Annotated in this window: 128 protein-coding genes and 1 tRNA gene (1 of these 129 only partly in view); 60 read left to right on the forward strand and 69 right to left on the reverse strand. The window is 30.7% G+C overall.

What is annotated here, in order from left to right:
* Positions 1-186 precede the first annotated feature (186 nt).
* The 12 genes from Q0958_RS13730 to Q0958_RS13785 all read left to right on the forward strand — a co-directional run bounded on the left by Q0958_RS13730 (position 187) and on the right by Q0958_RS13785 (position 4,991).
* The gene (locus tag Q0958_RS13730) at positions 187-375 is read left to right on the forward strand and encodes a hypothetical protein (protein WP_299124030.1); all 189 of its coding nucleotides are present in this window, start codon (positions 187-189) and stop codon (positions 373-375) included.
* Positions 376-495: 120 nt separating this feature from the next.
* On the forward strand, positions 496-705 hold the full coding sequence (locus tag Q0958_RS13735) for a hypothetical protein (protein ID WP_299124032.1): 210 nt from the start codon (positions 496-498) through the stop codon (positions 703-705).
* A gap of 87 nt (positions 706-792) precedes the next feature.
* Positions 793-999 carry a hypothetical protein gene (locus Q0958_RS13740; protein WP_299124034.1) on the forward strand — a complete coding sequence of 69 codons (207 nt, stop codon included), beginning with the start codon at positions 793-795 and terminating at the stop codon, positions 997-999.
* Between the two features lie 200 nt (positions 1,000-1,199).
* Complete coding sequence (locus tag Q0958_RS13745; protein WP_299124036.1) at positions 1,200-1,370, forward strand: hypothetical protein; 171 nt, start codon at positions 1,200-1,202, stop codon at positions 1,368-1,370.
* Between the two features lie 101 nt (positions 1,371-1,471).
* Entirely contained in the window at positions 1,472-1,708 is a 237-nt protein-coding gene (locus Q0958_RS13750; RefSeq protein ID WP_299124038.1) for a hypothetical protein, read from the forward strand.
* Positions 1,709-1,915: 207 nt separating this feature from the next.
* Positions 1,916-2,131, forward strand: a complete 216-nt coding sequence (locus Q0958_RS13755) for a hypothetical protein (protein ID WP_299124040.1) — start codon at positions 1,916-1,918, stop codon at positions 2,129-2,131.
* Between the two features lie 89 nt (positions 2,132-2,220).
* Complete coding sequence (locus Q0958_RS13760) at positions 2,221-3,510, forward strand: HlyD family efflux transporter periplasmic adaptor subunit (protein WP_299124043.1); 1,290 nt, start codon at positions 2,221-2,223, stop codon at positions 3,508-3,510.
* A gap of 81 nt (positions 3,511-3,591) precedes the next feature.
* Positions 3,592-3,792: a hypothetical protein gene (locus Q0958_RS13765; RefSeq protein ID WP_299124045.1), complete on the forward strand. Its 201-nt coding sequence runs from the start codon at positions 3,592-3,594 to the stop codon at positions 3,790-3,792.
* A gap of 23 nt (positions 3,793-3,815) precedes the next feature.
* Entirely contained in the window at positions 3,816-4,022 is a 207-nt protein-coding gene (locus Q0958_RS13770; protein WP_299124047.1) for a hypothetical protein, read from the forward strand.
* Positions 4,023-4,112: 90 nt separating this feature from the next.
* Positions 4,113-4,352 carry a hypothetical protein gene (locus tag Q0958_RS13775; protein WP_299124050.1) on the forward strand — a complete coding sequence of 80 codons (240 nt, stop codon included), beginning with the start codon at positions 4,113-4,115 and terminating at the stop codon, positions 4,350-4,352.
* Positions 4,353-4,367: 15 nt separating this feature from the next.
* A complete protein-coding gene (locus tag Q0958_RS13780) occupies positions 4,368-4,577 on the forward strand; it encodes a hypothetical protein (protein ID WP_299124053.1) in 210 nt (69 codons plus the stop codon).
* A gap of 213 nt (positions 4,578-4,790) precedes the next feature.
* Positions 4,791-4,991, forward strand: coding sequence for a hypothetical protein (locus Q0958_RS13785; protein ID WP_299124055.1), 201 nt, complete (start codon positions 4,791-4,793; stop codon positions 4,989-4,991).
* A gap of 102 nt (positions 4,992-5,093) precedes the next feature.
* On the opposite strand, the gene Q0958_RS13790 is transcribed toward Q0958_RS13785, so the two are convergent.
* The 7 genes from Q0958_RS13790 to Q0958_RS13820 all read right to left on the reverse strand — a co-directional run bounded on the left by Q0958_RS13790 (position 5,094) and on the right by Q0958_RS13820 (position 12,866).
* On the reverse strand, positions 5,094-7,058 hold the full coding sequence (locus tag Q0958_RS13790) for a cytochrome c biogenesis protein CcdA (protein ID WP_299124058.1): 1,965 nt from the start codon (positions 7,056-7,058) through the stop codon (positions 5,094-5,096).
* Between the two features lie 26 nt (positions 7,059-7,084).
* Entirely contained in the window at positions 7,085-8,395 is a 1,311-nt protein-coding gene (gene tilS, locus Q0958_RS13795; protein ID WP_366140157.1) for a tRNA lysidine(34) synthetase TilS, read from the reverse strand.
* Between the two features lie 58 nt (positions 8,396-8,453).
* Positions 8,454-9,812: a TlpA disulfide reductase family protein gene (locus Q0958_RS13800; RefSeq protein WP_299124060.1), complete on the reverse strand. Its 1,359-nt coding sequence runs from the start codon at positions 9,810-9,812 to the stop codon at positions 8,454-8,456.
* Positions 9,813-9,867: 55 nt separating this feature from the next.
* Positions 9,868-10,692: an alpha/beta hydrolase gene (locus Q0958_RS13805; RefSeq protein WP_299124062.1), complete on the reverse strand. Its 825-nt coding sequence runs from the start codon at positions 10,690-10,692 to the stop codon at positions 9,868-9,870.
* Between the two features lie 3 nt (positions 10,693-10,695).
* Positions 10,696-10,929, reverse strand: a complete 234-nt coding sequence (locus Q0958_RS13810) for a hypothetical protein (protein ID WP_272151319.1) — start codon at positions 10,927-10,929, stop codon at positions 10,696-10,698.
* 80 nt (positions 10,930-11,009) lie between these two features.
* Positions 11,010-11,522: a hypothetical protein gene (locus tag Q0958_RS13815; protein WP_299124067.1), complete on the reverse strand. Its 513-nt coding sequence runs from the start codon at positions 11,520-11,522 to the stop codon at positions 11,010-11,012.
* A gap of 24 nt (positions 11,523-11,546) precedes the next feature.
* Positions 11,547-12,866, reverse strand: a complete 1,320-nt coding sequence (locus Q0958_RS13820; RefSeq protein ID WP_299124070.1) for an anthranilate synthase component I family protein — start codon at positions 12,864-12,866, stop codon at positions 11,547-11,549.
* Positions 12,867-12,942: 76 nt separating this feature from the next.
* Here Q0958_RS13820 and Q0958_RS13825 point away from each other — a divergent pair, with 76 nt between their 5' ends.
* From Q0958_RS13825 to Q0958_RS13855, 7 genes are all read left to right on the forward strand, one after another.
* Positions 12,943-14,046 (forward strand): DUF2891 domain-containing protein, encoded by a 1,104-nt coding sequence (locus tag Q0958_RS13825; RefSeq protein ID WP_299124072.1) that lies wholly within the window; start codon positions 12,943-12,945, stop codon positions 14,044-14,046.
* A complete protein-coding gene (locus Q0958_RS13830) occupies positions 14,039-15,265 on the forward strand; it encodes an Nramp family divalent metal transporter (RefSeq protein ID WP_299124073.1) in 1,227 nt (408 codons plus the stop codon). Before Q0958_RS13825 ends, Q0958_RS13830 begins: the two co-directional genes overlap by 8 nt.
* On the forward strand, positions 15,255-15,995 hold the full coding sequence (pxpA, locus tag Q0958_RS13835) for a 5-oxoprolinase subunit PxpA (RefSeq protein ID WP_299124075.1): 741 nt from the start codon (positions 15,255-15,257) through the stop codon (positions 15,993-15,995). The genes Q0958_RS13830 and pxpA overlap by 11 nt, the downstream gene beginning before the upstream one ends.
* Positions 15,988-16,707, forward strand: a complete 720-nt coding sequence (pxpB, locus tag Q0958_RS13840) for a 5-oxoprolinase subunit PxpB (RefSeq protein WP_299124078.1) — start codon at positions 15,988-15,990, stop codon at positions 16,705-16,707. Before pxpA ends, pxpB begins: the two co-directional genes overlap by 8 nt.
* Positions 16,700-17,545 carry a biotin-dependent carboxyltransferase family protein gene (locus Q0958_RS13845; protein ID WP_299124080.1) on the forward strand — a complete coding sequence of 282 codons (846 nt, stop codon included), beginning with the start codon at positions 16,700-16,702 and terminating at the stop codon, positions 17,543-17,545. Before pxpB ends, Q0958_RS13845 begins: the two co-directional genes overlap by 8 nt.
* Positions 17,546-17,602: 57 nt before the next feature.
* On the forward strand, positions 17,603-18,571 hold the full coding sequence (locus Q0958_RS13850; RefSeq protein WP_299124082.1) for a hypothetical protein: 969 nt from the start codon (positions 17,603-17,605) through the stop codon (positions 18,569-18,571).
* A 112-nt stretch (positions 18,572-18,683) separates the two neighbouring features.
* The gene (locus tag Q0958_RS13855) at positions 18,684-19,388 is read left to right on the forward strand and encodes a hypothetical protein (protein WP_299124084.1); all 705 of its coding nucleotides are present in this window, start codon (positions 18,684-18,686) and stop codon (positions 19,386-19,388) included.
* 75 nt (positions 19,389-19,463) lie between these two features.
* On the opposite strand, the gene Q0958_RS13860 is transcribed toward Q0958_RS13855, so the two are convergent.
* The 4 genes from Q0958_RS13860 to Q0958_RS13875 all read right to left on the reverse strand — a co-directional run bounded on the left by Q0958_RS13860 (position 19,464) and on the right by Q0958_RS13875 (position 26,169).
* Positions 19,464-21,860, reverse strand: coding sequence for a sodium-translocating pyrophosphatase (locus tag Q0958_RS13860; RefSeq protein ID WP_299124086.1), 2,397 nt, complete (start codon positions 21,858-21,860; stop codon positions 19,464-19,466).
* Positions 21,861-21,974: 114 nt separating this feature from the next.
* Positions 21,975-22,502, reverse strand: a complete 528-nt coding sequence (locus Q0958_RS13865; protein ID WP_150901109.1) for an inorganic diphosphatase — start codon at positions 22,500-22,502, stop codon at positions 21,975-21,977.
* A gap of 101 nt (positions 22,503-22,603) precedes the next feature.
* Positions 22,604-25,108 (reverse strand): DUF5686 family protein, encoded by a 2,505-nt coding sequence (locus tag Q0958_RS13870; RefSeq protein ID WP_299124089.1) that lies wholly within the window; start codon positions 25,106-25,108, stop codon positions 22,604-22,606.
* A 77-nt stretch (positions 25,109-25,185) separates the two neighbouring features.
* Positions 25,186-26,169, reverse strand: a complete 984-nt coding sequence (locus Q0958_RS13875) for a pyruvate dehydrogenase complex E1 component subunit beta (protein WP_299124091.1) — start codon at positions 26,167-26,169, stop codon at positions 25,186-25,188.
* Positions 26,170-26,379: 210 nt separating this feature from the next.
* Here Q0958_RS13875 and Q0958_RS13880 point away from each other — a divergent pair, with 210 nt between their 5' ends.
* From Q0958_RS13880 to Q0958_RS13925, 10 genes are all read left to right on the forward strand, one after another.
* Positions 26,380-27,120 (forward strand): electron transfer flavoprotein subunit beta/FixA family protein, encoded by a 741-nt coding sequence (locus Q0958_RS13880; protein ID WP_299124093.1) that lies wholly within the window; start codon positions 26,380-26,382, stop codon positions 27,118-27,120.
* 91 nt (positions 27,121-27,211) lie between these two features.
* Positions 27,212-28,165, forward strand: a complete 954-nt coding sequence (locus tag Q0958_RS13885) for an electron transfer flavoprotein subunit alpha/FixB family protein (RefSeq protein ID WP_299124095.1) — start codon at positions 27,212-27,214, stop codon at positions 28,163-28,165.
* A 143-nt stretch (positions 28,166-28,308) separates the two neighbouring features.
* Positions 28,309-28,923, forward strand: a complete 615-nt coding sequence (locus tag Q0958_RS13890; protein WP_299124097.1) for a bifunctional nuclease family protein — start codon at positions 28,309-28,311, stop codon at positions 28,921-28,923.
* 14 nt (positions 28,924-28,937) lie between these two features.
* Positions 28,938-30,656 (forward strand): nucleoside transporter C-terminal domain-containing protein, encoded by a 1,719-nt coding sequence (locus Q0958_RS13895; RefSeq protein WP_299124099.1) that lies wholly within the window; start codon positions 28,938-28,940, stop codon positions 30,654-30,656.
* Between the two features lie 199 nt (positions 30,657-30,855).
* Positions 30,856-31,035, forward strand: coding sequence for a hypothetical protein (locus tag Q0958_RS13900; RefSeq protein ID WP_299124101.1), 180 nt, complete (start codon positions 30,856-30,858; stop codon positions 31,033-31,035).
* A gap of 100 nt (positions 31,036-31,135) precedes the next feature.
* Positions 31,136-31,960, forward strand: coding sequence for a thymidylate synthase (locus tag Q0958_RS13905; RefSeq protein WP_299124103.1), 825 nt, complete (start codon positions 31,136-31,138; stop codon positions 31,958-31,960).
* Between the two features lie 62 nt (positions 31,961-32,022).
* The gene (locus tag Q0958_RS13910; protein ID WP_175578758.1) at positions 32,023-32,199 is read left to right on the forward strand and encodes a hypothetical protein; all 177 of its coding nucleotides are present in this window, start codon (positions 32,023-32,025) and stop codon (positions 32,197-32,199) included.
* A 19-nt stretch (positions 32,200-32,218) separates the two neighbouring features.
* Positions 32,219-32,707 carry a dihydrofolate reductase gene (locus tag Q0958_RS13915; protein ID WP_299124105.1) on the forward strand — a complete coding sequence of 163 codons (489 nt, stop codon included), beginning with the start codon at positions 32,219-32,221 and terminating at the stop codon, positions 32,705-32,707.
* Between the two features lie 3 nt (positions 32,708-32,710).
* On the forward strand, positions 32,711-33,604 hold the full coding sequence (gene gldA / locus Q0958_RS13920; protein ID WP_150901099.1) for a gliding motility-associated ABC transporter ATP-binding subunit GldA: 894 nt from the start codon (positions 32,711-32,713) through the stop codon (positions 33,602-33,604).
* 14 nt (positions 33,605-33,618) lie between these two features.
* Positions 33,619-34,461, forward strand: a complete 843-nt coding sequence (locus tag Q0958_RS13925) for an alpha/beta hydrolase (RefSeq protein WP_299124107.1) — start codon at positions 33,619-33,621, stop codon at positions 34,459-34,461.
* A gap of 133 nt (positions 34,462-34,594) precedes the next feature.
* On the opposite strand, the gene Q0958_RS13930 is transcribed toward Q0958_RS13925, so the two are convergent.
* Positions 34,595-35,359: a DUF6261 family protein gene (locus tag Q0958_RS13930; RefSeq protein WP_150901097.1), complete on the reverse strand. Its 765-nt coding sequence runs from the start codon at positions 35,357-35,359 to the stop codon at positions 34,595-34,597.
* 470 nt (positions 35,360-35,829) lie between these two features.
* Between Q0958_RS13930 and Q0958_RS13935 the strand changes: the two genes are divergently transcribed.
* The 6 genes from Q0958_RS13935 to Q0958_RS13960 all read left to right on the forward strand — a co-directional run bounded on the left by Q0958_RS13935 (position 35,830) and on the right by Q0958_RS13960 (position 44,511).
* Positions 35,830-37,395, forward strand: coding sequence for a class I SAM-dependent DNA methyltransferase (locus Q0958_RS13935; RefSeq protein WP_299124109.1), 1,566 nt, complete (start codon positions 35,830-35,832; stop codon positions 37,393-37,395).
* A complete protein-coding gene (locus Q0958_RS13940) occupies positions 37,388-38,665 on the forward strand; it encodes a restriction endonuclease subunit S (protein WP_299124111.1) in 1,278 nt (425 codons plus the stop codon). The genes Q0958_RS13935 and Q0958_RS13940 overlap by 8 nt, the downstream gene beginning before the upstream one ends.
* 32 nt (positions 38,666-38,697) lie before the next feature.
* A complete protein-coding gene (locus Q0958_RS13945) occupies positions 38,698-39,777 on the forward strand; it encodes a hypothetical protein (RefSeq protein WP_299124112.1) in 1,080 nt (359 codons plus the stop codon).
* Positions 39,770-42,943, forward strand: a complete 3,174-nt coding sequence (locus Q0958_RS13950) for an HsdR family type I site-specific deoxyribonuclease (protein ID WP_299124114.1) — start codon at positions 39,770-39,772, stop codon at positions 42,941-42,943. The genes Q0958_RS13945 and Q0958_RS13950 overlap by 8 nt, the downstream gene beginning before the upstream one ends.
* A complete protein-coding gene (locus Q0958_RS13955; RefSeq protein WP_299124116.1) occupies positions 42,944-43,636 on the forward strand; it encodes a SprT family zinc-dependent metalloprotease in 693 nt (230 codons plus the stop codon).
* Between the two features lie 65 nt (positions 43,637-43,701).
* On the forward strand, positions 43,702-44,511 hold the full coding sequence (locus Q0958_RS13960) for a hypothetical protein (RefSeq protein WP_299124118.1): 810 nt from the start codon (positions 43,702-43,704) through the stop codon (positions 44,509-44,511).
* 49 nt (positions 44,512-44,560) lie between these two features.
* On the opposite strand, the gene Q0958_RS13965 is transcribed toward Q0958_RS13960, so the two are convergent.
* Together Q0958_RS13965 and dnaE are read right to left on the reverse strand one after the other, a co-directional pair.
* Entirely contained in the window at positions 44,561-44,917 is a 357-nt protein-coding gene (locus tag Q0958_RS13965; protein WP_299124120.1) for a hypothetical protein, read from the reverse strand.
* Entirely contained in the window at positions 44,918-49,291 is a 4,374-nt protein-coding gene (gene dnaE, locus Q0958_RS13970; protein ID WP_299124122.1) for a DNA polymerase III subunit alpha, read from the reverse strand.
* Positions 49,292-49,535: 244 nt separating this feature from the next.
* Between dnaE and Q0958_RS13975 the strand changes: the two genes are divergently transcribed.
* From Q0958_RS13975 to rimM, 3 genes are all read left to right on the forward strand, one after another.
* Positions 49,536-49,727: a cold-shock protein gene (locus tag Q0958_RS13975; protein WP_299124124.1), complete on the forward strand. Its 192-nt coding sequence runs from the start codon at positions 49,536-49,538 to the stop codon at positions 49,725-49,727.
* A gap of 174 nt (positions 49,728-49,901) precedes the next feature.
* Positions 49,902-50,402, forward strand: coding sequence for a 30S ribosomal protein S16 (locus tag Q0958_RS13980; protein ID WP_299124126.1), 501 nt, complete (start codon positions 49,902-49,904; stop codon positions 50,400-50,402).
* Between the two features lie 16 nt (positions 50,403-50,418).
* Positions 50,419-50,949 carry a ribosome maturation factor RimM gene (gene rimM, locus Q0958_RS13985; protein WP_299124371.1) on the forward strand — a complete coding sequence of 177 codons (531 nt, stop codon included), beginning with the start codon at positions 50,419-50,421 and terminating at the stop codon, positions 50,947-50,949.
* Between the two features lie 371 nt (positions 50,950-51,320).
* Here the strand turns inward: rimM and Q0958_RS13990 are convergent, their stop codons facing one another.
* Positions 51,321-51,824 (reverse strand): GNAT family N-acetyltransferase, encoded by a 504-nt coding sequence (locus tag Q0958_RS13990; RefSeq protein ID WP_299124128.1) that lies wholly within the window; start codon positions 51,822-51,824, stop codon positions 51,321-51,323.
* 54 nt (positions 51,825-51,878) lie between these two features.
* Between Q0958_RS13990 and Q0958_RS13995 the strand changes: the two genes are divergently transcribed.
* A complete protein-coding gene (locus Q0958_RS13995) occupies positions 51,879-52,469 on the forward strand; it encodes an alkylphosphonate utilization protein (RefSeq protein ID WP_299124130.1) in 591 nt (196 codons plus the stop codon).
* 116 nt (positions 52,470-52,585) lie between these two features.
* Complete coding sequence (locus Q0958_RS14000) at positions 52,586-53,587, forward strand: hypothetical protein (protein ID WP_299124132.1); 1,002 nt, start codon at positions 52,586-52,588, stop codon at positions 53,585-53,587.
* Positions 53,588-53,663: 76 nt separating this feature from the next.
* Here Q0958_RS14000 and Q0958_RS14005 read toward each other — a convergent pair whose 3' ends face one another.
* Entirely contained in the window at positions 53,664-54,719 is a 1,056-nt protein-coding gene (locus tag Q0958_RS14005) for a nucleoid-associated protein (protein ID WP_150901078.1), read from the reverse strand.
* A 33-nt stretch (positions 54,720-54,752) separates the two neighbouring features.
* On the reverse strand, positions 54,753-55,352 hold the full coding sequence (locus Q0958_RS14010) for a ribonuclease HII (RefSeq protein ID WP_299124135.1): 600 nt from the start codon (positions 55,350-55,352) through the stop codon (positions 54,753-54,755).
* A 70-nt stretch (positions 55,353-55,422) separates the two neighbouring features.
* Here Q0958_RS14010 and Q0958_RS14015 point away from each other — a divergent pair, with 70 nt between their 5' ends.
* Together Q0958_RS14015 and Q0958_RS14020 are read left to right on the forward strand one after the other, a co-directional pair.
* A complete protein-coding gene (locus tag Q0958_RS14015; protein WP_299124137.1) occupies positions 55,423-57,381 on the forward strand; it encodes a putative porin in 1,959 nt (652 codons plus the stop codon).
* A gap of 5 nt (positions 57,382-57,386) precedes the next feature.
* Entirely contained in the window at positions 57,387-57,635 is a 249-nt protein-coding gene (locus Q0958_RS14020) for a hypothetical protein (protein WP_299124138.1), read from the forward strand.
* Here the strand turns inward: Q0958_RS14020 and Q0958_RS14025 are convergent.
* A complete protein-coding gene (locus Q0958_RS14025) occupies positions 57,595-58,044 on the reverse strand; it encodes a GNAT family N-acetyltransferase (protein ID WP_299124140.1) in 450 nt (149 codons plus the stop codon). The genes Q0958_RS14020 and Q0958_RS14025 overlap by 41 nt on opposite strands.
* A 34-nt stretch (positions 58,045-58,078) precedes the next feature.
* Positions 58,079-59,614, reverse strand: a complete 1,536-nt coding sequence (nhaC, locus tag Q0958_RS14030) for a Na+/H+ antiporter NhaC (protein WP_299124142.1) — start codon at positions 59,612-59,614, stop codon at positions 58,079-58,081.
* Positions 59,615-59,695: 81 nt separating this feature from the next.
* Here nhaC and Q0958_RS14035 point away from each other — a divergent pair, with 81 nt between their 5' ends.
* On the forward strand, positions 59,696-60,718 hold the full coding sequence (locus Q0958_RS14035; protein ID WP_299124144.1) for a metal-dependent hydrolase: 1,023 nt from the start codon (positions 59,696-59,698) through the stop codon (positions 60,716-60,718).
* Between the two features lie 61 nt (positions 60,719-60,779).
* Here the strand turns inward: Q0958_RS14035 and Q0958_RS14040 are convergent, their stop codons facing one another.
* Positions 60,780-61,997 carry an aminotransferase class I/II-fold pyridoxal phosphate-dependent enzyme gene (locus Q0958_RS14040; protein WP_299124146.1) on the reverse strand — a complete coding sequence of 406 codons (1,218 nt, stop codon included), beginning with the start codon at positions 61,995-61,997 and terminating at the stop codon, positions 60,780-60,782.
* Positions 61,998-62,161: 164 nt separating this feature from the next.
* On the opposite strand from Q0958_RS14040, the gene Q0958_RS14045 reads away from it, so the two are divergent.
* Complete coding sequence (locus Q0958_RS14045; protein ID WP_150901070.1) at positions 62,162-62,623, forward strand: Lrp/AsnC family transcriptional regulator; 462 nt, start codon at positions 62,162-62,164, stop codon at positions 62,621-62,623.
* A gap of 41 nt (positions 62,624-62,664) precedes the next feature.
* Here the strand turns inward: Q0958_RS14045 and Q0958_RS14050 are convergent, their stop codons facing one another.
* The 5 genes from Q0958_RS14050 to Q0958_RS14070 form a co-directional block, all read right to left on the reverse strand.
* Entirely contained in the window at positions 62,665-64,638 is a 1,974-nt protein-coding gene (locus Q0958_RS14050; RefSeq protein WP_299124150.1) for a DUF3857 domain-containing protein, read from the reverse strand.
* A 7-nt stretch (positions 64,639-64,645) separates the two neighbouring features.
* Positions 64,646-66,556, reverse strand: coding sequence for a DUF3857 domain-containing protein (locus Q0958_RS14055; RefSeq protein ID WP_299124152.1), 1,911 nt, complete (start codon positions 66,554-66,556; stop codon positions 64,646-64,648).
* A gap of 68 nt (positions 66,557-66,624) precedes the next feature.
* The gene (locus Q0958_RS14060) at positions 66,625-67,725 is read right to left on the reverse strand and encodes a DUF4407 domain-containing protein (protein WP_299124154.1); all 1,101 of its coding nucleotides are present in this window, start codon (positions 67,723-67,725) and stop codon (positions 66,625-66,627) included.
* A gap of 92 nt (positions 67,726-67,817) precedes the next feature.
* Positions 67,818-69,842 (reverse strand): M56 family metallopeptidase, encoded by a 2,025-nt coding sequence (locus Q0958_RS14065; RefSeq protein WP_299124157.1) that lies wholly within the window; start codon positions 69,840-69,842, stop codon positions 67,818-67,820.
* Complete coding sequence (locus Q0958_RS14070) at positions 69,842-70,210, reverse strand: BlaI/MecI/CopY family transcriptional regulator (protein ID WP_299124159.1); 369 nt, start codon at positions 70,208-70,210, stop codon at positions 69,842-69,844. The genes Q0958_RS14065 and Q0958_RS14070 overlap by 1 nt, the downstream gene beginning before the upstream one ends.
* A gap of 167 nt (positions 70,211-70,377) precedes the next feature.
* Between Q0958_RS14070 and Q0958_RS14075 the strand changes: the two genes are divergently transcribed.
* From Q0958_RS14075 to Q0958_RS14085, 3 genes are all read left to right on the forward strand, one after another.
* Positions 70,378-71,733 carry a HAMP domain-containing sensor histidine kinase gene (locus Q0958_RS14075; RefSeq protein ID WP_299124161.1) on the forward strand — a complete coding sequence of 452 codons (1,356 nt, stop codon included), beginning with the start codon at positions 70,378-70,380 and terminating at the stop codon, positions 71,731-71,733.
* A gap of 1 nt (position 71,734) precedes the next feature.
* Entirely contained in the window at positions 71,735-72,433 is a 699-nt protein-coding gene (locus Q0958_RS14080; RefSeq protein ID WP_299124163.1) for a response regulator transcription factor, read from the forward strand.
* Positions 72,434-72,535: 102 nt separating this feature from the next.
* On the forward strand, positions 72,536-73,087 hold the full coding sequence (locus Q0958_RS14085) for a hypothetical protein (protein WP_299124164.1): 552 nt from the start codon (positions 72,536-72,538) through the stop codon (positions 73,085-73,087).
* Between the two features lie 44 nt (positions 73,088-73,131).
* Here Q0958_RS14085 and Q0958_RS14090 read toward each other — a convergent pair whose 3' ends face one another.
* Positions 73,132-74,520, reverse strand: coding sequence for a dipeptidase (locus Q0958_RS14090; protein ID WP_299124166.1), 1,389 nt, complete (start codon positions 74,518-74,520; stop codon positions 73,132-73,134).
* A 100-nt stretch (positions 74,521-74,620) separates the two neighbouring features.
* On the opposite strand from Q0958_RS14090, the gene Q0958_RS14095 reads away from it, so the two are divergent.
* From Q0958_RS14095 to Q0958_RS14115, 5 genes are all read left to right on the forward strand, one after another.
* A tRNA-Leu gene (locus Q0958_RS14095) sits at positions 74,621-74,702 on the forward strand.
* Positions 74,703-74,758: 56 nt separating this feature from the next.
* Complete coding sequence (locus tag Q0958_RS14100; RefSeq protein ID WP_299124168.1) at positions 74,759-76,048, forward strand: tyrosine-type recombinase/integrase; 1,290 nt, start codon at positions 74,759-74,761, stop codon at positions 76,046-76,048.
* A 349-nt stretch (positions 76,049-76,397) separates the two neighbouring features.
* Complete coding sequence (locus tag Q0958_RS14105; protein WP_299124170.1) at positions 76,398-77,045, forward strand: hypothetical protein; 648 nt, start codon at positions 76,398-76,400, stop codon at positions 77,043-77,045.
* A gap of 7 nt (positions 77,046-77,052) precedes the next feature.
* Positions 77,053-77,685 (forward strand): hypothetical protein, encoded by a 633-nt coding sequence (locus tag Q0958_RS14110; protein ID WP_299124172.1) that lies wholly within the window; start codon positions 77,053-77,055, stop codon positions 77,683-77,685.
* 45 nt (positions 77,686-77,730) lie between these two features.
* On the forward strand, positions 77,731-78,084 hold the full coding sequence (locus tag Q0958_RS14115) for a hypothetical protein (protein ID WP_299124174.1): 354 nt from the start codon (positions 77,731-77,733) through the stop codon (positions 78,082-78,084).
* A gap of 189 nt (positions 78,085-78,273) precedes the next feature.
* On the opposite strand, the gene Q0958_RS14120 is transcribed toward Q0958_RS14115, so the two are convergent.
* The gene (locus Q0958_RS14120; RefSeq protein ID WP_299124176.1) at positions 78,274-78,996 is read right to left on the reverse strand and encodes an SOS response-associated peptidase; all 723 of its coding nucleotides are present in this window, start codon (positions 78,994-78,996) and stop codon (positions 78,274-78,276) included.
* Positions 78,996-80,258, reverse strand: a complete 1,263-nt coding sequence (locus Q0958_RS14125; RefSeq protein WP_299124179.1) for a Y-family DNA polymerase — start codon at positions 80,256-80,258, stop codon at positions 78,996-78,998. Before Q0958_RS14125 ends, Q0958_RS14120 begins: the two co-directional genes overlap by 1 nt.
* 391 nt (positions 80,259-80,649) lie before the next feature.
* On the opposite strand from Q0958_RS14125, the gene Q0958_RS14130 reads away from it, so the two are divergent.
* The 3 genes from Q0958_RS14130 to Q0958_RS14140 all read left to right on the forward strand — a co-directional run bounded on the left by Q0958_RS14130 (position 80,650) and on the right by Q0958_RS14140 (position 81,908).
* On the forward strand, positions 80,650-80,955 hold the full coding sequence (locus tag Q0958_RS14130) for a hypothetical protein (RefSeq protein ID WP_299124181.1): 306 nt from the start codon (positions 80,650-80,652) through the stop codon (positions 80,953-80,955).
* Positions 80,939-81,631: a hypothetical protein gene (locus Q0958_RS14135; protein WP_299124182.1), complete on the forward strand. Its 693-nt coding sequence runs from the start codon at positions 80,939-80,941 to the stop codon at positions 81,629-81,631. The genes Q0958_RS14130 and Q0958_RS14135 overlap by 17 nt, the downstream gene beginning before the upstream one ends.
* A gap of 79 nt (positions 81,632-81,710) precedes the next feature.
* On the forward strand, positions 81,711-81,908 hold the full coding sequence (locus tag Q0958_RS14140) for a hypothetical protein (protein WP_299124184.1): 198 nt from the start codon (positions 81,711-81,713) through the stop codon (positions 81,906-81,908).
* 92 nt (positions 81,909-82,000) lie between these two features.
* On the opposite strand, the gene Q0958_RS14145 is transcribed toward Q0958_RS14140, so the two are convergent.
* The 32 genes from Q0958_RS14145 to Q0958_RS14300 all read right to left on the reverse strand — a co-directional run bounded on the left by Q0958_RS14145 (position 82,001) and on the right by Q0958_RS14300 (position 101,785).
* Positions 82,001-84,403 carry a zincin-like metallopeptidase domain-containing protein gene (locus tag Q0958_RS14145; RefSeq protein ID WP_299124186.1) on the reverse strand — a complete coding sequence of 801 codons (2,403 nt, stop codon included), beginning with the start codon at positions 84,401-84,403 and terminating at the stop codon, positions 82,001-82,003.
* 7 nt (positions 84,404-84,410) lie between these two features.
* On the reverse strand, positions 84,411-84,866 hold the full coding sequence (locus Q0958_RS14150) for a hypothetical protein (RefSeq protein ID WP_299124188.1): 456 nt from the start codon (positions 84,864-84,866) through the stop codon (positions 84,411-84,413).
* Positions 84,867-84,871: 5 nt separating this feature from the next.
* Positions 84,872-85,918, reverse strand: coding sequence for a hypothetical protein (locus tag Q0958_RS14155; protein WP_299124189.1), 1,047 nt, complete (start codon positions 85,916-85,918; stop codon positions 84,872-84,874).
* 18 nt (positions 85,919-85,936) lie between these two features.
* Positions 85,937-86,416 carry a hypothetical protein gene (locus Q0958_RS14160; RefSeq protein ID WP_299124190.1) on the reverse strand — a complete coding sequence of 160 codons (480 nt, stop codon included), beginning with the start codon at positions 86,414-86,416 and terminating at the stop codon, positions 85,937-85,939.
* Positions 86,416-86,949 carry a hypothetical protein gene (locus Q0958_RS14165; RefSeq protein WP_299124191.1) on the reverse strand — a complete coding sequence of 178 codons (534 nt, stop codon included), beginning with the start codon at positions 86,947-86,949 and terminating at the stop codon, positions 86,416-86,418. The genes Q0958_RS14160 and Q0958_RS14165 overlap by 1 nt, the downstream gene beginning before the upstream one ends.
* Before the next feature lie 4 nt (positions 86,950-86,953).
* On the reverse strand, positions 86,954-87,553 hold the full coding sequence (locus tag Q0958_RS14170; protein ID WP_299124192.1) for a hypothetical protein: 600 nt from the start codon (positions 87,551-87,553) through the stop codon (positions 86,954-86,956).
* Positions 87,550-87,864 carry a hypothetical protein gene (locus tag Q0958_RS14175; RefSeq protein ID WP_299124193.1) on the reverse strand — a complete coding sequence of 105 codons (315 nt, stop codon included), beginning with the start codon at positions 87,862-87,864 and terminating at the stop codon, positions 87,550-87,552. Before Q0958_RS14175 ends, Q0958_RS14170 begins: the two co-directional genes overlap by 4 nt.
* Before the next feature lie 63 nt (positions 87,865-87,927).
* Positions 87,928-88,494: a glycosyl hydrolase 108 family protein gene (locus Q0958_RS14180; protein WP_299124195.1), complete on the reverse strand. Its 567-nt coding sequence runs from the start codon at positions 88,492-88,494 to the stop codon at positions 87,928-87,930.
* Complete coding sequence (locus Q0958_RS14185) at positions 88,494-88,886, reverse strand: carboxypeptidase-like regulatory domain-containing protein (RefSeq protein WP_299124197.1); 393 nt, start codon at positions 88,884-88,886, stop codon at positions 88,494-88,496. The genes Q0958_RS14180 and Q0958_RS14185 overlap by 1 nt, the downstream gene beginning before the upstream one ends.
* A 1-nt stretch (position 88,887) precedes the next feature.
* Positions 88,888-89,664 (reverse strand): hypothetical protein, encoded by a 777-nt coding sequence (locus tag Q0958_RS14190; protein WP_299124199.1) that lies wholly within the window; start codon positions 89,662-89,664, stop codon positions 88,888-88,890.
* 13 nt (positions 89,665-89,677) lie between these two features.
* Positions 89,678-89,869 carry a hypothetical protein gene (locus tag Q0958_RS14195; RefSeq protein ID WP_299124202.1) on the reverse strand — a complete coding sequence of 64 codons (192 nt, stop codon included), beginning with the start codon at positions 89,867-89,869 and terminating at the stop codon, positions 89,678-89,680.
* Positions 89,870-89,871: 2 nt separating this feature from the next.
* Complete coding sequence (locus tag Q0958_RS14200) at positions 89,872-90,783, reverse strand: hypothetical protein (protein WP_299124205.1); 912 nt, start codon at positions 90,781-90,783, stop codon at positions 89,872-89,874.
* 21 nt (positions 90,784-90,804) lie between these two features.
* On the reverse strand, positions 90,805-91,074 hold the full coding sequence (locus Q0958_RS14205) for a hypothetical protein (protein WP_299124207.1): 270 nt from the start codon (positions 91,072-91,074) through the stop codon (positions 90,805-90,807).
* Positions 91,075-91,428, reverse strand: a complete 354-nt coding sequence (locus Q0958_RS14210; RefSeq protein WP_299124208.1) for a hypothetical protein — start codon at positions 91,426-91,428, stop codon at positions 91,075-91,077.
* 71 nt (positions 91,429-91,499) lie between these two features.
* Positions 91,500-92,090 (reverse strand): hypothetical protein, encoded by a 591-nt coding sequence (locus Q0958_RS14215; RefSeq protein WP_299124209.1) that lies wholly within the window; start codon positions 92,088-92,090, stop codon positions 91,500-91,502.
* Positions 92,091-92,092: 2 nt separating this feature from the next.
* A complete protein-coding gene (locus Q0958_RS14220) occupies positions 92,093-92,539 on the reverse strand; it encodes a hypothetical protein (RefSeq protein ID WP_299124211.1) in 447 nt (148 codons plus the stop codon).
* 8 nt (positions 92,540-92,547) lie between these two features.
* Positions 92,548-94,041 carry a hypothetical protein gene (locus Q0958_RS14225; protein WP_299124214.1) on the reverse strand — a complete coding sequence of 498 codons (1,494 nt, stop codon included), beginning with the start codon at positions 94,039-94,041 and terminating at the stop codon, positions 92,548-92,550.
* Between the two features lie 153 nt (positions 94,042-94,194).
* Positions 94,195-94,401, reverse strand: coding sequence for a hypothetical protein (locus tag Q0958_RS14230; protein ID WP_299124217.1), 207 nt, complete (start codon positions 94,399-94,401; stop codon positions 94,195-94,197).
* Positions 94,402-94,509: 108 nt separating this feature from the next.
* Positions 94,510-94,932, reverse strand: coding sequence for a hypothetical protein (locus Q0958_RS14235; RefSeq protein ID WP_299124219.1), 423 nt, complete (start codon positions 94,930-94,932; stop codon positions 94,510-94,512).
* Positions 94,932-95,189: a hypothetical protein gene (locus tag Q0958_RS14240; RefSeq protein ID WP_299124221.1), complete on the reverse strand. Its 258-nt coding sequence runs from the start codon at positions 95,187-95,189 to the stop codon at positions 94,932-94,934. Before Q0958_RS14240 ends, Q0958_RS14235 begins: the two co-directional genes overlap by 1 nt.
* Positions 95,190-95,210: 21 nt before the next feature.
* On the reverse strand, positions 95,211-95,486 hold the full coding sequence (locus Q0958_RS14245) for a hypothetical protein (RefSeq protein WP_299124223.1): 276 nt from the start codon (positions 95,484-95,486) through the stop codon (positions 95,211-95,213).
* Between the two features lie 8 nt (positions 95,487-95,494).
* Positions 95,495-95,788 carry a hypothetical protein gene (locus Q0958_RS14250; RefSeq protein WP_299124225.1) on the reverse strand — a complete coding sequence of 98 codons (294 nt, stop codon included), beginning with the start codon at positions 95,786-95,788 and terminating at the stop codon, positions 95,495-95,497.
* Positions 95,770-96,108 carry a hypothetical protein gene (locus Q0958_RS14255; protein ID WP_299124227.1) on the reverse strand — a complete coding sequence of 113 codons (339 nt, stop codon included), beginning with the start codon at positions 96,106-96,108 and terminating at the stop codon, positions 95,770-95,772. Before Q0958_RS14255 ends, Q0958_RS14250 begins: the two co-directional genes overlap by 19 nt.
* 24 nt (positions 96,109-96,132) lie before the next feature.
* Entirely contained in the window at positions 96,133-96,288 is a 156-nt protein-coding gene (locus Q0958_RS14260; protein WP_299124228.1) for a hypothetical protein, read from the reverse strand.
* A gap of 5 nt (positions 96,289-96,293) precedes the next feature.
* Positions 96,294-96,437 (reverse strand): hypothetical protein, encoded by a 144-nt coding sequence (locus Q0958_RS14265; RefSeq protein ID WP_299124230.1) that lies wholly within the window; start codon positions 96,435-96,437, stop codon positions 96,294-96,296.
* Positions 96,438-96,698: 261 nt separating this feature from the next.
* Positions 96,699-97,355 carry a recombinase family protein gene (locus Q0958_RS14270; RefSeq protein WP_272151423.1) on the reverse strand — a complete coding sequence of 219 codons (657 nt, stop codon included), beginning with the start codon at positions 97,353-97,355 and terminating at the stop codon, positions 96,699-96,701.
* Between the two features lie 44 nt (positions 97,356-97,399).
* Positions 97,400-98,113 carry a hypothetical protein gene (locus Q0958_RS14275; protein WP_299124233.1) on the reverse strand — a complete coding sequence of 238 codons (714 nt, stop codon included), beginning with the start codon at positions 98,111-98,113 and terminating at the stop codon, positions 97,400-97,402.
* Positions 98,110-98,454, reverse strand: coding sequence for a hypothetical protein (locus Q0958_RS14280; protein WP_299124235.1), 345 nt, complete (start codon positions 98,452-98,454; stop codon positions 98,110-98,112). The genes Q0958_RS14275 and Q0958_RS14280 overlap by 4 nt, the downstream gene beginning before the upstream one ends.
* Positions 98,455-98,456: 2 nt before the next feature.
* The gene (locus Q0958_RS14285) at positions 98,457-98,762 is read right to left on the reverse strand and encodes a hypothetical protein (RefSeq protein WP_299124236.1); all 306 of its coding nucleotides are present in this window, start codon (positions 98,760-98,762) and stop codon (positions 98,457-98,459) included.
* Between the two features lies 1 nt (position 98,763).
* A complete protein-coding gene (locus tag Q0958_RS14290) occupies positions 98,764-100,677 on the reverse strand; it encodes a hypothetical protein (protein ID WP_299124238.1) in 1,914 nt (637 codons plus the stop codon).
* An 81-nt stretch (positions 100,678-100,758) separates the two neighbouring features.
* Positions 100,759-101,073 (reverse strand): hypothetical protein, encoded by a 315-nt coding sequence (locus Q0958_RS14295; RefSeq protein WP_299124240.1) that lies wholly within the window; start codon positions 101,071-101,073, stop codon positions 100,759-100,761.
* 442 nt (positions 101,074-101,515) lie between these two features.
* On the reverse strand, positions 101,516-101,785 hold the full coding sequence (locus Q0958_RS14300) for a hypothetical protein (protein ID WP_299124242.1): 270 nt from the start codon (positions 101,783-101,785) through the stop codon (positions 101,516-101,518).
* Positions 101,786-101,915: 130 nt separating this feature from the next.
* Between Q0958_RS14300 and Q0958_RS14305 the strand changes: the two genes are divergently transcribed.
* Positions 101,916-102,323 carry a hypothetical protein gene (locus Q0958_RS14305; protein ID WP_272151102.1) on the forward strand — a complete coding sequence of 136 codons (408 nt, stop codon included), beginning with the start codon at positions 101,916-101,918 and terminating at the stop codon, positions 102,321-102,323.
* Here Q0958_RS14305 and Q0958_RS14310 read toward each other — a convergent pair.
* Genes Q0958_RS14310 through Q0958_RS14320 form a run of 3 tightly spaced genes read right to left on the reverse strand, consistent with a single transcriptional unit; the run spans position 102,320 to position 103,508 of the window.
* Positions 102,320-102,520, reverse strand: a complete 201-nt coding sequence (locus Q0958_RS14310) for a hypothetical protein (RefSeq protein WP_299124244.1) — start codon at positions 102,518-102,520, stop codon at positions 102,320-102,322. The two genes, Q0958_RS14305 and Q0958_RS14310, sit on opposite strands and share 4 nt — an antisense overlap.
* 3 nt (positions 102,521-102,523) lie before the next feature.
* Positions 102,524-103,354, reverse strand: coding sequence for a hypothetical protein (locus Q0958_RS14315; RefSeq protein WP_299124246.1), 831 nt, complete (start codon positions 103,352-103,354; stop codon positions 102,524-102,526).
* Entirely contained in the window at positions 103,320-103,508 is a 189-nt protein-coding gene (locus Q0958_RS14320; protein WP_299124248.1) for a hypothetical protein, read from the reverse strand. The genes Q0958_RS14315 and Q0958_RS14320 overlap by 35 nt, the downstream gene beginning before the upstream one ends.
* A 905-nt stretch (positions 103,509-104,413) precedes the next feature.
* Between Q0958_RS14320 and Q0958_RS14325 the strand changes: the two genes are divergently transcribed.
* Entirely contained in the window at positions 104,414-104,851 is a 438-nt protein-coding gene (locus Q0958_RS14325; protein ID WP_299124249.1) for a hypothetical protein, read from the forward strand.
* Between the two features lie 357 nt (positions 104,852-105,208).
* Here the strand turns inward: Q0958_RS14325 and Q0958_RS14330 are convergent, their stop codons facing one another.
* On the reverse strand, positions 105,209-106,378 hold the full coding sequence (locus Q0958_RS14330) for a hypothetical protein (protein ID WP_299124251.1): 1,170 nt from the start codon (positions 106,376-106,378) through the stop codon (positions 105,209-105,211).
* Between the two features lie 333 nt (positions 106,379-106,711).
* On the opposite strand from Q0958_RS14330, the gene Q0958_RS14335 reads away from it, so the two are divergent.
* Complete coding sequence (locus Q0958_RS14335) at positions 106,712-106,873, forward strand: hypothetical protein (RefSeq protein WP_299124253.1); 162 nt, start codon at positions 106,712-106,714, stop codon at positions 106,871-106,873.
* 148 nt (positions 106,874-107,021) lie between these two features.
* Here Q0958_RS14335 and Q0958_RS14340 read toward each other — a convergent pair whose 3' ends face one another.
* Positions 107,022-107,384 (reverse strand): helix-turn-helix domain-containing protein, encoded by a 363-nt coding sequence (locus Q0958_RS14340; protein WP_299124255.1) that lies wholly within the window; start codon positions 107,382-107,384, stop codon positions 107,022-107,024.
* 114 nt (positions 107,385-107,498) lie between these two features.
* On the opposite strand from Q0958_RS14340, the gene Q0958_RS14345 reads away from it, so the two are divergent.
* The gene (locus Q0958_RS14345) at positions 107,499-108,140 is read left to right on the forward strand and encodes an NAD(P)H-binding protein (RefSeq protein ID WP_299124257.1); all 642 of its coding nucleotides are present in this window, start codon (positions 107,499-107,501) and stop codon (positions 108,138-108,140) included.
* 114 nt (positions 108,141-108,254) lie between these two features.
* Entirely contained in the window at positions 108,255-109,043 is a 789-nt protein-coding gene (locus Q0958_RS14350) for a MipA/OmpV family protein (protein WP_299124259.1), read from the forward strand.
* Positions 109,044-109,222: 179 nt separating this feature from the next.
* Here Q0958_RS14350 and Q0958_RS14355 read toward each other — a convergent pair whose 3' ends face one another.
* From Q0958_RS14355 to Q0958_RS14370, 4 genes are all read right to left on the reverse strand, one after another.
* Entirely contained in the window at positions 109,223-110,899 is a 1,677-nt protein-coding gene (locus Q0958_RS14355) for a hypothetical protein (protein WP_299124261.1), read from the reverse strand.
* A gap of 234 nt (positions 110,900-111,133) precedes the next feature.
* Positions 111,134-112,324, reverse strand: a complete 1,191-nt coding sequence (locus Q0958_RS14360; RefSeq protein ID WP_299124262.1) for a PD-(D/E)XK nuclease family protein — start codon at positions 112,322-112,324, stop codon at positions 111,134-111,136.
* 211 nt (positions 112,325-112,535) lie between these two features.
* Positions 112,536-113,765: an alpha/beta hydrolase-fold protein gene (locus Q0958_RS14365; protein WP_299124264.1), complete on the reverse strand. Its 1,230-nt coding sequence runs from the start codon at positions 113,763-113,765 to the stop codon at positions 112,536-112,538.
* An 84-nt stretch (positions 113,766-113,849) separates the two neighbouring features.
* Positions 113,850-114,375 carry the end of a serine hydrolase domain-containing protein gene (locus Q0958_RS14370; protein WP_299124266.1) on the reverse strand. 818 nt of this gene lie beyond the right edge of the window, so only the last 526 of its 1,344 coding nucleotides appear in the window; its start codon lies off the right edge, out of view — the gene reads right to left on this strand; the stop codon is at positions 113,850-113,852.

The following is a 114,375-nucleotide window of genomic DNA, read 5'->3' on the forward strand; positions in this document are numbered from 1 at the left end:
ATTATAGAAAAAGGTTCACATGAAGAACTTATCAAACTAAAAGGAAGTTATTACCATCTAGTTAAAAATCAACTTGATTTAGGTAAATAAAGGCCTTATAAAGATATTCTCTCGCGAAGAATAGACACAATCCTTGAGTGTCTTTAAAAGATCAAGGATTTAATCAATTTTATAAATTATTTAAAAATGAAAAAGTCAATTTTAAACTTAGGAAAAGCTTTACACAAAGCTGATTTAAAAAAAATTAATGGAGGAGTTGGATTTGGAGAATTTGGATGTAATTCAGATTTAGATTGTGACTCAGCTAGACTTCGTTGTTGTTCTGGTATTTGTTTGAGTTTTGATTCTCGATATGATGAGATTTGCAGTTTATAAAAGTTACGTTTTATAAGCTATTTATTATCAAATGAGTTTGTACAATTCATTATAGTAACTATAATTATTCCTTGAGTGTCTTGAAAAGTTCAAGGATTTAATCAATTCATATTTTTTAAAATGAAAAAGAAACTTTTAAAAGTAGGAGCAATTCTAGAAAAAACTGAACAACAATTAATTAAAGGTGGTAGTAACAATTGCGATTATTATGCTAGGATAAACCTTTGTTTTGCTGATAACGATCCATATTGTAAGTCATGTAGTCAAATAGGTAATTATCCAGGAGCTGCATCTTGTGTTAATTTGGATAACGGTTGTTTTGAATTTTAGAATTAATATTCTTTCACAAAGAATAGACATAAGCCTTGAGTGTCTATAAATAGTCAAGGATTTAATCAATTTATAAACTATTTGAAAATGAAAAAATCAATTTTAAATATAGGTAAGGCTTTAGATAAAGTAGAGCAAAAGGAAATTAAAGGAGGTTTCATACCTACTCTATACCAATTCTGTTGTACTAGAACACAAGGTTTCTGGATTAGTCAATATCCTTTTATAGGAAATGATCCTTTTTATACTTGTACAGGAGATGTATGCTCTGGTGGTAATGAGCTTCCATGGTAAAATGAAAAACTCAATTTTAAAATTAGGTAAATCTTTAGCTAAAAAAGAGCTTAAAAGAATTAAAGGAAGTGAAGGTACACGATGTATTGAATGGTGCAGCGATGGTACGTGTAATTGCTGGTCTAATTTTGACTTCTGTACTTCTGATACCGATCCCTGTCCATTTTAAATAAAAAAAACAATTTTTAAAACATAAAATAATGAAAAATTCAATTTTAAATCTAGGAAAAATATTAAATAAAGACGAACAAAAAAAAGTAAACGGAGGAGTTAATTGTTTTGATTGTCAAAGTTACTGTATAGCAAATAGTGGAGGCGACCGAACGGTGTACGGTGTGTGTATAGGAGAATGTATTGCTCAATATTGTTAAATTAATTAATAAGATTTAAAAAAAATCTCTCGTGGATAATAGACACAACCCTTGAGTGTCTTTAAATGATCAAGGATTTAATCAATTTAATTTTTTTTAAAATGAAAAAATCAATTTTAAATGTTGGTAAGGCTTTAAATAAAGCTGAACAAAAGTCTATTAATGGAGGACAACAATTTTATGGGCCATGTTTTGAATGGTGTGCCGATCCTTATTTACAGCAAATTTTTTGGAAACCATTAAACTGTAACTGTAATACAGGTGGAAGTGGAGGAAACTCAGGTGGAGGAACCCCAGGTGGAGGAAATCCAGGTGGAGGCCCAGTTGATCCAGTATAAGAATCATTAATAAAAAATGAAAAACTGAATTTTAAACCTTGAAAAAGTTCTAAATATAAAAGAACAAAAAGAAGGTTGATTTTGGTTTTAGTACGTTGGAAGAAATTCTCACACTACCAACTGTTAGTATCCTTTATATTATTTTAAGGGAAACTATCTTTTATGAAAAATAACTAACACTCTTAGAAAGAGTATAAAAATTAAATTATGAAAAAATCAATTTTAAATTTAGGAAAAGCTTTAAATAAAGCAGAACAAAAAAAAGTAAACGGAGGGTCTCCTTGCGATTATTATATAAATCATGGATTATGTTTTGGTCCAGTTCCAGGATGTTTACCTTGTGGACAAATGAGCGCATATCCAGGAGCAAGTAGGTGTGTATTAGTACATGCTTCTTGTATGGAAGGAAATGAGTTGAATTAAAAAACTTAAATAATAAGGATGAATTGTTTTATCCTTATAAGGGAAGTAACTAATTACTTCCCTTATTTAATCAAACCTAATAATAAAATATGCCAAGAGAAATAGAAGATATAGAAATACGTAGTGAAGAAGTACAAGAAATACTAAGCCAAGTACCCAATTGGATGATTCGTTGGGGAAACACTTTGTTTTTAGTATTAATTCTTATGCTTTTATTTATCTCATGGTTTGTAAAATATCCTGATGTAATTACTTCAGAAGTAATGGTAACTACATCATTTCCTCCTGAAAAAATATATGCTAAATCAGCAGGTCAATTTGAAGTGTTTTTAGCTAGTGAAGAAAAAAATGTAACAAAAAATGAGATTCTAGCTGTCATAGAAAACAGCGCTTCTTACAAAGATGTTTTACTATTAAAAAGTATTGTAGATACTATAAACATAAATAAAAACGCTTTTTCTTTCCCTATAGAGAAATTACCTCCTTTACTATTAGGAGATATAACGGTTAGTTTTTCTCAATTCCAAAATGATTATACTGAATATCAGTTAAATGAAAAGTTAACACCTCTTAAATCTGAAAGTTTTGCCAATAGAATGTCGCTTATAGAAGCCAAAGGCAGATTAGAAATTTTAATTTCTCAAAAAGAAATTAATAAAAAAGAACTACAATTTAAAAAGAAAGACCTTGAACGAAGTGAAAACTTATTTTCTCAAGGAGTTATTTCAGCTAAAGAAAAAGAGCAAAAAGAAGTGGATTATTTACAATCTGAAAGAGCTTATAAAGGTTTAGAAAATTCAATATCACAAATTAGAGAGTTAATCAATAATTCTAATAGAAATATAGAAGGTACTTCTATAAAGAAAACACAAAATGATATTCGTTTTAAAAATAAAGCTATTCAATCATTCTTACACTTAAAAAAAGCAATAAGAGATTGGGAAAAGCAATATGCATTAACTTCTTCTATCAATGGTAAAGTATCTTTTTTGTCTTTTTGGAATAAAAATCAGACTGTAAAAACAGGAGAGTTAATTTTTATTGTAATTCCTACCGAAGGAAATTCGTTTATAGGAAAGATAAAAGCTCCTGCAGCAAATTCAGGAAAAATAAAGAAAGGTCAAAAAGTTCAAATCAAACTATTAAATTACCCATCGGATGAGTTTGGTGAGTTAAATGGAACTGTCAAATCAATATCTCCGATTCCTGATGAAGAAGGAAACTATTTAATAGATGTAAACTTGCCTCAAGACTTAAAAACAACTTATGACAAAAAAATAGCTTTCAAACAGGAAATGAAAGGAACTGCAAATATTGTAACTGAAGATTTACGTTTGATAGAGCGTTTTTTCTATCAACTTAGAAATATTGTCAAGTAAAAATATTCTTTCGCGAAGAATAGACATAACCCTTGAGTGTCTTTAAATGATCAAGGATTTAATCAATTTAAATTACTTAAAATGAAAAAATCAATTTTAAATTTAGGAAAAGCTTTAAATAAAGTAGAGCAAAAATCAATTAATGGAGGAGGTCCAAGTTGTCCAGGTCCTATTTGTTATGGGATAGCAGGATTTGGATGTGGTACTTGTGAAGATTACCATGCGTTACCATTTGAGTGTAAATCAAGAGTGTTAGTGCATGCTAATTGTTTTGGTAAATAATTAAAATCTTAAATTTATATAAAATGAAAAAATCAATTTTAGATTTAGGAAAAGCTCTAAAGAAAGCTGAGCAAAGAACAATTAACGGAGGTTTTGAAGGAGAGGAAGATAATGGTCCAAATGGGCAGGGATGTTATAAATATCGAACGACTGCTGTAAATTGTATAAGTCCATGGATTTATGCTCCAGGATGTGGATGGGTTTGTATGGTTGCACCGGAAGGACCATAAAATAATTTTATTAGTATTATAATGACAGTATTTATAAAACTGTTCTTATATCCTACAAATTTTATTAAATCTAAAAACATTAATGTAGAGATGAAAAAATCAATTTTAAATTTAGGACAAGCTTTAAATAAAGCAGAACAAAAATCAATTGCAGGAGGAGGAATTAACTTCATAGGAAGTAGTTGTTATACATCTATGAGTAGATGTAATAGTGCTATGGCTGCAGCTATATCTCATGGAGCAGATCCAGCTCAAACAAGATGTGAACCATGTATTTTACATTGGGGAGCTTCAGGATTTGAGGTAAGAATTTACGGTACATTATTTTAAAAATATAATTAAGTTATGAAGAAATCAATTTTAAATTTAGGAAAGACTTTGAATAAATCAGAGCAAAAAACTATTAAAGGAGGAGAAGCTCCTGGAGAAGGTAATAATGAAGGGCCAAATAGCAGAGGTTGTTATGAACAGCCTGTTGCAGATGTTGATTGTATAAGTCCTTGGGTGTACTTTCCAGGATGCGGTTTTCAATGTAAAATCCGTCCAACATTTTAACAATTAAAACGTTAAAAATGATAACCTCAATTGTAAATTTAGCAAAGATGTTAAAAAACATCTGAACAAATAGCTAATTATACCTGCGAAGCATAAATTTGTTAAACTCACTAGTATTCTAATACAAGATAATGATGTGTTACCCACAATTGGAACTATGTTTCAGAGATAGTTATTCGGGGTGTCATTCAATTGTTTTATAAATTTTATAATATGAAAAATCAGATTTTAAGTTTGGGTAAAATTCTAAAAAAGCCTGAACAAAAATTAGTGTTAGGAGGTGATAAAGAACAACTTCCAATATGCAAATGTAATGGTGTAGGACAAATAATAAATCAACCTTGTGAAGGTTATGGCCCAGGTTGTGGTGTTATTGATATTGATGTTTGTTCAGTATTTCCATCACTTTGCTAAAAGTTATGATTGACACCAATTAATATAATTATATATTATATAATTAAAAAAGCCTCTTAATTTTAATTAAGAGGCTTTTGTTTATTATTTAGTAACTTATAATTAGTTATTGTTAAAACGGTCTAAACCTGTTTTCAACCATTTATAATAAGTTGAGTGATCTGTATATTGTTGAGGAGAATTAAGTACCTCTAAACTTGGGCTCATTAACACATAGAAAGGTTGTGAAGCAGTTTTAAAGTTTGCTGCTTGTAAAGTAGCCCATTTGTCACCATAAGTTCTAATTCTTTTTACTTTACCATTTGGTTTAATAAAATCAAATTGTTGATCTTCTGGTAATTTTCTTTCATGATCATCTACGTATAATGAAATTAATACATAATCATCATTAATTAATGAATAGATATCTGGTTGACTCCAAATGTTTTCTTCCATCTTACGACAGTTAACACATGCCCAACCTGTAAAGTCTAATAAAACAGGCTTGTTTACAGACTTAGCATAAGCAATACCTTCTTCAAAATCTTTGAAACAATTTAAGTTAAGAGGACATTGATTGTCTGTTTTATATATACTATGGAACTTAGGTGGAGCAAATCCACTTAATAATTTTCCTTGATTCCATGCTGGTTTTTCCATAACACCTGGAGCTAAGTAAACAGCAGCTGCTAAAGCAGTTAAACCAAGTAAAACTCTAAAGAAAGAAATTTTACCATACTTTTTTCCGATGATACCAAATAAATAAAGAGCCATTAAGAAAGCAATTAAAGCCCATATACCAATGAAAACTTCTCTTTTTAATACTCCCCAGTGACCAACTAAATCTGCATTAGATAAGAATTTAAAAGCAAATGCTAATTCTAAGAAACCTAAAACAACTTTTACAGTATTTAACCATCCTCCAGATTTTGGTAAAGAATTTAACCATCCTGGGAACATTGCAAATAAAGCGAAAGGTAAAGCTAATGCAGTACCAAAACCAATCATACCAGCAGATAATTGCATTGCACCTCCATTAGTACCTAAAGATCCTGCTAATAAAGATCCTAAGATAGGTCCTGTACAAGAGAATGATACGATAGCTAAAGTTAATGCCATGAAGAAAGTACCAATAATACCTCCAATGTTTGACGCACTATCCGCCTTGTTACTCCAAGAGCTTGGTAATGTTAATTCGTAGAAACCAAAGAAAGATCCTGCGAAGAATATAAGTACCACAAAGAAAAACACATTTAACCAAATATTAGTTGAAATAGTATTTAAAATTTCTGGGTCTAAAGTATCTAAATAGTGGAATGGTAAACTTAAAAGTCCATAAATTAAAACAATAAAGAAACCATATAATAAAGCGCTACCTATTCCTTTTCCTTTTTTCTCAGAACGCTTTGTGAAAAACGATACAGTTAAAGGTACCATTGGGAAAACACAAGGAGTTAAAAAGGCTAATAAACCACCTACAAATCCTAATAAGAAAATGTTAAATAAAGTATCACCTTCTTCATCATTAGTTTTCTCAGTAGAACTCTTTAATAAAACTGTGTTTTTTAAGTTTAAGTTCAATGTTTGAGATAAAGATTGACTTTTATCATCAACTTCAGCAACAGTTTGAACAACTTCTTCACCAGTTAATGAGAAAGTAAAATCTTCATCGAAAGGTAAACAATATTCCTTACATATTTGAGCGTCTAAGTTAAGTGTAATTTGAGTTAAACTTGGATCAGAAACAGTAATTCGTTGAATTAATTTAGCTTCATCAACAAAAAAGATTTCATCTTTTCCCCAAATTTCACTGAATTCAGTTTCAGTTTCACTTTCCTTAGCTTTACCATTAAGAGTATAACCAGTTTGTCCTTCAGCAGGAGCAATAGTCATTGGTAAAGAAGCATCTTCTGGATTGTATTGCGAGTATAAGTGCCAATCTTCAGCAATTTCTACTTCGAAAATTAAGTCGTATTCGGTGTCCGAAATTTTTTCAACGGTAGGAGTTACAACAATAGGATTGTCATCTGATTGAGAGTAAACCGTAAAACCTATGAACAATAAAAATAGAGTAAAGAATTTTTTCATTCGAGTTAGTTTATAAGGGGTTGTTTTTATATAGTTATTCTTAATAATTGTGTTGTGCTGTTAGAAGATAAAAAACGCCTGTCTTGTCGTTTTCCGATAATCCAAATAATTTCATTATCACCTGAACAAAGCAACCAAATGTTTTTTTTGTCAAAAACAGATATCTTTTCGTCTTTAAAATATTTACTTAATTTTTTTTTACCCATCATTCCTGTAGGATAAAAATAATCACCCTTTTCCCATTTTCTTAGGATGAGGGGGTAATTTAATAAATTTTTATCGACATAAATAGTATTTATATCTGTTCTTGTCTTTTTTTGAACGTTTTTAAATAATAAGTTAATGGGACTTACTATTTGGGTGTTTTCTTTATAAATGATAACTCGTTCATTTTCAGACGAGCTGTTTTTATTAGTGCGTAAAAGTAATAAAAAATCTCTGTCTTTCAATAAAGTATAGAAATTTGTTGATACTTTCTTACCCGATTGGGCATAAATTAAATTGTAAACATCATCCCATTCAGTAAATTTATACTCCTTTAAAATTTGATATAAATAAGCTTTTGGATTAGAAAAAGATAAAATTTTCTTAATGTCTATTTTTATAATATCCCCTTTATTAATAAGGATTTCAGGAGATATTTCTTTTATTTTATCGTTTACAATTTGTTGAGATTGCTTTAAAAATTCATTCGTTTTAATAAATGAATTTAATAGGCTAGGATTAACCTCTTTTAAAGTAGGAATAATTTGATGTCTTATTTTATTTCTAAGGTATTTTATTTCGGAATTACTAGCATCTTCTCGCCACTGAATTGCATTTGTTATGGCAAAATTCTTAATTTCTTCTCTAGAAAAAATCAATAAAGGACGTACTATATTACCGTTTATAGTAGGAATTCCTGTTAAGCCTTCTAAACCAGTGCCTCTTGTTAAATTGATTAAAAATGTTTCTAAATTATCATCAGCATGATGAGCTGTTAAAATGTAGTCGAAATCATGTTCTTTAGCTAATTGATTAAACCAATCATAACGGAGTTTTCTAGCAGCTAGCTGAGTTGATAGTTTATGTTTTTTAGCATACTCATCTGTTTTAAATTGAATTGTATGAGTACTTAATGAAAGTTCTTTTCCTAAATCGTTAATAAAAATTTCATCTAAATCACTCTCTTTACCTCGTAATTGAAAGTTACAATGAGCTAATGAAATATTAAACTTTAACTGATGTAATAAGTGGGTTAAAACAACACTGTCTATTCCTCCTGAAATAGCAATTAAAAGCTTTTTTTTTCTTAAAAAAGGGAGGTTGTTATTAATATGTTCAGCTAGTCTAAGCAATATGAATAGATAATTAAAAGCCTTTTTAGTTAACTAAAAAGGCTTTGTGTTTTTTACTTTAAATTTTTAATTCATCAAATAAATCAATTAAAGCTTTATTTGATGGTCTAGGAGCACTTGCACTAACAATTTTTCCCTCAGGGTTAATTAAGATAAAACGAGGAATACCGTTAATACCGTAATCTTTTATAAACTTAGAGTTCCAATCGTTATCAGCAAATAATTGAACCCCCCCAAGTTCTTTATCTTTAATCATTTGTTCCCAAAGACCATGGTCTTTTTTAGGGTCAATTGAAATACTTACAAACTCAATGTTTTTATCGTGGTATTGTTTTTCAACTTTTTTTAATGATGGTATTTCTGCTTTACATGGTCCACACCAAGTAGCCCAAACATCAATATATACATATTTACCTCTAAAGTCTTTTAATGAAGATGTACCACCAGCATAGTTTTCAAAGTTCTCAAAAGCTGGAGAATCTGAACCACGACCAAGTTTTTTGATTAATTCATATTTTTGAGTTAATCCTTTTTTGAAATCTTCATCAGTAGAAAGTTCTATAATAGCATTGTAAATTCCTTCTGGATTTGGGTTTTCAAAAGAAACTTCATATGCTACACTTTTTAATAATCCGTTTTTAATAACTTTACTTTTTACATTTTTAATAAAGTCAACTGCAGCCTTGTCAAAAGCAACACTATCTTTTTTTACAACTTCATCAACTTTAGCATAAAAATTTCTTCCTACTAAATTTTTGTAAGCAGAGAATGTTTTATAATGCTCTTCATTATCATAATTTAAATCCTTTGCTAAGTCAGGAAAATCTTTAGATGCTTTAAAATCGTTATTCTTGGTGAAATAAGCATGTGCACGCTCATATTGTTTTGCAGTCATAATATGATCATAATTAATGCTTGTTTTTTCCAAATCAATAAAGTCTTTGTCTAAGTTATCAGTAAAAGAATTTAGTAATTCAGTTTTTTGATTGTCTAATTTCTTTAAAAAGTCTGCTTCTTCTGAAGAAAATAAATCTTTAGTGTCTTGCTTTTCTTTGATTAAGTATTTTTGAGCTAAGAAGTTATTTTCATTACTACCTTCACCTTTATAAGTAATGGTTTCATCAAATTCTTTAGCGTTCATATTTAAGGTAATGTTATACCCATCTTGTAAATAAATAGTAGAACTTTCTTTTCCGTCAGAAAATCTAAAATATCCATTAGCATCAAAAATAGTATCAGAAAAAGTTCCGGTTTCAGAAACATCTATATCTTTTACTTTTTTGTTTTCGCTATTTATAATAGCTAATAAACCACTGTTTGGATTTTCAATTTTACCAGAAAACAAAACGTAGTTCTTTTTTTCTTGTTTACATGAAATAATAGTTAGAACTATTACTAGTAATAGTAGTCTTCTCATAGTTACTGTTTGTATTAAAGTTTACGCAATATAATATTTTCAATGACAAGTTGGTTTACTTCGTTTTTGAATTTAACCAATCAACAATATCATTAAGCATTTCTTCAGCACATAAATCATTATGTAATTCGTGATAACCTCCTTGATAAAGTTTTAAAGTTGCGTTGTCAGTATTATTAGCAAATGCTTCGGTTCCTTTATAATCAATAATTTTATCGTCTGTTCCATGTAATAAAAACATAGGAGTTTTTAAAGAGGCGGCATTTTCTATAGCCCAATCTGCTGAATCGAAGAAGGATAATGAAAAGTTAGGACTTATTTTATCGTGTACTAAAGAATCATTTACATATTTATCTACTTCTTCTTGGATACGTGAAATATGAGAAGTTTCTAATTCACTAGGTAAAGTAATAGAAGGAGCAATTTTCTGCATTAATTTTCCAATAGATAATTTCCAAGCTGGTGGTTGAAAAGCTAACTTTAGCATTGGACTGGTTGCTATGGTTCCTACTAAATTATGTTCGTTACGAAGTGTATAATTAATTACGGTATTCCCTCCCATAGAATGTCCATATAAAAACATTGGTTTGTTTCCAAAAACGTTTTTTGCTTGTTCTATTAATTTAGAAACACTTTCTAAAACAGCATCAAAACTAGGGTTGTGTCCACGTTTGCCAGTAGTTTTACCATGTCCAAAATGATCAAAAGCAATAACTCCAAAATTATTATCCGTAAGTTTTTTAGCCACATGTTGATAACGACCAGAGTGTTCTCCCATTCCATGAACAAGAATTACCACAGCTTTTACAGTTTCAGGCTGCCAGTATTGGCCAAAAAAAGTTGTTTTATGATAATTAAAATTGAATTCTTGATGTGTCATAATCTATTGTTTTTTTAACCAAACTCTGATTTCTTTTTTTAAAGAAACTTCAGGCTTAGGCAAAGGGATAGTTTTACCAAATTGTTTACTTCTTTTAAATTTAGAGAAAGCAATTTTATGTTGCTTCCATGCTTCTGGATATAACTCTAAAAACTTATTAAAAAAGCTTTGCTCATTTACTATTCCTTCTATGTTTGAAAGTACTTGGGTGAATTTTTCTTCTTGATCTATAATCATTATTCAGTATATATAAATAAACTACCTCTTAATTTAGTAGAGGTTTTTAATTTTGCTTCTGAAGCTTCCGTAGAGGTTATTTATTCTCTAGTGATATCTCCTTCGTCTGAAATTTTAAAATAAAGAGTAGAAGGGTTTTCAGAAACATATTCTGTTAACACAATTCTGTTTTTATCAATTTTTGAAGTTGTTTTTAAGATACCATCTGTAATTTCATCATAAGCCAAAACTTGACTATTAATTATAGTAAAGTCTTTATCGTAGTTTACTAACATTGAAATAACTTCATTGTTGTTTGGGTAGAAATAGAAAACAACTGATTGAAAATTATCTGATATTTTAGGTAAATATGAAATTCCAATTTTAGCTTTTTCATCATTTAATTGATCTTCAAAAATTGAAGGCAATTTCAATAGTTTCTGCTCTTCTTTATTTAAAAGTTTCCCTTCTACATGATTGTTAAAATTTGTACTGTCAATCAGAGGAAGTTGTTTTACAGGGTAATTATTTACAAAAGAATATTTATTGGATTTACAAGCAATTCCACCAATTAATAAGGTGGCAAGAATTAAGGTTTTAAAAATGTTTTTCATAGGGATAAATATAATTAAGTTTAATTAGTTGTTTAATAGAACATATTTCATGGCTTTAGCTTTTAAAAGACATTCTTCATATTCTTTTTCTGGAGTAGACTTGGCAGTAATGGCACCACCTACTGAATAAGAAACGTATTTTTCGTCACTATTGTATAAAATACTTCTGATTACTACATTAAAATCAAAATTTCCATCAGGAGTAAAGTAACCTACTGTACCAGAATATAATCCACGTTTAGTTTCCTCTAATTCTTCAATAATTTTCATTGCTGAAATTTTAGGAGCTCCAGTCATACTTCCCATAGGAAATGTATCTTTTATTACATCTACAGGATGTGTAGTAATTGCTACTTCTGAAGTTACAGTAGAAATCATTTGATGTACTTGCTTAAAAGAATATACTTTGCATAATTCTTCTACCTGAACACTTCCTTTTATAGCAGTTCTAGATAGGTCGTTTCTAACTAAGTCAACAATCATAATATTTTCCGAACGCTCTTTTTCATCACGAGCTAAGTCGAAAGCAATTTTTTCATCTTCTATTTGACTAATTAAACGCTTTGCAGTTCCTTTTATAGGTTGAGAAATAATTTTAGTTCCTTCTTTTTTAATATATCTTTCAGGAGTAGCAGATAAAAGGTGTAAATTCTCATGCTTGAAAAAAGTAGCAAAAGGAGGTTCGGAAATCTCATTTAAATGTGTGTAAACTTCGTAAGGGTTTATGATTGTATTTTCAGCATAAAATTCTTGACAAAAGTTAGCCTCATAAATGTCACCTCTGTGAATGTGTTCTAAAACTTTAGTAACTTTTTCGTGGTATTCGTCCTTATGAATTCGAAGTTTAATTTTAATATCACTTTCTTCAGGTGAATTATTTTCTTGGATTCTATTATAAATAGGAATAGCCTCGATAATTTCTTCAAAATCTTCTTCTAGTTCATCATCAATCATTTGTAAATAATGAAATTCAACGGTGTTTCCTTTGATGAAAATTAGTTTTTGAGGCTGAAAGAAATACAAATCAGGAAAATGAAGTCCATCAAAATTATTAGAACTCAGTTTTTCTGTATCGTTTTTAACATCGTAACTGATATACCCGAAAATATAATCTTTGGTATAAGATTGGTATTCTTTTAATTTATCAAAGGCATTATGGTAATCTGTTTTAATAGAAGTAAATTCATCAACAGCAATCGCACAATCAAAAGAAGAATATTTTTGTTCGTAATTATTTGAATCTAGCCAAATAGCAGTTTCAAATTGTTGCATCCATGAAAATACTTTTTGCTTAAATATTTTAGGATCTTCTATTTTAAAATTACGTTGAGTTCTTTTAGACATCGTACAAAAATAAGAATACGAAAATACTTTTGTTTTCTTTTTCCTACTTTTATAAAAATCTAATTAATTAAACAGAATGAAAAAAACAGTATTCTTTTTTTTACTTGTTTCTATAATAGCATGTAATACGCCAGAAAAGAAAAAGAAAGTAGCGGAAATAAAAAAAGAACCAGTACCAACTTTAAATTTAGAGCAAGCTAAACGGTTAGTTTCATTACCAATAAATTGTATTGAAGTAGAGTATCCTAATAAATTGAATCAGGTAATAGGTGATTCGTTAGATTTACAATCACCAAAAGAATTACATCCTGCATTTTATGGTTGTTTCGATTGGCACTCGTCTGTACATGGGCATTGGAGTTTAGTTTCTTTATTAAAACAATTTCCAAACCTTAATAATTCAGTAGAAATAGAGCAAAAACTACTGAATAACATTTCAAAAGAAAACATAGAGAAAGAAGTAGCTTATTTTCATGGAAAGCATAATAAAAGTTATGAACGAACTTATGGGTGGGCTTGGTTATTAAAGTTAGCAGAAGAACTACATACATGGGATAGTCCAACTGCTAGACAACTAGAAAAAAACTTACAACCATTAACAGACTTAATTGTAGAGAAATATTTTGACTTTTTACCAAAATTAAAATATCCAATTAGAGTAGGAGAACATACTAACACAGCTTTTGGATTAACCTTTGCGTGGGATTATGCAAAAACAGTAGGAAATTCTAAGTTACAAGATTTAATTAAAAAACGAGCAAGAGACTTTTATTTAAAAGATGCACATTGTCCGTTATCATGGGAGCCTAGTGGTTACGATTTCTTGTCGCCTTGTTTACAAGAAGCAGCAATTATGAAACGTATTATGTCACCAGCCGAATTTAGATTATGGTTTGCCGATTTTCTTCCACAATTAAAAGATAAGAATTTTACATTTCCAGTAGGAGAAGTGTCGGATAGAAAAGATGGGAAGCTAGTTCACTTAGATGGAGTAAACTTTTCAAGAGCTTGGGCATTGAATAGAATTATTAAAGGAATGCCAAATTATAAGCACTTAAAAAATATAGCTAATCAGCATATAAACTATTCGTTGCCAAATATTGTAGGCGATAGTTATGAAGGAGGTCATTGGTTAGGAAGTTTTGCTATTTATGCATTAAACTCTATTGATAATGATTAAAAAACTATTTCAAAATATAGGTCCTGGAACTTTAGTAGCAGCAGCTTTTATTGGTCCAGGAACTGTAACATTGTGTACACTCGCAGGAGTTAATTTTGGAATGAATTTATTATGGGCAATGCTATTGTCCATTATTGCTACTATTGTATTACAAGAAATGGCGGCAAGGTTGGGGATAATTTCTCAAAAAGGATTATCGGAAGTAATTAGAGAAGAAATAAAATCGCCTTTTTTTAAACAGTTTATTACGGTTTTAATACTGTCAGCTATTGTTGTTGGGAATGCATCTTACGAAGCTGGAAATATAAGTGGTGGAATTTTAGGTTTAGAAACCGTATTTGGTAGTTGGTTATTTTCTTTTGGTGGTTTTACGGTAAATGTAATGAGTTTAATCATTGGAATCATTGCTTTTATTCTTTTATACATAGGGAATTATAAGTTTTTAGAAAGAGCTTTGGTTACTTTGGTTATTTTAATGAGTGTTTCTTTTTTAATAACAGCAATTGTAACAAAGCCAAACTTTTTGGAGATTATAAAAGGAATGTTGATTCCTAAATTCCCAGAGAAAAGTTTGTTAACGATAATAGGGCTAATAGGAACTACAGTAGTGCCATATAACTTATTTTTACATGCTTCTTTAGTAAAGGAAAAATGGAAAACTTCGGAAGATTTATCATTTGCAAAAAAAGATACAATAATTTCTATTGTGCTGGGAGGATTGGTTTCTATGGCAATTATAATTTCAGCAGCAGCTATCAATTCATCAGAAATAAATAATGCAGCCGATTTAGCTAAAGGATTAGAACCATTATACGGAAGTTTTTCTAAATACTTCTTAGCATTAGGATTGTTTGCAGCTGGAATTACATCGGCAATAACAGCACCTTTGGCGGCGGCCTATGTAGCAAAAGGATGTTTAGGATGGAAAGAAGGATTAAAGTCTAAAAAGTTTAGAGCAGTTTGGATGTTTATTTTATTGATAGGAGTAGTGTTTTCTTCTATAGGAATAAAACCAATTGAAATTATCAAGTTTGCACAAATAGCCAATGGAATGTTGTTGCCAATTATAGCAGGAATTCTATTGTGGATTATGAATAAAAAATCATTACTAGGAAAGTATAGTAATACAAAAACTCAAAATATTATTGGGTTTTTAATTTTAGGAATTAGTATATTCTTAGGACTAAAAAGTGTTTTAAAGGTATTTGATGTATTCTAAATTATCTATAGATATTAATTGTGATGTAGGCGAAGGCATTGGAAACGAAGCAACTTTGATGCCTTATATATCTTCCTGCAATATTGCATGCGGAGCACATGCTGGTAGTGTAAAAATTATTGATTATGTAATAAGTCTAGCTAAAAAGCACAAAGTGAAAATTGGAGCACATCCTTCATTTCCAGATAGAGAAAACTTTGGAAGAGTGGTATTAGATATTTCAGAAAAAGAACTTCAGTACAGTATAGAAAATCAAATTAATTTACTGAAAGAAAGGGCTGCGTTACAAGGAGAAAAACTACATCATATAAAACCACATGGCGCTTTGTATAATATAATAGCAAAGAGTAGAAGTGTAGCACAATTGGTAATAAAAGCAATTCAAAATACTTGTCCAGAACTATTTTTATATGTTCCCTATAATTCGGTGATTGCAGAAGAAGCTTTAAAAAATAATTTGCAAATACAGTATGAAGCTTTTGCAGATAGGAATTATAATGAGGATTTGACCTTGGTGCCGAGAAGTCAAGAAAATGCCATGATTACCGATAAAAAAGTAGTGTTTTTGCATATACAAAGGATGATTGTAGACAAAAAAGTAGCTACAATTAAAGGAGTCAAGAAAATACTAGCCGATACTATTTGTGTGCATGGAGATACAGAGAGTGCGGAAGAATTAGTGAAGTATATTCATACAAAGCTTACAGAAAATAATATCAACGTTGTTTAAAAAGCCAACATATACATTTTTTGGAGAACGAACCATTTTAATAGAATGGACTGCAGTAATATCAGAAGAGATTATTCGAGATATTACAAGGTTTGAGCAGCTTGTAAGTTCGAAGAAATCAGAACTTATAGAAGATAGCATTATAGGCTATCATTCGTTAATGCTTGTTTATAAGGAAGAGCCTAAAAAACAAGAAATAACATCACTACAAGAATTATATGAAGACAGTAGTGCAATTGCAGAAGAGTCAAACTATTTATGGGAAATACCAGTATGTTATGAGCCACAGTTTGGAATAGATTTACAAGAACTAGCGAGAAACTTACAGTTAACACCAGAAGAGCTTGTACAAAAGCATAGTGCTACTCAGTATAACGTGTATTTTATAGGTTTCTTACCAGGCTTTTTATATTTAGGAGGTTTAGAAAAATGTTTGCATTTTCCTAGAAAAGCCACACCAAGATTAAAAGTAGCCAAAGGGTCGGTGGCAATAGGAGGAAGTCAAACAGGGATTTATCCGCAGGAGAGTGCAGGAGGATGGAACATTATAGGGCAAACTCCAATATCATTGTTTGATATTACAAAAGAAACACCATGTTTTGCAAAGTCAGGAGATAAAATTCAGTTTGTGCCAATAACACTCTCAGAATACGAAAAGATAGTAGGGCAGAAGGAAAAATATCAATTAACAAAAACGTTGTTAGATGATTAAAGTATTAGCTTCTGGAATTTATAGTTCTATACAAGATACTGGTAGAAAAGGATATCGGAAAATTGGAGTGCCAGTTTCTGGAGTAATGGATGTTTATTCGGCACAATTAAGTAATAACTTATTACATAATAACGAAGATGCAGCGCTTATAGAAGTTACTTTCGGAGGTTGTAAACTAGAATTTTTAGCAGATACTTTTATTTGTATTACTGGAGCTGATTTTTCTCCTAAGTTAAATGATGCATCTATTAAACTAAACTCAGTACAAAGAGTTACAAAAGGAACAATATTATCTTTTGGAAAAAGAAACTATGGGGTGCGAACGTATATAGGAGTCTTGGGAGGGTTAAAAACAGCACAGTTTCTTAATAGCCGAAGCTTTTACAAAGGAATCACGCCAGATTTTATGTTGAAAAAAGGAGCAGTTCTACAAATAGAAACTGTAAAAAATCAATTGGAAAGAAGTTTTGCTACGGTTAAAGTACAATTAAAACATTTTACTTCTGAAAAGATTTCGTGTTTTAAAGGTCCAGAATTTAATATGCTCTCTTCTGAACAAATAAAATTACTTCAAGAAACTCTATTTACCATTTCGTCAGATAATAGTCGTATGGGGTATCGACTTAATGAGATTGTTCCCAATAATTTTGATTCCATGTTAACTTCAGGAGTGTTACCAGGTACAGTACAATTAACGCCTTCTGGAAAATTGATTGTACTAATGCGAGACTGTCAGGTTACAGGAGGCTATCCTCGTGTATTACAACTTTCAGAAAAAGGGATTAATATACTTGCTCAAAAAACTACGGGAGATGTGTTGAGGTTTGTTGTTGAGTAAACTTTATTGGGGTGATTTTAGTTTTTATATTTTTGATGTGCTATAAATAAAGTTGTAATGAAAAATAAATTATATTTTCTCATCATTGTTTTTCTGTTGTTAATTGGTTTAGTTTCGTGTAATCAAAGTAATGAATTGAAAGAAGTTCAAATACTTTTTAAGCCTTCATTTCTTTTTTCAACGAAGTTTACGGTTGATGTTAAAGAAGGTTTAATTAAACAATATACATATCAAGATAAATATAGTAATAGAGAATGGGTTGATTCAGTTTCTTATAAAGTAAATGTTAAGGATACTCTGATTATTCATTATAAAAGAAGCTTTCATGTTGATAGTATTGTTTTAAATAAGTTTTTAAATGAGTTAAAAGCAAGTCGGTTAGATTCAACAGCAAGACATAGAGCTTCTATTTTAGATGGTATACACTATAAGTTTAGTAAAGTTTATGCATCAAAAGATACTATTTCGTTGACAAGTAATCTTATTCGTAGAAATGAAAAATCACAATTAGAGTATAAATTATTAGATGCTTTTTTTGAATTAGCCTATAAATCAATAAATGATTATGAAGGGATTTCAGGTTTAGAAAATATTCAAGATTATTTTTATTACGGTTTACCAATAAGAAAGGTAGGAGATAATCCTTTTGAATATAGGGTTTGGGGAACAATTTCTGGATGTAGAGAAGATAATGAAGATTTTATTAAATTTTTAAACAGTTTGCCACTTGACAAACCAGTAATTTTTGATTTAAGAAATGGAAGTATTGCTTACTGTTTAAGTGAAGTATTAGAGGAGTTTAGCAAAAAAAGATTGTTGTTTTTTTATGGGGATAAAGATGCAATTAAATCGAAGAGAATTATAGAAGAGATAGAGATAGCAGAAAAAAATGGAGAAGTACTATCTGAACTAAGAAAGCAAGCTTATGAAACCCATAAAGAGATTTATGAATATTGGAAGAAAAACAAAAAGATAAACTCTTATTTAACTAAAAAAGAATTGTTACGCTTTATTATTGACAAATAGTTTAAGATATAAATATGTTATGAAAAAAATAAAAACAATAGTAGTACTGATTCTTATATTAACTTTTAATTACTCCTTTTCTCAAAAGACTAAAATTATTAAAGAGTGGGTAATGAAAGATACATTATTTATTTCTCAAGTAACTAACGCTTATAACACTTCAACCAAAAATTTGTTTGAAATATTGGAAGTAGATGATGATGAATTAGAAAAATTAGGATATGATTATTACTTAAGAACTGGAAGCAATGGAAAAGGATATATATCTTTTGAATATAAGATTCTTTACTTTAAAAATGAGATTATAGCTTATGAATTATTAGTAAATATTCCTAGTGAGTCACGAAAAACAAAGAATTTATACAAAGAAAAATTATCAAAGCTATTTGATATTAATGATAATTTTAAAGTTAAGCCAATAAAGCTAGGGATTGAAAAAGCGTTTAAATCACTAAAATCTAAAATGGATATACCTATAGAGATTGAAAAAATAATGAGTCCTTTTATAGGAATAACTTATGGAGGTTATTGTGGTTTTGCCGGTAGGTTGCTGCCAAATAGAGAGGTCTTTAATAAGGTGGTAAATGCTTCTAATTGTCAATTTTTATTGTACAGCATTAATCCTGCTTCAAGGATAATGGCTATAGAGTATTTTTATTGTAATCGTTCAAGTTTTAACTCAGCTCAAATTATAGAGATTGAGAAAAGAATAATTGAAATAGAAAAACAAGTGCCATTAACTAGAACTTGTTCTGGGTGTATGTATGGTAAGGATTTGACTAAAGAAATTGTGAAAAAGCTGAAGAAATGTGAGTAAAATAATAAGTTATTGTAAATAAAAAACCTCACAGTTATTTACTGTGAGGTTTTATTATTTTTTTAGTATAAAAAACTATTCTTTCTTTTCGGTTTTTTCTTCTACTTCTTTGATAACTTTTACAGAAGCATTTTTATCAGTAGTTTCTTCTACTTTTTGTTTTACTTCTTTTACGGTTCCTTCAATGGTTTCTGTTTCGGAAATTGTTTCACCATTTTCAGTTTTTGATGTGGTAACCACAGCTACGGCAGTTTCACCATCAGTAGATTTCATTTCTACTTTGATTTCTTTTTTAACTTCGTTAGTAGCATGAGAATCTGAAGTATGTCCACCTAAAATAGGTGCAATTACCAATCCAACTAAACAAGTAAGCTTAATTAAAATATTCATAGAAGGTCCAGAAGTATCTTTAAAAGGATCACCTACCGTATCTCCAGTAACAGCAGCTTTGTGTGCATCAGAACCTTTATATGTCATTTCTCCGTTAATTTCAACACCAGCTTCGAACGATTTTTTAGCATTGTCCCAAGCACCTCCGGCATTGTTTTGGAAGATTGCCCACATTACACCAGATACACAAACTCCAGCCATATAACCACCTAATGGTTCAGCGCCAAAAACAACTCCAATAATAATTGGTGTAATAATGGTAATTAATCCTGGTAAAATCATTTCTTTTAAGGCTGCTTTTGTAGAAATATCTACACATTTAGCATATTCAGGAGTTCCAGTTCCTTCCATGATACCTGGGATTTCTCTAAACTGACGGCGTACCTCATGTACCATTTCCATAGCAGCTTTTCCCACTGATTGCATTGCTAATGCAGAGAATATTACAGGAATCATTCCTCCAACAAATAGCATAGCTAATACATCGGCTTTAAAAATGTTAATACCATCAATACCAGTAAAAGTTACATAAGCAGCAAATAAAGCTAAGGCAGTTAATGCAGCAGAAGCAATTGCAAAACCTTTTCCAACAGCTGCTGTGGTATTTCCAACAGAATCTAATATATCAGTGCGCTCACGTACGTGATCTTCTAATTCGCTCATTTCAGCAACCCCACCAGCATTATCGGCAATAGGTCCAAATGCATCAATTGCTAATTGCATTGCAGTAGTTGCCATCATTGCAGAAGCAGCTAAAGCCACACCATAAAATCCAGCAAAGAAATAAGAACCATAAATAGCAGCTGCAAATAAAACAACCGATAAGAAAGTAGATTTCATTCCTACAGCTAAACCAGCAATAATATTTGTTCCAGCACCCGTAGCACTATTTTGTACAATATCTAACACCGGTTTTTTACCTAAACTTGTGTAATAAGCAGTAACCATAGAAATTAATGCTCCTACAGCCAATCCTATACAAGCAGCCCAGAATACATTCATTGACGAAACGTCTCTTAAACCTTCTCCAAAGAAGTTCATTTGCATTGTTTCAGGTAACATCCATTTAATTAAAAAGAAACTCGCAGCTAAGGTGATTAAAATTGAAGCCCAGTTTCCTGTGTCTAGTGCTTTCTGTACTTCTGCTTCTTTTGCAGTGTTATCTTTAATTCCAACTAAGAAAGTTCCAATGATAGATGCTACAACACCAACACCTGCTATTACCAATGGTAATAATATAGGTCCCATATTGTTAAATTCATCAGTAAAAGGAGTTGAGGTAGACATGTCTCTAATAACATAATTACCTAATACCATTGCTGCTAAAACGGTAGCAACATACGAACCAAATAAGTCGGCACCCATTCCGGCAACATCACCTACATTATCACCTACATTATCTGCAATAGTTGCAGGGTTACGTGGATCATCTTCAGGAATACCTGCTTCTACTTTCCCTACTAAATCAGCACCAACATCGGCAGCTTTGGTATAAATACCTCCACCAACACGGGCAAATAGTGCAATAGATTCAGCTCCAAGAGAAAAACCAGCTAAGGCTTCCAAAACAATGGTCATTTCATTGTAAAAGTTTCCTTCTGTAGTTAAGAATTGTCCAATAAATATTAAAAAGAATAAACTTAATCCTAAAACGGCTAATCCAGCTACACCAAGTCCCATTACAGTTCCACCTCCAAAAGATACTTTTAAGGCTTGTGGTAAACTGGTTTTGGCAGCTTCAGCAGTTCTAGCATTGGCATCGGTTGCAATACGCATTCCAATGTTTCCTGCTAAGGCAGAAAATATAGCTCCTATAATAAAAGCGGGAACAATCATGATACTTGTGGTATCGACTAATTGAGAAATTCCGAACAGTGCCGCGGAGGCAATAATTACAAAAATAAGTAATAGTCGATATTCTGCGGCTAAAAAAGCAAGAGCTCCTTCTTTAATACTTTTGGAAATGGATTTCATCTTGTCATTTCCTGCATCTTGTTTTTTTACCCAGACCATTTTTATGTACATAAAAATAAGCCCTAAAATTGCCAAGGCTATTGGCAAATAGATCATGTTTTGTTTCATGTTTAGTAATTTGATTAGTTATAAGTGTTGTAAATATAACAAAATCAGCGACTAAACAAAAAACCTCTCAGATGCTTCTGAGAGGTTTTTTATAAATTTTATTGAAAACTTTTATTAAATAGTGAAGTTTCCGTTAGCTTTATGCTCGCTGTTTTCGTAGCGCTCAAGACATTTGTCTAAGATTTCATAAGCCTCATCAGCATTACCCCAATCACCAATATCAACTTTCTTTTTTTCTAAGTCTTTATAAACTTGGAAGAAGTGAGTGATTTCTTTTTGACGGTGTGGATTTAAGTCTGAAATATCATTATAGTTATTCCAAATTGGATCAGAAACAGGTACACAAACTATCTTCTCATCTGGACCTTTTTCATCAGCCATGTGAAAAACACCAATAGGTTTAACTTCCATTACACACATAGGAAAAGTTGGCTCAGCACCTAAAACTAATACGTCTAACGGATCTCCATCTAAAGCTAAAGTTTGTGGAATGAAACCATAATCTCCAGGGTACATCATTGATGAAAATAACATTCTATCAAAGCGGATTTTCCCTAAATCAAAATCATATTCGTATTTATTTCTACTTCCTTTTGGAATTTCAATTAAAACATCTACTGTCTTTCTTTCTTTTGCAGTCATATATCTTGCTTTTCTTCGTTTCTAAAATCGGACAGCAAAAGTACTAATTAATTACCATTTTTAAAGGGTAAGTTGCTGTTATTTTATGGTTAAAAGAATGATTATAAGCCAGGTCTAATTCCAATACGAATTGCAAACTTTGGAGTTGGTGCAATTGTAGAGCCTGCAGGTAAAGCATAATCAGACCTCCAAATAGCGTCAACTCTTAAGAAACGAAGGTTTCCATATCCAATATTTTCAATACCAAATCCATATTCATAATACAGTTTTTCTGGTGTATTATAACTGATATCTGATCGGTTTATAGCTCTGTTTGCATCAGATATGGTTCCGTAAGCAGCTCTAAAAGTAACTAAACTTCTTAGTTTTAATTTCTTGATTAAAGGAATTCTGTTTAAAATGAATCCGTTAAAGTGATGCTCTAAGTGCGTAGCTGTATAGGTGTCTGTTACAAAATCATAAAAGTTTAACAAACTGAATGTATTTCTAACCAATGAGAAAGATTGGTTGGCAGGAATTGGGTTTAATAAACTTAGTGGTACAGTTCCAAAAGTTTTACCAGCTTCAAATGTAGCGTCTAATACTCCAAATTTCCCAAGTAATAATGGTTGGTTATATTGAAACTGTAACTTATGATAGTTGTGAGTTCCATTTAAAATTCCGCTATGTCCTTTTTTATAGTTTAATATTAAGGTTGGGAAAATATTTCTTCCAAAACGTCTTTCTACACCATAACCATATACAAATCTTCCAGGGGTGAATGAAACATATATATCTGATGAAACATCTACAACTCTATCTCTAAGAGCTCCATTTTCATCTAAATAATTAATAGAAAATAAACTTGGTGCAGCTGAAACAATATTAGATCTTGTTAAATTGAAACCTACATGAAGGTTGGTTTTAATTTGGAAATCAACATTAGCGGCTACTTTTTTAACTTTTGAAAGAAAACGGTTGTTACCACGTGTAAATAATGCAGAGGTACCAAAGCTATTTCCTAAAAGTTGAGTTGTGTTAAAAAGTACACTTCCTAATTGCTCAATATCATCTTGGTAGGCTAAACCACCAGCAATTCTAGGTTTGTAAGATATAAGATAACGAGCCTCAGCACCATACTTAATTTTTTTGTCTTTGAAACCATAAGCAACATGACCATTTATTCTAAATCGATCATCTTTAGTTTTAAAAGTTCTAAAACCAATACGAGTTCTAAATCCTTCTATTTCGTTTTTAGCAAAAGCAGTCCAGAAAGGACCAAATTGGACACCGATTTTAGTGTTTATATATCCACTAGCTACAGTGTTAATAACACCCGTTAAGTTCTTAATTTGTTTTTTCTGTTTAACTTTTTCTATAAGTTGATATGTCGATTTAGTTTCTTGAGAATCGGTTGAAGCCCAATAAGTACTGTCTTTTTCGAACTGATCTGGTCTAATTTTTATAATTTCCTCTTTGTAAAAATTCTCAGCCAAAGGTTTATCTAATACATAATCTTTGAACGTAATAGTTTTTTTGATGGTTAAACCTTTATTGGTTTCACTTTTATCGATAAAAGTAAAATCGCCATCATATGCATTTTTAGTAGGAAGATAAATAGAATCGTTTTGAACTTCGAATTCTTTATCAAATGAAAGACCTCTAACAAAATTTAAGTTAATTTCTTTACGAACTTTCATTTTTATTCTTTTGATAGAGAAGTTTTTATCTGCTACCCAAAAGTTTCCTTCAAAAGCTAAGTCACCTTCTCTAATAGGGAAGAAGTAAATATTGTAAAGTTTTTTATCGTTTTTAGTAATACTATCATATAGTACATAGTCGTATGTAGCGAAACCATCTGTAGATAATGGGCTTACAAAAGATCGTTGTAGTAAGGTAATGTTGTTTTTAAATACATCAATATTCTGAAAAGTATTCGACATTCTATCAAAAACAAATCCTTGAGCACCTAATCCTTCAGATTTTTCTGCTTCAATATCATTTCTAACTTCTTTAGTAATATTATTACCATATACTTTAGAAACCTCCTCGTTTAAGAATATAGGAATGTAATAGTTTACACCATCATCATCATATTTTACTTCTTGAATAGCTTGTTTGTATTCTTTTTTAAATATTCTCTTCAAAAAAGCGGTATCTAAGTTGTTTATACCTATTTCAATAGCTTTATGCTTTTTAAATTGATAGTAGTCAACTAAATCTAAACCATTCTTTCTTTTTCGTTTCCAAATTTCTTGTAAAATTCGGTAAGCAGGGTTTTCTTTCTTTTTCAGCCTTTTCTTAGGTCTTGTAACTACAACAACTTCGTCTAATTGATTGCTCTCTTCTTTTAGTACAATATTTAAAAACCTCGTTTTTTCACTTACACTAAATGTTTGTGTCTGAAACCCAAGAAAAGAGACTTCTACAGTACCTCTATACTTTTTTGTTTTTAAAAAGAATCTACCATCGTCATCAGTGGTAGTTCCATAGATTGTATTTTTCATAACCACATTTACAAAAGGTAGCGGATTGTCAAATTCATCAACAATTTTACCTTTTAATGTAAGTTGAGAGTATAACACGCTGGTTATGAATACTAATAGTATTGTAAGTCTTAGTCTCATTTTTTTTATTACTATAAAATCCTTTTGACATGGGTCAAAAGGATTTTAATTTCTTTTCAATTTCTTTTTTTCTTTTCTTATTTGTTAAGGTACATAACGTCCTTAACAGCCTTTACAACATCCTTAGCATTAGGTAACCACTCCTCTAATAATACTGGAGAATATGGTGCTGGTGTATCAGCTGTTGTGATTCTTTTGATAGGAGCATCTAAGTAATCAAATGCCTCATCTTGTATTCTAAAAGTAATTTCTGAAGAAACACTTCCAAATGGCCAAGCTTCTTCTAAGATTACTAATCTATTTGTTTTCTTAACAGATTCTAAAATTGCGTTATGATCCATTGGACGAACTGTACGTAAGTCGATAATTTCAACAGAAATACCATCTTTCGCTAATTCTTCAGCAGCTTTGTAAGCTTCTTTAATAATTTTTCCAAAAGAAACTACAGTTACATCTGTTCCTTCTCTTTTAATGTCAGCAACACCAATTGGGATGATGTATTCTCCTTCTGGAATCTCCATCTTGTCACCATACATTTGCTCAGACTCCATAAAAATTACTGGATCGTCATCACGAATAGCTGCTTTTAATAATCCTTTAGCGTCATATGGGTTAGAAGGTACAATTACTTTTAATCCAGGACAGTTAGCATACCAGCTCTCAAAAGCTTGTGAGTGTGTAGCTGCTAATTGACCAGCAGAAGCAGTAGGACCTCTAAATACGATAGGACAATTAAATTGACCACCACTCATTTGACGAATCTTAGCTGCATTATTAATAATTTGATCGATACCAACTAAAGAGAAGTTAAAGGTCATGTACTCAACGATTGGACGATTTCCATTCATTGCTGAACCAACTGCAATACCACCGAAACCTAATTCAGCAATTGGAGTATCAATTACTCTCTTATCACCAAATTCATCTAACATTCCTTTAGAAGCCTTATAAGCTCCATTATATTCAGCTACTTCCTCACCCATTAAGTAAATGCTTTCATCTCTGCGCATTTCCTCACTCATAGCTTCGCAAATAGCTTCTCTAAATTGTACTGTTTTCATACGTTTTATAAGTAGTTGTTTATCAAGAGTGCAAAAATAGTAAAAATAGAACTAAAAAATAGTTTTTTAACTTAAACAAATCATTACCTACATTTGTAGTGATTTCTAGAGAATTAAATAGAAGTAAAAAATTTACTATGCGTGCATAATAAATTAAAAAAAAGACGTAACTTCGTCACTCAAAATTAAGTTTCTTAAAAACAGCAATATATGAAAATATTAGTTTGTATCAGTCACGTACCTGATACTACATCAAAAATTAACTTCACCGATAACGATACAAAGTTTGATACGAATGGAGTTCAGTTTGTAATTAATCCTTACGATGAGTTCAGTTTAACTCGTGCAATGTGGTTTAAGGAAAAACAGGGGGCAAGCGTAACTGTAGTTAATGTTGGAGGTGCTTCAACAGAGCCTACTTTACGTAAAGCATTAGCTATTGGAGCAGATAATGCAATTAGAGTAAATGCTGAGCCAACTGATGGTTTTATGGTAGCTAAAGAATTAGCTGAAGTTGTTAAAAACGGAGGATACGATTTAGTTTTAGCAGGAAAAGAATCTGCAGATTACAATGGTCAAATGGTACCAGGAATGTTAGCTGCTTTATTAGATTATAACTTTGTTAACGGATGTGTTGGTATTGAAGTAGATGGAACGAATGCTACTTTAGATAGAGAAATTGATGGTGGAGAAGAAAAAGTTTCTTCAACATTACCAATGATTGTTGCAGGACAAAAAGGAATTGTAGAGGAAAAAGATTTACGTATTCCTAACATGCGTGGAATTATGATGGCGCGTAAAAAGCCATTATCTGTAGTGGAACCAACGGGAGCAGCTGCTAGTTCAGCTACGAAAACGTTTGAGAGACCAGCAGAAAAAGGAGCAGTGAAGTTAGTAGATAATGTTGACGAATTAATCGACTTATTACACAACGAAGCAAAAGCAATTTAGTAGTAAAATTTAAAAACTCATTATTAATAAGAATAAGAAGCAACCATTAATTAGCCTTTCTTTCTTATTGGTAATATAAAAAATATAAAATATGTCTGTATTAGTTTTTGCCGATTCATCGGAAGGAAAATTTAAAAAAACTGCTTTTGAAGTAGTTTCATACGGAAAAAAAGTAGCGGAGCAGTTAGGGAGTAGCATGGTGGTAGTAACTATCAATGGAGGAGATGCTTCTGAATTATATGCATACGGTGCTGAAAAAGTAGTGGAAGTAAAAAACGACTTAGCTTCTTTTAATGCAAAAGCATATGCATCAATCATTAAACAAGTAGCGGAAGCTCAAGCAGCCAGTACTGTAATTATCGATTCTAGTGTTGATGGTTTAACACTTGCTCCATTAGTAGCAGTAGCTTTAGAGGCTGGATTAGCATCTAACGTAGTTGCTTTACCAAGCAGCACAAGTCCATTTGTTGTAAAAAGAAAAGCTTTTTCAAACAAAGGATTTAACAATACTGAGATTACTACAGAGAAAAGAGTAATTGGTGTAGCAAAAAATTCTTACGGAGCGCATGAAAATGCAGTAAGCGGTTCAGCAGAGTCATTTGATGCTTCATTGCCAGAATTAGGAGTAAAGTCTGAAAGCATTAACAAAGCATCAGGTACTGTTACAATTGCAGACGCAGATGTTGTTGTGTCTGGAGGTAGAGGATTAAAAGGACCAGAAAACTGGGGAATGGTTGAAGAATTAGCTGGAGTTTTAGGAGCTGCAACTGCATGTTCTAAGCCAGTTTCAGATTTAGGATGGCGTCCTCATAGCGAGCACGTTGGACAAACTGGTAAGCCAGTAGCTTCAAATTTATACATCGCTATCGGTATTTCTGGAGCAATTCAGCACTTAGCTGGAGTTAATGCATCTAAGGTAAAAGTAGTAATCAACACCGATCCTGAAGCACCTTTCTTTAAGGCTGCAGATTACGGTATTGTTGGTGATGCTTTTGAGGTTGTTCCACAATTAATTGAGAAATTAAAAGCTTTCAAACAAGCATAAAATAATTGGGTAAATTTTCTTTTTACTTAAATTTGAGGTGAACTCATTATTTTTAGTAAATTGTGCCCTCTTAAAAGGCTGTCTAAATTTTAAGCAAAGAGCCTAAAATTAGACAGCTTTTTTGTTATTACGATAATTGATAAATGAGTTTAATTAAGCTGACTATTAAAGGAATTTCGTACAGTCAAACCCAAAGTGGAGCTTATGCGTTAGTATTAAGTGAAATGGAAGGAACAAGAACGTTACCTATTATTATAGGAGCATTCGAAGCACAATCTATTGCGATAGCATTAGAAAAAGAAATTCGTCCCCCAAGGCCACTTACACACGATTTATTTAAAACATTTGCCGATAGGTTTACTATTGCGGTCAAACAGGTTATTATACATAAACTGGTTGATGGTGTGTTTTATTCTAGTTTAGTCTGTGAAAAAGATGGCGAAGAAGAAGTAATTGACACACGAACATCCGATGCGATAGCATTAGCCGTCCGTTTTAACGCACCAATTTACACTTACGAAAACATTTTAGATAAAGCAGGTATTTATCTAAAGTTGGATGAAGAACTAATTATTGAAGAAGACTTAGAGTCTGAAGAAATAGAGTTCTCATTAGAGGAAGAAGAAGCGGCTGCTGGTAAAGACAGGTACGCAAGTTTATCACTACAGGAACTACACGAGCAACTTAACGAAGCTGTAGCAAACGAAGATTATGAAATGGCCGCGAAAATTCGCGATGAAATCAGCAAACGTTCTTAAATTAAATATATAAAATGAAGAAATTATTTACTTTCATAATGCTTTGTGCATCAATAGTAACTTTTGGGCAAAGCATAGAGAAAAAGTGGAATTTTTCGTCTATAACTACTACCGATGGAAACTCGGTGGTTACAATAAATCCTTCTGATGTTTTACATTTAACAAAAGGAGATTTTAAGTACTCATTAGTAGCAAAAGATAGTTTACAAGCAGGAGGAAACTATATTCATCAAAATAACTTATTAATTTTTAACTACAAGCAACCTAACGATACGGTTCGTTACTATAACGTTGTAGAACTTACAGAGGATGCTTTAACATTGTCTGAAAAAAATGTGTTGTATAAGTTTACATCAACACCATCAACTGTAGCAGTTGTAGAAAAAGTAGTTGAAGAAAAAAAAGCAACAAGCGCTATTATTCCTAGTCAAGGATTTTCTATGAATAGTTTGTTTAGAGGAGCTATTGGAATGCTTGCTTTATTAGTAATTGCTTTTTTATTCAGTTCAAACAGAAAGAATATTGATTGGAAAACAGTTGGTTTAGGATTGGCTTTTCAATTAATAATTGCTATTGGGGTATTAAAAATACCATTTGTTCAAAAAGCATTTGAATGGGTAGGTAGTTTATTTGTAAGTGTATTAGATTTTACAAGAGCAGGTAGTGAATTCTTATTTAGCGGCTTAGTGTCGGATATGAGTTCTTTCGGATTCATTTTCGCATTCCAAGTATTACCAACAATCATTTTCTTTTCGGCATTAACTTCTTTATTATTCTACTTAGGGTTAATTCAAAAGGTAGTAAAAGGATTGGCTTGGTTACTTTCTAAAGTATTAAAAATATCGGGAGCAGAGAGTTTATCGGTAGCAGGAAATATTTTCTTAGGACAAACAGAAGCACCTTTATTAATTAAGGCATATTTAGAAAAAATGAATAAGTCAGAAATCTTATTAGTAATGATAGGAGGAATGGCAACGGTAGCAGGAGCGGTATTAGCTGCTTATATTGGTTTCTTAGGAGGTGATGATGAAGCTTTACGTTTATTATATGCAAAGCACTTATTAGCAGCTTCAGTAATGGCAGCACCAGGAGCTATTATTATTTCTAAAATCTTATATCCTCAAACTGAGGAAGTAAATACAGACGTACAGGTTTCTTCAGAAAAAATTGGTTCAAACATTTTAGATGCGATTGCCAATGGAACTACTGAAGGTTTAAACTTAGCCATGAACGTAGCAGCAATGTTATTAGTATTTATTGCATTTATAGCAATGATTAACGGAATCTTAGGATGGGTAGGAGACATTACCAATTTAAATACTTGGATGGCAGAAAACACATCATATCCTAAGTTTTCATTAGAAGCAATTCTTGGATATGTATTTGCACCATTAATGTGGTTAATAGGTGTAGCAAAAGAAGATATGGCTTTAATGGGGCAGTTATTAGGAATTAAGTTAGCAGCGAGTGAATTTGTTGGATACATTCAGTTAGCAGAACTTAAAAATGTAGCGAGTGCAACACATTTAACATACAATAAGTCAGTTATTATGGCAACGTATATGTTATGTGGATTTGCCAACTTTGCTTCGATTGGAATCCAAATTGGAGGAATTGGTTCGTTAGCACCAGGACAACGTAAAACCTTATCAGAATTTGGAATGAAAGCATTAATAGGAGGTACTATAGCTTCGTTAATGTCGGCAACTATTGCAGGTATGATTATCGGATAGAAAATAACGATATATAAAATATAAAAAAGCTTCAATAGTAATTATTGAAGCTTTTTTATTGGATGATTTTTGATACCCCTAGTGTTTTCAAGGTGTGCGAGTTAGGACTAAAAATAAATGACTTTAATTTATGTAATTCGCTCTTTTTTAACACTTTTTTTGATATATTTATATCACCCGAAATCTTAAATCATAAATTATGAAAAATTTAAAAAATCTAAACGGTTTTAAAGCATTGTCGAAAAAAGAACAAGTTCAAATCAACGGAGGTGGAAGAACCTATTGTAAAGGTAGCAACATGTGTTGTTCAAGATTACCTAACGGAGTTGAATTTTGCGACTATGGTTACTGTTTTGGAAACAGGTGTGTATGGGCTTAATAAAAGTTCATAGTTAATAACTTCCTGAAAACAATTTTTTAGGCATCGATATTTTTTATCGATGCTTTTTTATTTTTATACCCAAATTAAAGGGAGAATAATGCAACAATACTTAGATTTAGTAAAGCACGTTTTAGAAAACGGAAATGAGAAAGGCGATAGAACTGGAACAGGAACCAAAAGTGTGTTTGGATACCAAATGCGTTTTGATTTAAGTGAAGGCTTTCCGATGGTAACAACTAAGAAGTTACATTTAAAATCGATTATTTACGAACTTCTTTGGTTTATTAAAGGCGATACCAATGTTAAGTATTTGCAGGAGAATGGCGTACGTATTTGGAATGAATGGGCTGATGAAAATGGCGATTTAGGACCAGTTTACGGACACCAATGGCGTAATTGGAATAGTGATGAAATTGACCAGTTAAAAGAGGTAATAGAAACCTTAAAAAAGAATCCGAATAGTAGAAGAATGTTAGTTTCTGCATGGAATCCTTCGGTATTGCCAGATACATCTAAATCGTTTTCAGAAAATGTAGCCAACGGAAAGGCAGCATTACCACCATGTCATGCATTTTTTCAGTTTTATGTAGCGGACGGAAAGTTATCGTGTCAACTATATCAACGAAGTGCCGATATCTTTTTAGGAGTACCGTTTAACATAGCTTCGTATGCTTTGTTTACCATGATGATGGCGCAAGTATGCGGGTATGAAGCAGGGGAGTTTATTCACACCTTTGGCGATGCTCATATATATAACAATCATATGGAGCAATTGGAATTGCAATTATCGCGCGATCCAAGACCGTTGCCAACCATGAAAATAAATCCAGACATTAGCAATATTGAAGATTTTACCTTTGACGATTTTGAGCTAGTAGGATACGATCCACATCCTCATATTAAAGGAGTTGTAGCCGTGTAATTTAACTTTATTTTAAAAGGTTTCTTTAGTAAATTTGTAAGAGGAACCAAAAAAGTAATAAAATGACTACAAATATTGATGTTTTAAAGGACGATCTGTACGAAAAAATAGCAGAAATAAATGATGAGGAAATTTTAGTCGCAATAAAGACTTTAATAGATAATGTAAGAACGGACGAGGCTGTTACAACCAAGAGAGATTTAACCGGTTATATTAAGGAATGGGCTAAGAGCATGTAAGGCTCATTAAATTATATTTATGATTACAATTATTGCTGCAATAGCAAAAAACAATGCTTTAGGAAAAGATAATGACTTAATATGGCATCTTCCAGCAGACTTAAAGCGCTTTAAAAAAGTAACGTCGGGACACCATATTTTAATGGGACGTAATACTTTTGAAAGCATAGGGAAACCTTTGCCTAATAGAACTTCCGTTATCATTACCCGAAATAACGACTATTTTAAAGACGGTTGTCTTATAGCCAATTCAATAGAAGAAGCTTTAGACATGGCAAAAGAAGATTCTGATATCTTTATTATTGGAGGTGCACAAATTTACCAACAAGCCATAGAAAAAGGTTTGGTAGATAAACTAGATATTACCCTAGTACACCATGAGTTTGAAGCCGATGTTTTTTTTCCAACAATAGATACTACGATTTGGGAAGAGGTTTCGAGAGAAAATTTTAAAGCAGACGATAAAAATAAATACGATTATAGTTTCGTTTCTTACGTAAGAAAATAATTTATGTCAATACAACTTACATCTATAACTAAAACATACGGTACACAAAAAGCTGTTAACGGAATTAGCCTTGAAGCTAAAAAAGGAGATATTGTTGGTTTTTTAGGCCCTAACGGAGCAGGGAAATCAACTACCATGAAAATCTTAACAGGATTTATTCAGCCTACAGAAGGTACTGTAATGGTAAGCGATATTGATGTGATTCAAAACCCTATTGAAGCACAAAAGAAAATAGGGTACCTTCCAGAGCATAATCCCTTGTATTTAGACATGTATGTACGCGAGTATTTACAGTTTCAAGCATCTATACATCAAGTAGCCAAAACCAAAGTAGCGGAAGTAATAGAGCAAGTAGGTTTGGGAGTAGAAGCGCATAAAAAAATAGGACAATTATCTAAAGGATACCGTCAAAGAGTTGGATTGGCAGCAGCTATTTTACACAATCCAGAAGTGTTGATTTTAGATGAGCCAACTACAGGATTGGATCCGAATCAGTTGGTAGAAATTCGCGAATTAATCAAAGAATTAGGAAAAGACAAAACGGTTTTATTGTCTACACACATTATGCAGGAAGTAGAGGCAATGTGCGATCGTGTGGTGATTATAAACAAAGGTGAATTGGTAATTGATAAACCAATTTCTGAACTAAAAACTAGCAATGAACAAGTAATTAGAGTAACCTTTGATTATAAATTGGAAGAACAGTTTATAAAGCGATTACCGAATATTACTTCATTTAAAAATACGACAGAAAATAACTGGATTTTATCTTTTGAATCTACTGAAGATATGCGTCCAGTAATATTTGATTTTGCTCAAGAAAACGGATTAAAAATTCTAGGGTTGAATACCGAAAACAAAAATCTAGAAAGCTTATTTAGAGAGTTAACCGCTTAGTTTGTTGGGACTGTATGGAAATTGTAAAAAATATAGTTTTAGAAAGAACCGATAAGAAACCAATTTTGATGGATGCTTTTTTTTCAAAAGAAACGAAGCAGCAACCCGTAGTAGTTTTTTGCCATGGCTACAAAGGATTTAAAGATTGGGGAGCTTGGGATTTGATGGCAGAATCGATAGCAAAATCGGGATATTGTTTTGTCAAATTCAACTTTTCTCATAATGGAGGAACCGTTGAAAACCCTATTGATTTTCCTGATTTAGAAGCTTTCGGAAATAATAATTATACCAAGGAGTTGGATGACTTACACGATGTGTTAGATTGGGTTGAAGCTTATTTTTCAGGAAATACTCTTATCAATACGAACAATATTCATTTAATAGGTCATAGTAGAGGAGGAGGTATTTCCATTATAAAAGCTTCAGAAGATAATCGAATTCAAAAACTCATTACTTTAGCGAGTATTAGCGATTTTGGAAAACGTACTGCTACCATTGGTAATTTAAAGGAGTGGAAAGAAACAGGAGTAAAGTATGTTGTTAATGGAAGAACCAAACAGCAAATGCCGCATTACTATCAGTTTTATACAGACTTTAAAGAAAACGAGGCACGATTAAATATAAAAGCAGCTGAAGAAAAATTAGAAATTCCACATTTAATTATTCATGGAGATCATGATACTTCTATTTCAATAAACGAAGCCAAAGAGCTTAACGAGTGGAATTCAAAAAATGAACTAGCTGTTATAAAAGGAGCAGATCATGTGTTTAATGTAAGACATCCTTGGAATAGTACTGAGTTGTCTAAGGAATTAGAAGAAGTAGTAGCAGAGATTACTGCTTTTTTGAAACGTTAATAGTCTAGGTAAAATAGACAACGCCATTACGAAGCAATATTTTATAAAGAACCTTTTTAATGTGGAGCAGGTTACTCTACAAACATTCCAAACACAATGGCGTAACAATCATTGTTTAAGAAGGGCATTCTTCTTATAGGGGTTGATTGTTCTGAGAATTACTCTCACCGTCCGTCGCAGGCGTGGCACCGTTAGGGGAACTACTGCTCCTATTATCTAAAACCAAATTGTATTGTTTGGTTAAAACATCTATTTCTTCCAAAAGAGTTGCATAACTTGGATTGTTACCCAATACATCGTGTGCTTGAATATGGCTAATTAAAGTTCTGTATGCAGTACTTGTAGTGGCTCTTAGCTCGGTAATATTGGTAATGGGATTGGCGGCAGTTTCTCCTACACGTTCAATGTATTTAGAACCAAAGGCTTGGTTAGAGGTTTTTAACTCGTTTACCCAATCGGAAATGTTTATTGCGTTGATAGCGGCAATTAACTCGGGTTGGGTTTCTAAATCGTTGATTAAACTATTAATAATAGCGGTTTCTTCCTGATAGCTTTTTCGGGTAATGTCTTTACCGTAAATATCAATACTAAGTAGAATATTTTTAGCGTGGTCTTGTTGTGTGGTGTCATAATGATAGGTATAGCCACTAAGCAGGGTTTTAATCCCTATAAAGGCTTTGTCTCTACGTTCGTCGAGCAAAATAATTTCTTGGGTTAAAGCACTGCCTAAACTTTGTAGGAAAGCCTCATCTATTTGATTGGTTAAAGAGTTTAAGGTATCTCGTTGCTCGGTTAACTCTAAAAGAGCAACATCTTGAAGGTTTACTAATACGAGAACGTCTTTCATGTATTGCAGATATTCTCCATTTCGATAGCGCGTAAGATAAGCTGTCGTCATAATAACAAATTTTTAAATTCAATAAATAAGGAGTGGAGAGTGCTAGCAATAAATGTTGTCATAGCTAGGACAAAGAAAAGTTAAATATTTGATAAATAAAAGATTGATTTTCAATAAGATGAATAAAAATTGAATGATATTATCAGCGGACTTCGCTGATCAAATAAAAAGCTTGCGAAACCATCAGCGAGCTTCGCTGAGGCTTCCGAAACTCTGCAAAAGCTTCCCCGAGCTTCGCTGATGCTCCTGAAATTGTGCGAAACCATCAGCGAGCTTCGCTGATGGGTTTGAACTTATGTTTTAGTGTTTTTTAATTTTTTTTAGAGTTAGATATTTAAGATTTTTTAATAAAACTATATTTTCTAGTTTTTAATACTAAAACTTTATAGTATTTTTAAGCTCTTTTTTGAAAAAATTAAACACTAACTAGACTAGTAGTAATTACTAGAAATAAATTTACGATAACATACATGTCGCAAAACAAACTAAGTTTAGATACCTTAGAAAGTTGGTTATGGGATTCAGCCAATATTTTACGTGGAAGCATTGATTCTTCGGATTTCAAAAATTATATATTCGGACTCTTGTTTTTAAAGCGTGCCAATGATGTTTTTGAAGAAGAAGTGGAAACGATTATGCAAGAGGAGAAAATATCAAGAGAAGAAGCGCAAGAGGAAACCTATTTTAGTTTACCATCTGAAGCGCGTTGGGATTATTTAAAAACCAAAACAGAAAATATTGGTATTGATTTAGATAAGGCCTTTGCTGCGATTGAACGAGAAAACACAGAGTTGGAAGGAGTTGTGACGGCTACAAAGTTTGGTGATAAAGAGATGTTGTCAGATGATGTATTGCAACGTTTGTTACGTCATTTTAACCAATACTCCTTGCGTAATGCCGATTTAGAATCGAATGATTTATTAGGAGATGCGTATGAGTATTTGATAAAAAAGTTTGCGGATGATGCGGGTAAAAAGGGAGGAGAATTTTATACCCCTCGCGGGGTCGTACAATTGATTGTACAATTGATAAAACCACAACCAAAGCATACTATTTACGATCCTACTTGTGGTTCGGGAGGTATGTTAATAGAAGCTGCCCGTTATGTAGCAGCACAACCTAATGGAAAAGTAGGAAACAATATTAATGTTTCTTTATTTGGGCAAGAAAAAAACTTAAGTACTTGGGCAATTGGGAAGCTAAATATGATATTGCATAATTTTACCGATGCCGATATTCGCAAGGGAGATACCTTGGTAGCACCTAAACATTTTGACAGTAATAAAGAACTTTTAACCTACGATCGTGTAATTGCCAATCCTCCGTTTTCTATGGGGCAGTGGTGGACACCTCTTGAAACCAATGTAGAGGTAAAGATAGATAAGAATGGAAAAGAGAAAAAAATAACACCAAACTACAATAAAAAAGTAGTCGATCCGTATGGGCGTTTGCAATATGGTGTCCCGCCAAGAGGGTATGCCGATTTGGCTTTTTTACAGCACATGCTATCGGTATTAAAAGCCGATGGAAAAATGGGCGTAGTATTGCCACATGGTACGTTGTTTAGAGGGGCGGCTGAGGCTAAAATTAGAAAAGCTTTGTTAGAAGCCGACTTGGTAGAAGGTATTGTAGGTTTGCCTAGTGCCTTGTTTTATAATACAGGAATACCTGCCTCTATTTGGGTACTTAATAAAAAGAAGCCGAAAGCTTTGACTCAAAAAGTACTGATTATAGATGCTAGTAAAGAATATAAAGAAGGAAAAAATCAAAATACCATAGAATCATCTCATATAAAAAATATAGTAGAAAAGTATGATGCCGCTAAAGATGTAGACAAATACATGCGGGTTGTATCCTTAGCAGAAATAGCAGAAAACGATTATAACTTAAATATTTCTCGTTATATAGATACTAGTGAACCTGAACCTGAAATTGATTTAGCCGAAGTGCAACAACAATTAGCCAAACTAAAAGAGGAGGAAGCTAACATAGATGTTCAGTTGGATAATTTTTTAAAGGAATTGGGATATGAGTGATTGGAAAATGCTGAAGTTAAATGAAGTTTTTAAAATTGCTAGAGGAGGGTCTCCAAGACCAATCAAGGATTTTTTAACAGATTCTTTAGATGGAATAAACTGGATTAAAATAGGTGATACTAAAAACGTACAGAAATACATATATGAAACTAAAGAAAAAATTAAAAAAGAAGGGATAAAAAAATCTTTGATTGTAAAAGAAAATGATTTTATACTTTCAAATTCTATGAGCTTTGGAAGACCATATATTATGAAGACAAAAGGTTGTATTCATGATGGTTGGTTATTAATGAGAAGTAAAAAAGAAAATACTTCTATTGATTTTATGTATTATGTATTGAGTTCTGAAGAAGTAAAAAAACAATTTAGTAGTAGAGCCTCTGGTTCAACAGTTCAAAATTTAAATATAAAATTAGTCGAAACGGTTAATGTTCCTTTTCCTCCTTTTTTAGAACAACAAAAAATAGCCAACATATTAAGTACGGTAGATGCCAAACTAGAAAATATAGCACAACAAATACAAACAACCGAACAACTTAAAAAAGGACTCATGCAGCAGTTACTGTCGGGGAAATACAATGTGTTAGAAAACCGTCCGTATACAAATGAGGAGTTAAAAGATTCTCCGTTGGGGAGAGTTTCTAAGGAGTGGGAGGTTGTGAAGATTGAAACACTATTAAATGAAAACAGAATAATTAGTCATCTAGATGGTAATCATGGAGGGTTGTATCCAAAATCTCACGAGTTTTCAAATGAAGGAACACCTTATATTAGTGCTAATAGTTTTCTTAATAATAAAGTTAATTTTAATAAGTGTAAAAGGTTGCCGTTAAATAGAGCACTAAAATTCAAGAAAGGTATTGCAAAGAATGGAGACATATTGTTTGCTCATAATGCAACAGTTGGACCAGTTGCTTTTTTAAAAACCGAATTAGACTTTGTAATACTTAGTACAACAGCAACTTATTACAGGTTAGATAATAAAACTATATATAACAGATATTGGTTATATTTTTTAGATTCTTTTTATTTTAAACAGCAATATCAAAAAGTTATGGGACAATCTACAAGAAACCAAGTTCCCATAACTACGCAAAGAAAGTTCTATTCAATTTTACCTAATTTTAAAGAACAACAAAAAATAGCTACAATATTAAGTGCTGTAGATACAAAAATAGAACAATTACTAACTAAAAAAGATTACTATACCCAACTTAAAAAAGGTCTAATGCAACAATTGCTTACGGGTAAAATACGAGTTAAAGTGTAAATAAGGATTAGAATGAAAAAAGAAGAGAAATAATGATGATAAATGTAATAGAATATAATAGTTCTCTTTTGTCAAAAGGAGCTGGATTATCGAGTAATATAACACAAAATAGTACGTTAAGATTCAATATTTTTGAATTATCAGATGCAATGGCACGAACTATTTGTTCTAGGCATTTAAACAATTTTCAATATTGGATTGATTTTGTTACTAGATTATTAGAACTAAAATTATTAGTTTCACCAATATTACGCTCTTCTAATATAAAATTAATTGAAGAAAGAGTAAATTTCTTAAGAGATTTTTCAAGAACAACAAGAATAGGTGAGTTATCGCAAGCCATTGTACATATATATTTGAGAAAGAATTTATCTTATATAGCTATTACTGATTTTGAACTATTTTGTAGTTTGAATACTATTACGATTCCACCAAATAGTAGTACGCCTGATTTTGTAGCGCAAACTTCTAGTAATGTAACTTCAAAGAATATATGTATAGCAGAGTCGAAAGGCTCGTTAACGAGAAGTACTACAAGTGTAAAAAGTTTATTAGTTAAAGCAAAACAACAATGTAATCAAGGAGCAAATATTTTAAATGGAGTGTTTAATATTGTACAAGAATTAGCATTTTGCTCTAAATTATCTGTTGTAGGTGAGGCAAAAGATTCTGTACTTCATTATGTAGATCCAATAGCTCCATTGTCTGATGTTAAAGGAAATAATACTCCTTTTAATTTACACTATGCTACTTGGTTTTATATTATAGGAGATTTTACCAATGTTGAAAGATTATTAGGAAACGAGAAAATAGTTTTTTCTTATGAACTTTTTGAGAAAAGAAATATAAATGAAGAAGACTATTGGGTTTTAACAAAAATTCCAAAAACATTAAATACTATTTTTTGTGATAAATTTGATGTGTCTAAATTTTTAGATAGTTTACAACTATTTAAATTTTGGTCTGTTGGTATAGCTGATAAAGTTATAAAATTATTAGAAGAAAATAGATATGACTCTTTTAAAGAGTTTGAATTTATTAATGAATCAGAAAAATCGCATGAAGCTTTTTCTGATGGTACCATTATTATAAAAGAATTAGAAAATGAATAACGCCCCCGAATATAAATACAGTGAACTCCCAGCCATTATGCTTTTTCAAGAGTTAGGCTATACCTATTACAATGCCAGTACACAAACCGAACGTGAAAATACTAGCGAAGTAGTACTACAAGAACGTTTGTTACAAGCTATACAACGTATTAATCCGTGGTTAAACCAAGCCAATATAAATAAGGTGTACCAAAGTATTACTGCGGTAAGTGGAGCCTCTTTGTTAGAGATTAATCAACAGATATGGCAATTATTACAAAAAGGAATTACCATAAAACAAGTACTAAATGGCAAAGAAGCCTATAAAGTAGCCCATTTTATAGATTACGAAAATATAAGTAACAACGATTTTTTGGTGGTAAACCAAATGACGTTTAAAAATCGTGTGGGCAGAGATTCTAAGCCTGATTTGGTAGTGTTTATAAATGGTTTACCTATTGCAGTGATAGAGTGCAAATCGCCCAGTGCTAAAAATGCTTGGGATTCGGCGTATAGTGATTTACAAGAATACCAAGATTTAAATGAAAAACTATTTCACTACAATCAAATCTGTTGTGGTATTTGGGAAGTAGGTGGGCGTTATGGCGCTATTACTGCCCCCAAACAATTTTACTCGGTATTTAAACCGGCTAAAGAAGATACTGTAATTACGAACATTGCTAAAAGTAAACAAGACGAGTTACTCATAGCCTTATTTACCAAAGAACGTATTTTAGATATTATAAGAAACTTTGTATTGTATGAGATAGAAGAAGGCACTACAATAAAAAAGCTACCACGTTACCAACAATACAGAGCTACTAACAAAGCCATTGCTCGTTTACAAAAAGGAGAAGGTGGTGTGGTGTGGCACACCCAAGGATCAGGAAAGTCATTAACCATGGCATATGTAACACGTAAGTTACAAGCAACAGAAAACGGTTTTAACAATCCTACAGTACTTATTATGACCGATCGAAAAGATTTAGATCGTCAAATTACCAGTACCTTTATTAATGTAGGTTTTCCTAATGTACAACAAGCCAATTCTGTAGCCCATTTACATACCTTATTACGTAACGATTATGGTGGTATTATTACCACTACCATACAAAAGTTTCAAGAAGTAGATAAAGAAGCTACTGAGCAACTCGATGAAACAGAATTGGAAGAGCAAGGTAATATTAGAATAGAAAAAAGCATTAAAGGCAAGCTACTAACTAAGATTGTTAAAAAACAAGAAGAAGGCAAATGGGTAACGATAGAACGTATAGAAGTTCCTTTAGAAGAGCTATCTAAAAAAGAAAACCTATATGTATTGGTAGATGAAGCGCATAGAAGCCAGTATGGTTTTTTAGCATCGTTTATGCGTACGGTATTACCCAATGCAAAATTTGTAGCCTTTACAGGAACGCCTATATCTAAAGAAGACAAATCTACATTAGCAGAATTTTATGGAGGTGAGTATATAGATGTATATACCATTAAAGAAGCGGTAGAAGATGGTGCTACGGTAGAGCTATTATATGATGAAGGAATTGCTTTGTTAAGTGTTAAAAAAGAGGAGTTAGATAAAAAGTTTGAAGAAGAATTTGCAGGGGCTTCAGAAGAAAAGAAAGATGTATTAAAAAGAGAAGCCTTAAGAAAATATCAACTTTCTAGCGAGCGTATAGCAGAAATTAGCAAGCATATTTTAGCACATTATAAAAACAAAATTCATTTAGATGGGCATAAATCCATGTTAGTTTGTGCAGGAAGAGCAGCGGCTATAAAATATCAACAAGCGTTTACACAGTTAAAAGAAGAGGGGTTTCACAATTTCGAATCGAAAGTAGTGATGAGTATCGGCTCGCCTAAGTCCGATCGTATTGCCAAGGAATACTATGAAACTATTGAGTGGAATAAAAAGCATCCTAACAACCAAAAACCAGTTTGGATTGTGCCACCAGCAGATGTAAAAACAGTAACCGATAATTTTAAACTTCCGTTTGGCGATGTAAAGACTACAGAGAAATCAGGAAAATTAAAACACGATAATACAGCATTTATTATTGTATCAGACATGTTACTTACAGGATGGGATGCACCTATTGCTTCCTGTTTGTATTTAGATAAACCTTTAAAAGAACATAATTTATTACAGGCAATTGCTAGGGTAAATCGTTCTAGAAAAGGAAAAAGTAAAGGATATATTATAGATTATAATGGTATTACTGCTGAGTTGATTAAAGCTTTGGAAATATTTTCTGGAGATATTAGACCCGACGATATTTTAAAAAATATAAACGAAGAGCTACCACAATTAGCTATACATCATACCAAATTAGTAGACTTTTTTAAACCCTTACGAATAGATCGTAACTATGAAAGAGATGCGTATATAGATGCTGCAGTTCGTTATATAGAACCTGTAGACAAGCGTGATGCGTTTAAGTTACTTTTAAAGAAATTTAATAAATCGGTAAATATTGTATTGCCTAATACAGCAGCAATGAAATATTTTGATGATTTTAAGTTGTTTAACTTTATAAAAGCAAAGGCTAGTAATGCTTTTGAAGATGATAATGAATTAAAGATTACCAATGAAGAGAGTAAAATGCTACAAAAGCTAATTGATGAGCATTTAAAAGCAGAAGGTGTAACTAATTTATTAAAAGAGCCTGTTTCTATTATAGATAAAGAAAAATTTGAGGAAGAAATTAAAAATGCTACACCAGCTACTAAAGAGTTGGTAATGCGTAATAAATTAACGCATACCATTAAAGTTGGTTTGGGTAGGAATCCTGATTTTTATAAACCATTAGCACAACGTTTAGAAGAGTTATTAGCAGAGAAAAAAGCCAATAGAATTTTACAGTTAGAATTATTAGAGGCTTATACAGCTATGCAAAATAGTATTATTAGAGAAGAGCAAGAAAGTAAAGAAAAAGGATTTCATTCTGCGCAACAAACTGCTGTGTATACTACTATGAAAACCTTATTTAATGGAGAAGCAGCGAAAGTAACACGTACTTTGTTTACTACAATTGAAGAAGAATTGAATATTATAGGTTGGGAAACGAAAGGACGTGTATTAAATGACATAGAAAGAAAACTTACTTCTTTATTAAGGCCACCACTAGAGAGAGCTGAGGCTAAAATAAAGGCTAAAGAAATTATACATATTTTGAAAAATAATAAAGAATAAATGCCTAAAGTTGTTTATGGACATAGTACTATTGAATACTCTTTTTTAGAAAAGAATAATTTAAAATCGCATTATATTACAGTGCAAAGAGATACTGGTGTTATTTTAAAAGGGAAAGCGGTATCTGAACATGATGAGCAACAATTAATTCTTAAAAAAGCAAGTTGGATATTAGAGAAGCAAGCTTTAGTAGCTTCTGTAGAAGAGAATGTGATAGTAACAGGGGCTAGAATACCGTACTTAGGTAGAAAATATTATGTGCAAATTATTATAGATGAAAGCCAGACTAAAATTAAGGTTGATTTTACGGCTTCTAAATTTAAGATATACGTATCTACATCTCTAAACAAACAAGAGTTGATTAAGGAAGCTTTACAGCTATTTTATAAACAAAAAGCAGCAGAAAAAATAACGCCTAGACTAAAAAAATGGGCGGCAATTACAGGGTTGAATTACAATGTGGTAAAGTTTCGTTTCCTTGAAAAACGTTGGGGGAGTTGTACTCCATCTAACATTATTATTATGAATATTGAAGCTATTAAATTACCTTTTACTTTAATAGATTATTTAATTGTGCATGAGTTGGTACACACTAAAATAAAGAGTCATTCGAAAGAGTTTTGGGCAGAGTTATCAAAGCACATACCTAAATGGAAGGAACTCGATCACAAAATGTATGGAATGAAATTATAAAAAGTTAAGTGAGTTTTGTTAATCAAAGCTTTGAAGTAAATTGATATAAAAGAAAAGAAAGCATTATGAAGCCTATTAAATATCAACGTAAAATTATTGAAGTCGAAAAACGATTAGGTTTTATGTATATTCCAGCTAAAGCTCAGGAATTGATGCCTAATGAAAATACAAAGATTAATGTTCAGTTTGAAGGGAAGAAGACTTTTAAAAAATTAAGCTACAACGCAGAACATAATAGAATATTTGGTTTAACAAATTGGTATAAGAAACAAAAAGTTAAAGTTGGTGATGTGCTTACTATTGAAGCAACTATAAATAATATTATTATACACAGCATCTCAAATCAATCTGCACAAAATGAAATTGATGAAGCTGAAGATTTGATAGATCTATCAGGTTTAACAAGTATCGAGAAAGGAGATATTGTAGAAGATCGTATCAAGGAACTTTTGGTGTTGTACGGGCAAGGACTATTGAATGTTTATAAACCTGTAGTAGATAAAGAAGGCATTGATTTAATTGTTACTAAAAGCGGGACATTTAAAACAATTTTTATTCAGGTTAAATCAAGGTTCAATGCAGTAGAGAACAGTAAACTGATACTAACTATTAAAAAACAAACACCTCATTATAGTTATTATGTCCTTGGTGCTGCGTTTAACCCTGTCACGTTGGAATTAGAGGATAAAATATTATTGATTCCATCGCATGATTTAGAAGAAAAAGGAACACATTTATCTAATGGTAAGATTAGGGTTACTGCAAGTTTAAAAGAAAACTCAAAAGACTTATGGCAACCTTACTTTATTCTTAAAAAAGATTTGGTAAACCATCTAATAGAACGATTTGAGGAAGCATCAAAGTATTTACGATAGACAACTGATTTAAATAAATCTAAGCAAAAAGATATTTTTCTTTCAGTAGTTAGCCAGAAAACTTATTTTTATAATATACCTTTTGCCAAATCCTTTTTAAAATTAAAAAAGTAACAGCTTCTGAATAGTCTTCAATAGTTGAGGTATTGATGCTTTTTAAAGTAGTTTCCGAAATATCAATACGATAGAGTAGGTTGTAATATCCATCGGTATTATTCAAGAGTAAGTCTTTTACAGTTTCTTGAAGATCGTTTTTTAACTCAACAGGACTGTTTTGGGTGTTGAAAACAATATCTAAACTAACGAGTTCAAAATCTTTATTTAGTTGCTGTACCAATTGTATATATAAAGCCTTATCAACCACGTTGGTTAATAAGGCTATACTATTTTGATACTCTTGAAGCATTTAATTCAACTTGTAATTAATGTGCTGTTCGTCTAGTGTTTTGAGGAACTCACTAGAAATTTTAATCTTCGTGGTTCTACTAGGCAAATTCAGTTCAATTTTTTCTTCGGCATCCCAAATGGTAAAGTGCAAACTTTGCGAACCTCTGTTGATGGCGAATAGATGTTGTAAGTCTTTAATTTTCTCTTCTTTTACTTCGTGCAAAGGCATTTTAATAGTTACCTTTTTACACATTTTATCCATAATGTCGTGCAGTAATAAGAATTCATTAAAGCCAACTCTAGGGTCACCTTTTACACCTTCTTTGTTTACCCAACCAGGTTTAATGGTTGATTTTACGTATAAGAAAGAATTCGGAACTAAGAAGTGTTTGAATTTTAGATAATCTTCACCAAAAATTCTAAACTCGAAACTATCATTATAATCTTCCATAGTAAAAGCAGCCCATCCTTTACCAGCTTTAGAAACTCGATGCTGAACATCGGTTACAATTCCTGCAAAAGAGAGTCCCATACCTTCATATCTGGCAATGTCTTTAAAGTGTGAAAGTGATGCGTTACAAAACTTCATTTCGTTTTTAAAATCATCAAGCGGGTGAGCAGAAATATACATTCCTACTACTTCTTTTTCTCTAGCCAATAGCTCCATGGTTCCCCAAGTATCACATTCAGGGATAATAGGTTCAGGTAAATCTACATCAGATGCTTCCCCAAATAAAGACACTTGCGATGAATTTAAATTCTCTTGATATTTATTACCAAAACGCAAGGCTTTTTCTATAAACTTCTGGCTCTTTTCGTCTTCTACAAAATACTGTGCTCTATGGGTTTGAGTGAAAGAATCAAATCCACCTGCTAAAATTAAACCTTCAAAAGCTTTTTTGTTAGCTACACGTAAATCTACACGTTTCGCTACATCGAATACAGAAGTAAAGTTTCCGTTTTCTGTACGTTCATCAATAATAGCTTTTACGGCAGATGCTCCCACACCTTTAATCGCAGCCATTCCAAAACGAACAGCGCCTTCTTTGTTTACAGAGAATTTAGAAAAGGATTCATTTACGTCTGGCCCTAATACTTCAAGTCCCATACGTTTACATTCTTCCATAAAGAAGGATACGGTTTTAATATCGTTCATGTTATTCGATAATACCGCAGCCATATATTCGGCAGGATAATGTGCTTTTAAGTAGGCGGTTTGGTAAGCAATCCAAGCATAACAAGTAGAGTGCGACTTGTTGAAGGCATAGGATGCAAATGCTTCCCAGTCTTTCCAAATCTTTTCTAAGGCCTTTTCGTCATGTCCATTCGCCATTGCTTGTTCTACAAACTTAGGCTTCATTTTCGCTAGTACTGCAATTTGTTTTTTACCCATTGCCTTACGAAGTACATCGGCTTCACCTTTGGTAAAGTCTGCTAACTTCTGAGAAAGTAGCATTACTTGCTCCTGATATACAGTAATACCATAGGTTTCAGCTAAGTATTCTTCTAGTGCTGGTAAATCGTAAGTAATTTCTTCATCACCATGTTTTCTTCGAATAAACGAAGGAATATATTCTAACGGTCCTGGACGATACAGGGCGTTCATGGCAATTAAATCTGCAAAAACTGTTGGTTTTAGTTCTCGCATGTATTTTTGCATCCCAGGAGATTCGTATTGGAATATCCCTACCGTTTCTCCTCGTTGGAATAATGCATATGTCTCTTCGTCATCAATAGGGAAATTCTCTGGATCGAGTTCCACACCATGACGTGCTTTTACAATTTTTACAGTGTCTTTAATAAGGGTTAATGTTTTTAACCCCAAGAAATCCATTTTTAGTAGTCCCGCACTTTCCACAACCGAGTTGTCAAACTGCGTAACGTACATGTCGGAATCTTTAGCCAACGATACAGGTACGAACTTGGTAATATCATCTGGAGTAATAATTACCCCACAGGCATGAATTCCCGTATTACGAACAGAACCTTCTAGAATTCTTGCTTTATTAATGGTTTCAGCCTCTAATCCATTACCATTGGCAATAGATTTTAACTCGTTAACCATTTCAATTTCCTCAGAACGAAGTTTTTCTTTCAATCCTTTCTCGTCAAGAGAGAAGATTTTTTTAAGCTTCATTCCCGGGATTAACTTGGCAATTCTATCGGCTTCAAATAATGGTAAGTCTAGTACACGAGCAGTATCACGTATAGAAGACTTTGCAGCCATGGTACCGTACGTAATAATTTGTGCTACCTGATTGGCACCGTACTTATCAATTACATAATCCATTACACGGCTTCTTCCTTCATCATCAAAATCGATATCGATATCGGGCATGGATACACGCTCAGGATTTAAGAAACGCTCAAAAAGTAAGTCGTATTTAATAGGGTCAATATTGGTAATCCATAAACAGTAAGCTACCACCGATCCTGCTGCCGAACCACGACCAGGCCCTACGGAAACTCCTATGTTTCTAGCTTCTCTAATAAAATCCTCTACAATAAGGAAGTAACCAGGATATCCTGTTTTTTCAATTACTTCTAACTCAAAGTCTAAACGTTCTCGTATGAGTTCAGTAATTTCACCATAACGTTTTTTGGCTCCTTCGTAAGTTAGGTGACGTAAAAAGTTGTTCTCACCTCGTTTTCCTCCATCTTCATTGTCTTTAGCATCTGTAAATTCTTCAGGAATATCAAAGGCAGGTAATAATACGTCTCTGGCTAAGGTAAAAGGTTCTACTTTATCTACAATTTCTTGAATGTTGATAATAGCATCAGGAAGATCAGCAAACAAAGTTTTCATTTCTTCCGTAGACTTGAAGTAGTATTCATCGTTTGGTAATCCGTAACGATATCCTCTTCCTCTACCTTTTGGAGTTGCTTGTTTTTCACCGTCTTTTACACATAATAAAATATCGTGTGCATTGGCGTCTTCTCTACCTAAATAAAAGGTGTTGTTAGACGCAACTATTTTTACATCATGTTTTTTAGAAAACTCCAAAAGTGTTTTGTTAACTACTTTTTCATCTTCCTGTCCATGACGCATTAACTCTATATATAAATCATCTCCAAATTGTTCTTTCCACCAAAGTAAAGCTTCTTCAGCTTGTGTTTCTCCTACATTTAATATTTTACTAGGTACTTCACCATAAAGGTTACCTGTTAAAACAATAACATCTTCTTTGTATTGTTTGATAACTTCTTTGTCGATACGAGGTACATAGTAGAATCCATCAACAAAGGCGATAGAAGACATCTTTGCAATGTTGTGATATCCTTTTTTGTTTTTAGCTAATAAAACTACTTGGTATCCGTTGTCTTTTTGACTTTTGTTTGTATGGTCTGAACAGACAAAAAACTCACAACCTACAATAGGTTTTAATGGTTTTTGAGTAGGCTCTTCTCCTTTTTCAATAGCTTCTTGATTGGCTGCTTCTACCGCTTTGTTATGTCCAAAGACTGCTTGTACAAAATGGAAAGCTGCCATCATATTACCAGTATCGGTCATCGCTACGGCAGACATGTTATCTTCTCCAGCTGCTTTTACAATATTTCCAATCTGTATAGTTGATTGTAATACCGAATATTGAGTATGGTTGTGTAAGTGTGCAAACTGTACATCTTTAAGTGCTGCTAAACCTTCAGAAGTAGAAACAGTAGCTACTTCGCCACTTTCAGCTTCTTTACGTTTACGTATTTTTTCACTTTCCTTTTTAAGGTTTAAGTGTTTTAAACCAATAACCTGAATTGGCATTGGGTTAGCTTCTGAGTAACGTTGGAAATAATCAGCAGGAACATCTAATTGTTCTTCTGTATACTGACGTAAACGTATTAATTCTAAGAAACAACGCGTAGTTGCTTCCACATCGGCAGTTGCGTTGTGCGCTTCTCCAAATCCAGTTCCGAATAAATGATTGTGTAACTCGGTAAGTGTTGGTAATTTAAACTTACCACCACGTCCACCAGGAATTTGACAAAGTTGTGCTGTATGTTCGGTACAGGTATCTAAAACAGGAAGTTCTGTTAAGTTGTTTTCAACGCCTAAACGATGAAACTCACATCCCATAATGTTAACATCGAACCCAACATTTTGACCTACAACAAATTTTGTTTTACCTAGTGCTTCATTAAATAATCTTAAACCTTCATCTAAAGAAATTCCTTGCTCAAGAGCTAAATCGGTAGAAATACCGTGAATACGCTCTGCATCATAAGGAATGTTGAATCCTTCAGGTTGTATAAGGAAATCGTTATGCTCTATTACATTCCCTAATTCGTCATGTAATTGCCATGCGATTTGTATGGCTCTAGGCCAGTTATCGGTATCGGTTATTGGAGCATTCCAACTCTTAGGTAATCCAGTAGTTTCCGTATCGAAAATTAAATACATCTATCAGCTTAATTTAATGAAGTGTTCTTTATAAAAAAACAGTGTGTAAAAATACGAAGAATTTATGGTGTAGCCGGTAGAAGTTATTAACGATAGAATTTAATAATTGATAAAATGTTGAAATACTGTATGATGCTTATTTTTAATGTTATGTAGGTGTTAAGTTTTTAAAATAGACAGTAAAAAGTGTTTGATAATCAATTAATAAAGGTATCTTTATTATTTAATATAATATTTTTTTACAATGAAAGAAGGAACAGTAAAGTTCTTCAATGAATCTAAAGGTTTTGGATTTATTACAGAAACAGGATCAAACACAGAACATTTTGTACATGTATCAGGATTAATCGATGAGATTAGAGAAGGTGATACTGTAGAGTTTGAACTTAAAGAAGGAAGAAAAGGATTAAACGCAGTTAGCGTAAGAGTGCTATAAAAATGTCTCCGAAACTTATTTTTTCTTAAGAGCTTGTTTTTCAAGCTCTTTTTTGTTGTAATAATATTTGTTTTTTTCTTTTTAATGAAAAAAAAGTCATATTTTTGCGCCCACTTATCACGAGATGGTAAGATTTATTAATAATCAAGGTCGCGTACCTTAAAAATTAAAATTATGCCTGTAAAAATTAGATTACAAAGACACGGTAAAAAAGGAAAACCATTTTATTGGGTAGTAGCTGCTGATTCAAGAGCTAAAAGAGACGGACGTTTCTTAGAAAAAATCGGAACTTACAATCCAAACACTAACCCTGCAACTATTGATTTAGATGTTGATGGTGCTGTAAAGTGGTTACAAAATGGTGCTCAACCAACTGATACTGCTAGAGCAATTTTATCTTATAAAGGTGCTTTATTAAAGAATCACTTAGCTGGTGGAGTACGTAAAGGTGCTTTAACTGAAGAGCAAGCTGAAGCTAAATTCAACGCTTGGTTAGAGGAAAAAGCTGGAAAAGTAGCTGGAAAAACTGATGGTTTAGTAAAAGCTCAAGCTGATGCTAAGGCAAAAGCATTAGAAGCTGAAAAAGCTGTAAACGAAGCTCGTATTGCTGCTAAAGCTCCTGTTGTAGATAGTGAAGATGCTGCTACTGAAGGTGGTGCTGATAGCGAAGAATAAAACTGTATAGACGATGCTGCAAAAAAAGGATTGCTTTTATCTTGGCAAAATCGTTAAAAAACATAGTTTTAAGGGAGAAGTTGTAATCAAACTTGATACAGACGAACCCGATCTTTATAGAAATTTGGAATCAGTTTTTGTCGATTTAGGCAATAATCTGGTTCCTTTTTTTATTGAAAAATCTTCTTTAAGTAAGAGTACTATGTTTCGCGTCAAATTTGAAGACGTAGATTCTGAGCAAGATGCAGACGCTATTATGCGTTCTGATATATATTTACCATTAGATTTACTGCCTAAACTTTCTGGTAATAAATTTTATTATCACGAAGTAATTGGTTTTAAAGTAATAGATGTTTCTCATGGAGAGGTAGGGAGTATTGTTAGTATTAACGATTCTTCTGCTCAGCCTTTGTTTGAAATCGAAGGTGCTAATGGTGATGAAATTTTTATCCCTATGATTGATGAGTTTATCAAAAAGGTAGATAAAGAAAATAAAATTGTTGAAGTTGCTACCCCAGAAGGGTTAATTGATTTGTATTTAGAGTAAAATTTCTTGAATGTAGTTTTATAAAAAAAGGGGACTTTTTAATAAGACAAAAAAAGGGGAATTTTTGAATTTATAAGATTAAATGTTTTTTAATCTTTGTACATCGGTAATTTGATATGACATGCCGTTGAAGTTTTTCTTGATAATCACTCTTTCTAGCCAAAACATAGAACCACTATGGAATAAAGGTAGAACAAGAAATTTTTTTAACTTCTTTTTGCTAGATTTGATAGATTTTTTTCTTGATAAATTGATTTTCATTTAAGTAAGGTTTTAGAAAGGTTATCTTTTTATGGGGAAAAAATCTTTGGCAAAGATGAGTATTTTTTTAAAGAAATAAAAAAAACTAATAGTTAAAAAATAGTATATTTTTAAAAAACATATTCAAATACTTGGTCTTCACAATTATCGAATATTTGTTTTAATCCAACGTATTTAAAACCTAATCGTTTCAATAATTTTTGTGAAGCTTTATTATGAGGCATTGTAAAAGCGTATACTTTTTCTTGCTGAAATTTATTTTTAACATACTCCATAAATAGTTGAGTTGCTTCCGTAGCGTATCCTTTTCCTCTGGCTTTAGGTAAAAAGGCATAGCCAATATCAATAAATTCTAACTTTTCTCGCTGTAAAGCAGTAGAAGTACCAATGGGTTCGTTAGTACTTTTTGAAATTACGGTAAAGAAACCTAAACCATCTAGTTTTGAATTTTTAAAGAGAATGCCTTTTAAATAGACTTCAGTTTCCTCAACTGTTTTTAAGTTTTTATCGCTAATAAATTGAATCCAGTCAGGATCATTAAAAAGCTCAAAATAAAAAGGGGCATCGCTTACTTTAGCTTCGCGAATAATAAGTCTTTTACTTTCTAAATGCATCTGATAAAGATAAAATAAAAATGTACTTTTACACACCTTAATTTAGAGTATAAAATGAGTTTATTACAGGAGTTAGAAGAAAGAAGTGGAAAGCAATGCGAATTATGTGCTGCAAAAGATAATTTATCAATTTATGAAGTGCCTCCAGTATCTACCGGTGGTGTAGACGGAAGTTTATTAGCGTGTGCGACTTGTATTGAGCAAATAAATGATGTTGAAAAAACAGAAGCAAACCATTGGCGTTGTTTAAATGATTCTATGTGGAGTGAATTTAGAGCAGTAAAAATTGTTGCTTGGAGAATGCTTTCTAGACTTCGTAATGAAGGATGGCCACAGGATTTATTAGATATGTTGTATTTAGAGGATGATGATTTACGTTTTGCTAAAGAAAGTGGAGATCATTTAGATGAGAGTGAAAAGATAATTCATAGAGATGCTAATGGCGCTATTTTACAAGCAGGAGATTCTGTAGTGTTAATTAAAGATTTAAAAGTGAAAGGATCTAGCATGGTTGCTAAACAAGGAACGGCTGTACGTAGAATTTCTCTAGATCGCGAAAATGCTAAATATATTGAAGGTAAAGTAGGGGCTACCCAAATTGTAATTGTAACAGATTACGTGAAAAAAATGACTGAAAAAGAATAGGTTTAATTTTATTACACCTATTCTTTTTATCTTTGTATTACAATAAATTGAAAAAGCTGAGAAAATAAATTGCTATAATCTCACCAAAAACGTATTAAATAAATTTATAAATTATTATGAGAAAGACAATTTTTACAATTGCTATGCTTTGCATTGCAATTAATAGTACTGCTCAAACATCTGAAATTAAAGAGGAAAATGGGAATGTTGGAGTTGGTACTACGAATCCTAGTGAAAAATTTGAAGTATATAATTCAGTAACAAAACCAGGAATTATTTCACTAAGAAGCTCAAGAAATGATGCTCAAAATGTTGATGTAGGAAGAGTGGTAGCTAAGCAAGGTACCACTGAAGTTTCAAGGATAGGCATGCCAAGAGCTGGTGGAACCAATACAGGATATCTTACCTTTTGGACAAAAGAAACAAATACATCAGCCTTAAAGGAGAGTGTGAGAATTAATGAGAAAGGTAATGTTGGTATAGGAAAAACAACACCAACTGAAAAATTACATATAGAAGGAAACCTTTTAATAGATGCATTTGAAAAAGGAAATGAGTCTGGTATTTTCTTTAGAGAAGGTTTTAGTCAGTCAAATAAGTATAATTTGTCAATTTTAGCATATAACCATAATGGTTCTAGTGCTGATGGTTTAAGTATTAATGGTTTTGATGGAATTAGTTTTTCTACTGGTGCAGGTACACGAAATGAAAGAATGAGAATAAAACAAAATGGAAACGTAGGAATAGGAACAATAGAAACAGGAAAGCATAGGTTAGCTGTTGAAGGTTCTATAGGGGCAAGGGAAATTAAAGTAGAAGCTACTGGTTGGTCAGATTTTGTATTTGAAAACGAGTATGAATTACCTACATTAAAAGAAGTAGAAAAACATATTAAAGAAAAAGGACATTTAAAAGATATTCCGAGTGAAGCTGAAGTGCTAAAAAATGGATTCTATTTAGGGGAAATGGACTCTAAATTATTACAAAAAATTGAAGAGTTAACTTTATATACAATTCAGCAAGAGAAACAATTAAAAGAACAGGCTAAGAATATTAAGAGATTAGAAGCTTTAGTTGAAAAATTAATAGAAAACAAAAAGCAAAATACAGCTAAATAGAATTTTGTTAGTTGCAAAATATAAAAAGGTCAAAACTTAAATGTTTTGACCTTTTTGTTTTTGTTGAGAAAGATGTTTATTTCTCAGTATTGTAGTATACTTTATAAAATTTCATTTTTTTGTCTTCATCATATCCTTGTTCTAAATATTCTGAAGAAGCATCAGGAGCATCAACATCAATTTTAATTTGAATGTTAGTGTCTAGTTTTATTTCTGTTTTAAATTTACTTTTTTCCTTTTTTAATACTGCATCTGATACATCAAAATTATTACGTATTAATACATCATTTAGTTTTTCAAAATGTTTTTTGTAGTCTTCAAACATGTCTTTATGCTTGTCTTCTTCAAAAATTTCATCTTTAAAACCGTGGTAATCTACACTTTCGTGTTCTTTAAAATAATCAACAGTATTCGCTAAGAAATTACTTTGCTCTTGTTTTCCAAATTCTGGTTTTATAACCTCTTCAGAAAACTCTTTACACATCTCTAAATAGTTTTGAGTGTGTAAATTACGGTCATCAGCATATTTTACACTTAAGAAATTCTTAATCCAATATTGAGCATCGTAATTATTGTTGTCGACTGATAAAACAACGGTTCCTTCCGTATCAGAAGAGTTTAAAATTAAACAACCTTTATCAAGTTTTTTAGTAGAAATTCCTTTTTGAACTACAACATCAAAGCTTTCATCATCTAAATAAGTCTGGAAAAAATCTACTTTACTTTCAATTTTAAAAATACCAACAGCTTCTGTTAAAACATCTTTGTATTCAATACCTTCAAAATAGGCAACAATTACATCACCTGTTTTAATATTGGCAGAATTAGATTGTTCGTATAAGTGATTTACAATATTTTTAGAGTTTTCTATAAATACTTCATTACTATCGTCTTCAAAAATATCAGAAGAATATTTATTCAATTCGTTTAATCGAACATCAGCATGATGACTAAAACGATAACTTTGCGTAACATTTCCAAAGTTCTTTAATAAAAAAGGCATTAATAACTCATAACTTTCTTCATCAAATCGAACTAAACTTTCTGATAAAGCATTTTGTCCGCTATTGTACTTATTAGCAACTTTATGAATAATACATTTGTTAATTTCTGCACGTGTTCTTTTTATCATCTTCTAAAAAATTGGAAGACAAAAATAGAAAAACTAAAGTTTTAATTTAAGTTGTTCGGGTAACAATTTGAATGATTTACGATGATATGGGGTAGCTCCATGTTCTCTAATGGCATTTCTATGCTCTTTGGTTGGATATCCTTTGTTTTTTTTCCAATTGTATTGTGGGTATTCTTGATGAATTTTTTCCATGAATTCATCTCTATATGTTTTAGCTAAAACCGAAGCCGCTGCAATACTCATAAATTTAGCATCCCCTTTTACAATAGTTTGATGTGGTACTTCTTTGTAGGGTTTAAATTTATTTCCATCAACTATAATGAATTCAGGTTGAGTAGAAAGTTGCTCAAGCGATCTATGCATACCAGTAATAGAAGCTTGCAATACATTTAATTCATCTACTTCTTCATGATGAATAAAAGATACCGCATAAGCTAAGGCGTGTTCTTCTATATAAGGACGAAGTTCTTGTCGTTTCTTTTCTGAAAGTTGTTTGGAATCATTTAAGAGTTCATGTTGAAAATTTTCAGGTAAAATAACGGCTGCAGCTACAACAGGACCCGATAAACAACCTCTTCCTGCTTCGTCTGTTCCTGCTTCAAGACTAACTCCACTATAATTTAATTTCAACATGCTACAAATTAACAGTTTTCAAAGAAATTATTCACAATTTTTGTCGTTTAATTATTTTACTTTTGTAGTCATGAAGAAAAATTTTTTAGTATTTTTTTGTTTGATAAGTATTCAAACAGTTTTTTCTCAGGTTAGGCCCATAAATGATGGTTTTGGGGGAGGAATAGGTAGAGGTAGTCAAGAAGTAGATTCGTTATCAAATAATGAAATTAAAGTAAAACTTAGTGGAAAAACGAAGTATACAGATTATAAAATTATATCATCAAAAAATGATACTACGATTGTAGATACTACTTTAACAATAAAAAAATATTATAAGTTTAACTTTTTAAGGAAAGATAATTTTGAACTGCTAGAGTTTCACAATCAAGGGCAAACATTTAATAATTTAGCTTATGATTTTGATAATATTTCTAGGTTTCCTGATATAGGTTTTAGAGCGAAACAGTTTAATTATTTTAAGATAGAAGATGTAAACTATTATCATGTTCCAACGCCTACTACTGAAATCATGTACAGAACAGGTTTGGAACAAGGTCAGGTTTTAGATGCTTTATTTACAGCTAATTTGTCTAAACGATTTAATGTTGGAATTGCTTATAAAGGATTACGTTCGTTGGGGGCTTATAGAAGGTCGTTGGCAAGTTCAGGTAATTTTAGATTGAGTTTTAGGTATGAAAGTCCAAAGGATCAATACGCTATAAGAGGTCAAATAGTTAATCAAGATTTTTTTAATCAAGAAAGTGGAGGATTGACTGCTAGTTCTTTGGCTTCTTTTTTAAATGATGATCCAAACTTTAGCACGAATAGAGGGAGGTTGGATGTTAATTTGGATAATGCTGAAAATACTTTAGAAGGTAAACGATTATATTTTGAGCAAACTTACAAGCTGTTATCTTCCAAGGACAGTTTAAGCAAAAAAGATTTTTCAAACTTAAAAATAGGACATTCTTTTACAAGAGAATCAAAGTTTTATAGATTTACTCAAGCAGGAGTCACATCGTTTTTTGGTAATGCAGGAGTCACTGGGGCGGTTAATAATAAAACAAATTTTTTGCTTTATGATAACCAAGTGTTTTTAGATTTTAATTCTAAATATGTATTAGGTAGGTTTAGGGTTAAAACGAATTATACTACCTATAGTTATGGCTACGAGAATTTGCAGAATAATTTAGTAGGGATGACTAAAAATAGGCTAAAAGGTGATGCTGTTTCGTTTGGTGCAGATTGGAATGGAAAAATAAAAAACTTTTATATAAACGCTTCTGCGAACATAACACCTGGTAGTGGTAGATTGTCAGGGAATAATTTAAAAGCTGAAGCTTTGTATAAAAAGGACAGCTTATTTACTATAAAAGCTAAACTTGGAATTAGTAATAAGTTGCCTAATTTTAATTTTTTATTACATCAAAGTAATTATGATGCTTATAATTGGGAAAATAATTTTGCATCAATTGGAACACGAACATTGGGTGGAGTTATAGAGTCCAAATGGGGAAACGCTTCTGTAGATATTACTAATATTGATAATTATACATATTTTGATGAAAATAACTTGCCAAAACAATTTTCAGGAAGTGTAAATTATTTGAAAGCGAAAGCATCTAAAGAGTTTAAGTTTGGTAAGTTTGCCTTAGACAATACTGTTATGTACCAAAAGGTAGCAAGTGGAAGCGATGTTTTTAGAGTCCCTGAATTTGTAACAAGAAATACATTGTATTATTCAGATCACTGGTTTAAAGGAAATCCTTTATTAGTACAAATAGGAGCAACTTTTAACTATTTTTCAAAATATAAAGCAAACGCATATAATCCATTATTGGCCGAGTTTACTTTACAGAATACTACAGAGATTGGTTATCCAACGGTAGATTTATTTTTTAATGGAAGAGTGCGTAGAACTCGTATCTATTTTAAAGCAGATAACATAAGTTCTTTTTTCTTAAAGAAAGATTATTTATCAGCACCTAATTATCCGTATAGAGATTTTGTAATACGTTTTGGAGTTGTTTGGAACTGGTTTATATAAAAAGGATGAAGCAAAAGTTAAAGAATAATTGGAAACTATTTTTAATTGCTAGTTTAACTTTAGGTTTGGCGCCTTTTAAACCTCCGCATATTGTTGGTAAATTAAAATGGATTGCAGGCGGTAATGCGTTTTCCGGTGAGCATGCAATGCAATTTCAAGATTGGTTTGATGTTTTATTGCATGGAAGTCCTTGGGTTCTTTTATTAGTGTCAGTTATTTTAAATTTAACTTCATTATTGGTAAAAAACGATTAGGAATAGAACTTTCTTTTCTACCAGTTGAGATAAAACCTTGACTTTCATAAAAAGGCTGTGCGTTAGGATCGGCTAATAATGTCATTGTTTGAATATTTAAACTCTTAGCTTTCTCAATAGCATGAGTTAGTAATTGTTTGCCGATTTTTTGACCAATAACATCTGGGTGTATGAAAAGAAATTCCAATTCTATAGTATTGTTCTGAGGTTGATTTAAAATATAAAACCCAATAGTTTTTTGACTAGAGATAAATTTATAAACCATCATTTCCTTAATCATTTTTGAAGTAACGGTTAAATCGTCTTTCCAACTATTAATAAGTTCCTCATTATAGCCCCAGTATGCTTTTGAGGTTAGTGCGATGCTAGTTAATAATTGAGCATCTTTAATGTTTGCCTTTTGTATCATAAAAAAAGAAGCCCCACATTAGTGAGGCTTGGTATTATTTTTTGATTATTTCTCTAATCTTTATTCTAAACGCAGCAAATAATAATGTCATAAACGGACTTAACCAGTTAAACATGGCGTAAAAAGCGTAGTCTATAACAGGAACTCCCAATACTCCTGAATGATACGCTCCACACGTGTTCCATGGAATTAAAACGGAGGTTACTGTTCCAGAATCTTCAAGCGTTCTACTTAAGTTTTCTGGAGCTAGTCCTTTGTCTTGATAAGCTTTTGCATACATTTTACCTGGTACTACTAAAGCTAAGTATTGATCTGAAGCGGTAAAGTTTAAACCAATACAGGTTGCTACCGTACTAGCGAATAATCCGAAAACAGAATCAAATAAATTTAATAAGAAACTACTAATTTTAGCTAAGGCACCAATAGCATCCATAATACCACCAAAAATCATGGCACAAAGAATTAACCATATGGTTCCTAACATTTTTACCATACCTCCAGCAGTAAATAAATCAGCCAAAACAGCATTTTCAGTAGCTATTGAAGTTTTAACTGTTATTGCTTGTATTACACCTATATACATGGTTTTGAAATCGTATTTTAAGGATTTTAAAACCTCGCTTGTAGTTAATTTATCATCTAAACTTGCTAAATAGGTTGCAGCAACTTCTTTTACAACTTCTGGTTGAAAAATTAATGCAAAAATACCTCCTAATACCGTTCCAGCTAATAAAGCAATTAAAGGCGGTGTTTTTTTCATAATTAAAATAACAACTGCTATTGGTACTAAAAATAAAAATGGGTTAATATTAAAAGCCTTATTTATGTCATTTAACATTTGTTGAGTATCTGCAGTTCCTGTAGTATTTTGTGTAAACCCTAAAATGATAAAGAAGATTAATGTAACAATAATAGTTGGTACAGTAGTATAAGCCATGTACTTGATATGAGTAAATAAATCCGTACCAGCCATTGCAGGAGCTAAATTTGTGGTATCAGACATTGGAGACATCTTATCACCAAAATAAGCACCAGATAAAACAGCACCAGCAGTCATTCCTAATGAAATTCCTAAGGCCTCACCAATACCAATTAAGGCAATACCTACGGTTGCAGCAGTTGTCCAAGAACTACCTGTAGCTATTGAAATTACTGCACAAATAATTAAACAAGCGGCTAAGAATATTGTAGGATTTAAAATTTGTAATCCATAATAAATCATTGAAGGAATTATTCCACTAATAAGCCAAGTTCCTGCTAATGCTCCTACCATAAGTAGTATTAAAATAGCACCAGCTGTAGATTTAATGTTTTCTGCAACTTCATCAATCATAACTTTGTATGAAACTTTGTTTCTAAATCCAACAATAGCAGCTGTTGCACCTCCAAGTATTAAAATGAATTGATTACTTCCACTTAAAGCATTATCACCAAAAACAAAAACATTGTAAGCGAGCATTCCTATTAATGCTATTACAGGAATTAACGCTTCCCAAATACTCAGTTCTTTATTAGCTATAATTTTTTGACCTTCGATATCGATTTCGGATAAGTTTTTATCGTCTTGCATTGTGTGGTTTTTTTCGGTTTGTAATGTTACGATTTTGTAAAGAATTATACAAGTAGAATCAGTTTAGTACATTTGTTATCTATGGATTCATTAACTCAAATTGTTTTAGGTGCTGCTTGTGGAGAAATAGCACTAGGAAAAAAGATAGGGAATAAAGCATTGTTGTTCGGTGCAATAGGTGGTACAATACCAGATTTAGATGTGTTTATTGGTGGGTGGTTGTATGGAAATGAAATAGATGCAATGGCTTTTCATCGCGGATTTATGCATTCGATTTTATTTGCCATTTTTGGTTCTTTTCTATTTGGATGGATAACTTTTAAACTATATGATAAAGGAAAACGTGAAGGAACTACTACCTTAAAAAACTGGATTTGGTTATATTTTCTATCCATTTTTACGCATCCTTTATTAGATAGTTTTACACCTTACGGTACTCAGTTATTTTTACCTTTTTCCGATTATAGAGTTGCATTTAATAACATTTCTGTTGTAGACCCTTTGTATACGCTTCCTTTTTTATTGTGTTTAATTGTGGCTATGTTTTATAATAGAACACGAACAAGAAGAAGAGTTTGGGTTAAAGCTGGAATTTATATAAGTTCAGTCTATATGTTGTTTACTATTGGAAATAAGATTTATATGGATTCTGTATTTAAAAAATCGTTTGATAAAGCCGATATTTCTTATAGTAGATTTTCCACTCAGCCTACTATTATGAATAATGTTTTGTGGTATGGAATTGCTGAAACTGAAAACGATTATAAAGTTGGATTTTATTCTTTGTTTGATAAAAAATCGGAATTAGATACGATTTTGACAATTCCTAAAAATCGAGATTTATTAGATGTGAATCATAAAGATATTAAAGTCTTAACCTGGTTTAGTAATGGTTATTATAATTTAGTGCCTATGGATTCATCTAAAAATATTCAATATTTAGATTTAAGATATCCTTTGTTGAATCCCAATAATGCAGAAACATCTATGTTTAGATTTGAATTGATGAAAGAGAATAATAGATGGGATATGGTGCCGTTCTCTGGTAAACCACCGTCAAAAGATGATTTAAAAGAATTTACCAAGCGTTTTTATGGTAAATAAAAAATAGCAAACAGATTCTAAACCATTCTGTTTGCTATTTTTTTTAGAATTTAGTTAAGTCTTATGCTAAAGCTTCTTCTTTTAAAACACCTATTTCTAACATGCAGTCTTTCATCATTTCAAAAGTACGCTCAATATCATTATCTAATCCAATAGAAAAACGAATTAAGCCATCAGTTAGCCCCATTTCAACTTGTTCTTCTTCTGGGATTTCTGAAGAAGTTGACGTTCCTGGAGCTGAAAATAAAGTTTTATAAAACCCTAAACTTACTGCTAAATATCCTAAGTTTTTTTCTTGCATTAACTCCATTAAAGCATTGGCTTTGTCTAAAGAACCAGCATCAATAGTTAACATTCCTCCAAATCCATATTCATTATTCATCATTGATTTGTAAACTTCATGAGATGGGTGTGATTTTAAACCAGGATATACTGTTTTGATACCAAGAGCTTCGAATTTTTCAGCTAAAAAAGCTGCATTTTTACTATGCTGTTTCATTCGAATATGTAACGTTCTCATGTTCTTTAATATTGACGACGAACGCAAAGAATCCATAGAAGAGCCTAATAACATGCTTGCACCATCGATAACACTTTTTTGAGCGTTTATAAAATCAGCACTAGCGCAAACAACTCCTCCCATCGTATCAGATGAACCATTGATAAATTTAGTTAAACTATGAATAACAATATCCGCTCCAAGTTGCGCTGGTGAAATAGATAACGGAGAGAAAGTATTATCAACAACAAGTTTTAAATTGTATTTTTTAGCCAAGGCAACCAAAGCTTTAATATCTGCAACTTCCAATAAAGGATTACTTACTGATTCGCAATAAATCATTTTTGTATTGCTGTTAATAGCAGCTTCTATTACATCTAGTTTTGTAATATCAACAAAAGATGTTTCAATATTCATTCTAGGTGTAAAGTTCTTTAAAAAAGCATAAGTACCACCATATATAGTTCTACTAGAAACAATATGATCTCCAGCTCCACAAATTTGTAAAATAGTTGCTGTTATAGCTCCCATACCCGAACCAGCCACATTTGCAGTTTCTGTTCCTTCCATTGCTGCTAAAGCTTCACCTAAATATAAGTTAGAAGGAGAAGTATGGCGTGAATATAAGTAGCAACCATCAGTATTTCCTTCAAAAGTATCAAACATTGTTTTTGCCTTTATGAAAGTATAGGTTGAAGAATCAGAAATAGAAGGATTTACTCCTCCAAATTCTCCAAAATATTGTAAATCTTGAATATTGTTTGCTGGTTTAAAGTCCATTGTATAAATGTTTAGTTGTTTATAGGACTATAAAAGACTTGTTTTTTTGATTAATAATCAATTAAAATTGATGTTTGTAGTTTTTTATTCTTTATTTTGTTGAATAATTAGTTTTTATAATGGTTTTTTAAAATTGATAAGTTTAAAAAACGTAAATTTTTCAGATGAAATTAGATCAAATTGATAAAAAGCTTTTAGAATTACTTCAAAAAGATAGTAAGCAAACTACTAAACAGCTTTCATTAGAATTAGGATTATCGGTAACGGCAGTATATGAACGTATAAAAAAGCTAGAAAGAAGTGAGATAATTACTCAATATGTAGCTTTGATTAATAAAAACAAAGTAGGGAAGTCTTTCTTAGTTTTTTGTCATATTAAATTAGAAAAACATGCGAAGGAGTATATTGCTGCTTTTGAAAGAGAAATTAATAAATTAGATGAAGTAGCTGAGTGTTTTCATGTAAGTGGCGACTATGACTATATTTTAAAAATTTATGTCAAGGACATGGATGAATATCGTGAGTTTATGGTGAATAAACTTACTGCGTTAAAACATATTGGTAGTACTCATAGTACATTCACTATTGGAGAAGTTAAAAGTTCTAATATAATATCATTATTATAAAAAAAAACGAACGATTAATTAATCGTTCGTTTTTTTTTAATTTAAGACTTTGCTTTTTTAACTAGCACAATTTTTTCAGTTTGTTTTTCAATAAGTTGTTTATAAAAAGATCTTAAAGCACTATAATGTTGAGGAGCTATTATATTAGTGTTTATTTGTAATAGCGATGAAAGTTTTATTTTATTTCCAAGTACAACAACCTTGTATTTAAATACTCCTAAATTCTCAGGAAGTCCTATAGCTGTTTCTTTTGGGAAAGATTCAACAACATATCCTTCAGGTATTGTAATTGATGTTGTAAAATTATCTAGCCAAGGCATTCCATAATCAACAGGGAAATTTCTTTCTTCAGACTTAAAAGGATTCTCAGTCATAGCTAAAAAGAATAAAGGAGTAAAATATAACTTATTGTTAATTTCTTCAATATGACTATCTCCAGTGAATTTTACAGATTGTGAAATAGGTTTACCTAAGTTTTTTTTATTTAGGACTTTAAATTCATCAATTTCTATGTTGTATTTTTCTTCTAAACTAGTTATTCTATCTTCATCTTTTATTAAATTGTTTTTTTGACGATAAAACATAGCTGCATGTCCCGTTAAAGATTTACGAAACATCCCTTCGATACTTCCTGTATCGTCTATCTTAACATATAAAATGTTATTTTCTTTAGTAGGGGTAGATGGTACTAGATTAATTTGACTAGAATAACCGTCTTTGAAAATTTCTCTACCATACCAGTTTAATGTTCTATAAGGAAGTATGTTTGGATAAGAGTAGTTTTCAGTAGCATCTAATAAAATATATTTTCCGTTCGATAAATTTACTTTAGTAATAACATAGTCAAAACCATTAAGAGTAGGATATAAAGGTATTCCATTACTTTTTGTGCTGACTAAAACTGGATTTGCATTTATACCAGCAAAACGTAGCATAGATGTTAACATAAGGTTTATTTCTGCAGAATTACCTACTCCTTCTTTATAAGCTTCTTTAACTCCTAAGTCAGTATATTTACCTGTAAAATTATTCCAGTTTACTTTTGATTTTACATGTAGGTATATATTTGAAATTTTTTCTAACTCATTTTTTGAATTGCTAAGGATTTTTTCTAAATCCTTTTTGTAGTAATTACTTTTTTCTAATTCACCACCAAAATAAGAAGATTTAAAAATTGTTTTACATACATCATTCCATGTAATAGCGTAACTTTTATATTTAGATCTAGGGAATATTGTTCCTGAAAGTTCAAATTTTACACCTCCTCTGTAGTTATTTATGTATCCAGAGAAAGGTTCATTGCTTTTTATATTAGGGACATTTTTTTTGTTGAATGAGTAAATTTCTGAAGTGTAATCTAAAATATTATTGTAACCAAAATCGATTTTATCTCTTTTTGATGATTTAACTAGAGGAATATTGTAGTAACCTTTTGATGTTTTATTAAATATAAAATACTCAGGAATTTCTATTTTACAACTTAGTTCTTTAACTGGGATGCTGTATTGAAAATTTAAAGTTTTAATTATCCATCTAGGAGATATTAAAGTGTATTTTAAATCTATGATTGCTCCTTCTTTTATATTGGGTAGTGTAATCTTTTTTTGACTTGTATATTTATTTATTTTTTCATCAAAAATATCTTTTTTCTGTAGTTTGTATTTTACAGTTTTACCGTTTTCAATTACAAAAGTATATGCTTTAATTGAGGAAACTTCCTCTTTTTCACCTGATTTAGGTTTATAATAGCTTATTTTTTTATTAGCATATTTAAAACCTTCTTTATTGTATATTTTAATTCTCTCATGGTATTCTGTAATTACCATAAAGCCTTTGCTTTGATCATATGTAAAATATGTCCTTCTTTTTTTTAACAGATAGGAAGCGTTAGCTGTAGAATCTAAAGGATAAAACTTTTCTTCTAATTCTTCTTTGGAGACTTTCCCAAATTTTATTTTTTGTGCTACCGTAGTTAGCGATAACATCAATGTTAGGATAAACAGTGTTTTTTTCATAGTGTTTTTATTTTTTTAGTAATTCAGTTCTTAAATTATCGAGTTTAGTAACTTTTTTTCTAAACTTTCTATAGGCTTTATAATCTTCTTTTGGATGAACTCCTTTTTTAAGCGAAAACTCTCTGATGTATTTAAAAGAAGTTTCATTAATTTTTTCTAATGTTAGTTTGTAGGTTCCAAACTTATTGTCAATACTTTTATTGTCGGGTAAATTTGTAATAGAATAGCCTTTAGGAATCTTAAATATAAATTCATCTTTATCGGTAAACCCTCTTTCTATGTTTAAAGGTCTTTGTCTTTTTCTGTATTTTTTTGGTACTCCAGTAATTCTATTGAATACGTTAAGTTTAAATAAATAACTGCTATCTCTTAGGGTTGCGAATTTTTCAATTTTAATATTTACTTTTTCTGTAAATTCAATTTTGTCTTTATCATTTGTATGTTTTATACTTTCAATTTCTAAATTGTTGTTATAATCCCATACATTAGAAATGTAGTACTTTTTTAGTTTTTTATGAGGATAATTCTCAATACTGTATTTGTCGCTATACTGAGTACCATAAGATTTTCTTGTTACAGAAGCATTTATGTTTCCATTATCTAATAAATTGATATTGGCCTTAATCGTTTGTAGATTGTTTTCGTTAATATAGGCAGGAGTTCTTTTAATAATTCCACCTTGAGGAGTAACTACTAAAACATCTCTATCATCAGTAAAATCTCCTAAAAATCCAAAAGGATTTGTTTGACTCGTACATTCTAGCCAGATATCATTTCCTTCATTGGGGATATTTAATATCATATGATTTCCTTGAAGAGCTGTGAAATCTTTATCTATATTTTTATATTTTTGAGCATACACAATTGTATGGTATGATTTAACGCCTACAACATCTAAAAGAGCTTTTGTATAGTTTGTTAAACCTTTACAATCTCCATAACTTACTTCATCAACTTTATTTGCAGCAATTGGTTCCCAGCCTCCAATATCTACTTGTACACTTATATATCTAGTTTTGTTTTGAACATAGTTATAAATGATTTTTGCTTTTTCAATAGGAGAGTCTACACCTTTAACTAAGTTTTTTACTTTTTCTATTGTAGCTGGTGATAACTGATTTCTATCTACTATTAATTTATTGTACATCCAGCTACCAAATTCTTTCCAGTTTTCAGCTTTACCAGTAATACCCTTTAAACTAAATTGGTTGAATGAAACGGAAAGGTTAGGTGAAAAATCGTCAAAATTAACGGTATACCTTTCGTACTTTATAGGTTTTTGGTTGGTTAACGTATATTTTAAATTAAACTCACTTGAGGTATTTTCAATAGGGTACCCTTCAAAATTTTTTTCTCTTTTCCTAAAAGGAATGTTTTTAGGGTTATTTAATTGATAAATGTTCTTTTCAATAGCCAAATTATAACTTTGAATAGGAAACCATCTCGGTATAAAACCTGTTGATGAGTTTTTGTATTCAGATTCAAAAACTACGGTATAAGGATAAGATGTGGGTGTGTATTCTAAAAACTTTACTCTTGAATCAGAATATAAAGTTCCTCCATCAATGGCACTAACATCTTGGAAGTCATTTTTAGAGTATTTCTTAATCTTATTTCCTAAGTTATCATAAATAATCGCTGTTAGCTTAGATATCTTAGTGTCTTCATTATAGTTTTTATAGGCATTTACATATGCTTTTCCATATTTATTAAGAACGGTAACTGTTCTTTTTTCTTTAACTACCATTTCATCAATAGCCAAAACATTTACTGTAATTTCATTATGTCTAATTACAGCATTGGCATTTTCTTTTAACTCAATAGGGATAAGTAAGGAAGAGAGTTGTGTGTTCTGAGAGAGGAGGTTAGTACATAGCAATAGCGCTATCATTACGATAGCGTAACCTGTTTTTTTCATGCAATTATTTTTTGATTAACTAGTAAACAAAGGTAGAAAAAAGGATTAAAAATTAAATAACAAATTAATTATAATATTTCTTGTTGATTTTTATAAAAAGAATCAGCCTGTAATTTTAATAAATTACGAGCCATTTTCTGTTTGTAATTATAAATTTCTTCTTCTGTTTTTAAATCAGAATAAATTTTATTGTTAAGGTCAATATCTGTTTGTAAAATAGCTTCTCTTTGATGAACTTGTTGTTGTATCCATGTTCTTACAAGTGATTCTTGATTTTCTAACTTAAAATCGTATTCTCCTTTTGGACTTATTAATTTTGAAAATATAGGAGCAGTTTCTATGGCAAGAAATAACAAGAAAATAAAGAAAGAAGGTAGCCAAGGTAATTTATTTAAAGCATTTATCCTTGCCATTAAACCATCAAAGCTAGAAATAATAGGTTGTGTTTGTGTTTCTCTTAATTTCTGTTTTTCAAGTAAATCGGCAATAGTATTTTCTTTTTGGCTAATCTTTTCAGAATTTACTTTTTTTAATTCGTTTAATTCGGCCAACGAAGCATCGTGTTTCTCTCTTTTTTCTTTGTATACAGGACCTTTTCCTAAGAGTTTAGTGCCTTTTCTTCCTTCAGCTTCTGCTATGTAAGTTTCATATAAAGCGTCAGTTTCTTTTTGTTTTTCTATAACTTCAGTTTTTAAAGCTTCTATGTCTTCTTTTATTTTGTTAATCTCAGGAGTAAATTGCTGTGCTATTTGAGTTTTGTTGTCTAAAGTCATTTGATTTTTTTCAGTCAATAAAACTTGATTTATCTCCTTTTCAAATATTTTTAACTCTAAAGGTTTAGATATTACCATAGCAATAATGAGTGCCAATAATAAACGAGGAATTACTTGTAGAATTTCTTGGCGTTTAGAATCTCTCTTTTTTATAGTAGAAACTATGAAACGATCTAAGTTGAAAATTAATAGTCCCCAAAGAAAACCAAAAAAGATTGATGAATATATATTGTCAAATACAGTGTATAAGGCATAACTACAAGCTATGGTAGCCATAAGAGCAGTAAAAAAAACTGTAGCGCCAATTCCAGCGTACTTGTTTTGTTCTCCGTTGGAGCAATCATTAATTAAATTCTGATCCACACCAGAGCATAAGAGGAAAAAATCTTTGATCATGAATATAAGCTTATACAATAAGAACGATAGTTTTAAAATAATGTTACAAAAAAGCCTCAGATATTGAGGCTTTTAACATAATTTTAAATTGATTATTTTCTAGTAACGTAGATTGAATTGTTACCTTCTTTGTCTCTTTTTACATGTATCGTTGCAATATTGTTTTTATTTATTTTATTATACGCCTCTAAAGAAATAAGTTTGTTATCTAAATAATAACTGATTTTTTTAGTATTCCCTTTAGGTAATTTTAAAATCTGCTCATTAGTTAGTTTATTAATTTTATCGATACTAACAGTTTTTTGAGAAGCCATATGCTTCTTAGTAGCAAATTCAATTACTTTTTTATTATTTACATCTTTAGTCCAAACACTTAACTCTTTATTGTTTTTAGTTATCGATATTGCTTTTCTGTGATTAATTTTTTTACCATTAAAGTAAAACGTTGCGTTAGGATATTTAAATGTTAACTCAGAGGCAGACATAGGTGGTGGTGGCGGCGGTATATTACTAGCACTACCTTTTTTAGATTTAGGATGAGGTGGTGGTGGAATATTAGAAACGTCTCCTTTTTTTATAATTGGTGAATGTGGAGAAGGTATGCTACTCTCACTACCTTTCTTTACCTTTATAGATAGAGGAACTGGAGGTGGAGGAATGTTTGAAATTTCTCCCTTTTTTACAACTGGCGATGGAGGCGGAGGTGGTATTAAACCATTATTTTGTTTTTTCCACTTATTGTAGTTTTTAATTACCTTTTTGTTTTGAGCATTAAAGTATGCGTGCGTACTTAATGAATATTGATAGGCCTGTGGAAATTTTTTACTACGAGCATTATTATGTACAAAACTTCCAGAGAAAGAGGCAAAATCAGTATGGCTATACTTGTTTAAAACATCGTTTTTAACATGCTTTCCATTAATCCAAATAGCGTACTTACTACCGTCTTTTAATTTAGTGAATAAGCTTTTAGAAACTTTTTTCTTTTTTAAAGTTAAAGGTGGAGGAGGAGGAAGCTGTCTTTTTTCTTCATCCGTTAACTCATGAAATTTTTTCGTTACTAGTTTTCCGTTTTTATCTTTTTTACGCACCACCATGTTATGATACATATACTCTTTTCGAGATGTTTCTTTTAAGGTGTCTCTTTTTATAAGGTACATTTTTTCTTTAATATCCTTTTGAGTTGAAGTTGGTTGTAAAGGAATAGCATTAGGACTATCTTTAGTGATTTTAGAGTCTAAATAACTTTTGTTAGGAACCTTTGCTTCAACTCTTTCAGCAAAGAGAAATGCGAATCCTGCTAGTACTGGAATTACTGCCAGTTTTTTTAACAAGATTTTACTACGTGAACTTTGTTTAGTCATCATAAGTAATCTTTTTTTAGTTAATAAATAATTCAAATTACTGGCCAAGTAATATTCATTGTTCCAAGCAGTTTTATTCAATAATAAATATTGATAGCTGGAAATGTTTTTATGATTTTTGATAACCTTTGTATCGGCTAAAAATTCGTGATTTAATTGAATTGATTTCTTTAAGAAATAGAAGATTGGATTAAACCAAAAAACTATTTTTAAAAATTCAATAAGTAATACATCAAACGTGTGTTTTTGGGTAACGTGGGTTAACTCGTGTGTTAATAATTCTTCTTCAATTTTTTGAGAATTATATTCTTCAATGTTTATAAAAATATAGTTCCAAAAAGTGTGTGGTGTAATTGCATCATTTACTAAAACAAGAATTGCTTTTTTATGTTTTATTTTTAGATTTTTTCTAATTTTTAGAAGAATAGAAAATAAATTATTCAGAAAACGTATTAACAATAAACTTGAAATTATTACCGAAAAAGTTAAAAAATAGAATAAGTAATCTATGGGTTTATAATTAGTTTCAGTAATATCTATAATAAAAGGTTGATTGCTAGCTTCTGTGGTTTCTATTAGTTCCATTGGAACTTCTATATAAATAACAAATAAAGGAGCTATAAAAGAAAATAGAATGCTACCTAATAAATAGAAGCGATTAAAATGATGCATTTTTTCGCGTTCTAATACCAAATGATAAAAGAGCAGTAGCAGTGCTAAGCAAATACCAGATTTAATTAAATAGCTTACCATTATTGTTGTTTTTTAATTTGACTATCAATAATATTTTTCAATTCTTCAAGTTCTGTAATCGATAAATCAGTTTCAGCTGTAAAAAACGATGCAAATTGACTAGCAGAATTGTTAAAGAAGTTTTTAATTAAGCCATTAACGTGTTTAGAAAAGTAATCTGACTTTTTAACCTTAGGATAGTATTCCCTCGATTTTCCAAAAAGTTTATAATCAATAAAACCTTTGTCCTTCATCCTTTTTAATAAAGTAGCCACTGTTGTGGTTGCTGGTTTAGGTTCTGGAAACTCAGCCAACAAATCTTTCATAAAAGCTTTGTCTAGTTTCCATAACAATTGCATTACTTGTTCTTCGGTTTTCGATAATTGCATCTCTACATGTTTAGAATTAACTCTACAAATGTAGAGATAAAAAATATATTCTACAAATGTAGAGATAAAATATTTTTATGTTAATAAGATTCCTGTTAACGGTTAATACAAGGTTAACGGTCTGTTAATATGCGTTTTTACAAGAAGTTTACACTATTTTTGGGGTAATGAAAGGAAGAATAAACATATTAATAACTGTGTCAATAATTGCTATTGTAACCTTATCTACAATACAATATTCATTAATAAAAAACACTTTTACGTTGCAACGTGACTTATTTTTTAATGAAGTAAAAAAGGATTTAGCATTTATAGAAACAGATGATAACCCGGATTGGGATACCAGATATTTAGTAAAACTTAAAAAAAATGCTCAAAGCTATAAAGAAGGAAAAATTACAAAGGGAGAATTGCTTGAAAGATTTTCTTTTCAAAGAGATAGTATAAATAAACAGTTTGTAGCTTACTTTGAAGAGAAAATAAGAACAAAGAAATTATTATTTCCTGTAGATTTTCAAAAAGAAATAACAACGGTTATTCTTTTAGGAAAAGTAAATGATACAATACTAAATAATGAATCGGTTTTATTATATGGTAAAGAGCTAAATCCAAAAACACGTTTCTTTTATAATAAAAGTGACTGGGAAACTGTAAGTAAAACAGTTAATGAAGGCAGTGAAAAAAATAATATTGGTTTTAAAATAAAAACCAGAAGCTATATAGATATTATAAATTGGAAGAGTGAAATCTTTAAACGCATGTTTTGGGTGCTTTTGCTAAGCTTTCTATCAATAATAGCAGTAATTGGGTTGTTTACTTATGCATTGTATAGCTTGGTAAAACAGAAAAAGAATGCAGATATAAAAACCGATTTTGTAAATAACATCACACACGAATTAAAGACGCCTTTAGCAACTTTAAGTATTGCAACAAAAACATTGCAACAGAAAAATATAGCGGAGAATAAAGAAATGTTTCAATCGGTGGTTAATACTATTAATAGGCAGCGTGTTCGATTGCAAAATTTAATAGATCAAGTGGTGAATAACTCACTAGGATTTGAACAAATAAACCTACATAAGGAAAAAGTCGTTCTTCAATATCATTTAAAAAACTTGATTGATGATTATAAAATTCAAAAGAAGGAAATAACTATCTCATTTGAATACTCTGAACCTGATATAAACTTGAATTTAGATGTTTTTCATTTTAATACAGCTATTTTAAATTTATTAGACAATGCTGTTAAATATGGAGGAGATACAATAGATATTAGGCTGAAAAATGAAAATAACCATGGTGTATTAATAATAAAAGATAATGGTATTGGAATTGCGAAAAAGGATCACAGAAAAATATTTGATAAATTTTATAGAGTAAACAATACAACCATACATAATGTAAAAGGTTTAGGCTTAGGACTGTATTATGTAAAGCAAATTGTAAAAGCACATCAAGGGGCTATTCAATTAGATAGCGGGTTAGAAAAAGGAACAACCATAACAATTAAAATTCCTGTGTAAAATGAAAAAAGTATTATTGGCTGAAGATGATATCGATTTTGGAAATATTTTAAAGCAGTATTTAACATTGCATAATTTCAATGTTACTTGGGCAAAGAATGGAGAAGAGGCATTGCAGATAGCTATGGATGAAACATTTGATATTTGTGTTTTTGATGTGATGATGCCTAAATTAGATGGTTTTTCACTGGCAGAAAAGATAATAGAAAAGTATCCAGAAGTTCCATTTATCTTTTTAACGGCACGTAACCAAAAGGAGGATAAAATTAAAGGACTGAAGCTAGGTGCAGACGATTATATCATTAAACCTTTTGAAGCCGACGAACTTATTCTCAGGTTACAAAATATTATAAAAAGGAGTCAACAAAGCAATACTAATATAGTAATAACTGATAGTTTTAAAATTGGGAATTACGATTTTAATCCACAAAAGCTAACATTAAAATTACAGGATAATACACAAAGACTAACTGAAAAAGAAGCCGAATTAATTCAATTTTTGTTTACTCATAAAAATCAATTATTAAAAAGAGACGAAATACTGAATGCAGTATGGAATACTGACGATTTTTTCTCAGGGAGAAGTATGGATGTTTTTATAAGCAGACTACGGAAATACTTTAAAGATGATGCGAATATAAAAATTGAAAGCATAAGAGGAGTGGGGCTAGAATTTAAGATAGCTTCTCAAGAAAAATAAACACAATTACATATAAAAATAATAGAATTTCTATAACACAAAATTATAGAGACAGTCATTTTATTGACTAAAAACAAGGTTTAATTTTAAAAATAAATACACATGAAAGCTTTAGTAACAGTAACAATCACAGCAATTTTTTTAACAGCATTTACATTAAGTGCTCAAACATCACCAACGCCACCTACACCGCCATCAACATCAACAACGCATAGTGTAACACAGAGCACAACTTACACAAATTCGTCGAATGATTATAGTAGTAGTTCAAGTTCAATTTCTGTAAAGAAAACCAATTCGACATTTAAATTTAGAGCCTCTTATAGAGATGAACTAACCAATAATGTATCGAGATATTTACAAGACAATCTTAAAGGAATGAAGTTTACGAATACAAACGATTCTACTTTCTGGATGATTGAAAAAAATGATGATGAAGCATTTAAATGTAAAGTTTCAGAAGGAGGTATTAGAATTTTTGTAGATAGAGAATTTACTTCAAAAAAGTTTCAAAACAAGATTGAAAAAATAGTAGAAAACTTAAAATACATTGTGAATAACGAAGACCCTACGAAAGCAAAGGAAAAGCTAGTTAAAGAGGCAGAGAAAGCTTTAGAATTAGCAAAAGAAGCTTATAAAAGAGCTACGAGATAGTATCAAAAGAAAAATCCCACATGTTAGCATGTGGGATTTTTAATTTATTTAGATAACTCTGTAAAGTATTGATAAAAATAAGGAATGGTTTCAATTCCTTTTAAGTAATTCCAAACACCAAAATGTTCGTTTGGAGAATGAATCGCATCAGAGTTTAATCCGAATCCCATTAAAATGGTTTTACTTTTTAATTCTTGCTCAAATAAAGCTACAATAGGAATACTTCCTCCACTACGTTGTGGAATTGGAGTTACACCAAAGGTTTCTTGATACGCTTTACTAGCAGCTTGATAACCAATATTGTCTATAGGAGTTACATATCCTTGTCCACCGTGGTGAGGAGTAACAACTACTTTTACCGATTTTGGAGCAATGCTCTCAAAGTGTTTCTTAAACAATTCGGTAATTTCTTCCCAATCTTGACCAGGAACTAAACGCATAGAAATTTTAGCATAAGCTTTAGAAGCGATTACAGTTTTGGCACCTTCACCAGTATAACCTCCCCAAATTCCGTTTACATCTAAAGTAGGACGAATAGAGTTACGTTCGTTGGTTGTGTAACCAGCTTCACCGTGTACATCGTCAATATCTAAGGCATCTTTGTATTCTTGTAAAGAAAAAGGAGCTTTCGCCATTTCGTCTCGTTCTTCTCTCGATAACTCTTCTACTTTATCGTAAAAACCAGGAATAGTAATATGGTTGTTCTCATCGTGTAAAGAAGCAATCATATTTGTTAAAATGTTTATTGGGTTTGCTACAGCACCTCCATATAAACCAGAATGTAAGTCACGGTTAGGACCAGTAACTTCAACTTCTACATAACTTAAACCACGTAAACCAGTAGTGATTGATGGAATATCGTTAGCAATCATTCCTGTGTCAGAAATTAAAATAACGTCGTTTGCTAATTTCTCTTTATTTCTAGGTACAAACCAAGCTAAACTTTCAGAACCTACTTCTTCTTCACCTTCAATCATAAACTTTACGTTACAAGGTAAATTTCCAGTTGAGGTCATGTATTCTAAAGCTTTTACATGCATGTACATTTGTCCTTTGTCGTCGCAAGCACCACGTGCAAAAATAGCTCCTTCAGGATGAATGTCTGTTTTTTTAATTACAGGTTCAAAAGCAGGAGAATCCCATAATTCAATAGGGTCTGCAGGTTGCACATCGTAATGTCCGTAAACTAAAACAGTTGGTAAGTTCGGATCTATAATTTTTTCTCCATAAACAATAGGGTAACCAGGAGTTTCACATATTTCTACGTTATCACATCCAGCTTTTTCTAAGCTATCTTTCACAGCATCAGCTGTATTTAATACATCTTGGTTATAGGCAGGGTCTGCACTTACCGAAGGTATTTTTAATAATTCGATTAGCTCATTGATAAATCTATCTTTATGTTGAGCAATATATTCTTTAACGTTTTGCATGTGTTGTAAATTAGTAAGCATCAAAAATAATAAAAATATTGTGCATGTTCTTTGTAGTTTAGAAGTATTGTTTATATTTGCACCCACAAATTCAAAGTATGCGGGCGTGGTGGAATTGGTAGACACGCTAGACTTAGGATCTAGTGCCGTGAGGTGTGAGAGTTCGAGTCTCTCCGCCCGTACTTAATTAGAATAATCAATGCTTATAGAGAATATTAACTCTTTAAGCATTTTTTTTATGCCTAACAATAATTTTAAAGTACATGTAAAAGGACATGTAAAGAAGAAAAAAAAAGTATCTTTAAGTTCTCGTTTAAAAATTTTAGATACGTTGTTTTCAGACCCAAAAATTTATAAATACCATGAAATAAAAAATGGTAAAAAAGTTGTTAGTACAAAAAAACCATGGCATGTTTATTATTATTTTAGAAATCCGAGTACAGGATTGATGGAAAAGTTCATGAAAAAAAGTGGAATTAATAAAGAAACATCAATTGGTAGGAGGAATGCGGCTGCAAAAAATTTACAACGTGCTATAAAAAGGTATTTACAAGAAGGTTATAGTCCTTTTGAAGAAATTCAATTTAATAATGATGTTGTTTCTGAAAATTATACTACCATTGAAGCAATAAAAATAGCATTTGAGCATAAAAAAAATAGCTGGAAAGAATCTTCAAAAGATGTTAATACAGTTTATTACAATTCCTTTGTAAAATGGTTAAAAGAAAAAAAAATAGATAAAAAACCAATAAATTATTTAACCAAAAAACATATTTCTTTTTACCTCGGTGATTTGTCTAAACGTTTGAGTAATGTTAGTAGAAATAATCATAAAAGAGTATTGTCAGGTTTATTTAGTGAATTAGTTGAAAAAGATATAATTAAACAAAATTTTATATTAAAAATTAGCGACCTTAAGAGTAATGCTAAAAAAAACAAGCCTTTTAATCATAAACAATTAGATGATATTTTAAAGTACACTAAAGAAAACGATCCATATTTATATGATTTTATTAAAGTAATGTGGTATTCTTTTTTAAGGCCTATAGAGATTATTAGACTTAAAGTCAAAAATGTCGATTTAATCAATAATACAATTGAGGTTGAAAGTAAAACAGAAGATAGAACTTATATAAGATTGGTTAAACCATTACAGAAATATTTCAAAGAATTAGAAATGCAGAATTATACTAGTGATATGTTGATTTATACTAGAGATAATAAAATTGGTTATTGGGAAACTAAAAAAGAAAAATCAAGAGAGGATTGGTTTGGAAGAAAATTCAAAAAGGTAAAAAACCACTTTAATCTTGGTGATGAATATGGTATTTATTCATTTCGCCATACAAGCGCGTTAAGTGTATATTATAATTTTAGGAATGAAGGTTTTAGTGAGTTTGAATCTGTGTTAAAGTTACAGGAAATAATGAGGCATAAAGATCAACAGGTAACGAGAAGATATCTAAGAGAAATTGGAGGGCAATTACCAGAAGATTGGTCAAAAGATTATAATTATGAGGTTTTATAAAATTTTCACTTGTTAAATGGAGATTCAGAAATATTTTTGTGTTGTATAAAACAAAATTGTAATTGTTTTAACATTTTTTAGTTTTTTTTATTCTTTTATAAATAAATTTATTTTTCACTTAACTATATCGCAATTAGTTAATTGTAATAACAATTAGTTAAACAAAGCTATTTTAACTAAATTTCACAAAGGGTAAAACCTTACTTAAAGTAAGGTTTTACGTAGAATCAAGTTTTATTTTTATTATATATTTGAAACCTCAAAAATCTAATGAATATTATGAAATAAATAACAAAGTTTTATATGTTTTTTATAAATATAAACATATATTTACTTAAGATTTTTTTTTATGGCAAAAATATTAGTACCAAAACAAGTATTTCCTGGTTTTAAGATAATTAGTAAACTATCTGATGATGAATTAAATAGCCTTGTTGTTTATTTAAAAAAATTAGATATTGGATTACACTATCGTGAAATAGCATACGGATTAAGAAATCTTCTGAAAATAGATGGAGATGATTTATTATTAACATTGTTAAGTTTTACAGACCTATTAAAAGTAGAAGATGATGATATTGGAATTATATCCAAAAACCTTGCGGAGTCATATAATGAGCTTTCTAAAGTTGGTTTAAATACAAAAGCAAAAAACAAGTTAAAAGGAAATTTACTTCAAGTTCTTTCAAATTATAAAAACCTTTTACTTCTTGATAAGGTAGGAGAGTATAGAAATGAGAATTATAATTCTTTTATTGATTCTAGTTTCCATGCAGATATACGTTTTTTAGAATTTGATAAACTTGAAGAGAATGAAAAATATGGTGTAATATTACATAAATTTCGAGTTAAATATCTAGCTTCTAATTCTAAAAAGGAATTATATATGCATTTAAGTATAGATGATATGATTAAATTAAAAGGTGATATAGAGGAAGCTATTGAAAGAGATAAAATGCTTAGAGGTAATTTCTCAGGGGATATTAAATTAATTTAAATTAATCATGACTGACAATTCACAAGCTGTAAAAGCTCCTGTTTCTAAAATACTAGGTACTATTCCTAGATTAAAAAAGAAGAATTCTGAAGATATGTATTTCAACATGGAATCTATGTTAAAAGAAGTATCTCCAGCAAAAAACTTAAGTTGGTCAGATACGACTGATAAAGCTACTTGGATTGCTTCACCATCGGTTAAAAAGAGACGTGCTAATCACCGTCTTTTACTTATAAACAACAATATAACTTTAAAAATACCGTATGCTATTAGAGAGTTAGAGAGTGTGTTTTTAGAGGGGAAATATATTCTCGATTTAAAAGATGATTGGGATGATGAAGGAGCTATTGGATACACAGAGCAATCTTGGGAGTCTGGGGCTAGCTTCATTATTGATTTTTATAAATGGTTGCTTAGTGTTTTTTCAGGTGACTTATATTTCCCTATGATGCATCACGGACCAAAAGGGACAATTGATATTGCATGGGATGAAGATGATTTTCGACTGTTTATAAATTTAGATTTTATTAATAATAAAGGAAGCTTTTATTCTGACACACCCAATAAACAATATTCTGAAGGAGATTTTTTATTGAATGACTTCAAATTCAAAATGATTCCATTTCCTTTAAAGAATTAATTAATGGAGGTAGTTGATAATATTCCTGATGAACATCAAGTTTACATGAGGGTTCATAAACAAAATGTTTACTTCAAGAGTGGAAATCTAAATAAAATGATTCGTCCTGTTGCCTTTGATGCAAAAGGAGAAGGAGGGCTATCTGTTGATTGGTCAGAACATTCTACCCCAGAACAGACATTAGAGCGTGCTAGGATTCCTCAACGTAATGGTGTAATTTCGATTCCTATCTTAGGAATAAGATCAACGCCTTTGCCTTTAACTGTTTTGCATAAACCAGTGGAAGGAAATTATTCGCATTCTGAAATATTTGGCATTCCTCCTAGAAAGCCCTCAGATATGGGAGTAAGAGTAAAATTAATGGATTTGTGTAAATGGGAAATTCATTCTGAAGAATAATAATTCTAATTTTATCGGTCTTATCTATAGGTTTTAAATCTCTGTGTAACAAAATGTAACAGAAATACTTATTATTTATTTCAATTTTCTTTTTTTCAATATTTATATTCTCTCAAGAAAAAAAGGAACTCCAAACTATAAAAGAAAATAAAAAGTTTAATTGAGTGTAAAAATCCAAAAAACTATAATTTAATACTCTATCCTGTCAATAATATCTTTTCTATTACTATCTACTCTTTTAAAAATATCTTGAGATACTGAATAAGTTTCAATAGGCTCTTTAGTAAATGTGTGAAGTAATGTTTTTACAATATCGGTATTGTTATTACAGTGCAGCCATTCGTATTCATCTGAAGGATCTAAAATTAATGGCATACGATAACTTCCTTTACTATTTGGTGAATTATGTATTTTTTTAAACATTGGATTTGCTTCTGTTGTTATGATACTTGCTGAATACAAAGGTGTATGTCCATCATCAATAACACTATATACACCTGCAAATGCAAATAACCCGTGATCTTGTTTTTTAAAATAATAAGGAATAGATCCTTTTATTTCAGGATCCTTATGCGGCTCAAATAAACCATCGGCGATAATTAAACAACGTTGCCATTCAATAAACTGACTAAATAACTGACTTTCAAACAATCTTTCTTTAGTAGCATTCAAAGTATTGGTTCTTTTTAAAAAGGAACTTCTTTCTGATAAATCATAGTAACTAGGTAGCAAACCCCATGAAGCAACATCAATAGTTTCTGGATCATCTTGTCGAATAATATATAAGTTTTTAGTTTCCCAACCATTAAAATGATAATACGGCTCATAAACCTCAGGAAACTCAAAAGTAGCTTCAAATCTATCTTCTAGTTCCTTGGCTTTAGGCTTGGTATTGGAAATATGATAACACATTATTTTACGATTAAAACATCTGACATCTTTGTAGTGTAATTAGGAGACAATCTTTCCTGGCGCATCTTCCAATTTCTACTTGGATCTTGTGTAGCTAATTTAATATAATCTTTTCGATATTTTGTATTCAATTTATCAATAGCACTCATTAAAGGTTGCATATTAGCTCTTTGAGCATCAAACAAGGTCAATTGTTTTGTTCCCATAGGACGAATATTACCAACAATAACTCCACCTCTTTTGTATTGATATCCTTTTCTAAATATCTTCTTCAAACCAGCAATTGCATACACATTTAAATCGTTATTAATATTTGTGGAATATGGTAAAGTCATTACTACACTTCTTGAATATTGCTTATCTGGATTCTTATGTGTATTTGTAGCAATAAACACAATTACATAACTACATTCAGAGTTTTGCTTACGTAACTTTTCAGCATTTTTTACTGCAAAGGTTGATATTCGTTCACGTATTTCATCAAATGACTCCAGGTCTTTTGCAAATGATCTTGTTGTGGCAATGTTCTTTTTACTAACAATAGGATCATCTAATTTTAAAGTAGGTAATCCACATAAATCACGATGCAAACGCAAGCCTACAATTGTCATGTTCTTTTTTACCCATTGCGGATGCAGCTGTGTAAAATCATAAGCAGTATTTACATTTAATGCACGTAGTCTTTTTGCATACCTTCTACCTATCCCCCAAACATCTTCAATAGCAACCCATTTTAATGCTTTAATACGTTTTTCTTCAGTATCAATAACATGAACTCCTTTAGTTTGTGTAGGGTATTTTTTAGCAACTCTTGTCGCTATTTTAGAAAGCGCTTTTGTGGGGGCTAACCCTATGGATATTGGAATACTAGTCCATTGCTGCACCTTAGCTTTCATTTCCAAACAATGTTCTCGAATAGAAAAATGTTTGTCGAATCCTTTAAACTCTAAAAAAGCTTCGTCTATTGAATAGATTTCTATATCTGGCGTATACAACTGTAAAATATTCATTACTCGTTGACTCAAATCACCATACAGCGGAAAGTTTGAACTGAATACATTTACATTATTTTCTTTAAAAACTTGTTTGAATTGATATGCAGGAGCTCCCATTGGAATACCTAACTTTTTTGCCTCACTTGAACGAGCAATTACACACCCATCATTATTAGATAAAACCACTACTGGCTTACCATTTAAATCTGGACGAAAGAGCCTTTCACAAGACGCATAAAAGTTATTACAATCTACCAATGCAAACATATTGCAAAGTTAACTTTTATAGCTATAGGTTTTAAAAATGTTGATAAGTTAGAATATGCAAGAGGATTTTAATTTAAATAAAAATAGGGAATAACCTTACTTTTATACGGGTTTCCGTAGAAATAAAATTAATTTTTACTGTACATTCGAAAACTTAAAATTATATCGAATACTATAGTTACTCAACTCTACTAAAAGCTAAATAAAGTTTATTAATATAATTGTAGTAAGTAAAAAACAACGTATTTAATATTTTATTTTCAAACGATTGAAAGCAAAATATCCTGTTACCTGAAAATCTTTAAGAGATAAACAATATATTTGTTTGGATTTGACAAGATAAGCTCAAGTAAAAATATAAATTTCAAATTCTAGGAAATATGATATAAAAATGGCAAAGAAAAAGAAGAAAACCTCCGGTAATCCAAAATGGTATGAAGAGCCTATAAAAAAATGGTTTGCTATTATTTCTGGTTTCGTTTTTATCGCTGGCTTAGGTTATGCTTTTGCGAGGATTCAATCAAGTCTAGAATTTCGAATGGAAAAATTTGAGATAAAGCAAGATTTTAATGAAAAACTGCAAAAACAAATTAATGCCTGTAAAGAAGAAAAACAATCACTTCAAAATCAACGAGTAAAATTAATTGAAAACGTAGTAAAAAGACTAGAAAATAAAATAAATGGAGACAAGCAATAAAAATTTCTTAAAAATTATTGTAATTGTTCTTTCCATTGGATTGGTAATTGCAATAGGAATTTCAAGTTTATTATATTTTGACAACAAGAATCTTGAAAATCAAGTTTTAAAAAGAGAAAAACTTATTAAAAAAACTTTTTTAGAAGAGGATGCTTTAAATTCTAAAAAAACTAAATCGGACAGTATAATTAAAAAATATATTCAAGATTGTAATATTTTAATTAATAACAAAAAAGTTTCGACAGAAGAATTACTTGAGTTTATAAATAGTCAATTGAAATCAATAGAAAAACTTAAAGCTGAAAACTCTAAACTTAACGATTCGGTTAAGATATATAAATCTTATGTTAAACTTTCAAAGTCTAATTTGAATGTTGATTATAAAACTTACAAAAAAGACAACAAGTTATTTTCTGAAATAATTATCCCATCAGATTCACTAGAAATATACAGACGATTATATAAGTTGATGGAAAAAAATTACGGAATATCATATGATGTAAAAAGTGATAAGGAATATAGGTATTACTCTAGTAAGGTCACAAAACTAGACTCTGCACTTTATGTTTATAAATACTATAAACATGTTTTAAGTGGAGATTCTATAGGAAACATAATCATTAAATTGCCAAAAAACAGAAAAAGGAATAATTCTAAACATAAAAAAACAGATTAAAATTAGAGCTAATTTGAAATCTCTAAAGTCTTAAAACCTATAGTTTTTTAAATCCCTTTGCAACAAAACACCAACAAACTTGCAACAAAATGAATTTAAGGAGGGTACTCCGCAAACCCCTATAAATACTGGGTTTTCTCCAACTGTTGCAACAGAGAGCAACAAAACTGCAACAAACTTGCAACAAAACTCCAACAAAATTGCAACAAAACCGCAACAAAATTTAGAGCCTGCAACAAAATTGCAACAGACATCAACAATTTTGCAACAGTTTTAAAAATAAAAAACCCACTCTAAGATTGAGTGGGAAAATTGCTATGAAAAAGAAAGTTTAACAGCGTCTTGTTAAACTTAAATACAATATAGGAATTATAAATTTAAAACAATCTCTTTTTCTTCAGTTATTAATTGCTGATAAAATGGACTATACTTTAAATCAGAAAGAGGATTATAATCGTTGTATCTATTTTTATGATTATAGATGTAATTGTTTTTAAAATCGTCACGATCTACAACACCTTTTAAAATGATATCACCATCATAAGCAACATTAGAACCACCTCTCATTTTACCATCCTTGGTTCTTTGGTTGATAATCATAAAGACTTTTCCATGAAATTTTTTACGGAAGTCCTTATCTATTTTAGCTCTACTGTTTAACTCCAAAACTTTAGCCCAACTATCAACTATAATTAAATCGAAGTAATCAATGTTATCAATGATTAATTTAAAGTTTTCTTCTTTAGTTAAGTCTGCATTATCTTCAACAACTGTAACCAATTTTTGCGTTTCTTCAGTAAAGTATTTACGCTGCTTTGATTTTGAAAGCTCATTGTTTGCCCCTTCTTCAAAACTAAATATTACACCTTTATATCCTGATTCAGCAAAAGCATTTGCAAATTGATAAGCGGTGTGTGTTTTTCCTCCTCCTTCTTCAGAATCTAAAGTAATTACTAACGAACCTCTTTTCTTCTTTTCAATTTTTCCTAAGAATTTAGATAAATCTTGATTCTTTAAAATGAAATATTCAGAAGGAGCTTCTTCAGAGTTTAATAATTCATAAGAGGTTTTAAATGGATTCTTCTTTTGTTGCTCATTTGTTGCAAGCTGTTGCACTTTTGTTGCAGGCTCTAAATTTTGTTGCGGTTTTGTTGCAATTTTGTTGGAGTTTTGTTGCAAGTTTGTTGCAGTTTTGTTGCTCTCTGTTGCAACAGTTGGAGAAAACCCAGTATTCATAAGGGTTTGAGGAGCACCCTCCTTAAATTCATTTTGTTGCAGTTTTGTTGCACTTTTGTTGCTCTCTGTTGCAACAAACGTTTCCTTTTTTGGTGGTAAAGTAATAAATACTTCTTTAGTTGGAGGTAAATCAACAATAATTTCAGCAGCATTCATTCCTACAACTTCTTTTTTTCTAGCTGCTTTATTTTTTGTTGTTTCTGATGTTTTCTTGGATGCTGTTTTTAATAAACCATGTAAATACTTTGGAACTCCTTCTTCATCACGTTGTAAAATAAAATCAGTTGCTTTTTGTGCCTGTGAACTAGCTCTAAAAATTAACTTATTATCGTTTTTAAGATGCTTTAAAGCTCTTTTCCATCCTTTTATATATTCTGCATGATTTGAATCATTACGCCACATAATACCCGCTTCAGCACTTAAAAAAACAGCTCCAAATTCTGCCACTAATTCTTCCTTTGCATAATCAGCATCGCCAAACTTTGTTCCAGGAACAAAACGATCTAATCTCTTTTTGTGTCCTGTACTATGAATAAACTCATGAAACAAAGTTCTATAGTAATCTTCCTTAGTTTCAAAATCGTTTAACTTAGGTATTTGTACAAAATCCTTAGTCGGTGTATAATACGCTCGATCTCCACCATGTTTTAAAGGTGGTTTTGGAGTTGGGTAAGCTTTAACGATTGCTTCAGCAGTTGCTATTTTTTCTTTATCCGTTTTAGCAAATTCTTTTCTATATTCATCTAATTTAAAATCTATTCCCTCGATATCAGCTCCATTAAATACTCTATAGTATTTTAATAATGGTACAATTGATTGACTTATAAAAGAATCTAAACTACCTCCATTTTGAAAGTGTTTAATTTTACTTTGATGTTTTTTGATGTAAGTAACAAATCTTTTTACATCATAAGTACCAATTTTTAACTTATGTTCATCTTGTTGAAAGATGAATAGTTTTGTAAAATAAACTACCTCATGACTTTTTGAACCTTTTTTAATTTTACCTTTAAGTTTTTCTACTTGCTTAAAGGTTAAAAAATAAGGGTTCTCAAAACTTTTCATTCCAAAAGTTGTTAAAAGAGCATGGTTTATCCCTCTATATGGTTTTTTGGAAATAAAATTTACAGGGTACATAAACTCGTTAATTGTTTCCTGCCATCTTTTTACATATCCATGCCCAGTTGCTTCCTCTATTAAATCAATCATTTTATCAGTAATCATCTGATAAATATCTTCAGCATTGATTTTCCCATTCATTCCCAAGGCAACATCTTTTACAGGCTTGGAATATAAAGGTATTCCCATTCCTTGGAGTTGGTTTACATTTACATGTTTTACCTTTTTTGATAGCTCAATAAAAAACTCCTGATCTGGAAACTCTTTTAATATGTTTTTAATTTTACCATGCATAAAACGAGCTTCTTCAGTAGTGTTTTTTACTACTGATAATTTCTTTAAATAAGATTCTAAGAAAACTCTAGTTACTTTGGTTTTATCTAATTCGTTGTATTGTTTTATAAGTGATTCTAACATAAATTTTTTAAGCTATTAATTCAAAGTGTTTTCCTAATGATTCAAATTGAAGTTTAATCAATAATTTTTCTTCAATATTTCCCTGGAATAAATCTAAATTTGAAAGAAGATTTTTAACTGGTAATTGTGTAGGCACGTCTTTAATTTCTACAGTTCGTTTTCCTGGTATTTGAATGTTAGAAAGATTAGCTGTTGCTGTTCCTAAAAAAGCATTATTTCTTTTGTTATAGAACTTAATTTGATGCAGTTTAAGCAGCTTATAAGTATTAATCCCTATATGTTCATTTGTTGGATTATGTATGCTAAAAGATAATTTAAAATTTATCTGTTTTATACTTACATCTAAACCACTCAAACCACTTATTTTCAACTGTAATTTTCCCGCAGATTCTTTGACTTTATTCACTTTTACAAGTGTATAAACCCCAATACCTGCAATAGCTCCTAATATTACTTTTTTCATCATTTTTAGAAGGTATAAACGTTAGTTTTATATGATCCCGAAACTAGTATCATTCCATTAGTAAAAATTGTATTCGTAAATGTATCTACTGTTACATCTACACTTCTAAACTGTATTGAGTTAGCAACTACATAAGCTTTAATCCTTGCTACATCAGCACTTGAAATATTACTACCTCTAAAAGCCCCTATTGAAATTGCATCGTTATAATCACAAGGAAAAGGCATCCCTACAATATCTAAAGAACCTGCTGGGTTTCCTTGGGTACTAATACCACTCATTAAAATTCGAAAGTTTACAGTATTACCAAACCTTTCATATTCTGCTTTTAGAGTTGTAAATGAATGTGTTGCTGAATTCCCTGAAACTTTTAACTCTGGAGTAAACGTTCCTTCTTTGTAAAAATCAGGCTTTATTAAAGGAGTATTCTCCAAAGAATATACATATACATTTCTAGGATGAAACCCTTCCTGATTAGGTAGAAATGTTGAAAAACGAGCATTTGAAGTTGCTCCAGTAACTTTATAAACTACATAATCATCTACTTTGATTTCAGTAGTTTTTTCTAAAACAAAAGCATCAGGAACCTGATTTGCTTCATCATAATAATGAATCCCTATTTTGGTACTATCTTTTAGATACTTCCAGTTTACATTACTAGAGGAAACTTTTTTATAAACCAATAAATAATTTCCTGAAACAGAACCATCATTGTAGTTTTTTAAAGCCACAATACTAGAAGTATTTAAAGCAGGAACGCTTGATTTATTCATTAGAAGTTTAAAGGGTAGTGAAACATTTCTCCAAGAAATAAGAGTTTTTAATTTCTTTACTTCAGCAGGAGTAAATTGTTCTTCATTCCATTTTTTTATTGATTGTGGAGTGATACTACTTAGTATTGACAAATCAGGAAGATTCTCATTGTTTTCTTGAATTAAAGCATTAATTAACCTAACATTATCTTCACTTAATGTTGCTAAATCAGTTCCTTTAACTTGTGTTCCATTAACTCCGTATTTTCCTTTACCAGTTTTTAATATATATGTATTCATGATTTTTTCTAAAACTTATTATTTTCCTCCCCCTTCTACTGGTCCACCTTGAATAAAATGACCAACTCTAACTATTAAAATTTCATCTTCTTTAAGGTCAATAGAGTACTCATTTATTTGAGTTGCTAAAGCATCTTTATTTGAAGTACCTAAAGGAACATTTACCGATGGTAATTCAATCTCTACAATCTTATTGTTTTGATTTATGCTTGCACCTGGGGTACTTGAGTTAGCAGCTCCACTAAAAAAACCTCGTGCAGCAAACTCAGCAATTAAACCATCAGCATCCTTTGCTTCAAAAGTATCTTCTAACTCATTTAAAGGAATATAAAAGTTATTGAATTCAGGCTCTTCTGGATTCGGCTCTATTATTACACCACCTGGTTCTTTTGAAACAACTCTACGGATTGATGAGTAACTTGTTTTTGAATTTCCATTTTCAACTACAGTTACCAGGGTAATATTATTTATTTTACTTATTTTAATTACTCTACTCATTATGAATATTGTTTTTTACAGCTACAAGGCTTTTTTTGTGTATTGGTATTAGGTCTTGATACTTGTGGTTGAGTTACACCTGGTCTTTGTTGATTCTCATTTCTAATAATTTCAGGTTGATATCCTCTTTTAACAGTATAACCAAAAACGGAATAGGTAACTGCCATTATTGTCTGATTCGTATTGTTCTGAGCGTTCCTATAGGCTTTTATCGAAATAGGAATCTGAGAGTTTGCAACGATTTTTTTATGCAATTCACAACCTTGAACTTTCCAAATATGGTTATCAAAAAACAGTTCTATGTTTTCAATCTTATAAGGAATGTTAAGCCCACTCAAAGGACTAATAAATGTTATGATATCACGTTCATTTTTTTGAACTAAAACAATTCTAAATTTTACTGAATTAATAAAGTTTTCAAACTTTATGTATTTAGCGTATCCAATAATTGCAATTGCAATTGTTGCTAATATTCCAGTAGGGAATGACCCTTTTTGCTCTTGTTTTTTCTTAGGTAATTTTGTTTTTTCCATTTTCTTAATTTAAAGGGATTCCTATTTTTACTTTAAAATATGCAGTTCCTTTCACGCCTATTGGTTCTATATATCCAACTCCTGCACCTATCCGAAATTTGTTTTTAATGGTATAATCAACACTTGCTTCAGCTCCAATAAGTGAACTATTAAAACTTAGTAAGGGGCTAACATTTAAAAACAGCGTGTTTTTGGTCTTTTCTGTAAATATTTCTCGTTCTATAAGCTTAGTTATTATTGAATCATTTGTAATAACTTTTAGATTGTGTTTTAAAACCTTTCCTTCAGAAAAAATGGTGGAATAAACCTTGGCGTTAGAAAGATTAAAAGTGTCTTTACTTTTTACAACTTTTTTCAAAACTTCACTTTCTTTACGTGGCTTTTTAACGTACTCAAGTATTACTTTTTTAATAGTATCATACACTACAAATTCTTTTCTATGAATAATTGTATCATGTGAAATACTATCCTTTCTTTGTTTTACTTCTTTAGTAATTGTGGTTTTCTCTGTTGTTCTTGATTCTTGTTTAACACAAGTATTTAAGTTAAACCCTAGTATAAAAACAATAAGTACAAACAGAATATATTTTATCAAATCTTTCATTTTCTTGTTGGAATTAAATTTTTAATAAATTCAAAATCTGAACTCAACTTTAAAATTAATTGCACCAAATTCATAGAAGTTAGCCCAATTAAAAAACCAACTCCATAGGATGAGTTTTCAGAAAATTTACAATAATCTACAACTACAGGAGTTAAGTAAGCTGTTGTCATTGCACCTCCAAAGGCACGAAATAGATAGTTTAAAAATCCTTTTTTATCTTCTGCTTTTGCACCTATAATTCCAGAGACACCCCCTACAATTAAAAAGCCTAATTTGATTCCTAAATAATCAAGTATCTCTTGTGTTGTCATTGTCTTTTTGTTTTATTCTATAAAATGTATAACCAATGCCTAGTAGGAAGAGTGATGTAATTATTAGGCTACTTTTTTTTTAATTACAATGTTGAATTTTTCAGATAATAAGCGTAACCTACGTAGCCAACTTTTACCATGATGATTAAAATCAGGACGACTTTCGTAATATGCTTTTCTTGCTAATCCAACTTCAATAAATAACTTTTTATAGTCTACTGAATTAACCGCAGCTAAAGTTTTAGCACCAAAAAGTCCATCTACTTTTAAGCTTTTACCAAACTCTTTATTTAAAACACGTTGAACGATTTTTGTAATTTTATAAGGCTGAGAGTTTATTGCATGATCTGCAATAGTTTCAGCTACTTCTTGACTGTCTATATAATCCCCTAAAACCTTATCCCAAAACTCATTTTTAAAAAGAATATGAGCTTCTTGTTGAGTAATATTAAGCATATCCTGCTGCGTTGGAGGTCTACCAATTACGCTTTCATAAAAACGTGCTGAAATACCAAAATTTGTTCCTACTAATTCATCTTTAGAATTATAGTTTCCCCAATCTGTTGGGATATTCTGATAACCTCCTTCATGACTTTGAATTGAGGCTTTAAAAATCTCATAATTTGCCATTATAAAACTACTTTTTGAACGTTCTTATTTTCCTTTTTTTCTTCATCATTACCTGACAATAAGACTATAAATCCTAAAGTTGCTGCTGCAATACCTGCTATTTTCCAACCTAAATAACTTTTCTTTTTTGGTGGAAGTGTTATTTCAACTTCGTCTAACATTTCAAAATTGGCATCCAATTTTAAAACACCAGGTACTTCTGCAACTGGAATTGTTTTAATTCCTTTACCTAAATGCGAAAAATTCAATTTTGCTGAACCACCAACATTTAAAGCATAATTCCCATCTATATCAGTAGTAGTTCCAATTGAGGGATTTCCTACAACTGATACATGAACACCAGGTATTCCCATACCCGTTTCATCAATTATTTTTCCTTGTTTTCTAAACATTTTATTTTTTTTCGTTTGTTACTTGATGCTGCAATACAACTCCAGTTTTTGTAAAAGGAATCGCAAAAAAATATGATTCAACTATGTAATAGTTTTCTTCTCTTCCATCAGGATGCTTAAAAACACCATGAGCAATAATATCACCCACTTTTTCGCCAAACTTTAACTTATCATAAAAGTGTCCTGTACCTTTCCAAACACCGTTTTCTTTTTCTGCTTGATTAACAGTTATTCCATTTTTATCAGCACAGTAAAGTGTACTTCCTATAGGGTAAAGGGTTGTTGAATTTTGATTTTGGGATGTTGAACTTATAGTTCCCCAAAACTTCTTTAATTCTTCTGTATCTAAGCCTTTATGGATATCAGTAAATAAACTTCGGTCAAATAATATATAGTAGGCATGAGATACTGCTTTTACATTGGAAACTTTAGTTGCGATATCATATAAAGCTCCTTCATTAGTAGAAATATTAATAGAAGGAATCAGCATACTTAAAAAGCTAGACTCAGGAAAACCAACCCTAGTAAATGATTCATAAATAATAGCTGCTGCTGTTAAATTTGGATTCCCTGCATTTTCTCTAGCAAAGTTCTTAGCTCGTAGCTTTTTATATTGAATATTTACATATCGTAGTCCTGCTGCTACACCTAGAACAAGGAATATCACTTTTAAAGCATTTGCTCCCTGACCGATTGCCTTTTGTCCTTCCTTAGAATTAACTATGTTTGTTGCTCCTGCAATTACTAGAGGGTTTCCCATTCCTTGATTTGTTTTCATTACTACTTGTTTTTTAGATGAATGTTTTTAATAAATCTACTTGACTTACAAACACATCACTTGCTCCTGGTTTCTCTTCCATTATTTCGCCTAAAATGATTAATGCTTCTGTTGAAGCATGCTTATCTATTTTTTGCAAAGCTCCCTGTCTATTCATTTTATCCAGTGCGTTCTTTCCTGTTACGTCTACTTTAAAATTTGCCATAATTATTGTATTAAATCTTTGATATTATGTTTTTTGATTAATTCCTCTACTTCTTTTTTAAATGGTGCTACTTGTATCATTGCTACGGTTAAATATGATAGCTGATTTGAGAATTCATCACTTATATTATCCGATTTGATTAAATGAACAAAGGCTTTTTTATTCTCCGATAATCCTTCAGTAATATCAGGTGCTGCCATACCTACTGAAGCACTTGGGTTATTAGGTAAATATTGACCAAGCATACCAATTGCAGATTTTAAAACATCAGGGTCAATGAGTGGCTTTTTATTCAATTGCTCCTCTTTTAAAGCAACCTCTTTTACTTTATCTGCAATTTCAATTACACCCTTTAGTTTTCTGTTTTCAGAATCTAAATCATCAATTTTTTTTCTCTGATTATTGTAGTTTTCTTTTAAATCATCATATCTTTCTTTTAATGATTCATACTTTGCTTCTACAACATTTAATCTTACAACTTCAGGCATTGACATTCCCATTGGTGCGTTCATTCCTCCTGGTGTATTCATACTGTTATGATTATGTGTATAATGATTTGAAGAAGAAACAGGCGGTGCAATAGTTGGCTGACTTTCTATTACACCATGCGCTGTTTCATGAACCACTTCCTCTGGCATTTTGTTTTGTGTTGAATTGTTAATACGGATAACATAATCAACCTTCCTATTGGTTGAACCATTAGGTTTAAATTTTTGTACTCCTAAAGTGTTATGACTACGTGTATAATGTAACTCTGAGATTAAATCTTTAAAAGAAACCCCTTTTCTTTGTAAGTCAGCATAAGAAATTTTTTTATAGAACTTTTCATTATGGTTATCATAATTGAAAATATCTACCAAATTGGCTGGGTTGCTTTGTAAAAAAGCTTCTATTTCTTCTAATGTATTTTTCATTTTGATTCGGTGGTAATTAAATTAGTCACATGTACAATCAGGCATTTTTATATAGCTCACATATAAATCTTGTTGCTTACCTAAACCTCCAAGAAAATTAATATCTAAACTTGTTTGATCTAAGGTTGTATTTCCTGTTTTGATATATCTATCTTGGGCAGGTTTTAAGACAAACAATCCTATTCTTACATCAGTTGCCCCAACATTTTTAAAGTAGATGTTTTGTAAGTTTGCAAGTGACAAACTATCATCGCTTGTAATCTTACTCTCTACAAACTTTCCTCTTTCCATCTATTGTTGTTCTTGATTTATGTAAAACACCATTTGACCAGTGAACTCTTTAGCTAATGGTTTTATAGCCTGAGCAACAATTTTAATCCTTCTATTTCCATCAAAATGAATATCCTTTCTGCTATCAAAATGATTTCCATTTGTAGGCTGAAATTCTTTGTGAGTAACAAAAGGATGAAGCTCCTCATTGGTGTTTGCATCCTCAATCTTAATATTTACAATTTCACTAGGTGAATTTTCTGTAAATAAGGCGCACTTCTCAACTTTTCCGCTATCAATTTTCAATTCTTTAGAATCAAAATCACCACGTTCTTTAATTGTGATATTTATTACTTTGATTTTTAATTTTGCCATCTTATAAGAGTTTAAAAAAAGCCCATACTTAAAAGCATGGGCTTTTATAATTTATAATTATAATTTGCTGCTTATCTAGTAGCTTTATACCCAGAAAAAACGATTTCTAAGTACTCTTTTTTATCTTTTAAAGATTCAGCACCTTTTGGATAGTCAAGTTCAAATTTGATATTTGAACCTCCACTTAAAGTGAAAGGAACTTTTAATTTGAAGATTTCATCAGCAAGATTTGCAAAATCTTTGTTTACGTTAATTAATTCAGATAAAGAAGTCGTGTATTTTACATCTTCTTCTTGACGAATTCTTAACACAGCGTTTCTAACTGATGGTGGAAAAGCTTCGTTATAAGATAATACTGCTGCTTTTTTAGAGTCAGTATGAGTTGCATATCCGATTCTGATTCCAGTAACAATTAAAACTTCTGAAGGTGGAAGAACTTCTTCTGTAAAATCAGAAATCCCAACAATTTTTTTAGTTTCTTCATCTATTAATTGTTTCTGCCCAGGAGAAGGAACAATTTCTTTTCTTAAAATAGAGTTGTTATTTACAGCTCTGATATTTCCAGCATTTAAGTCTTTTGTAAATTGAGCGCTTAAATTAGTTGCTGCTCCTAATAATTGAAGCACTGAGTTTTTGTGTTCTGGTAAATTGAATATTTTCATTGTTACATTTTTAAAGTTAATTCCTTTGTTTTTTCTACTGTATCAATTACATCTGTTGTATCCCAATTGTACATTGGCAGATCTAATGTTGATTGATACATGTTATCTTCAGGAGCATTCATTCCCGCAATTGCAGCAACAAATTTTTCTCCTCTGGTTGTTGGAGTGTCTTTAACACTTGGAGAGATTGCCTTTGCAACTGCTCCAACTCCTTGTTCTACTGAAACTCCTAATAAAAATCCTTTTGTAGATTTAGCTAAAGTGTCATCCCCTTGAACTCCACTAGCTATTGCAAGTGTTAACAATGAAAGACCAGCTCTTACAATTGGCTTTTTTAACCCCTCTGGGGCGATTCCCATTAATCCCTTTGATGCAACAGCTCCACCCATGGTAGAAACTCCTGTAATTGCAGAATCAATGGCGTTTTCTTGATTTAATTTAAACTCCATTTCTCTTTTTATTTATTGGTGTTACTTTTATCTTTTGTTGCTAGATATACTGCTGTACCTACTCCCAAAATTGCTGCACTTCCTAGAACTACTTTTGTAGTAGTACTCATTCCTTTATTTTGATTTGGGTTATTGTTTGGGTTTGGGTTATTGTTCTGACTTGGAACATTTCCGTTTCCTGTTGGAATAACTGGAGTTCCTCCTGAATTAGAGTTTTGAGAACCACCTCCAGTAACAATGTTTTGATTTCCTCCTCCTTGATTTACATTACCTGCTCCTCCTGTAATTCTAATTACATAATAAGATCCTGGATTACTATGAGTGTTTACGCCTAATAATGGATTTGAACCTGGAAAGGTTACGGATTTTTGTTGCTTGGTAAAACTTGCTTGACTAGCTAATTTGCTAAAGATTTCGTTTATTTTTTGATCTAAATTCCTTGCAGCTCCTGCATTTCCTTTCTTCATCCTTGTAGATGATGCATGCGCACCGTTTCTAACGTGCATAGCTCTTAACCAACCAATGTTATAAAGTAATTTATTGGTATACGCTTCAGCTCCTAAATTCATAGATGACACCTGACTAATCATTCTTTGAATTCTTCCCATACTATCACGCATAACTTCATCTGCTGAAGTTTGACCTCCGAATAAGCTTGAAAAGAAACCACTTCCGAAAAGCGTTTGAATACCTTCAGCAACAAATCCCATCCCTTGCGCTTGAACATTTACTCCGTAAGGAATCATTACATTGTTTACTACTATATGAGTAGCTTGCAAATCAATCATAGGGTTAATACCTCTATCTGTACTTCTTCGTACTTCGTATTCAATTTTTTGAGTTACGGTTTTAGATACTCCTGATTTATTTAATTCAGCTAAAAAACTTCTGAAGTTTGCAACCGTTTCTGATTGTTGGCTTGGAACACTTGGCAATGCTGCGTGCAAACCATGGTAAGGCAATTTTACTTCCATATCTTCTTTTTGTATATATTGAACTTCTGTGTTCACCCTTTTTGTAGGGTCGATAATGAGTGTTTGATTGCCGGAAGAAATTTTCACATATACATGCGACCATCTATGTGGTTCTGATGGTTGTTTTACTTTTCTAAATGAGTGTGGAATGTTTAAGCATAAAAGGATTGTACTTGCAAATAAACTTTGCGACTTACAATCTGTCCCCTCTAATCTGGTATTCCAGACACATGAAGGACTTTTTAAATTTTGCTCAATATCGTCAGCTTTATATTGAACATGTTCGTAGATAAATTGATGAATATTAGCAACCGTTTCTTTAAGGTTACGACCTTTTAAAACTTTAGATATCTCTTTTGAAAAATCTTTGTGTTCTAAAGCCCACTCAACCATTTGATGTAATCCACCAGTGGTTGTATAATATCCCAAATAGGTAGACTTACAAGGTGTTTTAGTGAAATAAATATCATACTTTGAATTTATTATCACTTTTCGGCGCAAAGCTTTATTTATCGATTCTATACTCATTCTTTACATTGAAAAATCAACCTTGATTGGTTAACTTCAATGCAAATATGAACGCTATTTTATAGCGTTTTTTCGACTAAGTAACTTTGAGAAAGTTTAAAAAACTTTACAGAACATTAAACTATTTTAAAAGAGTCTAAGAATTATATATTCCTAAACTCCCTCGATTTCACTTACAAATAATCTAAATTCTTTAGGTGTAATTGTTCTTTTATATTTTGCTATATCTATATCAATATTTCTTGATTCTGCTATAATTCTATTGATGGTATCCCTAAAAAATTTTGTAGGTAATTTCCAATAGTGTTTAGCTAACTCTTTCTTTGTACCCATTAGAGGTGGATATTCTTTAGATTCCATAATTTTTAATTTGTTCTATCTGCTTTTATTATTACTTTTGATTTATGTCGGCGCCTAATTCGACAATCATTTTGGATAATAAAACTACCACTCCTTTGAGTGGTTTTTTTATGTTGGTTTTTCAAACTTTAAATAGTGGCTAATTGTGTAATGGTTTAAATAAGTCTTGACAATTCCAACTGCAGGATCATATATTTCTCCATTTTCATTTTTTAAAACAAAGTGTCCTGACTCATCGGGCTTTTTAAATCTAATTATACTATTATTAGGAACTTTATTAATATTAAATCCCTCCCCATAAGTAATAGTTGTTTTATATCCATTATTATCTAAATAAGGCTTTAAATCAGCATAAATTCCTGTTGTATACTCTTTACCTATTTCTTTACAAACTTCTTCAATTGAATTTCCTGTAATCATAGATAAAACAGTTTGCCCACACTGTTTTGATAAATAAGGCTGAGCTTTGAATTTTGTTTTTTTCATGTTTCTTCTTTCAAATTCTTTTAATAAGAGTAATTCTATTATCATTATTTTAAACTTCTTTCTTTATAATTAATCCATTGATTGAAATGTTTTAATTCAACCTTTAATAATTTTTGGACCTCCTTATTATATTGGCATATATCTGAAGATTTTAATTCATACAACCATTTAAAGAAAGCTTCTTTTTCATAGTAACTTTTACCTTCTAAGAAACCTTTTTTACGGTTTCCTCTTTGAGCTAAGTAAATAATGATGATTATCCAGGTACTTAAAAGCATTACTTGTAAAATTTCACAACTCATATTTTTGAACTACTATTACTTTTAAATCTCTCTAAGATTATTTAAATATTTTCTGTGCGAAAACTGATTATCTTTTATTGAATCAATATCTAATTGATAAGTAGAAAAACCTGTTTCTTTTCCTATACCTGATTGAAAACCAGTAACTACACTAAAAAAAAGTACACCTTCAGATGTTTTAACTTTTGCTTCAAAATTTATTTCATAATCTACTTCTAACAACTCTACTTTTATAACATGTCCATAATACTTTCCTATCCCCTTTAATAGGACATATGTCTTTTTATCTTTAGTCATAATTACAATTATTTATGATACTTACTTCTATAATTCCATTTATCAGAATCCTTTTCATTTTGTCTAGCTTCCATTTCCATTGGCATGGTATCATATCCAATAATTAATAACTGAATGAAATACCTGAAATAAAACATTATTAACCCCATTCTTTTATATTGCTTCCAATGAATTAAATCATGTTCAATTATCTTTTTATCTCCTTTTAAATCCTTTCTTATGAAGATTCCAAAAGGAGGTATAGTCATACCTCTAAATGGAGGTAGAATGAATTTTGTATATATTATTCTTGGCTTTTCCATGGTTTATTTATAAATAAGTCAATTATTGAGTTTCCTGCATAGTATGCTCCTATAAGTCCTCCTAAATAAGCAGGGAATATATTTGTATGTTCTACATGAACTAAATAGAAATAGATACCCCAAAGAGAAACACCTAATACTAGGTTAATTAAAAGTCTTTCATTTTCCTTTCTTTGTAGCCTTTCCAAAGCTTCTAATTCTCTTCTTTGCTTCTCTTTTTCTAATTTATCATTGAAATAAATTAGTCCTCCCATAAAGACTGTTCCGACTATCAATTCAGTTAATGTTGATTCTTTTTTATTTTTTTCTTTAGATTTCATGTTATCTACAGTTTTATAATTCTTTTAATATTCTAAAGCTTCCTTTTGAGTATCGAATAAAACAAGTTTACCATCATGATAAACAGGAATGGTTACATTGTTTAACCTTACAGCAGGATTCCATTTTAAAGTTCCCTTTGTTGCTTCTCCTACAGGAACTGCTATTCTTTTATAGTTCATTTTATCTACAGTTTTAAATCCTTGTAGGTATCGCCAATTCTTTTACCTATATCCGTAGTTTTAGGATTTACACATTTACCATTTATGAAATGATTACCTACTTTATCAATTGTATGATTGTTTCCGTTTTCGTCTTTAAATTTTTTCACCTTTTTTGTTTTTGCGTTAACTATTTAATTCTTTTAAAATTTCTACTATCACTTTAAATAAATCAATAATTAGTTTTACTTGTTGTGCTAGCTTTTTAATTCTTTTGGTTTTCATCGTAGAAAATTTTATGGATTATACCTTTATTATTTTCCTACTTATCTTTTATAGCAATTCGTATATATCTAAAGCGCTATAACACTGATTAAAAACCTTATATCAACAGTAGTTTCCTTTTTTATCAAAGTCTACTTAACTACTGTTTAATTTTTACGTTTAATTTTGATTTTTCTTTTACCCTTCGCATTTTGATTTCCTTTGTTTTTATGCTCTGATTTTTTTACATCAATCCCTTCGAATTCTAGGCATTTATAGACTGAGCCTTGCGAAATACCAAACATTTTTTGAATTGCTTTAATTGATTTAGTATCATCCTTCCACATACTTACAACTCCAGGAGCTACATCTTTTAACTTTTGAGATATTCCCTTTGGTCTACCACCTTTAATTCCTCTTTTACGTGCTGAAGCCAATCCAGACATAACACGTTCCCTGTTAATTTCTCTATCCATTTGGTTAAGAGAAGTAAATACATTGAAAATAAACTTCCCATGAGGAGAACTTGTGTCTAAGAAAGGTTCTTGAATGCTTTTAAACTCAATATTATTTGATTCAAATAATTCCATCATAGAAAGCATATGTTTTACATTTCTTGCTAGTCTACATGATTTCCAAACAATAACAGAATCTCCTTCTCTTAGTTTCATTAACATTTCTTCTAATCCTTTTCTATCTTCTTTTGCTCCAGAAGCAATATCTGTATGAATGTTTTTCAAATCAACTCCAAATAATTCCAAGGCATCTATTTGCATTTCTAAATTTTGAGATGGAGTACTAACTCTAGCGTATCCGAATTTCATAGTTATAGTATTATTTTATGTAAGTGTTTTTTTGAAGTTTGTTTTTATTTTTCTTTTTGTGGTTTTTCGGGACATCTCCCTTTATGACTATCTCTACCTTTTTTATTTGAAAAAACTGAATTACAGTAAGGGCAGGTTCTATCTGTTATTTCTTGCTCTATCTTTTCTAAGTCTTGCTTTTTTTCTGTTATTAAGCTGCTAACTTCTGTTAGCTTGGTTTCTGAATCTGTTATTTTCTGGTTAACACTATCTAATTTTTGATTTGAATCTGTTATACCTTCTTTTACTTCTGCTAAAATCTGTTTTGCATTTGCTAAATTTTGTTTTTCTCTCTTTTCGTTTTGCTTTTCTTTTACCTTGTCAACAAATACATGATTCAGCCAAAAACCTAAGTAGGTAACAAAGGCGCAAAAGATTAATAAGTTTGTTGTTACCTTCCAGTTATCCTGGTTTAAAATATCTGTGATTACACATAAAACTAAAAAGTCAAAAAATGCAATTGAGATAATTACCCAGTCTTTACTTTTTGAGATATTTATCGCAATATTTAACATAGCCCTAGAAATGAAGTAGCCAAAAAATACTGAAGCTAATAATCTTACATATACGTTAGTAAATAGGTAAGCAAATAGCGTGTAAAAAAAAGCAGCTTGCTTTAGTCCATAGAAAACTCCATAACTAATAATTGAATACGAAAGAGATTGCATCGAGGTTAAAGATTCGTGAAGCTCAACCTTAATTATTTTATTGTTTTTCATAATTGGTAAGCATTTGAATCAATTAGACTAATAGAAGATTGAATATTAAATTTTTGAAATTCATTTTCTAACAATCCTATTCGATTAATAAATATATTTCTCAATCCCCAAGCTTCATGATAATTCAATGTCATTTTCACTTTTTTATGGATATCAAATAAATTGTTATTCTTCTGAAGGGTTCTTTTTTTACTTTCGAAAGTATCGGATAAAGAAATTGCAATTGAATACTCAATCTTTTCGTCAGTATTAAGCGCATTAAAGTTTAATTTAGAAACCTTGTTTAAAAGTGCATTTATTGCAAGAACTTGATCTACACTAAAATTAAATTTCACTTTCATAATTAAACTGTTATGCTTGTTATTAATTTTCCTGTTGCATTACTGTAAAAGTTCACTTTGTTTGCCTTTCCAGCATATTCAGAATTTTGAAAACGTCTATACATTGCGTTTACAAGTTTGTTAAACGCTTTACGGTTTTTACTTAAATGGTTATACCAAACTGGATTAGATTTTCGACCACCATTTATTGCAGGCAGTTTTAAATAATGGTATTTATTTTTCAATAGAATTACCATTTTTACTTCAGAACAATTTGGGCATGTGAGTTTATTACCAGCTCCACAAATACATTTTTTCGTTATTTCCATTTTAAGCTAAGTTTTGATAGTTTTTATTAATTAAGTTTGGTAGTGATAGCAAGTATTCATGCGGTAAATTATCTTGCACATAGGTATAAAGTTGCTCGTGTGTATATTTTCCTGATTCGTACTTGTTTATTGCCCTAGTAAGTTTCTGTTGTAGTGAAATTCTTCGCTTTTCCTCTGTGTTTTTACGATTTCTAGCACTTGCTTCAACTTCTAATCGTTTCTTTTCTTGTTCTCTTTGCTCTTTGTATTTTTTATTCTTTAACCAAACTTTATGAAGTCCATAAAATCCTATTTCATTGGTTTGAGTTCTGTTTTTATCAAAGTATTTGTAAGGGAATAAAGCTTTCATTTGAGCTTTTTTAATAAACCATTTTCTAGCAAAATTTAATTTCCAACGATATTCTCTTAGCTTGTTAATTAGCGTTTCTTTGTTGACTATATTTTCAAGAAATTGTTCGTTTAAAGCATTAATTGTCTTTTTCCATTCTCCAGGATAAACAGTGTGGTTTTTCCAAATTTTCGCTGAAGATTTTATAAAGTCTTGAAGTATGATTTTTTTAAATTCCTCCCTACTTACATGGGCATACATGGCAATTTTTTGCAGATAGCTATATGGTAATCCTTTATAATCGTCAAACTCTCCATTAGCTAATTTTTGGGCTAATTCGTAATCATCCATTAACCTAGAAAGAAAATTTCGGGTTATAATCTCATATTTCCCAGACGTCTTTCTATTTCCCGCACTTGGTTTTAAAAAATTGGGAAGAATATTTTTGATTTCGGCGCGCCCTAGTGAATTTTTTTTGTTTATCCCTTTGGTGTTCTCGTAGCCGTCCGCAGGACATACGCTGTTGCTTCCGTTCCCCTCCAGCATCGAACCGGATTTATTTAGATCTGTGCTTTTTGCACAGTCTTTTCTTTCTTTTTCTTTTAAATTAGTTCTAGTAGCATCACTATTATCGTGCAAAGTTTTCGAAAAAGTAGGGGAAAAGCGTTTATTTTCAAGGGTTTGAGATTTAGGTTCTTTTCCGTCGAGAATTTCTAAAATCTGAGGATTTATATTTACTTGAACTGGCTTATTTTGGTTAATTCTAACATAATTAATCAAAATATTTGCCTCTCTAAGCCTTTTTACATGGTTTTGAGCAGTCTTTTTACAGATATCTAGTCTAGGTATATCTGCAATTTTGTGAGTAGCTAATTTCCTGTGATCTATCTTTAGTTTTGGCAATGAATTTTTAAGCGTACTCGTTGGTCTATTCATTTCCATTAAATAAGCATTACGAGTTCTTAACTGAGAAGTATAAAAACCAATTAATACATGAAAAATTAGTTCACTTTGAAACTTAATTTTTTGGATTTTCTTTTTAGGAATAAAAGCTTCTTTTGTGTTTTCTTTTTCAACAAGTTCATTGTACTGTTTTACAAACAAATAATTGTTTTCAACTTGAAAGTCTTTCTTACGCTTCTTTTGTGATTCTGATAAACTATAGTGATGGGTTACTTTTGTGTTGTTGTAATTTCTTATTTGTTCGTTTTCTTCATCAGCTTGTTTGTTGTATTTGTTTACATACTGACGATATTTATCCATTGTTGCCTTAATGGATTCACGATCTAAGTAAGGAAAGTTTATATAAGAGTAATATTTGTTTGGAGTTTGGTTTTCTAATCCTTTTTTCAGAATTAAAAAACCATGTTGGTTATTAAACTCTTCAACAGCCTTATTATATTGGGCTATAGTTACTTTTTTTCTCTGTGCGTTATCCTTAAATAATTTAATTGCATACTGGGTTAAATTATCTAATTTATTTACTCTTAAATAGTCTCTGACTAATTGGTTATAAACACCAATTTCGGACAAATTTTTTGCGTTTTCTTGCGCAAAATTTGCATTATTATTTGTATATTTGTTCATGGTTGAGTTACTGTTTTGACATTAGCTTATCCCTTTGGTAGAAAGTGGTAGAGGGTCGAAATTTCTAACCACTTTCTTTTTTTAAGATGCTTTGTTAATTCCTTCATAATTTCTTGTTTTACAGTTTTTCCCTCTTTTTATAAAAAAGGCATCCAATAGATTTTTTATTTCTTTAAATGAAAAGTTTGGAGGTTGATTTGTTTTTGTATTCTCTTTTAGATACACTTGAAATTGATTAAAAACATACTCTTCGCATGTAATTAAGCTTTTGAAGTGTTTGTTTAACACATGTTTTTCATCATGTTTAATAAAAAAAACTCTTTCAGTTTCTGAATAGAAAACTTCTACTGAAGAGTGCTTTTTTACTCTGTAGTTTTTTAATTCTTTTTGACCCATTTTATTAAATATTAAAATGATAGAATCTAATTTTAGTGAAGTTTAACTATCAAAAAAGTAACAGAACGTCCCCCGTATCTGTTACTTATTTTTGATAGCATCTAATCAAACTATAAAAAACTACTTTGCAATTTAAATTGTTAGGAAATGATCTTTAAAAAGGGGAAAATTTGTAATAGGTTTAGCAACAAACTAAAATCAAATAAAAGTACAGCTCCAGGAGCTGCACTTAAACAACTAACCAAACTTAGTAAACTATAAATAGTCAACTAAAAAATTCTTCTACCATTTATGTTAATGAACTTTAAGGAAGTAACCCACAACTTCGTTTATACAGGGTCAAATTGTAGTCATTCGGTTTTTTGTTGTGGGTTACTGTTAGATAAGTTTCACTCATCCCTTTGGTTTTTTTGTACCCGTATATGACTTGACCTCTTATATTTTATCCAGCTTTTGACAACTCGATTTTATTTTTATTTCTACTTAGCCTTTTTCTTACTTCCTTATTATGATTTTTCACTAATTCTTGAAAAAAGTAATCTTCCGTAAGTTCAAAAGGCAATGAACTTTTGTTACTCTTACGAGTTTTTATTTTATTTTCTTGGTTTGAATCAAAATTTTGTGGAGTAATAACTGATAAGAACAATTCTCTTTCGGCTTGACTTAATTTGCCGAATTCTTTCATTGCTATTTTTAAGTTATTATTTGACACCCTGTATATTTTGACCTTTTAACAAATTATGTAGACTTATTTACTATATTTGTTATATCGTTAATGCAAATATAGAGTAATACTCTAATATTTCAAAAAAAATAGAGTAAAAATCTAATTATTTTTATTTGTGAGTGTAAAAATCAGGCTAAAAGAAGTAATAAAACATCACGGATTAACTGTAAAATCCTTTGAAAAGTCTATTGATGTTTCAAATGGTTATGTAAACAGTATTACAAAAAATATAGGTTTTGATAAGTTGATTTTACTTATTGAAAAATTCCCAAATCTTAATGTAAAGTGGCTTATTTCAGGAAAAGGAGAGATGTTTTTAGAGCCAAAGGATTCTTTAGATCAATTTAGTATTGAAGAAATAATTACTTATATTTTTGATAAAAAAGAAAAATTTAGAGAGAATACCGCTTATAAGTTATTAATGGATAATGAATTTAAAGAAAAAGTACTAGAGAAACTTAAAGAAGATAAAAATAAACTTTTGGAACTTCAGTCTAAGAAAAAAGACAAAACAAACTCTTAATTTAAATTTATATCATTTTCTAATAAAAAGATATCTAATTGAATCTGTTTAATTTCATCATCTAAACGATCATTTTCTTCTTTCATTTTATCTAACTTCTTTGCAACCTCTTTTTTTGAATCTTTTTTGAAGGCTTGCTTTTGTTTTTCAGTAAGATACTGTTTTCTTTTGAAAATATTTTTTAAATACTCTAACATAATTTAATCAATTTTCAATGTTTTATTAATATCCTTTTGAAACTCATCAATAGTAGTATCAATATGTTGACCAGTATAACTTGGTTTTCCATATTTCTCTGCATACATAGCTTTAACAGCAATATTTGGATAATGAATTGTTTTAATTCTTTCAATTAATGAAAGTTGAGAAAGTATAATATCGTCTTTATATGTGTAGTTTTTCACAAGGAAATAAGTAAAGACTGAAATTAACAAAGCAGATATTAGTATAAAAATTACATAGGTATTTTTCAAAAAATCTTTTTGAGTCAATAATGTAAAGTGTATGATCCAAAATGAAGAGACTATCACTCCAGTTAAAGAAACAAAGTGAAATCTAAAATTACTTCCTTTTTGTATATCATTTCTTAAAGATTTAATACTAAAAAAAAGAAATCCTACAGATATACCAAAATAAGCTAACCAAAACCTAAAACTACTTCTTCCAAGAAAAGCCTGTTTTTTATTAAGTTCTCTCTTTGTTTTATGATATTCCTTTAGATTAGATCTTATACTTTCAAAATTGGAGTTATAACCTTTACTTAAGCTTTCAGCAATAGATTTAATACTATCGTTTTCAGGAAAAAGAGATAGTAATTTTTTTGTGTTTTTTTCAATAATGTTATAATTAATACTATCTCTTTTTTTAATTATCGCTTTATATGTTTTTTTATGGCTTTTTTGTTCGTGCGACAATTCATTCCAAAATATATGGAATAAAGACATAGTAATTAATAAAAACGTTACTATGCCTATAATTATCCCTTTAATTGTTATTTTATTCGTTCCCTGTTTCTTCTTCTTCGTCGTCATCTATTTGTCCATTATTTCCTGGTTCTGTTTTTACTGTAGACTCAAGTTCTTTGTGAGTGACATTTTGCGGTTCAATATCTTCAGATAAATCTGTACATCCTGTTAATACAATTGAAGAAATAAATACAACTAATAATACTAATACTTTTTTCATTTTTTTTTGTTTTATAATGTTATTAAAAAACAAAAATAAGCGTATTAAATTATGTATTAGACAACTATAAAAAAATAGGGTGTACTACAATTTTTTTTCTAATTTAATATATTTTTCTGAATAAAAAGTGAAAATAAATAAGATGAATTTAATTTTAATTTCTTGTGCATTTATGATAAATATTTAGAGGACTGATTATAAATCGAGTAAAAGTATATTTTTAAAAATGTTAATTTTATGGATATCCATAATATTCTAAAATAAAATTTCAATATATTATTGAATTAATCTAGAAATAGATTTTCACTCTATTTTTTATTATATGCAAATAAATAAAGTTTTTTTTATTTGTACAATACCCAATAACCCTAACTTAATTAGGGTTAACCCTTATGTGTTAAATAGGGTAGTTGGGTATTGTATTTATTAATAAAATTAATTAAATTTCGAGCGAAGTATATAATTATTATGCAATTATATAATTATAGTCAGTACATGTAAAAGTACATGTAATTGCAAATTTAATTAATTTTATAAAAATATAAAGTATTGATTATCAGTATAAGTTTTGTTTTGTTTTTTTAAACATTAAACTTAGGATCTAGTGCCGTGAGGTGTGAGAGTTCGAGTCTCTCCGCCCGTACTGAGTTTCAAAGAAAAACCTTAATTCTTACGAGTTAAGGTTTTTTGTTTTTATATGGTTTAGCTAAAAATAATACTAGTCACTATTAGCCAAATACTAGGTAAAATAATAAACCTTATCTTTAAAGCAAAGCTAAATAGGATAGTTAATAATTATGAAAATAAAACTTTTAATAGGTGGGTTCTTAATAATCTTTTTTACTGGATGTTTAAAGCAAAAAGATAATTCTAAACTTATTTTTCAAATTCAAAAGATAAATAAGATGCCTGACTATTTTAAACTTTCAGGTGATTCTATTTATTGGGAGTTAGTAAAGAGAAAAATAGATATTGTTCCAGAATTATTAGAAATAGTAGATGATCCTACTCCGACAAATGCAACAATTTTATACCAAGGAAGAGATTATATGGTTGGGGAAATTGCAGTAGATGTTATTTATGAAATTGTTAGAGATTTTCCTAAAAAGATTGATTTAATTAAAGATTGGGAAAAGTTTGATGAATCTGAGGCTTATAATAACTATTGGTATTTTATGGCTGAAAAGTCTAATAATAGAACTCAATTCAAGCAAAAATTAAAAGACTGGTATAGTTCTAATAAAAGTAAACTCATTTGGGTTCCTGATAATAAGAAGTATAGAGAATCAGAAATGAGTGAGTTAAAAAAACATCCATCTAGAGGTTATTATAAAGTTGAATAACTTTTTAATATAACTACAGTTTTAAATAATTGCCAGAGACTAACGAGAGTTAGTCTCTGACTGTATATACCAAAAGAGTATTCTCATTTAATAAATCACTACTCATTTAAATCAGTAGGTTTTACCTTATCAATAACCTCTGCGTTTACCCAATAAATGTTTGATACATTTACTGAAAAATAAATATTTCCTACCAGGAGAAAGGCTTGGGTATGTTTCGGTAAAACCAGATTTTACAGTACTTTTAAGATTAATAGGTTTTGGTCATTCTCTATTCGGTTTCTAAATTTTCAACATGAAAAAATCAACACTTATTAGGTGTTGATTTTTATTCATAATATTTAAAAGTAAATTTATTTACTTTTTGCCTTTCAATAATTTGTTAACTAACATTTCCAATCGTTCAATTTTTTTTTGTTGTTCATTTATTTTAGAATTTTGAGCTTTTAAACTTTTTTCTTGTTCAATCGTATATAGTGTTAGCTCTTCTATTTTCTGTAATAGTTTACTATCCATTTCTCCTAAAAAGAAACCATTTTTTTCTACTTCATTTGCACTTGGAATATCTTTTAAATGCCCTTTAGTTTTGATATGATTCTCTACTTCTTGGAGTGTTGGTAATTTATATTCTTTTTCAAACACAAAATCTGACCAGCCATTAGCTTCAACTTTTACTTCCCTAGCACCAATAGAACCTTCAACAGCTAGTTTATGACTACCAGTAGTTGCTGTTCCAATACCTACGCTTTCTTGTTCACCACTTACATGTAGAATTCCTACTCTCTTACCGTTATAAATAGTATAATCTCTAAACTGACTATCTCCTTTTTGATACCCCAAGTAATTTACAGCTAACCTTGCTGGTCCGTTTGTATACCATTCTTCTAAAGAATTATCTCTTAAAACAAGTCTACCCCAATTCGTTTTCAGTTCTCCTCCAACATCTAATTTAGCGCTTGGACTTGTAGTACCAATACCAACATCACCACCACTAGTTATTGTAAGTCTTTCTTTATTTGATGTTGCTAAAGCTAAATTTTGATTTTCAGTAGTCCATAAAAAAGCATGTGTATTGTTTACACCTAACCTTAAACCATGATTTTCATTTCCTCTAGTTATTTTTAACCCAATGTTAGAAGTTTGATTGGAGTTATGAAGATTTAATAAATCTTGTGGCGATGTTGTACCAATACCTACTTTTCCGTTTGATTTAATTCTAAATTTAGAAATCTTATTAAACATAAAGTCATAATTCATTTCATTTATTGTTGGCGACTCAATGTCAAATTTCATTTCATGAATATGGTTGGGCTCATCTTGTTTGAACTTAATAATTCCAACATAATCAGACACATAGAAATTTAATGCTTCTCCCGCACGTCTACCTAAAGATAATTTAGGAATTGTTTGATTATCAGTTGTTTCGTAAATGCTTACTGTTCCTATTGATGGAAAACTATTTTGAGCTTTAACACCAAAATTCATTGCTATCATAACAATAGCAGCAATTTTAATTTTTGCTTTCATAACAATTTATTTTAATAATTTTAAAGCAAAAGTACGAATTTAACTTACTGTAAAACTTAAAACAGTAGATATAAACGTACAAGTAGGCAAAGTTTTAATTAACGTCGAATCTGATTCTTTTAATCAGCCTGTTTCTTATATCAATTGTATTATTTGCTTTCATGTTTTTTGGTTCTACTTGATAATCCATTTTTTTCTTTACTCTTAATATTACACTATTTACAGTAGTTGTTAATTTTTGTTAAGTAAGGTAAACCCTTACTTTTATTACGGTTTTATTTGACTCACTGTTTTTATTTATCCATAGGTTTGAGAAATTTTAAAATTCAAATTATGTTAAAGAACATTTCAAACTTAGGAACAGCCTTAAACAAATCAGCTCAACAATCTATTAGCGGAGGATTTCAAGAACCTTTAGATTGTAGTGCAACACCAGTGTATTCTAATGGTTATTGTTATATCTGTGGTGTTGAATATCCTGCAAATAAATGCTAAAACTATTCTTAAGCGAACTTCGGTTCGCTTTTCTTTTTCTTATACGCTTCGTACTACAGATTTAATTAATTGTGTTTTCTGTTTTTAATAAAGAATTTTCTACTAGCTTTTTCTAAAAGCATAATTACAAAGAACTTTATGATTAAAACTAGCTTACTTTTAAAACAGATTCTCTATGTGCTATACCCCAATTAACCATAGCATCTAAGACAGATATGATTTTTTTACCAGATTCAGTCATTTGATATTCTATTCGAACTGGAGTTGAGTCAGAGACATTTCTTGTGATAATCCCATTTAACTCTAATTCTTTTAATTCTTTTGATAGCATTCTTGGAGTAATCTTTTCAATATTCGTTTTTATATCCTTATACCTATGATTCCCACATAGCATTGAAGCTATAATAGATAATTTCCATTTTCCGCTTAAAACATTTAGCGTATCATTAACAGCTAAAACAAATTCTTTAGGGCATTTCTTTATTCCTGATGTATTGTCTAACTTATTCATAATGTTTGTTTTATTTCTTATGGTATACAAAAGTATACTTGTATATTATAAGAAGTTACTATCTTTTATATACCAAATGTAATACTTTTGAATCGTTAATGAATAAAATATAAAATGAAAAATCAAATAACAATTTTTGGAGCTACTGGAATGGTTGGGAAAAGACTTGTCGAGCGAGCTACTAAAAGGGGATATAAAGTAAAAATTTTGGTTCGTTCAATAGAGAATTTAGGATGGTTAGACTCAGGAGTTGAAATAATAGAGGGAAATTATTTCGATCATTCAAAGCTTAAAGAAGCTATGGAAGGGTCGGTTGCTATCCTTTCAACGATAGGTCCTCCAATAAAAGTTAAATCAAAGGATGTTGATGAAACTAAATATCACAAATCATTAAAATTTATAACTGAAACCATGCCGGCAGAAGGAGTTGAAAAACTGATTAGTATTGCTGGTGCAGGAATTAAATATCCTGGTGAGAAGTTATCTTTTTCAAGAAAAATTATAAGATTGATGCTAAAAATGATGGCAAAACAATTGATTAATGTTAAAGATGGTGAATTGGAAATTCTTTACAATTCAACGATAAATTTTGTAAATATTAGACCTCCTATGGTCAAAGATATTGAAGGTGACCTTAAAGTCGATGCAAATAATGTTGTTGGAATGAAAGTTAGTTTAAACCAATTATGTGATTTTATGTTAGATAACATTGATGACAATAGTTGGAATAGACGTTTTCCAATTGTTGGAAGTTGATAAGAAATATCTAAAACATACATTTTAAAAAAGAATTTCAATACTGAAATTAGTTTCAGAATTGAAAGTGTCAGAGCCAATAGTTTTGTTGCCTAATTATAACAATAACTATTTATGACGAGATTTTTTTTAATTTTTATTATTGGAATAAGCAGTCTTTATACCAATAACCTACTAGCTCAAAAGCAACAAAAACCCCCAGTTACTAAAAAAGTGTTTTATAGTTTAGGAGCCAGTGTTGCTTTGTTTCCTGAGTACGAAGGAGCGAAAGATTACCGTGTATTACCTTTCATAAGTTTTTCTGCTAACTGGATAAATGGTCGATATATAAGAGTGTACGGACTAAATGCAGAATACAATGTGTTGGCAAATAGAAAGTGGAATTTTGGTCCCATGATTGCCTCAAAAATAAACAGAAACAACTCTGTGTCTAATACTAAAATAGCGCTGCTACCCGAAATAGACTTTGCCGTTGGAGCAGGATTGTTTGCTAAGTATAACTTTAAAAAAGTAGATATTAAAGCGAGCTATACACACGATATTACTGGAGCAAACGATGGTGGTTTGGCCAATGTAGAAGTAGGGTTTAACCATAGAAAAAAGAAGTTAATTTCAAGAGTTGCAATAAATAGCTCTTTTGCTACCTCAAACTATTTAAATACCTATTTTGGGATATCTCAAACAAGTAGTTTAGCTGCTAACTTACCAAGTTATAAACTGGAGTCTGGTTTTAAAGATGTTGGAGTGTCTTCAAATATTTTCTATTTATTGAATAAAAAATGGATGTTAGGTATGGCATTCCGTTACAATGTATTTATTTCAGATGTTGTAGATAGCCCAATTATTCAAACAGGAAACAAGCACCAATTTGTTACGGCAATATCTGCTTTATACAGATTCTAAGACAAACCTATGGATTAAAAAGCTTTTGAATAGTATACTATTCAAAGGTTTTTTCAAGTAATATATAAAATATCCTTTGCTAGTTATCATTAGTTAGATACTAGTGGGAATGGGAGATATTTTAAAGTTTAACTTTTTTAATATCATCTTCAAATTCACTCATAAACCATTCAAGTGTTTTATTCTTTTTTCCAAGTTCCCTTGTTAAAAAATTTTTTAGCCCTCCTATATCTATTTTCGTCGAGTTTAGCCGTTTTGAAATAGCTTCCCATTCTTTTCGCTTCCAATAAAATTCTAGTTCTTTTGGATAATCTTCCGGTATTTGTTTTAAGTTCTCTATCAAATTCTTCTCTAACTGATTCTTCAATATTGTTTTCTTCTCTTTCAATTCCTTTGATTTTTGATTCAATAGAATAGATTTCTCTTCTAAATTTGTCATGTATTTCTTTCTCAATTCTATTTCTTCTTTCTCCAATTCTCTCAATTTGTTTTTTTTCAATGTCTTTAGAAAACTTAAAATCTGCTCCTGTCTTTCTTGGTAAATCATCGTATAATATTCCAAGTGATTGGATATTGCTGTTAGTAAAAGCCAATTCTCTATTAATGGAGGTTCGTATTTTTTTCTCAAGATTTTCGATTTCTCTTCTTTCTCTTTCAATAGGTTCTGTATACTCTGATTGTACTTTTTGTCTAATCTCAGTTTCAAAGACAGAGAGTTGGTATTCAATTTGTTTAATTTCTTTTTCTTCTCTTGTGATATTCTCAGCAATTTTTCTTGTAAATTCATTGTTGATTGTTGCTGCTTCAATATCTCTTTCAAGTGCTTTTCTTTTTCTAATATATCTTGTTTCCAAATCTCTGTATTTTCTATCCTCAAATTCCTTTTGTTCTGAATTTCTTTCAAGTGCTTCTTTTCGATTTGATTCTTCCAATTCTTCCAATCTTTGTTTTGCTCTTTCTGAATTTCTCTCAACCTTTTGTATTTGTTGGTTAAGTTCGTGTTCAATTCTTCTGTATTGTTCCGAAGATAAACTTCTTTCAATGCTACGTATGAGCTGATTAATTTCTGCTTGTCTGCATTTGAAATCTTCTTCAAAAATGATTCTTTCGTTATCATTAACTTGTGAAAACTCTTTTGTATTTCCTCTGGGAACTGGAATGTATTCTGTGTTGGCTTCTCTTTCATTATATACCCATTTGTAAGTTCGTGATGATTTTAACGCTTTTTCTATATCTTCTTCTGATTTTTTTGGAATGTTAATTCGAAGTGTGTCAATACCTATCCTTGATAGTTTTAAATATTTTTCCTGACTAATTTTGTTTGTAACTATAAATTCGATGAATAGTATAGGTTTGTCCTCTTTGTTAAAGAATGTAATATCAGGTCTAATTAACAAGTTTTTTTCTAATACTTTAGGGCTTTTTCCCCATCTAATTACTCCATTTTCATCTTCGTAAAAAGTTAGTTCTGCTTTTGTATACGAAGCTTCTATTCTTTTTTTTCGTTCTATTTTCATAGGGAGTAAATCTAGCTCTGAGTTTAAAGGAAACTTATATATAGCTGGAGCATTAACATATTTCAACCTATTTAAAATAGCTTTTGCTATTTTCTCTCGATACTCTTTATTAGCTCTGATACATTTTGGTTTCTCTTTTATAGATTTAGGTACATGATGCCTGAAAAAAGATAATCTGCTTGGAATTTTTTTTTGAATGACGGCTTGCATTTTAGAATGACAACCTAAACATCTATAATCATTTAATCCACTATCTGCATTTGATATATGAATTGCTTTTTGAAGACTTTCTGAATAAGCCCAATCACTACTGTAGTCTTCTTTTTTTTCTTCTTCCATATAACAACTTTTCTTTTGGTAATAAATTTAAAAATAATAACGAATCTTTCAAAAGCAATAGTTGTTAATGTATATGGTAAAACCGTATTGAAATGTATGAATGTATAACAGAAAGTTCAAGGAAGGTTTATTATTAATAACTATTTTTAAGGGATAATTAAACTATCTAAAAAAGATTTAATAACCAAGACGGTCAAACGTTTGTTTTAGATAGTTTATATAAATAATCAAAGGCTAGAGAGAAGAAGTTGGTTCACATACCTTAGATTCTTGATACTCGTCTATTAAATTAATAATTACTTCAAACTCACCTAAGAAAAACTCCACGGATTCCGAAGTATTAAATGTTTTTATTTCTTCTGGTGAATTCATCCATTTATTAAATCTACTTGGGTAGTCCCACCATTGAGTTTTATTAGGCCTTCCATTTATTTTATCTTTTATAAAGTCATGAAAGTTACTTTTTTCAGATTCATTTTCAATAAAAGCAGATAAGTATAGTCTATCTTTATCATGATCTCTTAATGAGCAACGTTTACCATCAGTCCAAGAGCTTTTACTAAAATGAATGTTAATTTTATCTCCTTCAATTTCATTAAGTATATTAATATTTTCATGACCGTACTTCTCTTTTAATCGATCAATGAAATTTATAGAAAAATTTTCAGCAATTTTTTCAAGAATCTTAGGGAAAGCTTTATATGCTTCATAAGCACTTTCAATATTCTCAGGAGAACTTAAAGCGTATTCAACAATTTCATTTGTGTTTTGTGTATCCATAGTAGAAAAATATTTTTGTATTTCTGATTTAAAGTCTTTTAGGAAAAAGCGAATCTTTTCAGATTGAGAGGATTTAATGCATTCCTCTAACCATTCAATTATGTAGCTAGAGTAATTAATATGAAAATATATATATTCATTTTTCAATTGATTTTTTTCTTTAGAAGACATGCTATTTTCGTTTGCATCATTTTCAGAAATATAAATCAAAAGGTAATTTTTGTATTTAGTTTTTAAATGGTCTGAGTAGTCTTTCAATTGATTATCACTATCACTAGTCCAAGGTTTGTTTTCAATGCCTATAGCAAATTCATTATCCCAAGAAATTACAATATCTATTCTTTTTTTATTGTTTTTGATTTTATCGGTTCTAACTTCTCGTTCTATTTTAGGAAAGTTAGAAGGAGTTTGATTTTTTAAGGGGAGTTTAGATATAAACGATTTTAAAAAAGCTTCTTTTTGACCATGAGCACCGTTGGGGTTTAACAAGTCAGCAAAAATATCTGACATTATATTCTCATTCATCCAGATGTATTTAAAAGGACTAAATTTTCTAGAGAGTAATAAATCAAATTCACTTTGACTATGTTTCAAAATAGATGTTCGAAAAGCTATTGATTTTAAATATTCAATGTTTTTTTTCAATTAAATTTTATTTAGGTATTAAATTTTAATGTTCCCGAAAGTAGAATAAAAAAAGCGCATAGATTTACGGAAAACCATACTATAAGTAAGGGCTTTCCATAATTATATAATTTTATTTTATCAGCGAAGCTCGCTGAAGGTTTCGCAGAGTTTCAAAAGTATCAGCGAAGTTCGCTGATGGTTCTGCAAAGTTTTTATTGTTAAACAAAAACTATATCCCCTCCAATTTCAATCTATAGGCTTCAATATTCTTATCCTCATTTTGTATAGCGGTTTCAAAAGCCCTTGTATAAAATACCTTGGCTTTCGTTTTGTTGCCTTGTTGTATATAGGCATCGCCCAAACTTCGTAACAGAATTGCCGATTTTTTAAACTTACCGAGTCCAACGCTTAAAACTTCTATAGCCTTATTCGTTTTTTGGTGTTGTAAATAAAACTGAGCGTACCTGTTAAACCACAAATCCCTAGTTTTGGTTTGGTAGTAGTTACCAAACTCTTTCATAAACAAAGCAAAAGCAGGATAATTGTTTTCTTTCATGGCTTGCAATAACAAAAAGTGTTTGGTGCTTTTATGAATCTCTTTAGAGGTATTGTATTTATCGCCTCTTTTGGCATAATGCGCTTTGAGTTGAGCCAATCCACCATATTGGTTAAAATCGTTTAAAGTGTTAAAGCGTAGGTAAGGATAATCGCTAAAGTAAAGATTTAAACCTTTATGCAGGGTTAAGGTTGGGGTAGAGTGATGGTTTTCGCTTGGTAAGGAATCGAATTTCCAAGAGGTTTTAGGTAAAACAGTGCTACTTAACAGGCTTTTAAACTGATTAACGGATTCCGTTGCCCAATGTTCAGCAGGGCTTAAAGAAACATAGATAAACTCGGTAGTATTGCCCTGTGTAACTAACTTTTTTCTCAAAGAGCTTAGTCTGTTTTCGGTAAAATGGGTGGGGCTAGCAATAAAGTAAGCAGTAAAAATGTTTTCGGGTTGTGCAAGGAGTTCAAGTGCCAAACCTCCTGCCATTTCCCAGCCAAAGTAGAAATGTTTGGGAGTAGCATTGTAATTTTTTTCTACAAACGGGATCAATTCATCCGTTAAAAACTGTAAAAACATTTGAGCGTCTGGATATAACAATTTTCTTCGTTGTCTCTGTTGAGTATGTATACCCACCACAATAAATGATGGTGTTTTGTCTTGCCACTGTAACGTGTTCTGGTACAGTACGCCATTTAAAAAATACCGTTGTCCGTCTACAATATACAGTACTGGATAAGCAGTTTTTTTATAATCAGCAGGCAGGTATATCGAAATTTCTCGATCTTGGTTTAAAACCTTCGAAGAAATCACTTGTTTTTTACCTACCACATTAGGAGTAGCCTCTTGGGCAGTTAGCGAATAAAAAACAGTTTGAAATAGTAGGAAACAAAGAACAATTTTAAGCTTCATCGATATATAGTTAAGTATGCAAGGCTTAACAATAGTACAATAATTTTTAATTGTTCTTTGTTAATAATGAGCTAAATAACGCGTTTACTCTTTGGTGTATTTGCCCTTAAAATCACCTTGAACAAAGCTTAGCTCACTTCCATCTGCAGAAAATATAAACGAAATAGACTCCGCATACATTTGTTCCATAACAAATCGGTTATTGCCTTTGTATACAAGCGGAGATTTAAATTCACCTTTTATAATATGAACCAAAGTAGTGTGGTCTCTTACAAACACTGCTTTGTCCGTTGCATCTTTTTCGTATACATAAGTCCCTGCAAATTTTTCAAGCTCAGTTTCCGAAATCTCAACAGCAGTATCTTTAAAATAACGTTTTAAAATGTCTAAAAATAAATCGTTAATATCAATGCTAGATCCATTGGTAATTGCAGTAAGCGTTACTTGTTCTTTCGGAAAATAAATAGCGGTAGATCTAAACTCGTCTACACGTCCACGATGTCCAAGTCCATGCCTATCGGTTATTTTATATCGGAAGAGCCCCATTCCATAATTGTCTTCAACGGTTTTCATAAGGGCTATACTTTTATCAGAAAGTAATTTGCCTGTA

It is taken from the genome of uncultured Tenacibaculum sp., from assembly GCF_947499065.1.
Lineage (GTDB): Bacteria > Bacteroidota > Bacteroidia > Flavobacteriales > Flavobacteriaceae > Polaribacter.

Coding starts and splice junctions, on each gene's coding strand:
- Q0958_RS14075 (WP_299124161.1), top strand. CDS start 70,378: ATGAAAGGAAGAATAAACATATTAATAACTGTGTCAATAATTGCTATT.
- Q0958_RS14290 (WP_299124238.1), bottom strand. CDS start 100,677: ATGAACAAATATACAAATAATAATGCAAATTTTGCGCAAGAAAACGCA.
- Q0958_RS13980 (WP_299124126.1), top strand. CDS start 49,902: ATGCCTGTAAAAATTAGATTACAAAGACACGGTAAAAAAGGAAAACCA.
- Q0958_RS13745 (WP_299124036.1), top strand. CDS start 1,200: ATGAAAAATTCAATTTTAAATCTAGGAAAAATATTAAATAAAGACGAA.
- Q0958_RS13865 (WP_150901109.1), bottom strand. CDS start 22,502: ATGACTGCAAAAGAAAGAAAGACAGTAGATGTTTTAATTGAAATTCCA.
- Q0958_RS14260 (WP_299124228.1), bottom strand. CDS start 96,288: ATGAACTATAAAAGAATAGCAGTTCCTGTAGGAGAAGCAACAAAGGGA.
- Q0958_RS14335 (WP_299124253.1), top strand. CDS start 106,712: ATGTTAAAGAACATTTCAAACTTAGGAACAGCCTTAAACAAATCAGCT.
- Q0958_RS14320 (WP_299124248.1), bottom strand. CDS start 103,508: ATGAAAAAAGTATTAGTATTATTAGTTGTATTTATTTCTTCAATTGTA.
- Q0958_RS14175 (WP_299124193.1), bottom strand. CDS start 87,864: ATGACAACACAAGAGATACTTGATTATTTAGGAATCAAATTAGGCTTT.
- Q0958_RS14225 (WP_299124214.1), bottom strand. CDS start 94,041: ATGAGTATAGAATCGATAAATAAAGCTTTGCGCCGAAAAGTGATAATA.
- Q0958_RS14355 (WP_299124261.1), bottom strand. CDS start 110,899: ATGGAAGAAGAAAAAAAAGAAGACTACAGTAGTGATTGGGCTTATTCA.
- Q0958_RS14125 (WP_299124179.1), bottom strand. CDS start 80,258: ATGTTTGCATTGGTAGATTGTAATAACTTTTATGCGTCTTGTGAAAGG.
- Q0958_RS13945 (WP_299124112.1), top strand. CDS start 38,698: ATGATGATAAATGTAATAGAATATAATAGTTCTCTTTTGTCAAAAGGA.
- Q0958_RS14155 (WP_299124189.1), bottom strand. CDS start 85,918: ATGAATACATATATATTAAAAACTGGTAAAGGAAAATACGGAGTTAAT.
- Q0958_RS14295 (WP_299124240.1), bottom strand. CDS start 101,073: ATGGGTCAAAAAGAATTAAAAAACTACAGAGTAAAAAAGCACTCTTCA.
- Q0958_RS13935 (WP_299124109.1), top strand. CDS start 35,830: ATGTCGCAAAACAAACTAAGTTTAGATACCTTAGAAAGTTGGTTATGG.
- Q0958_RS14325 (WP_299124249.1), top strand. CDS start 104,414: ATGCCTGACTATTTTAAACTTTCAGGTGATTCTATTTATTGGGAGTTA.
- Q0958_RS13995 (WP_299124130.1), top strand. CDS start 51,879: ATGAGTTTATTACAGGAGTTAGAAGAAAGAAGTGGAAAGCAATGCGAA.
- Q0958_RS14085 (WP_299124164.1), top strand. CDS start 72,536: ATGAAAGCTTTAGTAACAGTAACAATCACAGCAATTTTTTTAACAGCA.
- Q0958_RS14040 (WP_299124146.1), bottom strand. CDS start 61,997: ATGGACTTTAAACCAGCAAACAATATTCAAGATTTACAATATTTTGGA.
- Q0958_RS13940 (WP_299124111.1), top strand. CDS start 37,388: ATGAGTGATTGGAAAATGCTGAAGTTAAATGAAGTTTTTAAAATTGCT.
- Q0958_RS14160 (WP_299124190.1), bottom strand. CDS start 86,416: ATGAGTAGAGTAATTAAAATAAGTAAAATAAATAATATTACCCTGGTA.
- Q0958_RS14010 (WP_299124135.1), bottom strand. CDS start 55,352: ATGTTGAAATTAAATTATAGTGGAGTTAGTCTTGAAGCAGGAACAGAC.
- Q0958_RS13910 (WP_175578758.1), top strand. CDS start 32,023: ATGACTACAAATATTGATGTTTTAAAGGACGATCTGTACGAAAAAATA.
- Q0958_RS14110 (WP_299124172.1), top strand. CDS start 77,053: ATGACTGACAATTCACAAGCTGTAAAAGCTCCTGTTTCTAAAATACTA.
- Q0958_RS14170 (WP_299124192.1), bottom strand. CDS start 87,553: ATGAAAGATTTGATAAAATATATTCTGTTTGTACTTATTGTTTTTATA.
- Q0958_RS13955 (WP_299124116.1), top strand. CDS start 42,944: ATGCCTAAAGTTGTTTATGGACATAGTACTATTGAATACTCTTTTTTA.
- Q0958_RS14345 (WP_299124257.1), top strand. CDS start 107,499: ATGAAAAATCAAATAACAATTTTTGGAGCTACTGGAATGGTTGGGAAA.
- Q0958_RS13735 (WP_299124032.1), top strand. CDS start 496: ATGAAAAAGAAACTTTTAAAAGTAGGAGCAATTCTAGAAAAAACTGAA.
- Q0958_RS14255 (WP_299124227.1), bottom strand. CDS start 96,108: ATGAAATCTAAAGAAAAAAATAAAAAAGAATCAACATTAACTGAATTG.
- Q0958_RS14045 (WP_150901070.1), top strand. CDS start 62,162: ATGAAATTAGATCAAATTGATAAAAAGCTTTTAGAATTACTTCAAAAA.
- Q0958_RS14090 (WP_299124166.1), bottom strand. CDS start 74,520: ATGCAAAACGTTAAAGAATATATTGCTCAACATAAAGATAGATTTATC.
- Q0958_RS14210 (WP_299124208.1), bottom strand. CDS start 91,428: ATGGCAAAATTAAAAATCAAAGTAATAAATATCACAATTAAAGAACGT.
- dnaE (WP_299124122.1), bottom strand. CDS start 49,291: ATGTATTTAATTTTCGATACGGAAACTACTGGATTACCTAAGAGTTGG.
- Q0958_RS13775 (WP_299124050.1), top strand. CDS start 4,113: ATGAAAAAATCAATTTTAAATTTAGGACAAGCTTTAAATAAAGCAGAA.
- Q0958_RS14150 (WP_299124188.1), bottom strand. CDS start 84,866: ATGAAAAAAGTAATATTAGGAGCTATTGCAGGTATTGGGGTTTATACA.
- Q0958_RS14195 (WP_299124202.1), bottom strand. CDS start 89,869: ATGGCAAATTTTAAAGTAGACGTAACAGGAAAGAACGCACTGGATAAA.
- Q0958_RS13855 (WP_299124084.1), top strand. CDS start 18,684: ATGAAAGATACATTATTTATTTCTCAAGTAACTAACGCTTATAACACT.
- Q0958_RS14245 (WP_299124223.1), bottom strand. CDS start 95,486: ATGACTAAAGATAAAAAGACATATGTCCTATTAAAGGGGATAGGAAAG.
- Q0958_RS14190 (WP_299124199.1), bottom strand. CDS start 89,664: ATGAAAACAAATCAAGGAATGGGAAACCCTCTAGTAATTGCAGGAGCA.
- Q0958_RS14240 (WP_299124221.1), bottom strand. CDS start 95,189: ATGAGTTGTGAAATTTTACAAGTAATGCTTTTAAGTACCTGGATAATC.
- Q0958_RS14025 (WP_299124140.1), bottom strand. CDS start 58,044: ATGATACAAAAGGCAAACATTAAAGATGCTCAATTATTAACTAGCATC.
- Q0958_RS14060 (WP_299124154.1), bottom strand. CDS start 67,725: ATGATCAAAGATTTTTTCCTCTTATGCTCTGGTGTGGATCAGAATTTA.
- Q0958_RS14000 (WP_299124132.1), top strand. CDS start 52,586: ATGAGAAAGACAATTTTTACAATTGCTATGCTTTGCATTGCAATTAAT.
- Q0958_RS13750 (WP_299124038.1), top strand. CDS start 1,472: ATGAAAAAATCAATTTTAAATGTTGGTAAGGCTTTAAATAAAGCTGAA.
- Q0958_RS13880 (WP_299124093.1), top strand. CDS start 26,380: ATGAAAATATTAGTTTGTATCAGTCACGTACCTGATACTACATCAAAA.
- Q0958_RS13805 (WP_299124062.1), bottom strand. CDS start 10,692: ATGACACATCAAGAATTCAATTTTAATTATCATAAAACAACTTTTTTT.
- Q0958_RS14005 (WP_150901078.1), bottom strand. CDS start 54,719: ATGATAAAAAGAACACGTGCAGAAATTAACAAATGTATTATTCATAAA.
- Q0958_RS13780 (WP_299124053.1), top strand. CDS start 4,368: ATGAAGAAATCAATTTTAAATTTAGGAAAGACTTTGAATAAATCAGAG.
- Q0958_RS14200 (WP_299124205.1), bottom strand. CDS start 90,783: ATGAAAAATACATTAGAAGAAATAGAAGCTTTTTTACAAAGCAACCCA.
- Q0958_RS14315 (WP_299124246.1), bottom strand. CDS start 103,354: ATGACGACGAAGAAGAAGAAACAGGGAACGAATAAAATAACAATTAAA.
- Q0958_RS14330 (WP_299124251.1), bottom strand. CDS start 106,378: ATGAAAGCAAAAATTAAAATTGCTGCTATTGTTATGATAGCAATGAAT.
- nhaC (WP_299124142.1), bottom strand. CDS start 59,614: ATGCAAGACGATAAAAACTTATCCGAAATCGATATCGAAGGTCAAAAA.
- Q0958_RS13915 (WP_299124105.1), top strand. CDS start 32,219: ATGATTACAATTATTGCTGCAATAGCAAAAAACAATGCTTTAGGAAAA.
- Q0958_RS13820 (WP_299124070.1), bottom strand. CDS start 12,866: ATGTCTAAAAGAACTCAACGTAATTTTAAAATAGAAGATCCTAAAATA.
- Q0958_RS14115 (WP_299124174.1), top strand. CDS start 77,731: ATGAGGGTTCATAAACAAAATGTTTACTTCAAGAGTGGAAATCTAAAT.
- Q0958_RS13990 (WP_299124128.1), bottom strand. CDS start 51,824: ATGCATTTAGAAAGTAAAAGACTTATTATTCGCGAAGCTAAAGTAAGC.
- Q0958_RS14250 (WP_299124225.1), bottom strand. CDS start 95,788: ATGGAAAAGCCAAGAATAATATATACAAAATTCATTCTACCTCCATTT.
- Q0958_RS14055 (WP_299124152.1), bottom strand. CDS start 66,556: ATGAAAAAAACAGGTTACGCTATCGTAATGATAGCGCTATTGCTATGT.
- Q0958_RS14365 (WP_299124264.1), bottom strand. CDS start 113,765: ATGAAGCTTAAAATTGTTCTTTGTTTCCTACTATTTCAAACTGTTTTT.
- Q0958_RS13825 (WP_299124072.1), top strand. CDS start 12,943: ATGAAAAAAACAGTATTCTTTTTTTTACTTGTTTCTATAATAGCATGT.
- Q0958_RS13885 (WP_299124095.1), top strand. CDS start 27,212: ATGTCTGTATTAGTTTTTGCCGATTCATCGGAAGGAAAATTTAAAAAA.
- Q0958_RS13730 (WP_299124030.1), top strand. CDS start 187: ATGAAAAAGTCAATTTTAAACTTAGGAAAAGCTTTACACAAAGCTGAT.
- Q0958_RS14185 (WP_299124197.1), bottom strand. CDS start 88,886: ATGTTTAGAAAACAAGGAAAAATAATTGATGAAACGGGTATGGGAATA.
- Q0958_RS13790 (WP_299124058.1), bottom strand. CDS start 7,058: ATGAAAAAATTCTTTACTCTATTTTTATTGTTCATAGGTTTTACGGTT.
- Q0958_RS14035 (WP_299124144.1), top strand. CDS start 59,696: ATGGATTCATTAACTCAAATTGTTTTAGGTGCTGCTTGTGGAGAAATA.
- Q0958_RS13905 (WP_299124103.1), top strand. CDS start 31,136: ATGCAACAATACTTAGATTTAGTAAAGCACGTTTTAGAAAACGGAAAT.
- Q0958_RS13895 (WP_299124099.1), top strand. CDS start 28,938: ATGAAGAAATTATTTACTTTCATAATGCTTTGTGCATCAATAGTAACT.
- Q0958_RS13870 (WP_299124089.1), bottom strand. CDS start 25,108: ATGAGACTAAGACTTACAATACTATTAGTATTCATAACCAGCGTGTTA.
- Q0958_RS13755 (WP_299124040.1), top strand. CDS start 1,916: ATGAAAAAATCAATTTTAAATTTAGGAAAAGCTTTAAATAAAGCAGAA.
- Q0958_RS14270 (WP_272151423.1), bottom strand. CDS start 97,355: ATGAAATTCGGATACGCTAGAGTTAGTACTCCATCTCAAAATTTAGAA.
- Q0958_RS13960 (WP_299124118.1), top strand. CDS start 43,702: ATGAAGCCTATTAAATATCAACGTAAAATTATTGAAGTCGAAAAACGA.
- Q0958_RS14285 (WP_299124236.1), bottom strand. CDS start 98,762: ATGGAAATAACGAAAAAATGTATTTGTGGAGCTGGTAATAAACTCACA.
- Q0958_RS14180 (WP_299124195.1), bottom strand. CDS start 88,494: ATGGCAAATTATGAGATTTTTAAAGCCTCAATTCAAAGTCATGAAGGA.
- Q0958_RS14165 (WP_299124191.1), bottom strand. CDS start 86,949: ATGGAAAAAACAAAATTACCTAAGAAAAAACAAGAGCAAAAAGGGTCA.
- Q0958_RS13975 (WP_299124124.1), top strand. CDS start 49,536: ATGAAAGAAGGAACAGTAAAGTTCTTCAATGAATCTAAAGGTTTTGGA.
- Q0958_RS14070 (WP_299124159.1), bottom strand. CDS start 70,210: ATGCAATTATCGAAAACCGAAGAACAAGTAATGCAATTGTTATGGAAA.
- Q0958_RS13770 (WP_299124047.1), top strand. CDS start 3,816: ATGAAAAAATCAATTTTAGATTTAGGAAAAGCTCTAAAGAAAGCTGAG.
- Q0958_RS13815 (WP_299124067.1), bottom strand. CDS start 11,522: ATGAAAAACATTTTTAAAACCTTAATTCTTGCCACCTTATTAATTGGT.
- Q0958_RS14230 (WP_299124217.1), bottom strand. CDS start 94,401: ATGGAATCTAAAGAATATCCACCTCTAATGGGTACAAAGAAAGAGTTA.
- Q0958_RS14310 (WP_299124244.1), bottom strand. CDS start 102,520: ATGTTAGAGTATTTAAAAAATATTTTCAAAAGAAAACAGTATCTTACT.
- Q0958_RS14220 (WP_299124211.1), bottom strand. CDS start 92,539: ATGGAGTTTAAATTAAATCAAGAAAACGCCATTGATTCTGCAATTACA.
- Q0958_RS13900 (WP_299124101.1), top strand. CDS start 30,856: ATGAAAAATTTAAAAAATCTAAACGGTTTTAAAGCATTGTCGAAAAAA.
- Q0958_RS14105 (WP_299124170.1), top strand. CDS start 76,398: ATGGCAAAAATATTAGTACCAAAACAAGTATTTCCTGGTTTTAAGATA.
- Q0958_RS13830 (WP_299124073.1), top strand. CDS start 14,039: ATGATTAAAAAACTATTTCAAAATATAGGTCCTGGAACTTTAGTAGCA.
- Q0958_RS13760 (WP_299124043.1), top strand. CDS start 2,221: ATGCCAAGAGAAATAGAAGATATAGAAATACGTAGTGAAGAAGTACAA.
- Q0958_RS14350 (WP_299124259.1), top strand. CDS start 108,255: ATGACGAGATTTTTTTTAATTTTTATTATTGGAATAAGCAGTCTTTAT.
- Q0958_RS13845 (WP_299124080.1), top strand. CDS start 16,700: ATGATTAAAGTATTAGCTTCTGGAATTTATAGTTCTATACAAGATACT.
- Q0958_RS13850 (WP_299124082.1), top strand. CDS start 17,603: ATGAAAAATAAATTATATTTTCTCATCATTGTTTTTCTGTTGTTAATT.
- Q0958_RS13950 (WP_299124114.1), top strand. CDS start 39,770: ATGAATAACGCCCCCGAATATAAATACAGTGAACTCCCAGCCATTATG.
- Q0958_RS13965 (WP_299124120.1), bottom strand. CDS start 44,917: ATGCTTCAAGAGTATCAAAATAGTATAGCCTTATTAACCAACGTGGTT.
- Q0958_RS13890 (WP_299124097.1), top strand. CDS start 28,309: ATGAGTTTAATTAAGCTGACTATTAAAGGAATTTCGTACAGTCAAACC.
- Q0958_RS14020 (WP_299124138.1), top strand. CDS start 57,387: ATGAAGCAAAAGTTAAAGAATAATTGGAAACTATTTTTAATTGCTAGT.
- Q0958_RS13930 (WP_150901097.1), bottom strand. CDS start 35,359: ATGACGACAGCTTATCTTACGCGCTATCGAAATGGAGAATATCTGCAA.
- Q0958_RS14120 (WP_299124176.1), bottom strand. CDS start 78,996: ATGTGTTATCATATTTCCAATACCAAGCCTAAAGCCAAGGAACTAGAA.
- Q0958_RS13875 (WP_299124091.1), bottom strand. CDS start 26,169: ATGAAAACAGTACAATTTAGAGAAGCTATTTGCGAAGCTATGAGTGAG.
- Q0958_RS14275 (WP_299124233.1), bottom strand. CDS start 98,113: ATGAAAAACAATAAAATAATTAAGGTTGAGCTTCACGAATCTTTAACC.
- Q0958_RS13925 (WP_299124107.1), top strand. CDS start 33,619: ATGGAAATTGTAAAAAATATAGTTTTAGAAAGAACCGATAAGAAACCA.
- Q0958_RS14080 (WP_299124163.1), top strand. CDS start 71,735: ATGAAAAAAGTATTATTGGCTGAAGATGATATCGATTTTGGAAATATT.
- Q0958_RS13810 (WP_272151319.1), bottom strand. CDS start 10,929: ATGATTATAGATCAAGAAGAAAAATTCACCCAAGTACTTTCAAACATA.
- Q0958_RS14100 (WP_299124168.1), top strand. CDS start 74,759: ATGCCTAACAATAATTTTAAAGTACATGTAAAAGGACATGTAAAGAAG.
- Q0958_RS14135 (WP_299124182.1), top strand. CDS start 80,939: ATGGAGACAAGCAATAAAAATTTCTTAAAAATTATTGTAATTGTTCTT.
- Q0958_RS14065 (WP_299124157.1), bottom strand. CDS start 69,842: ATGGTAAGCTATTTAATTAAATCTGGTATTTGCTTAGCACTGCTACTG.
- Q0958_RS14235 (WP_299124219.1), bottom strand. CDS start 94,932: ATGATAATAGAATTACTCTTATTAAAAGAATTTGAAAGAAGAAACATG.
- Q0958_RS14340 (WP_299124255.1), bottom strand. CDS start 107,384: ATGAATAAGTTAGACAATACATCAGGAATAAAGAAATGCCCTAAAGAA.
- Q0958_RS13785 (WP_299124055.1), top strand. CDS start 4,791: ATGAAAAATCAGATTTTAAGTTTGGGTAAAATTCTAAAAAAGCCTGAA.
- Q0958_RS13740 (WP_299124034.1), top strand. CDS start 793: ATGAAAAAATCAATTTTAAATATAGGTAAGGCTTTAGATAAAGTAGAG.
- pxpA (WP_299124075.1), top strand. CDS start 15,255: ATGTATTCTAAATTATCTATAGATATTAATTGTGATGTAGGCGAAGGC.
- Q0958_RS13800 (WP_299124060.1), bottom strand. CDS start 9,812: ATGAGAAGACTACTATTACTAGTAATAGTTCTAACTATTATTTCATGT.
- Q0958_RS14215 (WP_299124209.1), bottom strand. CDS start 92,090: ATGAAAATATTCAATTTACCAGAACACAAAAACTCAGTGCTTCAATTA.
- Q0958_RS13765 (WP_299124045.1), top strand. CDS start 3,592: ATGAAAAAATCAATTTTAAATTTAGGAAAAGCTTTAAATAAAGTAGAG.
- Q0958_RS14205 (WP_299124207.1), bottom strand. CDS start 91,074: ATGGAAAGAGGAAAGTTTGTAGAGAGTAAGATTACAAGCGATGATAGT.
- Q0958_RS14050 (WP_299124150.1), bottom strand. CDS start 64,638: ATGAAAAAAACACTGTTTATCCTAACATTGATGTTATCGCTAACTACG.
- Q0958_RS13860 (WP_299124086.1), bottom strand. CDS start 21,860: ATGAAACAAAACATGATCTATTTGCCAATAGCCTTGGCAATTTTAGGG.
- Q0958_RS14015 (WP_299124137.1), top strand. CDS start 55,423: ATGAAGAAAAATTTTTTAGTATTTTTTTGTTTGATAAGTATTCAAACA.
- Q0958_RS14280 (WP_299124235.1), bottom strand. CDS start 98,454: ATGAAAGTGAAATTTAATTTTAGTGTAGATCAAGTTCTTGCAATAAAT.
- gldA (WP_150901099.1), top strand. CDS start 32,711: ATGTCAATACAACTTACATCTATAACTAAAACATACGGTACACAAAAA.
- Q0958_RS14130 (WP_299124181.1), top strand. CDS start 80,650: ATGGCAAAGAAAAAGAAGAAAACCTCCGGTAATCCAAAATGGTATGAA.
- Q0958_RS14145 (WP_299124186.1), bottom strand. CDS start 84,403: ATGTTAGAATCACTTATAAAACAATACAACGAATTAGATAAAACCAAA.